112 protein-coding genes and 2 tRNA genes (2 of these 114 running past the window's edge) are annotated in these 111,528 nt (G+C 66.4%); 61 read left to right on the top strand and 53 right to left on the bottom strand.

The window, feature by feature from the left end:
- From LZK98_RS14150 to LZK98_RS14140, 3 genes are all read left to right on the top strand, one after another.
- On the top strand, positions 1-653 hold the 3' portion of the coding sequence (locus LZK98_RS14150; RefSeq protein WP_233783013.1) for a glycoside hydrolase family 130 protein. 466 nt of this gene lie to the left of the window's left edge; only the last 653 of its 1,119 coding nucleotides appear in the window; its start codon lies beyond the left edge, outside the window; its stop codon occupies positions 651-653.
- 12 nt (positions 654-665) lie between these two features.
- Positions 666-1,175, top strand: a complete 510-nt coding sequence (locus LZK98_RS14145) for a 2'-5' RNA ligase family protein (protein WP_233783012.1) — start codon at positions 666-668, stop codon at positions 1,173-1,175.
- Between the two features lie 40 nt (positions 1,176-1,215).
- Positions 1,216-1,292: transfer RNA gene (locus tag LZK98_RS14140), tRNA-Met, on the top strand.
- 383 nt (positions 1,293-1,675) lie between these two features.
- Here the strand turns inward: LZK98_RS14140 and LZK98_RS14135 are convergent.
- Positions 1,676-2,404 (bottom strand): FadR/GntR family transcriptional regulator, encoded by a 729-nt coding sequence (locus LZK98_RS14135; RefSeq protein WP_233783011.1) that lies wholly within the window; start codon positions 2,402-2,404, stop codon positions 1,676-1,678.
- Positions 2,405-2,587: 183 nt separating this feature from the next.
- Here LZK98_RS14135 and LZK98_RS14130 point away from each other — a divergent pair, with 183 nt between their 5' ends.
- The 5 genes from LZK98_RS14130 to LZK98_RS14110 are packed head-to-tail and all read left to right on the top strand — an operon-like array spanning position 2,588 to position 10,349.
- Positions 2,588-5,305 carry a TonB-dependent receptor gene (locus LZK98_RS14130; protein WP_233783010.1) on the top strand — a complete coding sequence of 906 codons (2,718 nt, stop codon included), beginning with the start codon at positions 2,588-2,590 and terminating at the stop codon, positions 5,303-5,305.
- 32 nt (positions 5,306-5,337) lie between these two features.
- Positions 5,338-7,017 (top strand): GH39 family glycosyl hydrolase, encoded by a 1,680-nt coding sequence (locus LZK98_RS14125; protein WP_233783009.1) that lies wholly within the window; start codon positions 5,338-5,340, stop codon positions 7,015-7,017.
- Between the two features lie 16 nt (positions 7,018-7,033).
- Positions 7,034-8,305 carry an MFS transporter gene (locus tag LZK98_RS14120; protein ID WP_233783008.1) on the top strand — a complete coding sequence of 424 codons (1,272 nt, stop codon included), beginning with the start codon at positions 7,034-7,036 and terminating at the stop codon, positions 8,303-8,305.
- Positions 8,302-9,480 carry an L-rhamnonate dehydratase gene (locus tag LZK98_RS14115; protein WP_233783007.1) on the top strand — a complete coding sequence of 393 codons (1,179 nt, stop codon included), beginning with the start codon at positions 8,302-8,304 and terminating at the stop codon, positions 9,478-9,480. The genes LZK98_RS14120 and LZK98_RS14115 overlap by 4 nt, the downstream gene beginning before the upstream one ends.
- Positions 9,477-10,349, top strand: coding sequence for an NAD(P)-dependent oxidoreductase (locus tag LZK98_RS14110; protein WP_233783006.1), 873 nt, complete (start codon positions 9,477-9,479; stop codon positions 10,347-10,349). Before LZK98_RS14115 ends, LZK98_RS14110 begins: the two co-directional genes overlap by 4 nt.
- A gap of 113 nt (positions 10,350-10,462) precedes the next feature.
- Here LZK98_RS14110 and LZK98_RS14105 read toward each other — a convergent pair whose 3' ends face one another.
- From LZK98_RS14105 to LZK98_RS14060, 11 genes are all read right to left on the bottom strand, one after another.
- Positions 10,463-12,151 (bottom strand): alpha-L-fucosidase, encoded by a 1,689-nt coding sequence (locus tag LZK98_RS14105; RefSeq protein WP_233783005.1) that lies wholly within the window; start codon positions 12,149-12,151, stop codon positions 10,463-10,465.
- Between the two features lie 132 nt (positions 12,152-12,283).
- Positions 12,284-14,395 (bottom strand): TonB-dependent receptor, encoded by a 2,112-nt coding sequence (locus LZK98_RS14100; RefSeq protein ID WP_233783004.1) that lies wholly within the window; start codon positions 14,393-14,395, stop codon positions 12,284-12,286.
- 342 nt (positions 14,396-14,737) lie between these two features.
- Positions 14,738-14,995, bottom strand: a complete 258-nt coding sequence (locus tag LZK98_RS14095) for a hypothetical protein (protein WP_233783003.1) — start codon at positions 14,993-14,995, stop codon at positions 14,738-14,740.
- 86 nt (positions 14,996-15,081) lie between these two features.
- Positions 15,082-15,255: a hypothetical protein gene (locus LZK98_RS14090; RefSeq protein ID WP_233783002.1), complete on the bottom strand. Its 174-nt coding sequence runs from the start codon at positions 15,253-15,255 to the stop codon at positions 15,082-15,084.
- 225 nt (positions 15,256-15,480) lie between these two features.
- On the bottom strand, positions 15,481-16,113 hold the full coding sequence (locus LZK98_RS14085) for a hypothetical protein (RefSeq protein WP_233783001.1): 633 nt from the start codon (positions 16,111-16,113) through the stop codon (positions 15,481-15,483).
- A complete protein-coding gene (locus LZK98_RS14080) occupies positions 16,113-16,319 on the bottom strand; it encodes a cold-shock protein (RefSeq protein ID WP_233783000.1) in 207 nt (68 codons plus the stop codon). The genes LZK98_RS14085 and LZK98_RS14080 overlap by 1 nt, the downstream gene beginning before the upstream one ends.
- Before the next feature lie 9 nt (positions 16,320-16,328).
- Complete coding sequence (locus tag LZK98_RS14075) at positions 16,329-17,240, bottom strand: transglutaminase family protein (protein ID WP_233782999.1); 912 nt, start codon at positions 17,238-17,240, stop codon at positions 16,329-16,331.
- 15 nt (positions 17,241-17,255) lie between these two features.
- Entirely contained in the window at positions 17,256-17,543 is a 288-nt protein-coding gene (locus tag LZK98_RS14070) for an antitoxin Xre/MbcA/ParS toxin-binding domain-containing protein (RefSeq protein WP_233782998.1), read from the bottom strand.
- On the bottom strand, positions 17,540-17,800 hold the full coding sequence (gene infA / locus LZK98_RS14065; protein WP_233782997.1) for a translation initiation factor IF-1: 261 nt from the start codon (positions 17,798-17,800) through the stop codon (positions 17,540-17,542). Before infA ends, LZK98_RS14070 begins: the two co-directional genes overlap by 4 nt.
- Before the next feature lies 1 nt (position 17,801).
- Positions 17,802-17,933 carry a hypothetical protein gene (locus tag LZK98_RS20545; RefSeq protein WP_264757852.1) on the bottom strand — a complete coding sequence of 44 codons (132 nt, stop codon included), beginning with the start codon at positions 17,931-17,933 and terminating at the stop codon, positions 17,802-17,804.
- A 304-nt stretch (positions 17,934-18,237) separates the two neighbouring features.
- Entirely contained in the window at positions 18,238-18,996 is a 759-nt protein-coding gene (locus LZK98_RS14060) for a Crp/Fnr family transcriptional regulator (protein WP_233782996.1), read from the bottom strand.
- 8 nt (positions 18,997-19,004) lie between these two features.
- On the opposite strand from LZK98_RS14060, the gene LZK98_RS14055 reads away from it, so the two are divergent.
- The 7 genes from LZK98_RS14055 (at position 19,005) to LZK98_RS14025 (ending at position 27,206) form a co-directional block, all read left to right on the top strand.
- Positions 19,005-19,325, top strand: coding sequence for a hypothetical protein (locus LZK98_RS14055; RefSeq protein ID WP_233782995.1), 321 nt, complete (start codon positions 19,005-19,007; stop codon positions 19,323-19,325).
- Between the two features lie 146 nt (positions 19,326-19,471).
- Complete coding sequence (locus tag LZK98_RS14050; RefSeq protein WP_233782994.1) at positions 19,472-20,977, top strand: ATPase domain-containing protein; 1,506 nt, start codon at positions 19,472-19,474, stop codon at positions 20,975-20,977.
- Positions 20,967-23,576: a GAF domain-containing hybrid sensor histidine kinase/response regulator gene (locus LZK98_RS14045; RefSeq protein ID WP_233782993.1), complete on the top strand. Its 2,610-nt coding sequence runs from the start codon at positions 20,967-20,969 to the stop codon at positions 23,574-23,576. Before LZK98_RS14050 ends, LZK98_RS14045 begins: the two co-directional genes overlap by 11 nt.
- Complete coding sequence (locus LZK98_RS14040) at positions 23,573-23,926, top strand: response regulator (RefSeq protein ID WP_233782992.1); 354 nt, start codon at positions 23,573-23,575, stop codon at positions 23,924-23,926. Before LZK98_RS14045 ends, LZK98_RS14040 begins: the two co-directional genes overlap by 4 nt.
- A 408-nt stretch (positions 23,927-24,334) precedes the next feature.
- Positions 24,335-25,057, top strand: a complete 723-nt coding sequence (locus tag LZK98_RS14035; RefSeq protein WP_233786592.1) for a Crp/Fnr family transcriptional regulator — start codon at positions 24,335-24,337, stop codon at positions 25,055-25,057.
- Between the two features lie 376 nt (positions 25,058-25,433).
- Positions 25,434-26,759 carry a Gfo/Idh/MocA family protein gene (locus LZK98_RS14030; RefSeq protein ID WP_233782991.1) on the top strand — a complete coding sequence of 442 codons (1,326 nt, stop codon included), beginning with the start codon at positions 25,434-25,436 and terminating at the stop codon, positions 26,757-26,759.
- A gap of 201 nt (positions 26,760-26,960) precedes the next feature.
- A complete protein-coding gene (locus tag LZK98_RS14025; protein ID WP_233782990.1) occupies positions 26,961-27,206 on the top strand; it encodes a DUF333 domain-containing protein in 246 nt (81 codons plus the stop codon).
- Between the two features lie 41 nt (positions 27,207-27,247).
- Here the strand turns inward: LZK98_RS14025 and LZK98_RS14020 are convergent, their stop codons facing one another.
- The 4 genes from LZK98_RS14020 to LZK98_RS14005 all read right to left on the bottom strand — a co-directional run bounded on the left by LZK98_RS14020 (position 27,248) and on the right by LZK98_RS14005 (position 30,877).
- Positions 27,248-27,832, bottom strand: coding sequence for a hypothetical protein (locus LZK98_RS14020; protein WP_233782989.1), 585 nt, complete (start codon positions 27,830-27,832; stop codon positions 27,248-27,250).
- Positions 27,833-27,859: 27 nt separating this feature from the next.
- A complete protein-coding gene (locus LZK98_RS14015) occupies positions 27,860-28,942 on the bottom strand; it encodes an MBL fold metallo-hydrolase (RefSeq protein WP_233782988.1) in 1,083 nt (360 codons plus the stop codon).
- 46 nt (positions 28,943-28,988) lie between these two features.
- Positions 28,989-29,972: a L,D-transpeptidase gene (locus LZK98_RS14010; RefSeq protein ID WP_233782987.1), complete on the bottom strand. Its 984-nt coding sequence runs from the start codon at positions 29,970-29,972 to the stop codon at positions 28,989-28,991.
- Positions 29,973-30,049: 77 nt separating this feature from the next.
- Positions 30,050-30,877, bottom strand: a complete 828-nt coding sequence (locus LZK98_RS14005; protein ID WP_233782986.1) for a transporter substrate-binding domain-containing protein — start codon at positions 30,875-30,877, stop codon at positions 30,050-30,052.
- 248 nt (positions 30,878-31,125) lie between these two features.
- Between LZK98_RS14005 and LZK98_RS14000 the strand changes: the two genes are divergently transcribed.
- From LZK98_RS14000 to LZK98_RS13985, 4 genes are read left to right on the top strand one after another with little or no spacing between them, the layout of a single operon-like run.
- Positions 31,126-31,674 (top strand): DUF3011 domain-containing protein, encoded by a 549-nt coding sequence (locus LZK98_RS14000; protein ID WP_233782985.1) that lies wholly within the window; start codon positions 31,126-31,128, stop codon positions 31,672-31,674.
- Positions 31,675-31,696: 22 nt separating this feature from the next.
- Positions 31,697-32,098, top strand: a complete 402-nt coding sequence (locus tag LZK98_RS13995) for a lysozyme inhibitor LprI family protein (protein ID WP_233782984.1) — start codon at positions 31,697-31,699, stop codon at positions 32,096-32,098.
- Positions 32,099-32,147: 49 nt separating this feature from the next.
- Positions 32,148-32,771 carry a trimeric intracellular cation channel family protein gene (locus LZK98_RS13990; RefSeq protein WP_233782983.1) on the top strand — a complete coding sequence of 208 codons (624 nt, stop codon included), beginning with the start codon at positions 32,148-32,150 and terminating at the stop codon, positions 32,769-32,771.
- A gap of 52 nt (positions 32,772-32,823) precedes the next feature.
- Positions 32,824-33,318, top strand: coding sequence for a hypothetical protein (locus tag LZK98_RS13985; RefSeq protein ID WP_233782982.1), 495 nt, complete (start codon positions 32,824-32,826; stop codon positions 33,316-33,318).
- 74 nt (positions 33,319-33,392) lie between these two features.
- Here the strand turns inward: LZK98_RS13985 and LZK98_RS13980 are convergent, their stop codons facing one another.
- The 3 genes from LZK98_RS13980 to LZK98_RS13970 form a co-directional block, all read right to left on the bottom strand.
- Complete coding sequence (locus tag LZK98_RS13980) at positions 33,393-33,668, bottom strand: hypothetical protein (protein ID WP_233782981.1); 276 nt, start codon at positions 33,666-33,668, stop codon at positions 33,393-33,395.
- 63 nt (positions 33,669-33,731) lie between these two features.
- Positions 33,732-34,559 carry an outer membrane beta-barrel protein gene (locus LZK98_RS13975; protein WP_233782980.1) on the bottom strand — a complete coding sequence of 276 codons (828 nt, stop codon included), beginning with the start codon at positions 34,557-34,559 and terminating at the stop codon, positions 33,732-33,734.
- Between the two features lie 202 nt (positions 34,560-34,761).
- On the bottom strand, positions 34,762-35,127 hold the full coding sequence (locus LZK98_RS13970; protein ID WP_233782979.1) for a hypothetical protein: 366 nt from the start codon (positions 35,125-35,127) through the stop codon (positions 34,762-34,764).
- 279 nt (positions 35,128-35,406) lie between these two features.
- Between LZK98_RS13970 and LZK98_RS13965 the strand changes: the two genes are divergently transcribed.
- The 11 genes from LZK98_RS13965 (at position 35,407) to LZK98_RS13915 (ending at position 47,614) form a co-directional block, all read left to right on the top strand.
- On the top strand, positions 35,407-35,610 hold the full coding sequence (locus LZK98_RS13965) for an NAD(P)H-dependent oxidoreductase (RefSeq protein WP_233782978.1): 204 nt from the start codon (positions 35,407-35,409) through the stop codon (positions 35,608-35,610).
- Positions 35,611-35,794: 184 nt separating this feature from the next.
- On the top strand, positions 35,795-36,520 hold the full coding sequence (locus tag LZK98_RS13960; RefSeq protein WP_233786591.1) for a GntR family transcriptional regulator: 726 nt from the start codon (positions 35,795-35,797) through the stop codon (positions 36,518-36,520).
- 187 nt (positions 36,521-36,707) lie between these two features.
- Complete coding sequence (locus tag LZK98_RS13955) at positions 36,708-38,039, top strand: amidohydrolase family protein (protein ID WP_233782977.1); 1,332 nt, start codon at positions 36,708-36,710, stop codon at positions 38,037-38,039.
- Complete coding sequence (locus LZK98_RS13950) at positions 38,036-39,358, top strand: MFS transporter (RefSeq protein ID WP_233782976.1); 1,323 nt, start codon at positions 38,036-38,038, stop codon at positions 39,356-39,358. The genes LZK98_RS13955 and LZK98_RS13950 overlap by 4 nt, the downstream gene beginning before the upstream one ends.
- The gene (locus LZK98_RS13945; protein WP_233782975.1) at positions 39,355-40,098 is read left to right on the top strand and encodes a gluconate 2-dehydrogenase subunit 3 family protein; all 744 of its coding nucleotides are present in this window, start codon (positions 39,355-39,357) and stop codon (positions 40,096-40,098) included. The genes LZK98_RS13950 and LZK98_RS13945 overlap by 4 nt, the downstream gene beginning before the upstream one ends.
- Positions 40,098-41,870 (top strand): GMC family oxidoreductase, encoded by a 1,773-nt coding sequence (locus LZK98_RS13940; RefSeq protein WP_233782974.1) that lies wholly within the window; start codon positions 40,098-40,100, stop codon positions 41,868-41,870. Before LZK98_RS13945 ends, LZK98_RS13940 begins: the two co-directional genes overlap by 1 nt.
- A gap of 39 nt (positions 41,871-41,909) precedes the next feature.
- The gene (locus LZK98_RS13935; RefSeq protein ID WP_233782973.1) at positions 41,910-42,308 is read left to right on the top strand and encodes a c-type cytochrome; all 399 of its coding nucleotides are present in this window, start codon (positions 41,910-41,912) and stop codon (positions 42,306-42,308) included.
- Positions 42,305-43,540: an iron-containing alcohol dehydrogenase gene (locus LZK98_RS13930; RefSeq protein ID WP_233782972.1), complete on the top strand. Its 1,236-nt coding sequence runs from the start codon at positions 42,305-42,307 to the stop codon at positions 43,538-43,540. The genes LZK98_RS13935 and LZK98_RS13930 overlap by 4 nt, the downstream gene beginning before the upstream one ends.
- A 20-nt stretch (positions 43,541-43,560) precedes the next feature.
- Positions 43,561-45,045: an NAD-dependent succinate-semialdehyde dehydrogenase gene (locus LZK98_RS13925; RefSeq protein ID WP_233782971.1), complete on the top strand. Its 1,485-nt coding sequence runs from the start codon at positions 43,561-43,563 to the stop codon at positions 45,043-45,045.
- 56 nt (positions 45,046-45,101) lie between these two features.
- Positions 45,102-47,171, top strand: coding sequence for an outer membrane protein assembly factor BamB family protein (locus LZK98_RS13920; RefSeq protein ID WP_233782970.1), 2,070 nt, complete (start codon positions 45,102-45,104; stop codon positions 47,169-47,171).
- Positions 47,171-47,614, top strand: a complete 444-nt coding sequence (locus tag LZK98_RS13915) for a c-type cytochrome (RefSeq protein ID WP_233782969.1) — start codon at positions 47,171-47,173, stop codon at positions 47,612-47,614. Before LZK98_RS13920 ends, LZK98_RS13915 begins: the two co-directional genes overlap by 1 nt.
- A 150-nt stretch (positions 47,615-47,764) precedes the next feature.
- On the opposite strand, the gene LZK98_RS13910 is transcribed toward LZK98_RS13915, so the two are convergent.
- Entirely contained in the window at positions 47,765-48,547 is a 783-nt protein-coding gene (locus LZK98_RS13910; protein ID WP_233782968.1) for an enoyl-CoA hydratase, read from the bottom strand.
- Complete coding sequence (locus tag LZK98_RS13905) at positions 48,544-49,728, bottom strand: CaiB/BaiF CoA transferase family protein (protein WP_233782967.1); 1,185 nt, start codon at positions 49,726-49,728, stop codon at positions 48,544-48,546. The genes LZK98_RS13910 and LZK98_RS13905 overlap by 4 nt, the downstream gene beginning before the upstream one ends.
- Before the next feature lie 224 nt (positions 49,729-49,952).
- Between LZK98_RS13905 and LZK98_RS13900 the strand changes: the two genes are divergently transcribed.
- A complete protein-coding gene (locus tag LZK98_RS13900) occupies positions 49,953-51,794 on the top strand; it encodes a pyrroloquinoline quinone-dependent dehydrogenase (RefSeq protein ID WP_233782966.1) in 1,842 nt (613 codons plus the stop codon).
- A gap of 9 nt (positions 51,795-51,803) precedes the next feature.
- On the top strand, positions 51,804-52,151 hold the full coding sequence (locus LZK98_RS13895) for a hypothetical protein (protein ID WP_233782965.1): 348 nt from the start codon (positions 51,804-51,806) through the stop codon (positions 52,149-52,151).
- A 36-nt stretch (positions 52,152-52,187) separates the two neighbouring features.
- Here the strand turns inward: LZK98_RS13895 and LZK98_RS13890 are convergent, their stop codons facing one another.
- The 3 genes from LZK98_RS13890 to LZK98_RS13880 form a co-directional block, all read right to left on the bottom strand.
- Positions 52,188-53,204, bottom strand: coding sequence for an SMP-30/gluconolactonase/LRE family protein (locus LZK98_RS13890; protein WP_233782964.1), 1,017 nt, complete (start codon positions 53,202-53,204; stop codon positions 52,188-52,190).
- A gap of 67 nt (positions 53,205-53,271) precedes the next feature.
- On the bottom strand, positions 53,272-53,694 hold the full coding sequence (locus tag LZK98_RS13885; RefSeq protein WP_233782963.1) for a 3'-5' exonuclease family protein: 423 nt from the start codon (positions 53,692-53,694) through the stop codon (positions 53,272-53,274).
- A gap of 62 nt (positions 53,695-53,756) precedes the next feature.
- Positions 53,757-54,671, bottom strand: a complete 915-nt coding sequence (locus LZK98_RS13880; protein ID WP_233782962.1) for a cupin domain-containing protein — start codon at positions 54,669-54,671, stop codon at positions 53,757-53,759.
- Positions 54,672-54,784: 113 nt separating this feature from the next.
- Here LZK98_RS13880 and LZK98_RS13875 point away from each other — a divergent pair, with 113 nt between their 5' ends.
- Positions 54,785-56,107 carry an MFS transporter gene (locus LZK98_RS13875; protein ID WP_233782961.1) on the top strand — a complete coding sequence of 441 codons (1,323 nt, stop codon included), beginning with the start codon at positions 54,785-54,787 and terminating at the stop codon, positions 56,105-56,107.
- On the opposite strand, the gene LZK98_RS13870 is transcribed toward LZK98_RS13875, so the two are convergent.
- Positions 56,085-56,564, bottom strand: coding sequence for a hypothetical protein (locus LZK98_RS13870; RefSeq protein WP_233782960.1), 480 nt, complete (start codon positions 56,562-56,564; stop codon positions 56,085-56,087). The genes LZK98_RS13875 and LZK98_RS13870 overlap by 23 nt on opposite strands.
- A 210-nt stretch (positions 56,565-56,774) precedes the next feature.
- On the opposite strand from LZK98_RS13870, the gene LZK98_RS13865 reads away from it, so the two are divergent.
- Together LZK98_RS13865 and LZK98_RS13860 are read left to right on the top strand one after the other, a co-directional pair.
- The gene (locus tag LZK98_RS13865) at positions 56,775-57,620 is read left to right on the top strand and encodes a cupin domain-containing protein (protein WP_233782959.1); all 846 of its coding nucleotides are present in this window, start codon (positions 56,775-56,777) and stop codon (positions 57,618-57,620) included.
- A 107-nt stretch (positions 57,621-57,727) separates the two neighbouring features.
- Positions 57,728-60,715: a TonB-dependent receptor domain-containing protein gene (locus LZK98_RS13860; RefSeq protein ID WP_233782958.1), complete on the top strand. Its 2,988-nt coding sequence runs from the start codon at positions 57,728-57,730 to the stop codon at positions 60,713-60,715.
- A gap of 133 nt (positions 60,716-60,848) precedes the next feature.
- On the opposite strand, the gene LZK98_RS13855 is transcribed toward LZK98_RS13860, so the two are convergent.
- Positions 60,849-63,542, bottom strand: coding sequence for a glycoside hydrolase family 3 protein (locus LZK98_RS13855; RefSeq protein ID WP_233782957.1), 2,694 nt, complete (start codon positions 63,540-63,542; stop codon positions 60,849-60,851).
- A 150-nt stretch (positions 63,543-63,692) separates the two neighbouring features.
- Positions 63,693-66,656 carry a TonB-dependent receptor gene (locus tag LZK98_RS13850; RefSeq protein ID WP_233782956.1) on the bottom strand — a complete coding sequence of 988 codons (2,964 nt, stop codon included), beginning with the start codon at positions 66,654-66,656 and terminating at the stop codon, positions 63,693-63,695.
- Positions 66,657-66,926: 270 nt separating this feature from the next.
- Here LZK98_RS13850 and LZK98_RS13845 point away from each other — a divergent pair, with 270 nt between their 5' ends.
- Positions 66,927-68,012 (top strand): alpha/beta hydrolase, encoded by a 1,086-nt coding sequence (locus LZK98_RS13845; protein WP_319937497.1) that lies wholly within the window; start codon positions 66,927-66,929, stop codon positions 68,010-68,012.
- A gap of 182 nt (positions 68,013-68,194) precedes the next feature.
- On the opposite strand, the gene LZK98_RS13840 is transcribed toward LZK98_RS13845, so the two are convergent.
- From LZK98_RS13840 to LZK98_RS13815, 6 genes are all read right to left on the bottom strand, one after another.
- Positions 68,195-68,270: transfer RNA gene (locus tag LZK98_RS13840), tRNA-Lys, on the bottom strand.
- Positions 68,271-68,372: 102 nt separating this feature from the next.
- Positions 68,373-69,491 (bottom strand): rod shape-determining protein RodA, encoded by a 1,119-nt coding sequence (rodA, locus tag LZK98_RS13835; RefSeq protein WP_233782955.1) that lies wholly within the window; start codon positions 69,489-69,491, stop codon positions 68,373-68,375.
- Complete coding sequence (mrdA, locus tag LZK98_RS13830; protein ID WP_233782954.1) at positions 69,488-71,539, bottom strand: penicillin-binding protein 2; 2,052 nt, start codon at positions 71,537-71,539, stop codon at positions 69,488-69,490. The genes rodA and mrdA overlap by 4 nt, the downstream gene beginning before the upstream one ends.
- Positions 71,536-72,054 (bottom strand): rod shape-determining protein MreD, encoded by a 519-nt coding sequence (locus LZK98_RS13825; RefSeq protein ID WP_233782953.1) that lies wholly within the window; start codon positions 72,052-72,054, stop codon positions 71,536-71,538. Before LZK98_RS13825 ends, mrdA begins: the two co-directional genes overlap by 4 nt.
- Positions 72,051-72,956 (bottom strand): rod shape-determining protein MreC, encoded by a 906-nt coding sequence (gene mreC / locus LZK98_RS13820; RefSeq protein ID WP_233782952.1) that lies wholly within the window; start codon positions 72,954-72,956, stop codon positions 72,051-72,053. Before mreC ends, LZK98_RS13825 begins: the two co-directional genes overlap by 4 nt.
- Positions 72,957-72,979: 23 nt before the next feature.
- Positions 72,980-74,026 carry a rod shape-determining protein gene (locus LZK98_RS13815; RefSeq protein WP_233782951.1) on the bottom strand — a complete coding sequence of 349 codons (1,047 nt, stop codon included), beginning with the start codon at positions 74,024-74,026 and terminating at the stop codon, positions 72,980-72,982.
- Positions 74,027-74,172: 146 nt separating this feature from the next.
- Between LZK98_RS13815 and mutL the strand changes: the two genes are divergently transcribed.
- From mutL to LZK98_RS13800, 3 genes are read left to right on the top strand one after another with little or no spacing between them, the layout of a single operon-like run.
- Positions 74,173-75,984 (top strand): DNA mismatch repair endonuclease MutL, encoded by a 1,812-nt coding sequence (gene mutL, locus LZK98_RS13810; protein WP_233782950.1) that lies wholly within the window; start codon positions 74,173-74,175, stop codon positions 75,982-75,984.
- Between the two features lie 49 nt (positions 75,985-76,033).
- Positions 76,034-76,570: a J domain-containing protein gene (locus tag LZK98_RS13805; RefSeq protein ID WP_233782949.1), complete on the top strand. Its 537-nt coding sequence runs from the start codon at positions 76,034-76,036 to the stop codon at positions 76,568-76,570.
- Positions 76,555-76,878, top strand: coding sequence for a (2Fe-2S) ferredoxin domain-containing protein (locus tag LZK98_RS13800; RefSeq protein ID WP_233782948.1), 324 nt, complete (start codon positions 76,555-76,557; stop codon positions 76,876-76,878). Before LZK98_RS13805 ends, LZK98_RS13800 begins: the two co-directional genes overlap by 16 nt.
- Here LZK98_RS13800 and LZK98_RS13795 read toward each other — a convergent pair.
- From LZK98_RS13795 to LZK98_RS13755, 9 genes are all read right to left on the bottom strand, one after another.
- Positions 76,866-77,273: a SufE family protein gene (locus LZK98_RS13795; protein WP_233782947.1), complete on the bottom strand. Its 408-nt coding sequence runs from the start codon at positions 77,271-77,273 to the stop codon at positions 76,866-76,868. The two genes, LZK98_RS13800 and LZK98_RS13795, sit on opposite strands and share 13 nt — an antisense overlap.
- Positions 77,274-77,403: 130 nt before the next feature.
- Positions 77,404-77,643 (bottom strand): hypothetical protein, encoded by a 240-nt coding sequence (locus LZK98_RS13790; RefSeq protein WP_233782946.1) that lies wholly within the window; start codon positions 77,641-77,643, stop codon positions 77,404-77,406.
- A 14-nt stretch (positions 77,644-77,657) separates the two neighbouring features.
- Entirely contained in the window at positions 77,658-77,933 is a 276-nt protein-coding gene (locus LZK98_RS13785; protein WP_233782945.1) for a hypothetical protein, read from the bottom strand.
- A gap of 254 nt (positions 77,934-78,187) precedes the next feature.
- Positions 78,188-78,385: a hypothetical protein gene (locus tag LZK98_RS13780; protein ID WP_406694210.1), complete on the bottom strand. Its 198-nt coding sequence runs from the start codon at positions 78,383-78,385 to the stop codon at positions 78,188-78,190.
- Between the two features lie 98 nt (positions 78,386-78,483).
- Entirely contained in the window at positions 78,484-78,774 is a 291-nt protein-coding gene (locus LZK98_RS13775) for a hypothetical protein (protein WP_233782943.1), read from the bottom strand.
- Positions 78,775-78,813: 39 nt separating this feature from the next.
- Positions 78,814-79,194, bottom strand: a complete 381-nt coding sequence (gene pspC / locus LZK98_RS13770; protein ID WP_233782942.1) for an envelope stress response membrane protein PspC — start codon at positions 79,192-79,194, stop codon at positions 78,814-78,816.
- Position 79,195: 1 nt separating this feature from the next.
- The gene (gene pspB, locus LZK98_RS13765; protein WP_233782941.1) at positions 79,196-79,471 is read right to left on the bottom strand and encodes an envelope stress response membrane protein PspB; all 276 of its coding nucleotides are present in this window, start codon (positions 79,469-79,471) and stop codon (positions 79,196-79,198) included.
- A gap of 4 nt (positions 79,472-79,475) precedes the next feature.
- Positions 79,476-80,147 (bottom strand): phage shock protein PspA, encoded by a 672-nt coding sequence (gene pspA, locus LZK98_RS13760; RefSeq protein ID WP_233782940.1) that lies wholly within the window; start codon positions 80,145-80,147, stop codon positions 79,476-79,478.
- A gap of 79 nt (positions 80,148-80,226) precedes the next feature.
- Positions 80,227-80,370, bottom strand: a complete 144-nt coding sequence (locus LZK98_RS13755; RefSeq protein WP_233782939.1) for a hypothetical protein — start codon at positions 80,368-80,370, stop codon at positions 80,227-80,229.
- Between the two features lie 179 nt (positions 80,371-80,549).
- On the opposite strand from LZK98_RS13755, the gene pspF reads away from it, so the two are divergent.
- Positions 80,550-81,578, top strand: coding sequence for a phage shock protein operon transcriptional activator (gene pspF / locus LZK98_RS13750; RefSeq protein WP_233786589.1), 1,029 nt, complete (start codon positions 80,550-80,552; stop codon positions 81,576-81,578).
- Positions 81,579-81,662: 84 nt separating this feature from the next.
- Positions 81,663-82,274, top strand: coding sequence for a superoxide dismutase (locus tag LZK98_RS13745; RefSeq protein WP_233782938.1), 612 nt, complete (start codon positions 81,663-81,665; stop codon positions 82,272-82,274).
- Positions 82,275-82,396: 122 nt separating this feature from the next.
- On the opposite strand, the gene LZK98_RS13740 is transcribed toward LZK98_RS13745, so the two are convergent.
- From LZK98_RS13740 to LZK98_RS13730, 3 genes are read right to left on the bottom strand one after another with little or no spacing between them, the layout of a single operon-like run.
- Entirely contained in the window at positions 82,397-83,014 is a 618-nt protein-coding gene (locus tag LZK98_RS13740; RefSeq protein WP_233782937.1) for a septation protein A, read from the bottom strand.
- A gap of 2 nt (positions 83,015-83,016) precedes the next feature.
- A complete protein-coding gene (ftsY, locus tag LZK98_RS13735) occupies positions 83,017-83,949 on the bottom strand; it encodes a signal recognition particle-docking protein FtsY (RefSeq protein WP_233782936.1) in 933 nt (310 codons plus the stop codon).
- A complete protein-coding gene (locus LZK98_RS13730; RefSeq protein WP_233782935.1) occupies positions 83,946-85,235 on the bottom strand; it encodes a MiaB/RimO family radical SAM methylthiotransferase in 1,290 nt (429 codons plus the stop codon). The genes ftsY and LZK98_RS13730 overlap by 4 nt, the downstream gene beginning before the upstream one ends.
- On the opposite strand from LZK98_RS13730, the gene LZK98_RS13725 reads away from it, so the two are divergent.
- Complete coding sequence (locus LZK98_RS13725; RefSeq protein ID WP_233782934.1) at positions 85,234-85,809, top strand: DUF924 family protein; 576 nt, start codon at positions 85,234-85,236, stop codon at positions 85,807-85,809. The two genes, LZK98_RS13730 and LZK98_RS13725, sit on opposite strands and share 2 nt — an antisense overlap.
- Here LZK98_RS13725 and LZK98_RS13720 read toward each other — a convergent pair.
- The gene (locus tag LZK98_RS13720; protein ID WP_233782933.1) at positions 85,784-87,406 is read right to left on the bottom strand and encodes a putative bifunctional diguanylate cyclase/phosphodiesterase; all 1,623 of its coding nucleotides are present in this window, start codon (positions 87,404-87,406) and stop codon (positions 85,784-85,786) included. The two genes, LZK98_RS13725 and LZK98_RS13720, sit on opposite strands and share 26 nt — an antisense overlap.
- Positions 87,407-88,200: 794 nt before the next feature.
- Between LZK98_RS13720 and ffh the strand changes: the two genes are divergently transcribed.
- The 6 genes from ffh to LZK98_RS13690 are packed head-to-tail and all read left to right on the top strand — an operon-like array spanning position 88,201 to position 92,037.
- Positions 88,201-89,685, top strand: coding sequence for a signal recognition particle protein (gene ffh / locus LZK98_RS13715; protein ID WP_233782932.1), 1,485 nt, complete (start codon positions 88,201-88,203; stop codon positions 89,683-89,685).
- 53 nt (positions 89,686-89,738) lie between these two features.
- Positions 89,739-90,320 (top strand): 30S ribosomal protein S16, encoded by a 582-nt coding sequence (gene rpsP / locus LZK98_RS13710; protein WP_233782931.1) that lies wholly within the window; start codon positions 89,739-89,741, stop codon positions 90,318-90,320.
- Positions 90,321-90,373: 53 nt separating this feature from the next.
- A complete protein-coding gene (locus LZK98_RS13705; protein ID WP_233782930.1) occupies positions 90,374-90,511 on the top strand; it encodes a hypothetical protein in 138 nt (45 codons plus the stop codon).
- Positions 90,512-90,530: 19 nt separating this feature from the next.
- On the top strand, positions 90,531-90,977 hold the full coding sequence (gene rimM, locus LZK98_RS13700) for a ribosome maturation factor RimM (RefSeq protein WP_233782929.1): 447 nt from the start codon (positions 90,531-90,533) through the stop codon (positions 90,975-90,977).
- Positions 90,974-91,705: a metallophosphoesterase family protein gene (locus tag LZK98_RS13695; protein WP_233782928.1), complete on the top strand. Its 732-nt coding sequence runs from the start codon at positions 90,974-90,976 to the stop codon at positions 91,703-91,705. The genes rimM and LZK98_RS13695 overlap by 4 nt, the downstream gene beginning before the upstream one ends.
- A 32-nt stretch (positions 91,706-91,737) precedes the next feature.
- On the top strand, positions 91,738-92,037 hold the full coding sequence (locus tag LZK98_RS13690; protein ID WP_233782927.1) for a hypothetical protein: 300 nt from the start codon (positions 91,738-91,740) through the stop codon (positions 92,035-92,037).
- Here the strand turns inward: LZK98_RS13690 and LZK98_RS13685 are convergent.
- Positions 92,034-92,951 carry an NAD(P)/FAD-dependent oxidoreductase gene (locus LZK98_RS13685; RefSeq protein ID WP_233782926.1) on the bottom strand — a complete coding sequence of 306 codons (918 nt, stop codon included), beginning with the start codon at positions 92,949-92,951 and terminating at the stop codon, positions 92,034-92,036. The genes LZK98_RS13690 and LZK98_RS13685 overlap by 4 nt on opposite strands.
- A gap of 45 nt (positions 92,952-92,996) precedes the next feature.
- Between LZK98_RS13685 and trmD the strand changes: the two genes are divergently transcribed.
- The 12 genes from trmD (at position 92,997) to LZK98_RS13625 (ending at position 105,032) form a co-directional block, all read left to right on the top strand.
- Positions 92,997-93,734 (top strand): tRNA (guanosine(37)-N1)-methyltransferase TrmD, encoded by a 738-nt coding sequence (trmD, locus tag LZK98_RS13680; protein WP_233782925.1) that lies wholly within the window; start codon positions 92,997-92,999, stop codon positions 93,732-93,734.
- Entirely contained in the window at positions 93,731-94,123 is a 393-nt protein-coding gene (gene rplS, locus LZK98_RS13675; RefSeq protein ID WP_233782924.1) for a 50S ribosomal protein L19, read from the top strand. The genes trmD and rplS overlap by 4 nt, the downstream gene beginning before the upstream one ends.
- A 168-nt stretch (positions 94,124-94,291) precedes the next feature.
- Positions 94,292-95,662, top strand: coding sequence for a DUF418 domain-containing protein (locus LZK98_RS13670; protein ID WP_233782923.1), 1,371 nt, complete (start codon positions 94,292-94,294; stop codon positions 95,660-95,662).
- A 42-nt stretch (positions 95,663-95,704) separates the two neighbouring features.
- On the top strand, positions 95,705-97,936 hold the full coding sequence (locus LZK98_RS13665; RefSeq protein ID WP_406693348.1) for a S9 family peptidase: 2,232 nt from the start codon (positions 95,705-95,707) through the stop codon (positions 97,934-97,936).
- A 154-nt stretch (positions 97,937-98,090) separates the two neighbouring features.
- On the top strand, positions 98,091-99,119 hold the full coding sequence (locus LZK98_RS13660) for an aspartate-semialdehyde dehydrogenase (RefSeq protein WP_233782922.1): 1,029 nt from the start codon (positions 98,091-98,093) through the stop codon (positions 99,117-99,119).
- Positions 99,116-99,553, top strand: a complete 438-nt coding sequence (locus tag LZK98_RS13655; RefSeq protein WP_233782921.1) for a GFA family protein — start codon at positions 99,116-99,118, stop codon at positions 99,551-99,553. Before LZK98_RS13660 ends, LZK98_RS13655 begins: the two co-directional genes overlap by 4 nt.
- A 4-nt stretch (positions 99,554-99,557) precedes the next feature.
- Entirely contained in the window at positions 99,558-100,319 is a 762-nt protein-coding gene (locus LZK98_RS13650; RefSeq protein WP_233782920.1) for a prepilin peptidase, read from the top strand.
- A gap of 19 nt (positions 100,320-100,338) precedes the next feature.
- The gene (locus LZK98_RS13645) at positions 100,339-101,757 is read left to right on the top strand and encodes a coniferyl aldehyde dehydrogenase (RefSeq protein ID WP_233782919.1); all 1,419 of its coding nucleotides are present in this window, start codon (positions 100,339-100,341) and stop codon (positions 101,755-101,757) included.
- Positions 101,758-101,802: 45 nt separating this feature from the next.
- Positions 101,803-102,252, top strand: a complete 450-nt coding sequence (locus LZK98_RS13640; RefSeq protein WP_233782918.1) for a MarR family winged helix-turn-helix transcriptional regulator — start codon at positions 101,803-101,805, stop codon at positions 102,250-102,252.
- A 61-nt stretch (positions 102,253-102,313) separates the two neighbouring features.
- A complete protein-coding gene (locus LZK98_RS13635) occupies positions 102,314-103,789 on the top strand; it encodes a flavin-containing monooxygenase (RefSeq protein ID WP_233782917.1) in 1,476 nt (491 codons plus the stop codon).
- Positions 103,790-103,941: 152 nt separating this feature from the next.
- A complete protein-coding gene (locus tag LZK98_RS13630) occupies positions 103,942-104,244 on the top strand; it encodes a hypothetical protein (protein ID WP_233782916.1) in 303 nt (100 codons plus the stop codon).
- Positions 104,245-104,336: 92 nt separating this feature from the next.
- Positions 104,337-105,032 (top strand): hypothetical protein, encoded by a 696-nt coding sequence (locus tag LZK98_RS13625; protein ID WP_233782915.1) that lies wholly within the window; start codon positions 104,337-104,339, stop codon positions 105,030-105,032.
- 6 nt (positions 105,033-105,038) lie between these two features.
- On the opposite strand, the gene LZK98_RS13620 is transcribed toward LZK98_RS13625, so the two are convergent.
- From LZK98_RS13620 to LZK98_RS13600, 5 genes are all read right to left on the bottom strand, one after another.
- Positions 105,039-106,265, bottom strand: a complete 1,227-nt coding sequence (locus LZK98_RS13620; protein ID WP_233782914.1) for a flavin monoamine oxidase family protein — start codon at positions 106,263-106,265, stop codon at positions 105,039-105,041.
- A complete protein-coding gene (locus LZK98_RS13615; protein WP_233782913.1) occupies positions 106,262-106,720 on the bottom strand; it encodes a MaoC family dehydratase in 459 nt (152 codons plus the stop codon). Before LZK98_RS13615 ends, LZK98_RS13620 begins: the two co-directional genes overlap by 4 nt.
- A complete protein-coding gene (locus LZK98_RS13610) occupies positions 106,720-107,187 on the bottom strand; it encodes a GNAT family N-acetyltransferase (protein ID WP_233782912.1) in 468 nt (155 codons plus the stop codon). The genes LZK98_RS13615 and LZK98_RS13610 overlap by 1 nt, the downstream gene beginning before the upstream one ends.
- Positions 107,188-107,308: 121 nt before the next feature.
- Positions 107,309-109,210, bottom strand: coding sequence for an acetyl/propionyl/methylcrotonyl-CoA carboxylase subunit alpha (locus LZK98_RS13605; protein WP_233782911.1), 1,902 nt, complete (start codon positions 109,208-109,210; stop codon positions 107,309-107,311).
- 138 nt (positions 109,211-109,348) lie between these two features.
- Positions 109,349-109,822: a nuclear transport factor 2 family protein gene (locus tag LZK98_RS13600; protein ID WP_233782910.1), complete on the bottom strand. Its 474-nt coding sequence runs from the start codon at positions 109,820-109,822 to the stop codon at positions 109,349-109,351.
- Positions 109,823-109,899: 77 nt separating this feature from the next.
- Here LZK98_RS13600 and LZK98_RS13595 point away from each other — a divergent pair, with 77 nt between their 5' ends.
- On the top strand, positions 109,900-110,331 hold the full coding sequence (locus LZK98_RS13595; RefSeq protein WP_233782909.1) for an endonuclease domain-containing protein: 432 nt from the start codon (positions 109,900-109,902) through the stop codon (positions 110,329-110,331).
- 20 nt (positions 110,332-110,351) lie between these two features.
- Here LZK98_RS13595 and LZK98_RS13590 read toward each other — a convergent pair whose 3' ends face one another.
- Positions 110,352-111,528, bottom strand: partial view of a carboxyl transferase domain-containing protein gene (locus tag LZK98_RS13590; protein ID WP_233782908.1) — the 3' portion only. 425 nt of this gene lie beyond the right edge of the window; only the last 1,177 of its 1,602 coding nucleotides appear in the window; the start codon falls outside the window, past its right edge; its stop codon occupies positions 110,352-110,354.

Genomic DNA, 111,528 nt, shown 5'->3' with positions numbered 1-111,528 from the left:
GCTATCTGATGACCACCTGCTCGGTGAGTCCCGAGCGGCACTCGACCACCCTCTACACCTCCGACGACGCGCTCGACTGGACGCTGGAGGGCATCGTCCTCGATCATCAGAACAAGGACATGCTGATCTTCGAAGGGTTGGTCGACGGCAGGTACTGGGCGCAGACGCGGCCGCTCGGCGATCTCTATTTCGCCTATCCGCCGGGCAGCGAGTGGCGGGCGGGGCCGTCGATCAATCTCGCGACCTCGCCCGATGCATTGCACTGGAAGCCCCACGACCGGCCCGGCATCCGCCCGCACTCCGGCACCGTCGCCACCGCCAGGATCGGCGGAGGCACGCCGCCCATCCTCACCGACCGCGGCTGGCTGAGCCTGTGGCACGGCGTCGAGCCGCTCGGCGTGGTCGGCATCTACCGCACCTATTGGTCGCTGATGGACAGGGACGATCCCGCCCGGCTGGTCGCGACCGAGCATGCGCCGCTGCTCGAAGCCTCGCCGGCGCTCACGGAGCCGCTCAAGGCGCTGATGTATATCGACAATGTCGTGTTCACGACGGGGATCGCCGATGCGGGCGATCATTATGTCGTCGCCAGCGGGGAGGCGGACCTCGCTTGCCGGATCACGCACATCCCGAAGCAGGCGTTTGGCCTTTAGCGCGGGAGGGACGTGACGGCGCCGGCTCCGATCATCGTCACCGCTCTCTTCGGTGCGCAGGATTTCGCCTGGCTGGATGGCTTCCGCCGCCGTCACTATCCGGCGGAGCGTAACCGCGTGCCGGCGCATCTCACGCTCTTCCATCACCTCGCGCCCGACCTGGCGCCGGAACTCAGGCGGCGCCTCGCCGCCGCCACCCGCGGCCAGCCGGCGCCGCGCGCCTGGATCGCGGGCGTGCTCGACATGGATGGCTGTGTGGGTCTCCGTGTCGAATCGCCCGAGCTCGAGGCGATCCGGGCCGATCTCGCGGAGGCGTTCGGCGCGATGCTGATGCCCCAGGACCGCGCCGGCTGGCGCCCGCACGTCACCGTTCAGAACAAGGTCGCGCCTGCCGAGGCACGGACGCTGCGTGCCCGGCTCGCCGCCGACATCGCCCGCAGGCCGCTCGCGATCGCCGGCCTGGCGGCTTGGCATTATCGTGGCGGCCCGTGGGAGCCGCTGTCGCGTCACATGTTCGCTTGACCGACGCCATACCCCCGCCTATGTGCCCCGGCCTGCCTGGGGCGGAGTAGCTCAGCTGGTTAGAGCAGCGGAATCATAATCCGCGTGTCGGGGGTTCAAGTCCCTCCTCCGCTACCAGGGCCGGATTTTCCCGATTTGTTTACTTTGGCGCCATGGACCAGGCGAAGCTTTGCCTGGAGCATGCCGGGACCCTCGTCCGCCAGAATCTCGGTCGCCGCCGCGACCGCGAGGCAACCGACGAACGCGCTAGACGCGCCGCTTGCCTCTCCGACGTCGCGGCGCTGGCCCGGCCATGGATGAGCCGGGTCTGATCCTCGACATCGAGATTGAACCGGATTTGCCCGACGCATGATGTAACTCCCTCGGATTGCGGAGGGCGCGGCTTCAATGCGGGCAATGCGACGGGCGGTAATACGGCCATAGCTCGTACCGGACCGACCTCGCTTCAGGCAGGTGCCAATCTAGTATGAGAAACAGATCGGCACGAGTTTGTCGGGGCGTCACAACATGCCGGCGTCGCGAGAGGCATTGTGAATGAGCGCCAGCATCTTCAGCCGTGCTTCCTCCGCGTCTCCACGGACGATCGCCTCGAACACGGCGTCATGGTCCGGCATGGGATCGCGGGATTCCTGCCGCTCGTCGCGTGCGAAACGCGTCGTCCATGCCACCACCGCCGTTACGGATGTCGCCAGGGTGATGAGCGATTCGTTCCGCGCGGCGAACAGGACGAGCCGGTGGAAACTTTGATCTGCGGCTCTTCCCTCAGCAGTTTTCAGGCCGAACCGGCGCATCTCCTCCAGCGCGTGACCCATTTTCGAGATGTCCTGCACATCACGGCGAAGCGCGGCAAATTGCGCCGCCGCAGGCTCCACCACCATGCGTAGGTCGAATATGTCGCGGAGGAATTCGGGCGTCGGGCCGGCTTCGAACATCCAGGCCAGCACGTCCAGGTCCAGCATGTTCCAGCGCGACCGCTCGTTGATGCGGGTGCCGCTCTTGGTGCGACTATAGACCAGCCCCTTGGCCGACAGGACCCGTACCGCTTCCCGATAGGCCGTGCGCGACACGCCTTGCTCGGCGCTGTAGCGTTCCTCGCCCGGCAGCATTTCCCCGGGCTGATATCGGCCACTGACGATAGCGACGCCCAGATCATGCGCGATCCGGTCATGGATTGCCCGCGGGGCGCGCGCCGCGGCGCGCGACAAGGGGTGGTCGTCCATAACGTTCATCGCCCTTCCGTCTGCTGTCTCCATCGGCCCGTCAAGCCCATCCTTTGCGCAGGAGTTGATCTAGTATGAGAAAAAATACCCATTTCCGCGCGGTATGGACCAAAATGAAGGATTCTGGCTTGAACTGCACTGAGAATCGGCTCATCTAGTATGAGAAATAGAAAAACTTGAGGGGAGGGAGACATGAAATCCGGGTTCAAGCCGCATCATATATCGGCCGTCGCGCTTCTGTTCGCACAGGCCGCCATCGCGCAGGCGCAGGATGTCCAGCCTCAGGCTACGACGGACAAGGAGGCGCAGGAGCCTGCCGCCGTGAGCGCCGACGACATCGTCGTCACCGGCATGCGCGCCAGCCTGTCCTCTGCCCAGAACATCAAACGCAATGCCCGGCAGCTGGTGGATTCCGTCGTGGCGGAGGATATCGGCAAGCTGCCGGACAATAATGTGGTCGAAGCGCTGCAGCGCGTGCCGGGCATCCAGGTGTCGCCGCGCGCCCGTGGCGAGTCCGCCACGGTGCTGATCCGCGGCCTGCCGGACGTGGTGACCCTGATCAACGGCCGCAACATCTTCAGCACGACCGGCCGCTCTCTCTCGCTCGCGGATGTGCCGGCGGATCTGGTGTCGGGCGTGGATGTCTACAAATCGCGCTCGGCCGACCAATTGGAAGGCGGCATTGCCGGCCTCATCAACGTCCGCACCCGGCGTCCTTTCGATTTCAAGGGGTTTGAAGTCGCGCTGGCGGGCCGCCAAGTCTACAGCGAGCAGCCCGACAAGATCGATCCCTATGTCAGCGCGCTCGTCAGCAACCGCTGGTCGACCGGCATCGGCGAGATCGGCGCGCTGGTGAGCGTATCCTATCACAAGACCCGATATCGGGACGAGACCATCTTTAGCGGCGGCTATTTCGGCTATAATCCGGACAATAGCCGCGCGCCTTATACGCCCGGCGTGCCGCTCGACCCGCGGGGTAGCAGTCCAATCGATCCCCGGGTGTTCCGTACGGATGTGATCGGCGCCTTCGACCGAATCGGTACGCGCACGCGTCCGGCGGTCAACGCCACGCTGCAATGGGCGCCCGACGACCGGCTGACGATCCATGCCGACGGCCTGTTCTACGGCTATCGCGAGCGCGGCAACGGCAACCAGAATTTCACGTCGATGAACGGCACGCTACTGTCGCCGCTGCAATTCGTGGGCGACACCAAGCTGGTCGAATCGCTCAGCATCGCCAACGGCCGCGTCGCCAATTTCGGTAACGCCTACAAGAACAAGGCTGACCGCTGGCAGGGCGCGCTGGGCGCCGACTGGGAGGCCGGCGACTGGAAGGCTGCGACCGAGTTTTCCTACACACGATCGAAGGCGACCGACATCGGCAATAATCTGGATGTGGACTTCATCGCGTCCCGTACCGATGCCGTGTTCAACGACGGATCGGGGACGCCCCACTTCACCTTGCCCAACGACGATCCCGCCGATCCGTCGCGCTATTATCTCTCGCGCCTGTCGACCACACGGACGATCGGCGACGGCACGGAGCTGGCCTGGCGCGGCGACCTGTCCTACCGCTCGCCTTTCCTGATCTTCTCCGGCCTGGATGCCGGAGTCCGCCTCAGCAAGCGCGACGCGAAGTCGGACAGCTTCACGCAAACCGTGAACTGTTCCCCGACCGGCGCGGTCAAATGCTATGATATCAAGGCGACCAGCCTACCGGGGCTGATGACGGTGACGCCGGGTGATTTCTACGCGGGCACGCGGCCATACATGCGCCGATGGGCGACGCCTGCCACCGATTATCTGCTGAATGACATCGGTACGCTGCGCCAGCTGTTCGGCCTGGCGCCGGACGATCCCGCTTTCCAGGATACCCAGCATTTCGACATCACCGAGAAGAATTACGCCGGCTATGGGCAGGCCAATATCGAGGCCGGCCGGTTGGACGGACAGATCGGCGTGCGCGTCATCCGCACCGACATCACCTCCAGCGCCTTCCTGGTGCTGCGCGGCGCGACCTCGCCGGTCACCATCCGCAACAAGAGCACCGACGTGCTGCCCAGCCTGGCGCTGCGCTACAAGCTGAAGGACAATCTGTTCCTGCGCCTTGCCGCCAGCAAGACGATCACCCGCCCGAGCTTCGCCCAGCTCAATCCGGCGCTCACCCTGACCCCGCCGATACCGGGGCAGCAGCCGTTCGGCCGGGGCACCAGCGGGAATGCCGATCTGAAGCCGATTCGGTCGGACAATTACGACCTGTCGCTCGAATGGTATATCGACCGCTCCAGCTCGATCACGGCGACGATCTTCCGCCGCGACGTCACCGGCTTCATCCAGTCGGTCACCAGCAATTTCGACATCGATTATCTGGGCGCCGACAATGGCGTCTATCAGATCACCCGTCCGGAAAACTCCGGCTCGGGCCGGCTGCAGGGCATAGAGGGCGGCTTCACTTTCTTTCCCAAGGGGCTGCCGACCTGGCTGGACGGCGTGGGCGTCAGTGCGAACGGCACCTATATCGACGGCAAGAACACCGCCTTGTCGCCGCTGCCGGGCGTCACCGGTTACATGGACATACCGTTCCAGAATGTCTCAAAATATTCCGCCACGGGCACGCTGATCTACGAAAAGGGCGGCTTTTCCGGCCGCGCCTCCTACGTCTGGCGCGACAAGTATAATGGCGGCCTGCATTTCACCGGCGTCAATCCCAATTTCATTACCAACGGGCAGATCAGCAACCTTGACCTGTCCTTCTCCTATGAGATCAATCCCAAGTTCACGGTCGTGTTCGATGCGACCAACGTGCTGAAGAATCTCTACCAGACTTCGTTCAACGATCCCCGTCTCTTCCCGCGCGATACGGTTCTCTACACGCGCACCTTTGCCTTCGGGTTCCGGGCGAAGCTCTAAGGACCGCCATGCCAGTTTCGAGAGGATATGCCATGATGATTTCGCGGGTGATCGCCTCCTTGTCGGCGCTGATGGCGCTGCCGCAGATGGCGCAGGCGCAAGAGGAACGACAGGTCGCGATCAGCGTGGACGCGAGCAAGCCGGCAGGCGAGCTGCCGCCCGTCTGGCGCTTCTTCGGCGCGGACGAGCCGAACTATGCGACGATGAAGGACGGCCGCAAATTGCTGGTCGAACTGGGGGAGTTGAAGAAGGGCGAGGTCTTCTTTCGTGCTCATAATCTGTTGAGCAGCGGCGACGGCACCCCCGCGTTCAAATGGGGCAGCAGCAACGCCTATACGGAAACGAAGGACGGCAAGCCGGTCTACGACTGGAGGGTGCTGGACGGCATCATCGACACCTACCTTGCGCGCGGAGTGCGGCCCTATCTGCAGATCGGCTTCATGCCGGAGGCCATGTCGAGCGCGCCGGCCGGGACGCCCTATCAGCATAGCTGGCGACCGGGCTTTTCCTATAATCTGATCGAGGGCGGCTGGAACTATCCGCCGAAGGATTACGCCAAGTGGGGCGAGCTCGTCTATCAATGGACGCTCCACAATATCGAGCGCTATGGCCGGGCCGAGGTCGAACGGTGGTATTTCGAGGTCTGGAACGAACCTAACGGATCGTCCTACTGGAAGGGGACGCCGGAGGAATTCTACAAGATGCATGACTATGCGGTCGATGCGGTGCGTCGTGCGCTGCCGACCGCACGGGTCGGAGGACCGGACGTCGCCGGGGCGGGCGGCGCCTTCATGGACGGCTTCCTGAAACATGTGTCGTCTGGGAAAAACTATGCGACGGGCCGGACCGGCACGCCCACGGACTTCCTGTCTTTCCACGCCAAGGGCAGGCCTGTCTTCGTCGACGGCCATGTTCGCATGGGGATCGCCACCCATTTGCAGGAGGCGGATCGCGGCTTCACCAAGGTGCTGTCGATCCCGTCGCTGGCGACCAAGCCGGTAGTCATCGGCGAAAGCGACCCGGAGGGCTGCGCCGCCTGTCCGGGACCGCAGAACGCCTATCGCAACGGCACCATGTATTCGAGCTACACCGCGGCCAGCTTCGCGCGCATCTGGGAACTGGCGGAGCGGCGGAAGGTCAATCTGGAAGGTGTCCTATCCTGGTCCTTCGAGTTCGAGGATCAGCCATGGTTCGCGGGCTATCGCCAACTGTCCACCAACGGTGTGGACTTGCCGGTGCTCAATGTCTTCCGCATGTTCGCCCGGCTGGGCGAAACGAAGCTCGCGACCACCAATGACGCCCAGATTCCGCTCGATCAGGCGATGGCGAACGGCATTCAGGGCGAGGCGGACATTGGGTCGATCGCCACGCGCACGGCGGACGGCAAGGTCGCGCTGCTGCTCTGGCACTATCATGACGACGATGTCGCGGGGCCGGACGCACGCGTGAGGATCAACCTGAAGGGCCTCAAGGCCGTACCCGCCGCCGCGACGCTGTGGCGTGTCGACGGCGACCATGCCAACGCCTTCACCGCCTGGAAGAAGATGGGGTCGCCCCAATCGCCCAACCAGGATCAATATGCGCAGCTCGAAGCCGCGTCGCGCATGCAGGCGGAGGATGTCGCCGTGACCGGCGGCGCGCGGGGGGCAGCGACGGTAGATCTGCGCCTGCCGCGTCAGGGCGTCGCCCTGCTGATGCTCGACGCGAAGTAAGCGGATACGCGGCGCGATGACGCGGAACGAGGCAGGAGAGCGGCTGCACGCGGGGCGCTGGGCGATCGCGGCGATGATCACCGTCGCCATCGCCATCAGCTACCTCGACCGCCAGACCCTGCCCTGGGCGATCAAGCATATCGAGGCCGACATCCCGATCGGCAACCAGACGAAAGCGCTCCTCGATTCCGCGTTCCTCGCGACCTATGGCCTCATGTACCTGGGGGGCGGCTGGCTGCTGGACCGGGTGGGGACGCGGGCCGGTTTCCTGGCGATCATGATCTTCTGGTCGCTCGCCTGCGCCAGCCACGGCCTGGCGGGCGGTATCGCGGCGCTGGTCGTCAGCCGTCTGGCGCTGGGCGTGGGGGAGGGCGGGGGCTTCCCGGCCGCGACCCGCGCCATCGCCGAATGGTTCGCGCCGCGGCATCGGTCGGCCGCGATGGGGCTGGTTAATGCCGGGACGGCGCTGGGTGCCGTGGCCGCGCCGCCGCTGATCGCCGGCATCCTGGCCTATGGCCATTGGTTCGACCTGGCGAGCTGGCGGTGGGTCTTCTTCATCACCGGGGGCCTTGGCCTCGCCTGGGCGCTCTGGTGGTTCCTGACCTATCGCACGCCGCCGGGAGAGGACGCGGGTGACGGCCCGACCGACGGGCCGGGGCCGACGGTCGCTTCGCTTCTATCGCGCCGCGAGGTGCGAGGCATCGTCGGCGCCAAGTTCCTGAGCGACGGCGCTTGGTATTTCTATCTCTTCTGGCTGCCCAAATATCTGTTCGAGGCCCATGGCTTCGACCTGAAGCAGGCGGCGACGATCGGCTGGATACCCTATGCGGCCTCGGGCGTGGGCAGCCTGTGCGGCGGCTGGCTGTCCAGCCGTCTGCTCTCCTCCGGCTGGTCGGTCGACGCCGCGCGCAAGATCGCGCTGGGGCTCAGCGCCGCCTGCATGCCCTGGGTGATGCTGGCGCCCGCCACCGCTTCCGTCGCGGCAGTGATCGCCATCTTCAGCCTCGCCTTCTTCGGCCAGCAGAGCTGGTCCACCCTCGTCATGACGCTGCCGACCGATCTCGTGCCGCGCAGTGCCTTGGGCCGCCTGGCCGGGCTGGTCGGCCTGGGCGGCGCGTTCGGCGGCATCGTCATGGGGCAGGCGGCGGGATGGGCGCTCGACATCGGGCTTGGCTATGCGCCGGTGCTGGTCGTCGCCGCCAGCCTGCACGTCGCCGCCTTCGCGCTCATCTGCCTTGCCATTCCTCGCATTTCGCAACTCGATTTCACCGGAAAGGTCCTGCCTTGAAGATCACCGAGATCCGTACGCGCGTCGTCCAGTGGGAAGGCGATACCGTGCCGTTGCCGCCGCATTTCTGCACCAATCCGATGGATCTCGTCTCGCCGCTGCTGACGCGCGAGACGATGGGGACCTTCACCTTCCATGGCTGGCTGATCGTGGAGATCTTCACCGACCAGGGCCTTGTCGGCATCGGCAACGCGGCGCTCGCCCCGCTGGTGACGAAGCAGCTGATCGACCTTCACCTCGCTCCGCTGCTGATCGGGCAGAACCCGTGGGACAGCGAGTTCCTGTGGCAGCACATGTACCGCAAGACGATGGCCTTCGGGCGCAAGGGCGTGGCGATGGTCGCCATCTCCGCGCTCGACATCGCCATCTGGGACCTGATGGGCAAGGCGGCGAAACAGCCCTGCTATCGCCTGCTGGGCGGCCGGACCAAGGCGAAGATCCCCGTCTACGCCAGCCGCCTCTATTCGATCCCGCTCGATGCGCTGGCCGAGGAGGCCGTCCGCTACAAGACCCAGGGCTACAAGGCGATGAAGCTGCGTTTCGGCTGGGGGCCGGTCGACGGCGCGGAGGGCATGGCCCGCAACGTCGAGCTGATCCGCACCGTGCGGGACGCCGTGGGCGACGAGATCGACGTCATGGCCGATGCCTATATGGGCTGGAGCCTCGACTATGCGAAGCGGATGATGCGCCTCATCGAGCCGTATAATCTCCGCTGGCTCGAAGAGGCGATCATCCCCGACGACATCAACGGCTATCATGAGCTGCGCCGCTTCGGCACCACGCCGATCGCGGCGGGCGAGCACGAGTTCACCAGCTACGGCTTCCGCCAGATGATCGAGGCGAAGGCGCTCGACTATTTCCAGTTCGACACCAACCGGGTGGGCGGCATCACCGCCGCACGCAAGATCCAGGCGCTGGCCGAGGCCTATTCCATCCCCGTTGTCCCTCACGCCGGGCAGATGCACAATTACCACGTCGTGATGGCCAGCCTGAATTCGCCGATCGCGGAATATTTCCCGATGGTCGACGTGGAGGTCGGCAACGAGCTGTTCTGGTATATCTTCAAGGGCGAGCCGCAGGCGGTGGACGGCCACATCGATCTGGACGATGATCTGCCGGGCCTGGGCCTCGAGATCGACGAAGCCGCCCTCTCGCGTTTCAAGGTGATCGGATGACCAAGGAAAAAATAGCGGTCCTGGGCCTGGGCATCATGGGCTCGGGTATGGCGCGGCAGCTGCTGGCGGCCGGCTTCGACGTTACGGTGTGGAACCGCAGTCCAGGAAAGGCGGCACCCTTGACGCAGGCCGGCGCACGCGCCGCCGCCACGCCGGCCGAGGCGGTGGCGGATGCCGCAATCGTCGTCGCCATGCTTGCCGACGACAGCGTCTCGCGCGCGGTCTGGATGGGCGAGGGTGGGGCACTGGCGGCGATGGCACCGGGTGCGATCGCGATCGAATCCAGCACCCTGACCGGCGCCTGGATCGCGGACCTCGCGCAGGCGGCATCCGCGCGCGGCGTCCGCTTTCTCGAGGCGCCGGTGACCGGCAGCCGCGACCAGGCAGCGCAGGGCGCGCTCCGGTTCCTCGTCGGTGGGGAGGCCGATGTCGTCGCCGCGGCGCGCGGCGTCTTCGACGCGATGGGCAGCGCGCTCGTCCATCTGGGACCGGTCGGCAGCGCGGCGACCGTCAAGTTGGCGAACAATTATCTCTGCGGAGTCCAGGCGGCCTCCTTGGCCGAGGCGGTTGCCTTGTTCGAGAAGCGAGGGCTGGATGTCGAACAGGCCATGTCCATTCTGACCGACGGCGCGCCGGCCAGTCCGATGGTGAAGGCGGTTGGCCGCCGGATGCTCGACCGCGACTATGCCCCTCATTTCCTTGTGCCGTTGATGGCCAAGGACTTGGGCTATGCCGCGCAGACCATGGCCTCTGCCGGCATCCGGTCCTCCATCGCGGAGGCCGCACGGCAGCGGTTCCTGGAGGCGGATGCCGCAGGGGAAGGGCATCGAGATATCGCCGCGATCGTGGAGCCGCTCCGGAGGACGTGAATGAGGCCCTGGCGTTGATGCGCTCGGCGGCTCACCGCAATCGATAAGGGCGGACCGGCTGTTCCGTCGGGGGAGATGACTGTCGCCGGGTCGACAGCGGCCCGTCGGGTTTCTCAGGCCGCGAGGCCGGGGCCACTGATCACCAGCGCGATGCCGATCTCGTTACGGCGCGCATCCGGCAGGCGCACCTCGAGCGCGCCTTGCTTGCGCGTGAAGGGCAGGGGACTGGCATCGCCCGGCAGCGTCACGCGGGCGACTTCGCCCCGACCGACGGGATTACCGGCGCCGAGCAGCTCCATCCGTGCGATCCCGTCCTCGGGCCAGCCGAGCACCAGTGCGTGGAGATTGCCGTCCTTGACGACATAGCGCACGTCCCTGGCGCCGAAGCGCGACTTCGGGCCGCCTTCGGAGAAATTGCCGCCGCCGCCGCCCGCCGGCCCTTCGCCGTGGAGGCGCCAGGGACGGCTGCCGTAGATCGCATCGCCATAGGGCTGCATCCAGGCGGCAAGCCCTTCGAGGATCCGCTCCTCCTTGTCGTCGATGGTGCCGTCGCCACGTATGGGGATGCTGAGCATCAGATTGCCGTTCTTCGACACGACGTCGCAAAGGGTGTGGATCACGGTCTGCGCCGACTTGTAGCCGTCCTCTTCATAGACCTTGCGGCTGTAATGCCAGTCGCCGATGCAGGTGTCGGTCTGCCAGGGATAGGTCTCGATATAGGTCTTGCCGCCGCGCTCGACGTCGTCGACGATGCCCATCCGCCGCTGCGGCGGGGTGCCTTTGGCGGTCACCACCGCTTCGAGCCGGCCGCCATTCCAGCGCATGCTCTGGTTGTAGAAATGGGCGGTGACGTCGAGCCCCGCCTGTTCGAGCGGCAGGTCGAAATTGTCGAAATAGACGAGGTCGGGCCGGTACCGGTCGATCAGCTCGCGGCAGCGCAGGAACCAGCTGCGCACGAACTCGGGCCGATCCGGTACGCCTTCGCTCCACAGCCCGTCGTTGGCCTCGTGCCAAGCCTTCGCCTCGGCGATGGTGGTGACGCCGTCGGGCATGTACGCGCCGCGCCCGGTGTAGAGTTGCTGCGGGTCGAGCCCGTCCCACCATTTGCCGCGGCCGTCCGCCTTGGTCAGGCGGAACGCGTCGTAGCGCTGCCCGCGCCGGGGCCCCTCGGGATCATAGCCATAGGCCGCCTGGTTCCAGTGCCAGGCATGAGCGGAATGGTTGGAGACGCCGAAGCGCAGCCCGCGCTCGCGCGCCAGCTTCTCCCAGGTGCCGACGATGTCCTTCTTCGGCCCCACGCGGGTCGAATTCCAGGGATGATAGGTCGACGCATAGCAGTCGAAATTGTCGTGGTGGTTGGCGAGCGCCATGAAATATTTCGCGCCGGCGCGCTGGTAGAGATCGAGCAGCCGCGCCGGGTCCCAGCGTTCGGCCTTCCACTGGTTCTGGATCTCCATGAAGCCGACGTCGGCCGGATGGCCATAGTGCCGGAGGTGATGTTCGTAGGCGGGATGCCCCTGGACATACATGTTGCGCGCATACCAGTCGCCCGCGGCCGGCACGCATTGCGCGTCCCAATGCGCCCAGATGCCGAACTTGGCATCGCGGAACCAGTCGGGGACGGTGTAGCCGGCCGTCAACGATGCCCAATCGGGCGTGAAGGCGCGGGGCAGGGCGACCCGGGCGGCACGTCCTGCCGGCGCGGTGGCGACACCGCAGGCGGCCGACGCCGTCTTCGACACACCCGCCATAGCCCCCGCGGCGAGCACGCCGCCAACTGCTTGCCTGCGCGTGATGCCCATGCCCCTCCTCCTGTCTAGCTGGCCAAGCATAGTCGAGACCTACCGTATATGAAATATGCTTTCATATACGGTAGGTCTCATTTCCAAGCCGGGCTGCTGTCGAGCTATGGCAATGGGGGCTCGTCCTTTGTCCTACATGGCAAAACGCACCGTCCCGAGGATCGTCCGAGGTGCGCCTGGCAGGTTGAGCAGCGCGGACGTGCCATGACCCGACACGATGTAGTGCTTGTCGAATAGGTTATAGGCGTTGATCTGGAACCGCGCCGGGCCAAGATTGGCCCAGGCCATCGCGTCGGCGGTGAAATAATGCGGCAGCACCGTCGTGTTCTGGGGATCGGCCCAGCGGTCGCCGACGTAGTTCGCACCCGCGCCGACACCGTAATCCTTGAGGATGGTCTTGGTGACGAAGAGATTGGCCTGGTTCCTTGGGGTGATCGTCGCGCGCTTGCCGATGAAGGTTGGTGTGGCTGACGCCGTCACACGCGTGTCGAGGTAGGAATAGCCGGCGATCACGCGCAGCCCTGACGGCAGGTCGAGCGCCGCCGACAGCTCCACCCCGCGTGTGCGCTGCGTGCCGATCGGAACGATGGTGTTGGTGGCCGGATCGGTGCCCTTGATGCCGGTGCGCCGCAGGACGAAGCCGGCAACCTGGATCGAGAGATGCTGGTCCAGCAGCGAGTATTTCGCGCCGACTTCCTTGTTGGTCGTCTGCTCGGGCGCGATATCGGCGTTGTTGGCGGCGAGCGCGAACGTCTCGGCGGATGGCTGAAAGCTGCGGCTCCACGACGCATAATAGGACTGGTTGTCGTCCGGCTGGAAGATCAGGCCGGCGCGAGGCGAGAACTTGCGGTCGGTGCGCTCGAGGTCCGGCTGGCCGGGCAGGCGCTGATCCGTCTTCTGGATGAACCAGTCGTGGCGCAGGCCCAACATTGCCTTGATGCCATGGCCGAAGTCGATCAGGTCCTGGACGTAGAGGCCGCGCGTGTCGAAGGTCGACAGCGTGCTGGCGCTGAGCTGCGTGAAAGCGGCGTTGTTGACGGTCGGCAGGACCGGATCGAGGATGTCGGTGACCGCGACGACGCGCGATTGCAACGTCTTCGCATCCTTGACCTGCCGGGCGATCTCGAAGCCGTAGAGCAACGTGTGGTGCGTTCCGGCGAGGTCCAGCTTCTGCGTGAGTTCGGACTGGTTCGACCAGCCGTCCTCGTCGCGTGCGATGCCGCCGTGGCTGAGCGTCACGGTGCCGGCCGCGGCGTTCACCCCGGTCGCGTTGGTGTTGTGGCGGTCGAGCGTGAAGCGATAATGGCGGAAGCCGTTGCGGAAGCTCAGGCTGTCGGAAAAGCGATGCACCAGCGTGATCGACTGCGACAGCACCTCCGACCGGCTGACGTCGGCGTCGCGCGCATTGGCCGCGCCGTAATAGGTCGACCGCGGGACATCGACCGGACGCCCGTTGATTGCGGGAATACCGAAGTCGGTGAGCCGCCGGTCCAGCAGATAGTCTGCCTGGACCAACAGGGTCGTGTCCTTGCCCTGGCCGAGCACGAGCGACGGCGCCAGCGCGACCCGTTTGAGGAACTGCTGGCTGCGGAAGCTGTCGTCATCCTCATAGGCGCCGGTCAGGCGGAAGCCCACGCCCGAGCGTTCATCGAACTGGCCGATGTCTAGTTCGCCGCGATATGTGTCGAACGACCCGGCCGAAACGGCGGCGGAGGCGATGTCCACGTCGGGCTTCTTGGTGACGCGGTTGATGAGGCCGCCCGACGAGCCACGGCCATAGAGGACCGCCGCCGGCCCCTTGACGACCTCGATCCGCTCCACGTTGGAGAGGTCGCGGAAATAGAGGCCGTCGTCGCGGAAGCCGTCGACGAACTGGTCGGCGATGGCGGTGAAGCCGCGGATCGTCACCTGATCGCGCTGGCCGTCGCCGTGGGAGAAGCCGACGCCGGGCACGTTCTTGAGCGCGTCCTGGAGCGAGAGCGCGCGCTGATCCTGGAGCACCGCGGCCGGCACGACCGACACCGACTGCGGCAGATCCTTCAACGCGATCGGGACCTTTGCCGCACCGGTGCTGGTCGGAACATAGCCCTGCTTGTCCAGCGTCCCGGTGACGACGATGTCCTGCTGCTGGGGCGTGTCGGCACCTTCCGACGAGGCATCCGCGGCATAGGCCGGAACGCTTGCGAGAACGAGAGCGCAGGAAAACGCCCGACCCGCGGTTCGGCCGGTGCGGTGCTTTGCCATGGAATAGAGTCCCCTTCGTGCGAATGACGCGGGGCCTTAGCTGCAAGTAAGAGTCGTTTGCAATATACCGGCGGCCGTTTGGGCATGCAGGATGGTCGAATGACGATCGGCCGCCCGCTCAGACGTTCGTCATGGTCGGTCCTCGAAACCCTTGACCATCCGCGCGCGGGTCGGAAAGGAAACCGGCAGCGGTGTCTGCGATATACAGGCGCGCGGCTTCAGCGGTCACCGTTCCCAATAGGTCGGCCTTGCCGGTCCAAAGGATTTTCCCGGGAACGAACTCGATAAGATCGTGCGGATCAGGGCAGCGCGAGATCGCGGCTGGCCGATCCGTCGACGCCGTCAGCGATCGGCAAATCCCAGGTCGGGATTCTCGCTGAGGAGGCGGTCGTCCATCGAAGCATGCACGATAGTTGCGGATTTGCGGAGCAGTCGTGCTTCGGCAGCCCTCGCCTCGCGCTTTTCGGCGAGCAGCGCTTCCTTGCCCCAGGCGGCGGCGGCAAGCGTCGCGACCCTGCGCGCATTCGGCAGAGCGGCAGTTGCAGCAAGGGCGCGATGGTGCGCCTCGCGGGCGCGGCAGACGGCGGACGTTGGCTGCATCGGGTGATTCCTTCCAGAGACGGTAGAACAGGTCGTTCGATGCCCTAGGCAATCATCGCCGCTTCCAGCTTCGAGCGGTTGGAAGTTCAGCTCCCGGGGCGAGGCCAGAACGGCGTGCGGGTCACCGAGCCGGCGAGCAGGCGTGCGGCATAGATGCGCTCGATCGCCCTTGCGTCCTCGGCACGGACGAAGACCACGCGGGTTCCCTTTGGAACGAGCGCCTCGATCGCGCTGATCGTAGCCCCATGCTTGGCCGACATCGCAACGACTTGATCAACGGTAGCGTCGATGTTCACGGCTCGCGACATCTCAGGCAGCCTGCAGAGACGCGTTCGTGGCGGCGCGTCGTGTATCGAAAGGGGCGGGGTTCGAGTACCGAAACGGCTGTCGACCGCCTCGTGGCGAGCCCGGCGCGCAGCCGACGACACGGGCGAGGCGCCTCTTGACGGAATCGAATGCTGGGGAAGGCATGATGCGGCTCCACGTCAGAGCGGGAGCACGAAACATCTCTCAGTCGCGTCCTTGCTCATGAGCGAAGCGGAGCGATGAGGTGGATATGGGGCACGAGAGCCTCCGTTACCAGTGCCGCGCCCGATATCGCAGGTCGCGGCGAGAATGAGGTCGTCCGCCAGCCGGGCATAGAACAGTCCGATGTTTTCGAGATCGGCTCTCTCGACGACGATCGCGTTGCCCAGGAGCACGCGCCGAAGCCGGCCTCGCTCACCAGGCCAGCCCAAGGTCATCGTTCCGGCTTCGCCGGCGTCCGCTCGTCTGGCGATGCCGTCGCAGTGAAACAGGCACTCCCGGGACCCGCCGAGCGCGAGAAGTCGTTCGTGGTCGTCGTTCGGCAGCGTCATTGTCCTGCGGAACTCCCGGAGCTTGTTTGCGGTATTGCGCTGGCGCGGCGCGGTCGGGAGGCGCTGCCGCCGGGCAGCTTCGTCGATCAGGATGTTCAGGAACCTGTCGAGCTCACGCAGCCCGTTGCCGATCACCTTGGACCGGAGCCGATGCGTGACGGATCGTATCGGGCGGACCGATGGGTTCCACGGTCGTAGCGAAGCGGCGAAGAAATCCGCGCCGCGGCGCAGCGTCGCGTGCGCCCGCGCAAGCTCGTCCATCACTCCGGCCGCAGATCGTGCGCGCAGGTCTGTCCCCGTAGATCGGTCTGCAGGACGTAGCGTACCCGCTGGTTGCATTCGAGCGAGCCGAGCTGCGAGGCTTCGACGGCGCTGACATGGACGAACGCATCGCGCCCGCCGCCGTCCGGCTGAATGATGCCGAATCCCCCTCGCACGTTGTAGAAGCACACTGTTCCGATCGGCATGGGTCCCCCTCAGCTTGGTGCCGGTTGCGGTTGATCGAAGGCGCTCGCCAGCACGGTGCCGGCGGTGATGTTCACGTCGACCAGCATCTCGACGAGATCGTCGGGTGCGCCGGTATGGCCACCTTGCACGGGGCGGATCTGATCGACGGTCCTGGCGACCGCGACGGGGATCAGGCCGGCCCCTCCCATCCGGGCGTGGGTCGGATCGAACGCGCTCCAGCCGGCGCAGGGGAGATAGACCTCCGCCCAGGCGTGAGCCGCGCCATATTGCTTGCCGGCACCGTGTTCGTCCGCCTCGAGGGCCTGCATATACCCCGAGACGGCGCGTGCTCCGAAGCCGAGCTGACGAACCGCCTCGATGAACAGCGTCGCGAAGTCGCGGCAGGAGCCGTGCCCCGAATGGATCGTCTCGTCGGGAGACTGGGCGCGCTCCGCAGCGCTTGCGCGATAGGCGAATTCCGCCAGGATTCCGGTGTTGATTTCCTTCAGCAGCGTCAGGGTGTCGGTCGGCTCGGATCCGCGGAACGTGTCGATCCAATCGCGGATGCTGTCGGCAGCCTGGGGATATTGAGGATCCCGCATCGACCCAAGGTCGGCCACCTCGTCGGCCGAATAGGTGAACGGGAACTCCTGAGCCGACGGCGCGATGCTGAAGACCGGCCAGGCCGTGGCCGATTGATCGACCACCATGCGGCTGTCGATGGTCAGCGTCTCCACCTCGTCCCAGAAGGTGGCGGTGGCGATGAGATTGCCGAACACGTCCTGCGTCCATTCGATATGCGCCGGCGGCGTGCAGCTCAGCAGCGTGGTGAGCAGGCGCAGGTCATGCTGACCGCGCGGGCACAGCATCATCCTGTGCGGCAGCAAGGTCACCGGCCTTGCATAGCGGTAAACGGTCCGGTGGCAGATCGTCAGCAGCATGATGAGGAGGCGATCCTAATCGGCTCCGGCGCGCGCGGAGATGGCGCGCTCGACCGCCTCGCAACCGGCCGCACTGGCTATCGCGAGATCGAGCGGGCGACCGCCGAGCGCCTCGTCGTGCGTGTTGAGAAAGGCGATCGCGGCATCGCCACCGAGAAGATTCCAGGCAAGCAGCGTGATCCGGCCCTGCCGCTCCACGCTCTCGGGCGAAAGACGCGCTCTTGTGGCCTTGTTGTGAAACGGGTTTCGCTTCGGCGCCGGAGAGGCGACGGTCGGCGGCTCGACTGGTTGTTCACCCTTCATCGCCGCTGTCCTCTCCTGGGGATGTGGCCGGAGCTTGCCACGCGCTCGCGGTAGACGAGCCGGCCCTTGTCCATGTCGTACGGCGACATCTCGACCTGAACGCGGTCTCCGACGAGGGTACGGATGCGGTATTTGCGCATCTTGCCTGCCGTGTAGACGATGACGCGATGGCCGTTCTCGAGGAACACGCGGAAACGACCATCGGGGAGGATCTCCTCGATCAGCCCGTCGAGGGTGAGGAGGTCCTCCTTGGTCAAGTCAGGCCTGCCCCGGCGGTGCCGGGGTCGCGCCCAGCGTGTCCTGGAGCTCGCGGACGCGCTCCGCATAGCATCTGGCACGGCTGCGATGGGCGATGCGCGCCTCGCGGGAACCGGCAGCATCGGCCTGCATCAGCGAAATCTGATGACGAGAGAGAAGGTAATTGAGATCCACGGGACGCCTCCGGCTTGATGTAAGCGGGAGCGCGATGGTCTCTCAGCCGCTGGCGCCTACGTGTCGGTCCTGCCAGCGATAATCATGATATAGGGATGAAGCCGCCCCGACGAAACCCCGCGCCGAAGAATGTTGGCGAATGCCCCCCGAGTAAGAGCGGCTCTCCATATTCGGCGGTGCTCTGTGCTGCGGGCACACGCTGATGCTGAACAGCCTGACCTTCACCGGCACGCGGACAACCACGCTGGAAGGGGCCGCGTTCTTATCCTTCACAGACGTCGTCGGCGGCGCGATCGATCTCCCGTTGCGCATAGGCAATCGTCCGGCGGCACGAGCAGGCGGCGGCTTCGAGGCGGTCGAAATCGACAATGTCGATGCTGCCGCGACGGCTGCGGATCAGGCCGGCGCGCTGAAGCGCGGAGGAGGTCACGGCGATCGTCGAGCGCTGGACGCCGAGGATGTTGGCAAGCTCCTCCTGGGTGAGGGTCAGGTGGCTGCCACGATGGCTGCGCGCCGAGGCGTCGAGCAGAACGCGGCACATTCGGCTTTCGACGCGGTGGATCGCAGTGCAGGCGACGAGTTGCCGCGCCTCGACCAGCAATGCCTCGACATGCTTGTGGATCGCCACCCGCAAGTTCGCGGATTGCTCGAACATCTCACGATAGTGCGAGTCGCGGATACGCCAGCCGGTGCCGCCGATCTGCACCAGCGCCCGCGAGTAGCTGAGCCGGCTGCCGCACGCTTCGAATGCGCCGAATGCGCCGTTGCGGCCGATCATTCCGCCGCTGATGCTTTCGCCTTCGACGCTTTCCGATGCGATGCAGATCAGCGCATCGTCGGGGAACCAGACCCAGTGCACCTCCGCGCCGGTCTCCTGGAGCACATCGCCGCGGCCGAGCTCGACCCGCTCGATATGAGCCGCGAACCGCAAGGCGATGGCGGGTTCGATCTCGGCAAGAATCTCGTTTTTGGGATTGAAGGTCATCGCGTCCCCGCTCGCGTCGGGAACGGTCCGGCGCATTGTTGAAGATGGATCAGATCCGGCATCACCGCCGGTGCAAGTTTCACGATAGCGGAACTGTCGGTCAGCGTATGCTTTTATGTGGGGGAGACCGGCCAGCAGCGGACACGATACGCATGACATTGAATGCGGAGGAGCAGCCGCTCAAGGTGGATGTGCTGAATGGCGAGGTCGTCATGACCGGTCCGCGGGTAGCGATCGCCTTGCATCCGACGGCGGCGACCGAAACGGCGCAGCGACTGCTCGCCGCCGCGAACCTGGCGATCGAGCAGGCGCGCGCGGCAGCGGTCCAACGGATGGATGGTGCGGCGTCCAACGATGTTTTCTGATCGCGTAGCGGGCCGGACGGCGCGGGAATGCTGCTGCATCGGCGCAGCGTAATCAATTCAATCGCCTTCTTCTGTTGGGTATCGAACACAGTTCCCGAAGATAGCTGATTATAGCGCGTCCCTGGCGAAGGAAGGGATGCGTCCGAATGGAACTGGAGTACCGCCCAACTACCCTGATTCCGACGGGCGTGCCGGGCCTCGATCCGATTCTGGCGGGTGGATATGCCGAGAATCGCGTTCATCTGATCGAGGGGCAGCCCGGGTCGGGCAAGACCAGCATGGCGCTGCAGTTCCTGATGGATGGCGCGAAACGGGGAGAGCTCGGCCTCTACGTCACCTTGTCGGAGACGACGGCCGAGCTCTGCGCGGTCGCGGCCAGCCATGGCTGGACGTTCGACGGCATCGAAATCTTCGAGATGATTCCTCCCGAGCTGTCGCTTGATCCCAATGCGCAGCAGACGGTGCTCTACTCGTCCGAGCTCGAGCTTGGCGAAACCGTCCGGATGGTCATGGCCGAGGTCGAGCGGGTCAAGCCCAAGCGGCTGGTGTTCGACAGCCTGTCGGAGATCCGTCTGCTCTCGCAGGGGTCGCTGCGCTATCGGCGGCAGGTGCTGGCGCTCAAGCACTTCTTCCTGAAGCTGGGCTGCACGGTGCTGATGCTCGACGACCTGACCTCCGAGCAGGACGATCTCAACCTACACAGCATCAGCCATGGCGTGCTGCGCCTCGAGCAGGTCGCGGCGCTGTACGGGGCCGAACGCCGGCGCCTGCGCTGCATCAAGATGCGCGCGGTCAAGTTCCGCGGCGGCTATCATGATTTCACGATCGAGCGCGGCGGTTTGCGCGTCTATCCACGTCTGGTCGCGGCCGATCATCATGTCGATTTCGCGGCGGACATCGTCAGCAGCGGGGTTCCGGCGCTCGATGCGCTGGTCGGCGGCGGTCTCGATCGTGGCACCAGTACGTTGGTCATCGGCCCATCCGGCTCGGGCAAGTCATCGCTCGCGATGCAGTTCGTCTATGCCGCGCTCAAGCGGGGCGAACCCGCGCTGACCCTGGTGTTCGACGAGGTGCGCAGCGTGTTCCTGCGCCGCGCGCAGGGCATGGGCTTCGACCTCATGCCGTTCCTCGATCAGGGGCTGCTCAGGCTGCGCCAGATCGATCCAGCGGAATTGACGCCGGGCGAGCTCACCGCCACGGTCCGCGACGCCGTCGAGGGGCACGGCGCCCGCATCGTGGTCCTCGACAGCCTCAGCGGCTATCTGAACGCCATGCCCGAGGAGCATTTCATGATGCTCCAGATGCATGAGATGCTGTCCTATCTGAACCAGCAGGGCATCGTGACGATCCTGGTGCTCGCCCAGCACGGTATGGTCGGGCACATGGCGAGCCCGGTCGACCTCACCTATCTCAGCGACGCCGTCATCATGCTGCGATTCTTCGAAGCCGGCGGCAAGCTGCGACGGGCGCTGTCGGTGCTCAAGAAGCGCACCGGCCATCATGAGGAGACGATCCGCGAATATCGGATCAGCTCGCGCGGCGTTGCGGTCGGCGAGGCGCTGACCGAGTTTCAGGGCGTGCTGACCGGCGTGCCGACCTATATAGGTGCGGACTCGAACCTCCTCGGCGAGACCGTCGGGCATGGGGAATGATCCAACGGTTCTGATCTGGACGCCGATCGGGCGGGACGGCCCCGTCATCCAGCGGCTGCTTGGTGGCGTCGGGATTCCCAGCCGGCCCTGTAGCGGGTTCGACGACCTGCTCCATGGTCTGGACGGTGCGGCCGGTGCGGTCATTGCCCAGGAAGGGCTGCTTGGTGCCGATCTCGCCGCGATCGAGCAATGGGTGAAGGCGCAGCCGAGCTGGTCGGATTTTCCGTTCGTGCTGCTGTCGCATCGCGGCAGCATGGTCGACCGGCGGCTGATCGCGCTGCTCGGCAACGTGACCGTGATCGAACGCCCGGTCGACCAGACCACGCTGGTGTCGGCGGTGAGCTCGGCGCGCCGGGCGCGGCTGCGGCAGTTCGAGGCCGGCAAGCAGCTCGCCGAGCAGCAACGCATGCGCCGCGCGCTTGCCGAGGAAACCCGGACGCTCGGCATCCTCAACGAGCTGGGGGCGACGCTCAGCGCCGAGCTCGACCTCGAGCGGGTGGTGCAGGCGGTGACCGATGCCGGGGTCGCACTGACCGGAGCCGAGTTTGGCGCGTTCTTCTACAACGTCATCGACGAGAAGGGCGAATCCTACACGCTCTACACGCTGTCGGGTGCCCCGCGGAGCAAGTTCGAGACCTTCCCGATGCCGCGCAACACGGCGGTGTTCGCCCCGACCTTTTCCGGCGAGGGGGTGGTGCGCTCGGGCGACATCACCCGCGATCCGCGTTACGGCCGGAACGCGCCGTATGCCGGCATGCCCGAAGGCCATCTGCCGGTGCGCAGCTATCTTGCGGTGCCGGTGACCTCGCGCAGCGGCGAGGTGCTTGGGGGGCTGTTCTTCGGCCACTCGACGCCCGACATGTTCGGCGAGGCGGCCGAGCGGATCATGGTCGGTGTTTCCGGCCAGGCCGCGACGGCGATCGACAATGTCCGCCTGTTCCTCGCCGAGCAGCGCGAGCTTGAGGAGCGCCGCCGCGCCGAAGCCGAGCTCAAGCGCCAGCGTGACGAATTTCTCACGCTGGCCGACAACATCTCCTCGCTCTGCTGGCTCGCTTACGGCGACGGCACGATCTTCTGGTACAACAAGCGGTGGTACGAATTTGCCGGCGGCAGCCCGGAGGACGGCGTCGCGTGGGAGTCCGCCCATGATCCGCAAGCTGCTCCGGAAATCCGCGAGCGCTGGCAGCACGCGCTGCGCACGGGCGAGCGGTTCGAGATGATCTTCCCGATGCGGCGGCACGACGGCGCGGTCCGCGAGTTCCTCTGCCGTATCACGCCGATCCGGGACGAGACCGGGTCCATTTTCCGCTGGTGCGGGACGCATGCCGACATCACCGAGCAGCGGGAGGTCGAGGCTGCCCTCGAAGCGCGGGTGGCCGAGCGCACCAGCGATCTGCAGCGTGCGCTCACCCGGCTCGAAGAAGAGGCGGCCGAGCGCGAAAAGGTCGAGGAGGCGCTGCGGCAGTCGCAGAAGATGGAGGCGATCGGGCAGCTCACCGGCGGTGTCGCGCACGACTTCAACAACCTGCTGACCGTGATCATGTCCGGCGTCGATGCGCTGCGCCGCCCCGGGCTGAGCGAAGAGCGCCGGTCTCGCTACGTCAATGCGATCGCCGAGACGGCGGAGCGCGCGGCGAAGCTGACGGCGCAGCTGCTTGCCTTCGCGCGGCGCCAGCCGCTGCGCGAGATCGTGTTCGACGCAGCCGACAATGTCGGCCGCATCGTCGAGATGCTGGCGACGGTGGTCGGCTCACGGATCACGCTCGACACCGACTTCAGGCTTTCTCCGGCGCCCGTGAAGGCCGACCTCATCCAGTTCGAGACGGCGCTGGTCAACATGGCGGTGAATGCCCGCGACGCGATGGACGGTGAGGGTTCGATCCTGCTGCGGGTCGATGCCAGCGACGAGATTCCCCCGATCCCCGGGCATCCGGCGGTGGCGGGCGCATTCATCGCGGTCAGCATCACCGACAGCGGCGTCGGCCTGGCCGCAGACCAGATCGCGCGCATCTTCGAGCCCTTCTACACGACCAAGGCGGTCGGCAAGGGCACCGGGCTCGGCCTGAGCCAGGTCTATGGCTTCGCCAAACAGTCGGGCGGCGATGTCCGCGTCGACAGCGCGCCCGGTGAAGGCGCGACCTTCACCCTCTACCTGCCGAGGGCCGCCGAGGCCGAGCTCATGCCCGAAGCCGAGCCTCAAGCTGAAACGATCGATGGCGACGGCAGCGGCCGCATCCTTGTCGTCGAGGACAATGAGAATGTCGGCGAACATGCTTCGCAGCTCCTATGCGACCTGGGCTATGAGACGGTCCGCGTCCAGGATGCCCGCAGTGCGCTGCAGGCTTTGCAGGAAGCGAGTGAGCCGTTCGACCTGGTCCTGAGCGATATCGTCATGCCCGGCGGGATGAGCGGGCTCGAACTGGCGCGAACGCTGGCACGGATGCATCCCGAGCTGCCGGTGGTGCTGACCACCGGCTATAGCGACGTTCTGATCGAGGAAGGCTCGGACGATGTGGAGGTGCTGCGCAAGCCCTATTCGATGGATGCGCTCGGCGCGCTGATGCGCCGCCTCATCAACAAGGTCGAGCGAGGCCGATGAGCGGTTTTGCAGGCAAGCGAATCCTGGTCGTCGACGACGAGCCGTTCATCGCGATGATGCTCGAAGACATACTCGGCGATCTTGGCTGCGCGGTGATCGGTCCCGCGCTCGACCTCGGCGAAGCCGAAGCACTCGCGCGTGGGGCGGCGATCGATGCCGCCATCCTCGATGTCAATCTCGGCAATCGAACGAGCCACTCGATCGCCGATCTCCTGCGCGAACGGCAAATTCCGTTCGTGGTCGCGAGCGGAAGCGCGGAGGCCGCTACGGTGCCCGGCGCGAGCGGTACGTTGAACAAGCCCTTCTGGCCGGCGGCGGTGGAGGCGGCGCTGTCGGAATTGATCGCCTGATTCCAGCGCGTCGCGGAAATGCGCGCAGCTGCGAGGCGGGCGCAATGGCATCCACTGGGCCCGATAATCGTGCGAGACGAAGAGCGACGCGAAGATACTGATGTCGCGTATCCAGCGGCCAATAAATTTCGATGAGATTAGATAAGTATGAATTTATCCTAGTTAAAGTATGTCATCTGTTATCTGTAAAATAATTTCAAACATTGCCGCATGATGAACAATATCATCTGCGGACCGCTAGCTATTTGCCTGCAGGGAACCGCGTTCGTTCCGTCGGAGTTATGATAGCAGACACTTGGGTAACTTGTAAGTCGGTTGCGATGACTGGTTGCGGATCTTTGGCGCCCGAAGGAGCGCTTGCCTCGTTCGCTGCGACCCGTCGCAGCCAGGAGGCATTGTGTGGAGACGATGATTGGATCGAACGCGCTGCTGGCGGCCCTGGAATCGGCTGCGCGTGCGCGTTTTCTTCCCCATTTCCAGCGAGTGGAGCTGCGCCGAGGCGACGTGCTGCACAGCGACGGACAGCTCATCGATTGGGTCTATTTCCCCCTGGCGGGGCTGGTGGCGATCGTGACCCAGACCATCGCCGGCGAAAGCGTCCAGACCGGCATGGTCGGGTGCAATGGCGGCGTGGGTATTTTGGAGGCCTTTGGCAGCGGACGCCACCGCTCCCGCGGCGAGGTCCAGATCCCAGGTGCCGCAGTGCGTCTCGGCGTCGCGCGCTATCGCGAGATGCTGCGGGCATCGCCGGGGCTCCAGCGCGCGGTCGAGCAACATCTTGAGATGCTCGTGACCGAAGCCCGGCAACTGATGGCCTGCAACGCGCTGCATTCGATCGAGGGGCGGCTGAGCCGCTCGATTCTCGATGCGCTGGAGCGCAGCTGCCTGGAGCGGATGCTGCCGATCACTCAGGAGGCGCTTGCCCAGATGCTTGGTGCGCAACGCACCTCGGTCTCCGGTTGCATCGCCAAGCTGCAGCGCGAGGGACTGATCCGCAGCAGCCGAGGCGCGATCGAAGTGCTCGACGTCGCTCGCCTGGAGCGGGTCGCGTGCGACTGCCGCGAGAGCCTGGCGATGGCCAAGGAGGAAATCTGGCCGGTTTCGGTCGAGCAGCAATTCTCCTCGGGCTGATTAGGATGCGGGCATAGGCAAAGAGATCCGAAACACCTCGTCCTGCTGGATCACTCGATAGGAAGTTTACCCTTGATCAAAGGCTGGCGTCACTCATTGGGCAGAACGAGGGCCAACATCCTTCGGATGTCCCGATCGGCGATGTCCGCTTTTCTAAGTTGGTCCAATCGCTGACTATCAGCTACCCTCCACGAGCAGTTAGACCGTTTTCGACGTAAGCTGCCGGTCGGGAATGCGCTCCGTTCCAGCCGGCAACCTGTACGATCGGTGGACTGGAAAGCGGTTGTTCAATCTGTCCGATGACACGCACTTTGCGCCTTGCGAAGAGGTGTGTTCGCGCTACCAACGTCGAACGATAAATCAGGGGGAGGCCAATATGACCTCAGGTTTCGATCGCCGTACTCTGCTCGTCGGCGGCCTCGCTGCCTCGGCTACCCTGACTCCTCTCAGCGAGGCCTTCGCCCAGCGCCGCCGTCGCGTGTCCGCCAACGACAAGGTCCAGGTGGGCCTGATCGGCTGCAAGGGCATGGGCTGGGGGAACCTCATGGCGATGATGAAGGGGGCCGACGTCACCCCTGTCGCCCTCTGTGACGTGGACGCCACGGTCCTCACCGGTCGCGGTTCCGAGCTGCAGAAGGCCTCCGGCCGCACGCCGCGGCTTTACGACGACTATCGCCGCATGTTGGACGACAGGTCGGTGGATGCGGTGATCATCGCGACGCCGGACCACTGGCATGCGCTCCAGCTCATCGATGCCATGTCGGCGGGCAAGGACGCCTATTGCGAAAAGCCGCTCGGCAACTCGATCGCCGAATGCCGCGCCATGGTCGCCGCCAAGGCGCGCCACAACCGCGTCGTCCAGGTCGGCCAGTGGCAGCGCAGCAACCAGCATTGGGCCGACGCCATCGCCCATGTCCATTCCGGCGGGATCGGCCGGGTGCGCAAGGTCAAGGCCTGGGCCTATCAGGGCTGGATGAAGAACGTCGCTCCGCAGCCCGACCAGGCGCCGCCTCCAGGCGTCGACTATGACCGCTGGCTCGGCCCTGCGCGCCTGCGCCCCTTCAACCCCAATCGCTTCCATTTCAGCTGGCGCTGGTATTGGGATTATGCCGGCGGCCTGATGACCGACTGGGGCGTCCATCTGATGGACATCGCCCTGTTGGGCATGAAGGCCCAGGCGCCGAACTCCGTCAGCTCGCTGGGCGGCGCCTATGGCTATCCGGACTCGGCCATGGAGACACCGGACACCCAGACCGCCATCTTCGACTTCGGCAATTATTCGGTGGAATGGGAGCATGCGGTCGGCATCAGCCACGGCCCCTTCGGCGGCGGCGACCATGGCGTTGCCTTCGTGGGCGAGACCGGCACGCTGGTGGTGGACCGCGGCAAATGGTGGGTCTCGCCGGAGATGAGCGACGGCAAGCCGCTGACCCCCGAAATTCCTGTCACCAAGGCCTCGGACAACGGGCTCGACCGGCACACGGCGGACTTCATCGCCTGTGTGAAGGACCGCGCACGCACGCCTGCATGCCCCATCGAATCGGCGGCCAACACGGCCATCGTCTGTCAAATGGGCAACGTCGCCTGGCGCACCGGCCGCAAGGTCCATTGGGATGCCGCCGCGGGCCAGTTCAAGAACGACGCCGAAGCCAACGCCCTGATCACACCTAGCTATCGCGCACCTTACCGCCTGCCGGCGTAAGCGGTGTCCAGGTTGGGCGCGGACATGACCTCCAGGCTATGTGTCCGCCTTGATTGACCACGATGCCGAGAGCGGCCAGTCCGCTGACAAGGGCAATAACGCCCATTTCTGAATTGCGGGAGTTAAAGCGCTCGCTCAAAAGCCGACATTCGGTAATTCGGGCATGGAATGTAAGTTCGTCACGAGGACAAGGATGTCGCGATGAAAAAGACGCTTGCTAATGTCGCTCTCGCACTCGCGATTATTCCATCTGCCGCGATAGCGATCCCTAATCCCGCGTCCGTCTTCTGCGGCAAGATGGGCGGCAGGACGGTCATCGCCAAGCTGCCGTCGGGTGACGAGATAGGGCTATGCTATCTCCCCAAGGATAAGATCGTCGAGGAGTGGACGCTGTTCCGCATGCTCAAGGGCAAGAAGCCGCCCAACCACGCGAACCCGTTTCGCTGATCCCGCTCAGATTGCATTGGCCGTCGTCGACTTGGAGTACGTCAAGTCGCGAGAACGGTGAAATATTCGAAGATGAAATAGGCGATCTGATAAGCCAATGCCGCGGCCGCCAGGGCGATCTGGGTCTGCCGACTCTCGGACGATATGCCGATGGCCGCGATCCCCAGCATCAACACCGCGTGAATGGGATATGCCGCTCCCAGCGCATGCCAGCGGCTGACGCCTTTGAGCACGGTGTCGACGAGGTCCATGACGGTGATCATCGCGATCAGCCCGAAGAACCAGGGGCGCCGGTGAAGCAGATAGCCTTCGTAACTGCGATATTCGTCGACATCGGACGGAAAGAGCAAGGCGGTCAGGACGAAATACAGCGACCCATAGACAATGATGAACAGATAGGATTCGAACGTCCAGCTCTTGACCTCGACCAACCGGAATTCCCACCACCAGAAGGTGACGATGGACAGCAGCGCCCACGTCACCCAGCCCATATGGATCCACGACCATTTGTAGCGGCGGGGATGCTCGACGATCGACGTGATGCCGGTCAGCAGCTTGGTGATCGCCAGCCCCAGCAGGATGCCGAGCACCACGCGGATGTGCATGTAGAGCTGGTCGATATCCATTGATGATCGCCTCGCTGCTATCGGCTGCTATGACGGAGCCAGGCGGGGAACGTCCCAGCTTTGTCCCGCTTCCAGCGTACGGAAGCGGCCGGGATCGAGCCTTTGCTTCATGAGCGTCTCGCGCAGCCGCGCCGGGGGGCCATCGATCGGCTCTTCGCCCAGCTCGAAAGTTCCCCAGTGGACCCCCAGCGCATAGGGCGCCCCGGTCTGCCGGAATGCGGTGACGGCGTGCTCCGGATCGATGTGATTGCCGGTCGGCGGCGAGGTCACATGGTAGGGGCCGATCGGTAGAATGGCCAAGCGGACGGGGCCGTAGCGGCGCGCCTCCGCCGCCCAGCGCATATCGCCTGCGCCCGTGTCGCCGGCATAATAGAGGTTGCCGCCGGGAAGAGTCACCGTGAACCCTGCCCAGAGCGCTCGATCGTGATCGTCGGTCCAATGCGCGCTCCAGTGATGCGCCCGGTTGAGGACGACGTCGATGCCGGGGCGCACCTCCACCCGCTCGCCCCAGTCGCGCGCGGTCGCCTCGATGCGGTGCTCGCGCAGCAGCGTGTCGTTGCCGAGGCCGGCCACGATCCGCGGATGGTCGCGGGCGACGATCGCCTTGAGCGCGCCGATGTCGAGATGGTCGTAATGATTGTGGCTGATCAGGATCAGGTCGATCCTGGGCAGGTCCTCCAGCCGGACTCCGGGGGCACGGACGCGCTTCGGACCGACGATCTGGACGGGCGAGTCGCGATGCGCCCAGACCGGATCGAGCAGGATGTTGAGCCCCTGCGTCTGGACCAGCGTGGTCGCATGACCGATCCAGGTGACCCGGAGAGCCTCGCCTTCGACGCGGGGTACCGGAACCGACGGGGTGACGGGAACGGATTTCGGCCAACCCTTATGGCCGCCGCCGAGGCCGATCGCCAGGAAGCGTTTGGCGCCATCGCGCTGCGCGCCGCCCGAGCCTTGCTCACCGTCGGGATTGAAGAATTTCTGGCCGTCGAAATGGTCGCTCGCAGGCCCGCTGTAGTAGATGCGCGACGCCGGCGTCTTCCCGCCATGGGAGCAGCTCGCGACGACAAGGGGCAGAAGGGCGAGCAACAACTGTCGAGAAGGCATCATGTTCGAACCTCCCTGCAACGGCGCGACATGGGGCGCGAACCTCCGGTCATTTGCTGGCGATCACTGTCATGGGGCCCGCGCGGCCCGTCGCCGAGAGCGAGAGGTCGGTGATGACGATGGTGGTTCCGGCCTCGATCGCCGGCAGCAGTTGCGCGAGAAATCCGTTCGGAACCGAAACCCGTCCGAGCGCGGCCGTGCCATCCGCGTCATCGGGTGCGGCGGACGGCAAGGTGACCTGGTGCCAGCGATAGCCGGCCTTGGCGAACTCATCCGGATCGGCCTTCTCGCCATTTCCCGCGACCAGCGTCAGCGCATGCGTGCCGAGGGGATCGGCACCGCTGAGCTCGACCCGCGCCCAGCCGATCTCGACGCCGTTGCGCATGACGACCAGGTGCCGATCCGCGCCGCTGATGATGATGCTGAGCGGGCCGGCGGGGGCTCGCTCGGGCGTCCACCCGGAGGTGGCGCCTTCCGCCGCGATCGCGCCGCTTCGTCCCCTGGGGTCGTAGGTGGCGAGCAGCGCGGATGCCGTCGGCGTGGCCGGCCGGACGGGCGTGTCGGTGATCACGACCGTCATGCCGGTGGTCGTGACGCCGAACAACTCCTTCGCGAAGGCGAGAGGGAGGTGGATGCAGCCGTGGGACGAGGGGTAGCCGGGCAGTCCGCCGGCATGCAGCGCCACGCCCGACCAGGTCAGGCGCTCGGTATAGGGCATGAGCGCCTTGTTGTAGATCGAGGAATGGTGGTTGGCGTCTTTCTGGAGGATCGTGAAGACGCCTGTCGGGGTCGTGAACCCGGGCCTTCCCGTCGAGACGTTCGTCGCGCCGATGCGAATGCCGTTGCGGTAGACCACCGCGAACTGCTCGGCGAGGTTGACCAGGATCACGACCGGCCCCTGCGGCGCCGCGTCGGGCTCCCAGACGAATTGGCCGGGCTTCAGGTCGAAGACGCGCACGCTCGCGGGCTCGGACGTCTTCGCTCCCTGCGCCCATGCCCCGACCGGCAACCAGAACGACAGCAGCAACAGCAACGCCGGTACGAACGGGTGCATCCACTATATTCCCGGAAAGAGAGCCTGAGCCTCGTACGCGGTCCGCGGGGCGCTACCTATCTGGCGGCCCGTTGCGGCTTCAAATCGCCCTCGGCGGTCCTCAGCCACTTGTGCCCGTCGAACCAATGGGTGCCCACATTGCCGATGAAGCCGTCGATCTGGCGCGCGGCGATCCAGTTGTTGGCGTAGGTGAGAAGGCGCATGTCGTCCGGGCGGAAAGCGAAGGCTTCGCCGGTCCGTTCGAGCGGACCGCCGATCAGGCGCAGCTTCGCATCGTAGAGCGATGCCGCCATGCGCGGGACCGGCGAGGTGGCGACCATCGCCTGCGCCTCGCCGTCGACCAGCGCCGCGAGCGCCGCGGCCGCCGTCGGGTAGGAAACGACGCTCGCCTTGGGATAGGCGTTCCGCGCCGCCGCCTCGTCGGTGGATTTCGCCAGGACGGCGATCCTGAACGACGGTTTCTCCAGCGCGGCGGCGGGATCGGTGCCGAGTGCCTTGCGATCGGCGACGGTTGCGATCTCCTGCATGCCCGTCGGCGTCGAGAAGGCGACGCTGCGCGCGCGTTCGGGCGTGATCGCGATCCCAGCCGCGATCATGTCGACCTCACCCCTGGCGAGGCGCGGGACGAGATCGGCGAACGGCATCTCCACGAACTGCGCCTTGACGCCGAGATCCTCGGCAAAGGCCTCCACCAGATCGATGTCGTGGCCGGCGAAGCCGCCATCCGGCTTCTTGATGACCCAGGGAGCGTTGGGTGCGACGCCGACCTTCAGGACTTTGGCCGCGATCACACGCTGGAGACTGTCGTCGGCAGCAGCGGCCGGAGACATCGGAGTTATCAGCGCGATCAGCAGCGCGAGCAACCAATGCGAATACGCACGCATAGTCCATCCCCCTGTTAGTCGAACTGTAACATTAGAAATGGGCTGTTGTCACAACATGCGCATAGTGCCACAGTTTCGCCGCAAGTCGAATCATTTCCAACGGCTTAGTTGGGAGAATTGCGATGAAGCCAACGAACAGGGGTATCGGTCTTGGCGTTCTCGGCCTGGTTCTGGCGAGCGGAAGTCCGGAACGTCTCTCAATCGCGCCGACGCCGGCAACGGCCGCGACGAAGCTGGTATGTTCCAGCGTGAACTATGACTATTCCTATTGCCCCGTCGACACGCGCAACGGCGTGAGGCTGCTCCAGACGCTATCGCGGTCGCCCTGCATCAGAGGGCAGACCTGGGGCACCGATCCTCGCGGAATCTGGGTCGATCGTGGCTGTTCGGCGCAATTCTCGGTCAGTTCGGGCGGCGGCGACGCCGGCTCCGTCGTCGGCGCGGCGATCATCGGCGGCATCGTCGGCGCGCTGCTCGGCGGCAGCTCGCACGGGAGCAGCGATTCCGATTATCACCACCACCATCATCATTATGATGATCCGTCCCCTCCGCCTTATGACCGCTACGGCAACGCCAATTACGACAGGAAGGGGCGCTACGTCGGTTGCCACGGCCTCGGCTGCATGGTCGACAATCCCGACGACCATTCGCAGGACATCGATCCCACGCCGCAGTTCGACAAGGACGGCAATCCCAATTTCGACACGCACGGGAATTATATCGGCGCCCATGGCTTGGGATCGTTGGTCGATAATCCCGATGCCCCCTCGTCCGACGGCAGCAACCCGAATCAATGACGCGCGGCAGGAGGGATGGCGTATGAAGATTTTCGTGACGGCAGCCGCGCTTGCGACCTGCGCCCTGCTTCTTCCCATGAACTCCGCGCGAGCGGATGATCTCTACGACAAATGCGTCAATGCGGCGAGCGACAACGCGTCCTGGAGCCAGTGCGGAAGTGACTATGTCAAGCGCGAGGACGCCAAGCTCAATGCGGCCTGGAAGCAGGTGTATGGCCGGACCAACGGACAGACCAAGACGGATCTGCTTGCCGAGCAACGTGCCTGGATCGCGTTCAGGGAAGCGGCGTGCAAATTCTATGCGAACGGCGATTTCGGGCGTGAGGGCCAGGTTCTGAGCTATCCCGCCTGTGTCGCGAGGGTGATCTCCGACCGCACCAATGCGCTGGTCGAGTTGGGGAAGGAATTCAGCCAGGGGCGGTAACCGGCCGCTCGACTATCTTCGCTTCAATCGGAACCCGGCATAGGCACCTATGACCAGCATATCCGGTACCGCGGCGATCGTCTGCGTTGCCGATCTCGCAGGAACCTTCGTCTTCGCGGTCGAGGGCGCGCTGATCGCGATCGGTGCGGGCTTCGATCCGGTGGGGATCGTCACGCTCGCCTTTGCGACCGCACTCGGCGGCGGCGTCATCCGCGATCTCCTGATCGGCATCCGCCCCGCCGCCGTCGCCGACTGGCGATACGGGATGATCGTGCTGGGTGCGGCGATCGCCACGATCGTCCTTCATCCGCTCGCCGGGACGCTGCCGACGTGGATCATGATCGTGCTCGATGCCGCGGGGCTGGGATTGTTCGCGGTTGCCGGCACAGAGAAGGCGCTCGACCACGGCGTGCACCCGCTGCCGGCGGCTTTCCTCGGCACCGTCGGCGGCGTGGGCGGCGGCGCGATACGGGATATTCTGCTCAACGCCGTGCCCCGGATCCTGCATGTGGACATCTATGCCAGCGCGGCGTTCCTCGCGGCCGTGATCGTCGTGCTGGGCAGGTCGGCCGGGGCGAATGCCCGCATCGTCGCGCTACTTGCGGGATCGGCCTGCTTCCTGCTCCGGGTCGTGGCCGTCGCGCTGGCGTGGCAACTGCCTCGTTTCACTTGACGGCAGGAAAGGAGCGGAGGTTGCTATGGCAACAGCGAAGGGAGCGTCGAAAATGCGGGCAACCGGGCCGATCGTCCTGCTCGCCGCGCTGCTGCTGGCCGGATTCAGCCAGAGTCCATCCATGTCCGCGGCCAGCGCGGCCGATCTCAAGGTCCGCGTGACGGTGTCGCGCGCGGCGCAGGCGAAGCTGAGCGCCGGTAGGGAACTGATCCTGGTGGACGCCTCCTTCTACGGGGATCCGGCGCCGGCGGCACGGCGGCATGCCGACGAGAGCGGTCGCGTGCCGTTGCTCAACCGGATCAGGACATTGCCGGCCACAGGCGGCATCGCCACGTTCCCGCTCGGCGAGATTCCTCGTGCAAGGAGGCGGTGGATAAGGGGACCGATCAAGGTCAACGTGAACGTCTATTCGGCGCGCAGGAGCAGTCCGGACAATATCCTGGCATGCGACTTCATGGACGGCCCGCTGCCCGCGCCTTCGCGCATGCCGGTTGAGCTGCGCTGCTCATTGATTGCCGAAGGGACGAAGACGCGCTTCGTCTCCTGACGAGGCAAGCCCGTTCCCCGGGCTTGCCTCGTCTGTCCGGATGACGGGCATGGCTAGCGCCTTGCCCGTGCGCATCATTTCGCCTTGCGATAGCCTTTGGCCTTCATGCATTTCTTGATGAGGCTGGCCTGCTCCATTCCGGCCACGACACCCGAGCTCACGCCACTGCTGACGGCCTCGGATGTGCTCTTCGGTCGATCGTTCGTTCCAATCGTGGCGGTGGCGGCCGCTGCCTCATATTTGCATTGGGCGAGGTCCTTCTCCATGTCGTTAAGGTCGTCACCGTCCTGGACCCATTTCGGCCGCTCCTGCGCCGGCAGGGCCGCGGCCCCGGCGATGATACCGAGCAAGCAGGCTGCCTTGAATGATTTAAGCAACATAGGTCATCTCCTCGCTGTTAAATCGCTTTCACTTCAGAAGCCTAGCTCCACGAACACGGCAGGACCGTGGAAGCGGTAGTTCACCTTGCCATCCCAGTCGTCCGCCTGCGCGCGCAACCCGTAATCGACATAGCGATAGCGCGCGCCGATACCCAGGTTGCGAACGACGCGCGCGGATATGCCGGCGGAAACGTCGAAGATATTGCCCTTATAGTCTCCTACTTTGATCTTGAACCAATTGGCGCCGGCGTTCAGCGAAAAGGTCCTGGAAAGATCGACATTGGCATAGAGCCCGAGATTGGGCATCGGCACGGTCTTGTCCTTCTGCTCGCGCTTGACCGCCACAAGCAGGCTATCGACGATCGCATCCCCTTCAATGAACATCTTGAATTTCGTTATGTGGGCGCCAATTCGCGCACCAAGCTCGAAATCTTTCGATTTTACAAAGGAGTATCCCAGCGCGGCGCGATAGATGTCGCTTCGGAAGGCGCTATCGACGACTCCGGTCGCTGGATAGGTGGTTTCCTCCCAACGAATATCCTGTTCGAGCGTCACTTCTGCAGCCCGCTTGAGAGAGAAATACCCTCCCTCGAGCCGAAGATGATTGGTGATCCGAACGCCGCCTTCCACGTTGACGACAGTCTTATGTTCCGGAAGATCGAGATCGGTTTCAAAGTCGAAATCAGTACCGTCGATCGGCGAACCGGGAATATCGGCGCGCGCATCGGAGTCGAAGGATGGACGAAAGGCACCAGCCTGAAGCCAGATCTTGTCATCTACACGTTGAGCGTGTGCAGCTGTGCCGGATGCGATATAGGCAACGGCCGAAAGGATGATGGAGTACAATCGGCGAAGACGCATGATCGATCCCCCTTTTTGCTATCCTTCAAATAACGAATGCTGTATTATTCCAGCTTTGTAGCAATGGTGAGCGATAGTTCCGCCGAATAGAACAAGTTATAATCTAATAATATAGACTAACGCCAACATTCAGTTTGCGGTCTTTGGTGATGGTCTGTCGATCTCTATAGTTATCGTTAGGATTGGAGGCTGGTGCCTAGCCTTAATCAGGCGCCATTTGGCAATTGGGGCCAACCCATTTTCCCGTCGATATGTCGAGCTCATTCTCCATCATACCGGCAGTGCATACCGGGTAACGATCATCGCCACGCCGAGCCATGCTGCGATCCCGATATCGACGGACAAGTGTCTCGTGATCGGGCGGCTGGCGCCGCTCCTGACTGAGCGAAAACTGCATCACGCAATTTGCAAAGGCATCGGTGCCTTCTCTAAAGCCGAAGTTTGCACACCGCTCCTTGTTTTTCGCGTCCATTTTCTCCGTATTGTCTTGAGCGGCACGCGCCTCGCTCGGTATCCACCCGAATGATCCAACGATTATAAAGGCCGATATAAAGGACACAGCACGCATCGGTGTTTCCTTTATCGAAGAGGATCTTGCCACCGTTACATGCCATGAAGGACTTCTTTTTGCAAGAAGATGTGTAGTTCGTACTCGTGCTTCAGGGACTTCAACGCGATTCGGTGCGTGCCCATTCAGGTCGACCTTCAACGACTTCGGTCGGAATTCGTCAGAACTGCTTTTCACCGATGCCGGCCGCTTGTTTATCCGACACGCTTCTTCGACGAGTTGGCATCGACCGCCTAGGTGCTCTCGCAAGCTGAGGCGGCCCAGCGACGGCAGCGCAAGGTGGCGGAATTCGACGGCTACATCTTGGTCACGGCCGAATACAACCGCGGCGTGCTGGCGGTGCTCAGGAATGCGCTCGACTATGCCTATCCCGGGCGGGATTATCTTGTAGATGCCGCCCTGGATCGACCGAAGCGCGGCAATAGGCGGCGGCGACCGGGGAGGGCGATAGCGGCGGTTCCGTTTGTTATCGCGACAGCGTGATCGGCGGCTTCCTGACATCTCGACGTAACCCGACTGCTCGGGTGCCGGTGATGTTCACCTTTCGCCGACGATTTGAGCGCTGGACAAGACATCTCCTCCCCTCATCGCCCAGGGTGCAATGCGTCATCGCCAACTAGGCGATAATATCCTATATTACTCGCATCCGAGCATATAAGTCGTGGCTATGTCCGATCTGCAGAACACGTCTCAAGTTTCCAATGCCATCGCTCCCACGGCGCGCGCCGCTTCTGCGCCGACGCTGGTGGAGCACGCCTATCAGCATCTTCTCTCGATGCTGATGTCGGTGAAGATCGCGCCGGGGGAGCGCATTCCGATCGACACGGTCGCGCGACAGCTGGGCATGTCGCAGACACCGATTCGCGAGGCGCTGAGTCAGCTGGAGGCGGAGAAGCTCGTCTACAAGACCACCAATGTCGGCTACCGCGCCAGTCCGCAGATGACGCCGGAGGAGGTGCACGACCTCTATACGCTTCGATTGCTGATCGAGCCCTATGCCGCCGCGCGCGCGGCCGAGCGCATGGACGATGAGGCGCTGTCGATCCTCCAGTCGATCCAGGCCGAGATGGACGCGGTGGTCGAGCGCGACGAGCAGGCCTATGCCCGGTTCGCCGAGGCGGATGCGCAACTCCATCGGCTGATCGCGAAGGGCAGCGGAAACCGGCTGATCGAGGAAACGATCGAGCGGCTGCACGCGCATCTCCAGATATTTCGATCGCTCTACCAGAACAGCGCGCAGCCCAACGCGCCCGACGTGGCGGCGCGGGAGCATCAGCGCATCATCGCCGCCCTGCTGGCGCATGATCCTGCCGCGGCCGAACAGTCGGTGCGCGACCATCTGACCTGTTCGCAGCAGCGGATGGACAGGGCGAACGGCACCTCCCGCGGCTGAGCGCACGGCCGGGCGAAGGCGGCGCAACAGGATCGACGGAGTTTCCGGAAAGCGGCTTGACGCGCCAACCGCAACCACCTACCACAACCGAAAACCAGATCATATAGGATATGAAATCGGTCTGGAGAGGATGGCTATGTGGTCTGCTAAGAAAGCCGGACTTTCGGTTCTCAGCCTGGCAGCGGCAATGTTCGCCGGACTTCCGGGGACGGCGGCCGCGCAAACGACGGTGCTGCGCGATTTCACGCTGATCGACGGGACCGGAAGTGCGCCGGCGGCGAACCAGGCAATCATTGTCACCGATGGCCGGATCACCTGGGTCGGGCCTTCCGCGAAGGTGAAGGTGCCTGCCGGGGCGGAGGTCGAAACGCTGAAGGGCAAGTATTTGATGCCCGGCCTGATCGACAGCCATGTTCATCTGGGGCTGGTCGACGGTATCACCCAGAACCTCAAGTACCAGACACCCGAGAATATCGAGAAGCAGCTCAGGACATACGCCGCCTACGGCGTCACCACCGTCCAGACACTCGGCACCGAGCAGGACCTGATCTTCCCGATCCAGCAGCTGCGCAAGAGGCGCACGACGATGGCGCGGGTCTATACCGTCGGGCAGGGCGTGGTCTTCAAGGGCAGCTATGGCGGGGTTCCCGGCCTCGAACAGTCGGTCGCCACGCCGGAAGAGGCGCGGGCGATGGTGGACGCGCAGGCGTCCAAGGGCGCCGACCTCATCAAGCTTTGGGTCGACGACGAGTTCGGCATGCTGGATGAGCGGATGCCGCCGCGGATCAGCAGCGCGGTGATCGACGAAGCGCACAAGGACGGAAAGAAGGCCGTCGCCCACATCTTCTATTATGACAATGCCGCCGAACTGACGCGTGAGGGCGTGGATGCCTTCGCCCATTCCGTGCGGGACCGCGCTGTCGACGATGCCCTGCTCGGTCAGATGAAGGCGAAGGGCGTCTGGCAGATGGCCGCGACGCTCAGCCGCGAGGCGTCTTTCACCTATAAGACGCTGCCTTTCCTCGACGACCCCTTCTTCACGCGCGGGGTGACGCCAGAGGTGCAGAAGGAGCTCGCAAGCCCGGAGCGGGCGGCAAAGCTGGGCGCGGCGCCGAACTTCCCCAAATATGCGCCGGCCCTCAAGACCGCGATGGAGAATTTCGGACGCGAGGTGAAGGCCGGCATCCGCTACGGCATGGGCACCGATAGCGGACCCACGGCGCGCTTCCCCGGCTATTTCGCGCATTGGGAGCTCGAGCTGATGGTCAAGGCGGGGGTGACGCCGCTGCAGGCGCTCACCGCGGCCACCGGCGCCAATGCGGAATTCATGGGCGCCAGCGACATCGGCTCGATCGCGCCGGGCAAATGGGCCGACCTGCTGGTGCTGGATCGTGATCCAACCGCGGACATCCGCAACACGCGCGCCATCGATGCCGTCTACATCGCCGGGACCAAGGTGCCGACGATCTGGCAGACCTGCACCGGCCGCGCCGCCGGTGCTTGCGGAGGGCGTCCGTGACGAGCGAGGCAGCGGTCGCGGAGCAGCGTGACACCGCGGCCGCCGCCGGTGCGGCGCGTCCCACGCGCGCGCGCCACGTCGTGCTCTGGCTGACGGTGCTGGCTTATCTCATCACCTATATGGACCGCGTCGTGATCGCGACGGCCGCGCCGGTGATCGAGCGCGAGTATGGCTTCTCGCCGGTGACGATGGGCTGGATCTTCGCGTCCTTCTCCATCGCCTATGCGCTGTTCCAGATTCCCGGCGGCTGGCTGGGCGACAGGTTCGGGCCGCGCCGTGCGCTGACCGGCGTGGTGCTCTGGTGGTCCACCTTCACCGCCGCCACGGCGCTGACCTGGTCGGCGGGATCGATGATGGTGTGCCGCTTCCTGTTCGGCATGGGCGAGGCGGGCGCGTTCCCGATCGCCACCAGGTCGCTGTCGCGCTGGATGCTGCCGTCGGAACGCGGCTGGGCGCAGGGGGTGACCCATGCCGGCGCGCGGCTGGGCGGGGCGGTGACACCGGTGTTCGTCGCGCTCCTCATCGTACAGTTCGGCTGGCGGATGCCGTTCCTGGTCTTTGCCCTCGTCGGCATTGCCTGGGCGCTCTTGTGGTTCTTCTACTATCGCGACACGCCGCGCGAGCATCCTTCCGTCAACGCCGCCGAGCTGGAGATGATCGAGGGCGCACTGGGGGCCGGCCGTGCTCGGGTCAGCGTGCCGTGGCGCCACCTGCTCGCCAATCCGCAGCTCTGGGTGCTGTCGGCGATGTACTTCTGCTACGCCTATTGCATCAACATCTTCCTGACCTGGTTTCCCAAGTACCTGCACGACGCGCGCGGGTTCGACATCGCGCTGATGGGGCTGTTCGCCAGCCTGCCGCTCATGGCCGGTGTGATCGGCGACCTCACGGGCGGCTGGGCATCCGACCTGCTGGTCAAGCGCGGCGCCGGACTGAAGATGGCCCGCCGGGCCGTGGCGATCGTCGGCTTCCTGACGGCGGCGGCGATGATCCCGCTGGCCGCGGCGATCGCCGATCCGGTGCCGAGCATCCTGTGCTTCTGCGTCGCGCTGTTCGGGTTGGAGCTGACCGTCGGCGTGTCCTGGGCGGTGACGCTCGACATCGGCGGCGAATATGCGGGCTCGGTGTCAGCGGTCATGAACACGCTCGGCAATACGGGCGCGGCGGTCGCCGCCGCGGTGACGGGCTATATTGTCAGCATGAGCGGCTGGTTCGCCGCCTTCGCAGTGCTGTCGATATTGTGCCTGATCGCGGCGCTGCTGTTCCTGCGCATCGACGCCTCGCGCAAGCTCCGCGATGGGCAGGAGGCGCTGGCATGAGCGGGAAGCCGACCGCGGACCGCCGCACGCTGCTGAAGCTGGCCGGCTTCGGCGTGGGCATGGCAGCGGCGCCCTTTGCCGAGGCGCAGGAGACGCACGCCGGGCATGACATGCCGGCGCAGGGCACCAGCGGAGCGCCGCCTGCAGGCGCGGCGCCGTCCCCGGGTTACATCTTCCTCAATCCCGATGAGGCCGCCTTCGTCGAAGCCTTCGTCGACACGCTGATCCCGCAGGACGAGTTCACTGCCAGGGGCACGGAGCTGGGCGTCGCGCTGTTCGTCGACCGGCAGCTCTACAGCGCCTGGGGCAATGGCGAGCGCATGTACCTGCAGGGGCCGTTCCGCGAGGGAACACCCGAGCAGGGATATCAGCTGCGCCTGACGCCCAACCAGCTCGTCCGCGCAGGCATCGCCGACGTGAACGACCATGTCCGCGCGACCCATGGCGGCAGCACTTTCGACATGCTGGAGGAGGCGGACCGGATCAAGCTGGTGTCGGCGCTCGAGCAGGCGGCGATCGACCTGCCAACCGTGCCGACGCGCAACTTCTTCAACACGCTGTTCCAGCTGGTGATGGACGGCTTCTTCGCCGACCCGATCTACGGCGGCAACCGGGGCAAGGCATCCTGGAAGCTGCTCGGCTACCCGGGCGTGGGCGAGATGTATGCCGACAAGATCGCCGAATGGCGTAATCGCCCCTACCGGGTCGCCGAGCCCCAATCGATCCAGGACCTGACGTGATGGCGACGAAGCTTCCGCCGGTGGACGTCGTGATCGTCGGTTCGGGCTGGACCGGTGGCATCGTCGCCAAGGAACTGGCGCCGACCGGCCTCAAGGTCGTGATGTTCGAGCGCGGCCGGCCGCAGGACACCTATCCGGATTTCGCGGGTCCCCAGGCGCACGACGCCCTCAAGTACACGCGCCGCCTGCACATGGTGCAGGACCTTTCGCAGGAGACCATCACCTTCCGCAACAGCATGGACCAGGTCGCGCTGCCGATCCGCGAGCACGGCTTCTACTGGCCCGGCACCAATGTCGGCGGCTCGGGCGCGCACTGGTCGGGGCTGACCTGGCGCTGGCTGGAGTGGGAGCACAAGATGCGCTCCGGCACCATCGCCAAATATGGGAAGGGCATCGTTCCGGAGGACATGAACCTCCAGGACTGGCCGGTCTCCTATGACGAGCTGGAGCCCTATTACGACAAGTTCGAGAAGGTGTGCGGCATCTCCGGCAAGGCCGGGAACATCAAGGGGCGGAAGGTGCCGGGCGGCAATCCGTTCGAGGCGCCGCGCCAGAACGAATATCCTACGCCGCCGATGACCGCGTCGCACATGATGACGCTGTTCGACAAGGCGACGAGCAACCTTGGCTATCATCCATTCCCGATCCCGACGGCGAACTGCTCGCAGGATTATGTGAACCCGGACGGCATCCCGCTCGGCCAATGCCATTATTGCGGACACTGCACCGCCTATGGTTGCGAGGCGAATGCGAAGGCGAGCCCGCATTTCCTGATGTTGCCGCTGGCGCGCAAGAACACGAATTTCGAGCTGCGCGCCAATGCGACGGTGGTGAAGGTCAACCTTGCCGCGGACGGCAAGCGGGCGACCGGTGTCACCTATGTCGATGCGCGCGGGCGCGAGCTGGAGCAGCCCGCCGACCTCGTGATCCTGGGCGCCTTCGTCACCGGCAACGTCCACCTCATGCTGCATTCCGGCATCGGCAGGCCCTATGATCCCAAGACGAATACCGGCGTCGTCGGCCGCAACTACGCGTTCCAGGGCGGGGGCGGAGCGTTCATCCTGCTGGACAAGGACGTGTTCACCAACCCCTTCATGGGATCGGGGGCGCTCGGCAGCTGGATCGACGATTTCAACGGCGACAATTACGACTTCGCCAAGGCAGGCTATATCGGCGGCGGCGGCATCAGCCTCGGCAACAACAGCGGCGATCCGCTGACCTACCATCCGACCATGCCTGGCCAGCCGCGCTGGGGCAGGGGATGGAAGAAGGCGATGGTCGACGCCTATCAGCACGTCTCGGCGATCGGCCACCAGGGTGCGGTGATGAGCTATCGCCAGAATTACTTCGATCTCGATCCGACCTATCGCGACGCCTTCGGCCGGCCGCTGCTGCGCCTGACCTTCGACTGGCAGGAGAACGAGCGCAAGCTGATGGCCGCGCACACCGCGGTCTGCGAACGGATCGCGGCGGAGATCACCGGGCGGAAGCAAGAGAGCGCCGGTACGCCGCGCAGCTTCGGCCGTTTCAACAGCGCCCGCTACCAGACCACCCACAATACGGGCGGCGTGGTGTTCGGCGACGATCCGAACACGAGCGCGCTCAACAAATATTGCCAGTCGTGGGACGTGCCGAACGTCTTCGTGCTCGGCGCCTGCGTGTTCCCGCAGAATGCCGGGCGCAATCCGACCGGGCCGGTCGGCGCGCTCGCCTTCTGGGCGGCCGATGCCATCACGAAGAAATATCTGAAGCGCCCAGGCGCCTTGGTGTGAACTGGGCGCGCGAGACGCGCTCGATAGGAGGTTGTGTACGTGAAGACCTGGATATTGGCTGTCGGCATGGGGGCCGTGATGGCCGGGGCGGCGATCGCGGCGCCGGCCCCGAAGGGGGATCCCGCTCGCGGGCAGCAGCTTTTCACGCGCTGCGCGGCTTGTCACAAGGTCGGCCCGAACCCGGCCCGGTCGATCGGTCCGGCACTGAACGGCGTGGTCGGGCGCGCGGCGGGCGGCGAGCCGGGCTACCGCTATTCGCCGGCGATGAAGGCATCCGGCATCAAGTGGGACGAAGCCAGCATCGACAGGCTGCTCCAGGGGCCGTCCAAGCTGGTGCCCGGCACGAAGATGATCTTCCCCGGCATGGCCGCGCCGCAGGATCGCGCGGACGTGATCGCCTATCTGAAACAATATGGCGCGGACGGTAGCAGGAAGTGAGCGAGCTCCCTCCCATCTTCGGCGCCCTTCGCCTGCCGCGCTCGATCCTGTTCGGGCGCGGGCAGCGCCATGCGCTCGGCTCCGCCGCCGGCAAGTGCGGTAGGCGTGCCCTGGTCTGTACCGATGCGCGGCAAGGTGCCCAGCCCGAATTCCACGCGATGGTCGCCGATCTGCGCGCCCATGGCCTGGAGGTCCATGTCTTCGACCGGACGATCCCGGATCTGCCGATCGCGTCGATCACGGCCTGCGTCGAGGAAGTGCGCCGCTTCGCGCCCGATCTGGTGATCGGCATCGGCGGCGGCAGTTCCATGGACATGGCCAAGGCGGTCGCCGTCCTGCTCACCCATGGGGGCGACATCCGCTCCTATTATGGCGAGTTCGCGGTGCCGGGCTCGGTCATGCCCCTGATCGCGATGCCGACGACGGCCGGTACCGGATCGGAGGTGACGCCGGTTGCGGTGGTATCCGACGAAGAGCGCGGCGCGAAGGTCGGCATCGCCAGCCCCTATCTCATCCCTCTGATCGCGATCTGCGACCCGGAGCTGACCGTCAGCTGCCCGCCGGCCCTGACCGCCTGTTCGGGGGCCGACGCGCTGACCCATGCAGTGGAGGCTTATACGACGCTGGCACGCCCCGCCGATCCCATGCTGACGGAGCAGCATGTGTTCGTCGGCAAGAACGTGCTCTCCGACCATTTCGCGCGGCTTGCCGTCGCCAAGATCTTCCTGTTCCTCGAACGGGCCTATCGCGACGGCAACGACATCGAGGCGCGGGAAGGGCTGATGCTGGCCGCGCTGGCGGCGGGCTGCGCCTTTGGCACGGCGGGTACGGCGGCGGCGCATGCGCTGCAATATCCGGTCGGCAACCTCACGCATACTGCGCACGGGGACGGGGTGGCGACGCTGCTGCCGTTCGTCATGCAGTTCAACCAGCCCTATTGCATCCGTAGCTTCGCCGAGCTGGCGCGGACGGCCGATCTGCCCGACGCGCCGGAGGAAGAGATGTCGCAGGCCTTCATCGACGCGGTCGCAGACCTGCTCGGCCGCGTCGGCATTCCCCGCTCGCTCGCCGCGCTGGGCCTGAAGGCCGATCAGCAAGAGTTCGTCGCGGAAAACGCGTTGAACGCGGCCCGGCTGGTCAAGAACAATCCCCGTCCCCTCGATCTCTCGGCGATGCAGAGCATCACCCGCGCGGCCTTCTCGGGCGAGCGGGCGGCGCTGAAATCCGCCTGATCCCCGGAACAAGAGCTCTCATGACGACCAACAGCTTCACCTGCACGACGACTGACGGTCATGCCGGCCCGTTCGCCGTCCCCACCGACCTGCTGATCGGCGATGCATGGATCCCTGCCGCCAGTGCGCGACGCATCGACATCCTCGATCCGGCGACCGAGACGGTGCTGACCTCGGTTGCGGATGCAAGCCCTGCGGAAGGTATCGCCGCGGTGGATGCCGCCGCTGCCGCCGCGCCGCAATGGGCGGCGACCGCGCCGCGCAAGCGCGCCGAGATCCTGCTCGCCTGCTTCCATGCGATGATGGCCGAGCAGGAATGGCTGGCGCAGCTGATCACGCTCGAGAACGGCAAGGCGCTGTCCGATGCGCGCGGCGAGGTGGCCTATGCCGCCGAATTCTTCCGCTGGTATGCGGAGGAGGCGGTGCGCATCAACGGCGAGCTGGCCGTGTCGCCGTCCGGCGCCAACCGCATCATGGTGCAGTATCAGCCGATCGGCATCGCGCTGCTCGTCACGCCATGGAACTTCCCCGCCGCGATGGCGACGCGCAAGATCGCTCCGGCGCTGGCTGCAGGATGCACCTGCATCCTCAAGCCGGCCGAGGAAACGCCGCTGACGGCGCTCGCCGTCGCGGAGATCATGCGCCGGGCGGGCGTGCCGGCCGGGGTCGTCAACGTCGTCAACACCAGTGATCCGGGGCCGCTCTGCAGCGGCATCCTGCACGATCCGCGCGTGCGCAAGCTGTCCTTCACCGGCTCCACCGAGGTCGGGCGCATCCTGCTGCACGAGGCGGCGGATCAGGTCATCAGCTCGTCGATGGAGCTGGGCGGCAACGCGCCTTTCCTGGTCCTCGACGACGCGGACCTCGATGAGGCGATCGAGGGCGCGATGGTTGCCAAGATGCGCAACGCCGGCGAGGCGTGCACGGCCGCCAACCGCTTCTACGTCCAGCGCGGCATTCATGACGCCTTCGTCGCGAAGCTGGTCGAGCGCATGGGCGCGATGACGATGGGCCCCGGCATCGAGGCCGCGACGCAGTGCGGGGCGATGATCAACCGGCAGGCGATCGAGAAGATCGAGCATCTGGTGGCGGACGCCGTCGGCCGCGGAGCCGAGGTGAAACTGGGCGGCAAGGCGCCGGCGGGCACGGGTTTCTTCTATCCGCCGTCCGTGATCGCGAATGTCCGGCCAGGTTCGGAAATCCTGACGACGGAGGTATTCGGCCCGGTGGCGGCGGTGATCCCGTTCGACGACCCGGAGGAGGCCGTGGCGCTCGCCAATGCCACCGAATATGGCCTCGCCGCCTATGTCTACACCGATGATCTGAAGCGCGGCCTGCAGATCGCCGAGCGCATCGAGGCCGGCATGGTGGCGATCAATCGCGGCCTCGTGTCCGATGCGGCCGCACCCTTCGGCGGCGTCAAGCAGAGCGGGCTCGGACGGGAGGGCGCGCATCACGGCCTGCTCGAATTTTGCGAGGCGAAATATATCGCGGTGAGCTGGTGACCCGCGAAGGTCCGTAGCGCCGCAGAGCGTGAGGTGAGGGAGGGGCCGGAAGCGCGATGTTCAGGATAACCCGACGCAACCTGCTGGGCGGAACGGCCGCCGTCGTCGCGACCATGGGGATCGGCCCGGTGCGGCGCGCGGCGGCGGAGGAGCCGTCCGGAGCGCCGGACACGGAATGGCGCCACTATGCGGCCGATCAGGCCAACACGCGTTATTCGCCGCTCGACCAGATCGATGCCGAGAACTTCGCCGATTTGCAGGTCGCGTGGAGCTTCAAGACCGACATTTTGGGCGCGCGCAAGGAGTATCAGTTCGAGCCGACGCCGTTGCTGATCAAGGGCCGCTTGTTCCTGACGGCGGGCTCGCGCCGCGATTGCGTCGCGATCGACGCGGCGACCGGCGAGCTGCTGTGGATGTACCGCAAGGACGAGGGCCAGCGCGCGCTCAACTCGCCGCGCCAGCTTTCGGGCCATGGCTGCTCCTATTGGACCGACGGCACGCAGGAACGCATCCTGTTCGTGACGATCGGCTACCAGCTCGTTTCGCTCGACGCCGCGACCGGCCTTCCCGATCCCGCCTTCGGCGTCGGCGGCGTGGTCGATCTCAAGAAGGATTTCGATCAGGAGATCGATCCGGAGACGGCCGATGTCGGCCTGCATGCGACGCCGCTGATCGCGCGCGACGTGGTCGTCGTCGGTGCGGCCCATGCGGCGGGCGACGTGCCGGCGGTCCGCAGGAACGTGAAGGGCTATGTGCGTGGGTTCGACGTGCGCACCGGCAAGCGCAAATGGATATTCCATACCATCCCGAAAAAGGGCGAGTACGGCTACGACAGCTGGCTGAACGGCGACGCCGACGAGGCCGGCAATGCCGGCGTATGGGCGGAGATGTCCGCCGACGAGGAGCTTGGCCTGGTCTATGTGCCGGTCGAGCTGCCCACCGGGGACGAGATGGGGCTGTTCCGCCGCGGCAACGCGCTGTTCGGGGAATCGCTCGTCGCGCTGGACCTGGAGACCGGCGAGCGACGCTGGCACTATCAGCTGGTCCACCACGGATTGTGGGACCGCGATATCCCGTGCGCGCCGATCCTGTGCGACATCCCCGTGAACGGCAGGACGGTGAAGGCGCTCGCCCAGCCCACCAAGCAATGTTTCCTCTATGTCCTCGACCGTACCAGCGGCAAGCCGATCTGGCCGATCGTCGAGCGGCCGGTCGAGGCGGGCGACGTGCCGGGCGAATGGTATGCCAGGACCCAGCCCTTCCCGACCAAGCCGCCCGCCTATGACGTGCAGGGGGTTACCGTCGACGACCTGATCGACTTCACCCCGGAGCTGCGCGCCCAGGCGGTCGAGCTGGTGAAGCAGTACAAGATCGGACCGCTCTACACGCCGCCGGTGGTGAGCAAGCCCGGCCGCTGGGGCACTATCTCCGTTCCGGGCATCCAGGGTGGGACCAACTGGCCGGGCGGCAGCTACGATCCGGAGAGCCACACCGTCTTCGTCTATTCCAAGACCCAGCCGTCGGTGATCGGGATCATCCCGAACGACGATCCGAGCGTCTCCGAATTTCCGCAGGTGCACGGCATTGCCGGCAGGGAGGTGCGGCCGCAGGTGGCGATGGGTGCGGAAGGAGCCACCCAGTTCCGGCGCCCGCCCGCGGCGAAGCCCGGCTCGGGTCCGCCGCCGGGCTTCCTGACCGTGCAGGGCCTGCCGCTGCTCAAGCCGCCCTACGGCCGCATCACCGCGATCGACCTCACCAAAGGCGACATCAAGTGGCAGATCGCGCATGGCGAGACGCCGGACAATGTCCGCGATCACCCTGCGCTCAAGGGGTTGAAGATCCCGCGCACCGGCCGCGCCGGCAACCTCGGGCCGCTGTGCACCAAGACGCTCGTGATCTGCGGCGAGGCGGGCTTCTACACCAACGAATATGGCATCAGGGGCGCGATGCTGCGGGCCTACGACAAGGCGACCGGCGAGGAGAAGGGCGCGGTCTACATGCCCGCGCCGCAGAGCGGCTCGCCGATGACTTATATGGTGAACGGACGCCAGTACATCGTCGTCGCCATCGGCGGCGGCAACTACAGCGCCGAGCTGGTGGCGTTCCGGCTTCCGGGAGTGGCGTGATGGACAGGCGGACGCAGGGATATTGGCTGGCAGGCGCCGCGCTGCTTCTCGGCGGCGCCATGGTGTCGCGTGCGCAGGCGCCCGAGCGCAACGTGTGGAGCGGCGTCTACACCGCCGAGCAGGCCGCGCGCGGCAAGGTCGCCTATGCGGAGAACTGCGCCGCCTGCCACGGCGACACGCTGGCCGGAATCGACGTGGCGCCGGCACTCGTCGGCCCGGGCTTCCTCAACAACTGGAACAACACCTCGGCCGGAGACCTGTTCGGCCGCATCCAGTCGACCATGCCGCTGAACGCGCCGGGCAGCCTTGGCGGCCGCAAGGTGGCGGATATCGAGGCATATATGTTCGAGGCGAACGGCTTTCCGCCGGGCACACTGCCGCTGCCGCCCAACGCGGCGCTGATGCCCAATGTCAGGATCACCGCGCAGAAGCCGGCGGAGTAGGATTCCCTAAAGCAAGATGAATTCAAGCGGAACCGTTGTCACCCTCACCCTTCCGCGGCTTCGCCGCTCCCTCCCTCTCCCGATGGGAGAGGGAAGGGGCCCGGCGCCGTAGGCGGTGGGAAGGGTGAGGGTGAGTGGGTCAACCCTGCTCTAACTCCCAGTCCAGTCCGGCACCTTCTTCGTGCGCGCCAGGAAATCCGCGACGCCCCGCCGGAAATCGGCGCTGCCATAGACCTCAGCGATCAGGTCCTCGACGTCGGGCAGGTTGCCGAAGGTGATGCGCCGGATCATCTCCTTGGTCGCGCGGGTGGTGAGCGGCGCATTCTCGGCCGCGCGCTCCGCCAGCGCCTCTGCTTCCGCATCCAGCATTTCGCGCTCGACGACCTTCAGCAGGAAACCACAGCCGAGCAGTTCCTCTGCAGTCAGCATCTCGCCCAGCAGCACCATGCGCTTGGCGCGCTGCACGCCGACGGCGCCGCCGATCCGTGCCACGCTGGCGGCGGACAGGCAATTGCCGATCGTGCGCCCGATCGGCGATCCGAAGTGCGCGTCCGGCGTGGCGACGCGGAAATCGCAGGCCGAGGAGATATTGAGGCCGCCGCCCACCGCCCATCCCTCCACGACGGCGATGGTCGTGCAGGGGATCGCGTCGACCGCACCCATGCAGTCGTCGATGTCGCGCTCATAGTCGACGCCCTGCTGGCCGGTCGCATAATCCGCGAACTTGGAGATGTCGGTGCCGGATATGAACGCCTTGCCGCCGACGCCGCGGAACACCGCGACCCGGATGCCGGGATCGGCCGCGATGTCACGCGCGGCATCGCGCAGGTCGTGCCACATCGCGCTCGTCAGCGCGTTGTGGGCGGCGGGATTGTCGAAGCGGATATGGGCCTGGTTGCCCCGCTTCTCGTAGATCAGGCGCGCGTCACTCATTTGGCACTTTCCCGCTGCGGCGTGAGCAGGCCCTTTTCCGCCAGTTCCTCGCGGATCGCCTCGCCATGCTCGTCGAGTAGCGGGGGAGGGAGGCGGACCTGTTGCGGCGTGCCGCGCATCTTCACAGGGAAGCCCAGGGCCTTGAAGTCGCCCTCCACCGGATGCGGCACCTGCATCACCATCTCGCGCGCGACCGCCTGCTCGCTCGTCACCGCCTCGCCATAGTCGAGGATCGGGGCAGCGGGAACGCCGGCCGCGAGCAATGCGTCGATCCATTCCTGCCGGGTACGGGTGAGGAAGGTCGGCGTCAGATCCTCGATCAGCGCGACGCGGTTGACGACGCGCGCGGCATTGCTCGAATAGCGCGGGTCGTCCTGGAGCTCGGGGCGGCCGAGCACCTGCAGGAAGGTGAGCCACAGCCCCTGGTTGGCCGCGCCGATGACGAACCAGCCGTCCGACGCCTGCACCGCCTGATAGGGGGCCGACATGCGGTTGGCGGAGCCGATGGGCGCGGGGGGCTTGCCGGTTCCCCACAGCTCGGTGGTCTCCCAGATCGACAGGCCGAGCGCGGCTTCCAGCAGGGAGGCATCGATATACTGGCCCTGTCCGCTTTTCTCCCGTCCGATGATGGCCGAAAGGATCGCATAGGCGGAGAACAGGCCGGCGCCCAGATCGGCGACGGCGATGCTGTTCTTCGCAGGCTCCATGCCGGGGAAGCCGTTGGAGCTGAGGATGCCTGACATCGCCTGCGCGATCAGGTCGAAGCCGGGGCGCTGCGCCCAGGGGCCCGTCTGGCCGAAGCCGGAGATGCTGGCGTAGACGAGGCGCGGATTGATCTTCGCCAGCGTGTCATAGTCGATGCCCAGTCGTGCCGCCACGCCGGGGCGCGCATTCTCGACCAGCACGTCGGCGCTCTTCACCAGCGCGTAGAATACCGCACGGTCGTCATCGTCCTTGAGATTGAGCGCGATGCTCCGCTTGTTGCGGTTGAGCGCGAGGAAGCCGGGACTGTCCTCCCCCTTCAGGCGGAAGCCCATCGAATGGCGGGTCGAATCCCCGGTTTGCGGCGGTTCGACCTTAATGACGTCGGCGCCCATGTCGCCCAGCAGCATGCAGCAGAACGGGCCGGCCATGACCTGCGAAACGTCGAGCACCCGAATGCCGGCGAGCGGCAGCGCCATATCCTTCTCCCTCACACGCCGCCAGACGGCGCCAATTTCCAGCCACGGATCATATTGTATATGATTTGAGGCTCTGCTAGCATCTCCATCGGAAAAGGACAACCGGGCTCGATGAAAGACCGGATCCTGCCTTCAGGAGAGGCATGTCGTTGAAAGCTCCATCCTCGTTCCGCCGGTCCCTTGCACTGGCGTCATTGATATCTCTCGCAACGGCCCTCGGGAGCGTGGCCATCGCGGCTCCGCCCAAGGACGGGGACTGGGCCAGCTATGGCCGCGATCCAGGCGGGGCACGCCACTCGCCGCTCAAGCAGATCACCACCGCGAACGTCGATAAGCTGCGTCAGGCGTGGGTGTATCACATGCGCCCGCCCGGCGTGACCGCCGACGTGGGACCGATGCCCGACGGTATGCGAGCCCGTTTCGCCACGGGGTTCTCCGCGTCCGAGGCGACGCCGTTGGTCGTCGACGGGGTCATGTATCTCTCCACACCCTATAATCGTGTCGTCGCGGTCGATGCCGCGACGGGGCGGGAGCGCTGGGCCTATACCCTCGCGAACAAGGATCAGCCCTCGACGCGCGGCGTCGCCTATTGGCCCGGAGCCAAGGGGAAGGGCGCCCGCATCTTCTTCGGCACGCGCTCCGGCAAGCTGATCGCGCTCGATGCGGCGACGGGGCATCCCGCCGCCGAGTTCGGCGAGGCCGGGATCGTCAACCTGAAGACGCCCGAGGTGATGAACGGCCTCAAGGTCGCGCCGCTCGGCATGAGCAGTCCGCCCGCGATCTACAAGGATCTGGTCATCACCGGCTCCCGCGTTCAGGAGATGCCGATCAAGGGCGCCGCCGGCGACGTGCGGGCGTGGGACGCGCGGACCGGCAGGCTGGTCTGGACCTTCCACACCATCCCGCGCGACGACGAGCCGGGTGCCGACACCTGGGAACCCGGCAGCACCAAGGGACGATCGGGCACCAATGTCTGGACGTTCGTCCAGGTCGACGAGAAGCGGGGCATCGCCTACCTGCCGATCGGTACGCCGACCTTCGACCGCTGGGGCGGCGATCGCAAGGGTGCCAATCTCTATTCCAACTCGGTGGTCGCAGTGGATGCCGCGACCGGCCGGTATCTCTGGCATTTCCAGACGGTCCACCACGATATCTGGGACTTCGACCTGCCGACGCTGACTCTCATCGACGTGCGGCGCGGCGGGCGGGTGATTCCGGCGCTGGTGGCGATGAACAAGACGGCGATCATGTTCGTCCTCGACCGCGTGACGGGCAAGCCGCTGTTCGACGTGCGCGAAATGCCCGTGCCGACGGAGACGGATGTCCCCGGCGAGCAGCCCTGGCCGACCCAGCCGATGCCGGTGGCGCCGCCGCCGCTGACGCGCCTGTCCTATGGTCCGGACGACATCCTCGACGTCACCCCGGAACTCAAGGCGAGGTGCGAGCAGGTCGCGAAGAATCTGAACATCGCGCCGAGCAAGCCCTTCCAGCCGCTGCGCGCGGACAGTGCGGTCAACACCTTCCCCGGCAGCCTGGGCGGCGTCGACTGGGGCGGCGGAGCGTTCGATCCGAAGCTCGGCCTCTACGTCATCAACCTCAACGAGCTCGGCAGCCCGCAGCAGCTGGAACGGCAGCCGGACGGAAGCTGGGGGATGAAGGGCGGCTACGCCTATTTCGCGGACATGGAAACCGGCTTCCCCTGCAGCAAGCCGCCGTGGGGAGAGCTGGTGGCGGTCGATGTCGCGAAAGGCACCGTCGCGTGGCGCCGGCCGTTGGGCGACACCGGTCATCCGGCGCTCAAGGACGCCGGGATCACCAGCGCCGGCGGCCCTTTCACGACGTCGGGCGGCCTCACCTTCATCGGTGCCACCAAGGACAAGCGCCTGCGCGCCTTCGAGACGAAGACGGGCAAGCTGCTGTGGACGGCCGAGCTGCCGGACTCGAATTACGGAACGCCGATGACCTACGCGGTCGGGAAACGGCAGATGGTCGCCGTCGTCGCGACCGGGGGTTTCGCCTTTTCACCGGCCACCAGCGACGCGGTGATCGCCTACGCCCTGCCTTGAGGACATGACATGCGCACAGTCGGATTGATCGTCATGGCGCTCACCCTGCCGGTGATCGGCGCGCGCGCCCTGTCCCAGCAAGCGCCGGCACCGGCCGCCGCGGCCGCGGCGACACCGCCGCCCGGCCCGGGCCTCGACCTCATCAACGAGCGCTGCGGCTTCTGCCATTCGACCGCGCAGGTCTTCCAGAAGCGGCGGACCGAGGCGGAATGGGCGGCAACCGTCCAGGGCATGGCCGACCGCGGCGCCGAGGTGTCGCCCGAGGAGATCAAGGTGATCACCACCTATCTGGCGAAGAACTATGCGGCGGCGCCCGCCACGCCTTCAACAGGCGCGGCCAGCGAGGGCCGCCATTAGGAATGGGGCGGGCGGCCGGTTGCCGCCCGCCGCCCGTCATTTCGCGTCAGCATAAAGCGGCAGCATGCCTTTCACCTTGCTGCGCAGGCGATAGATGCTGGTGCTGGCGGTAATGTAGACGATATGGCCGTCGCCGGCGAAGGCGAGGTTGGCGGCGGTTTCCGGCAACTTGATCTGCCCCAGAACCTTGCCCGCAGGAGTGACGATGCGGATGCCGCCCGGGCCGGTCATCCAGATGTTGCCGGCCGTGTCGACCTTCAGCCCGTCCGGCCCGCCGCGGCCAGCCGGCAGGCGGATCAGCTCGCGCGGCGCGGACAATGTGCCGCCTGGGCCCACCTCATAGGCGCGGACATACATGTCCGGCCCGTAATTGCCGACGTACAGGGTCTTGAAATCGGGCGAGAAGCCGATGCCGTTGGGCAGGGTCATATCGGTGATGACCGCGGTCAGCTTGCCGCCGGCATAGCGGAACACGCCATTGAACGGTAGCTCCTTGGCCGGGTCCTTGTCCATGCCGTTGAACAGGCCGAACGGCGGATCGGTGAACCACAGCGCCCCCGCCCGGTCGTAGACGAGATCGTTGGGACTGTTCAGCCGCTTACCCTGATAGTCCGACAGGAACGGTTGCAGCCTCCCGTCCTTCCCGACCTTCACGATGCGGCGCGCACCCATCTGCGTCATCAGCACCGTGCCGTCCGGGGCGGGGACCATGCCGTTCGAGCCGATACTGGCGCCGGCGGGCGGATTGGGAAGCCCGCCCGCATTGGCGATCAGTTCCTGCACCTTTCCGTCCGGGGTCACCGCGCGCATCTTGTCCCCGGTCACGTCGGAGAACCAGAGCCGCCCGTCATGCCACATCGGCCCCTCGGTAAAACCGAAGCCGGTGGCCACGCGCTCGATCGGTGTGCCCGGCGCGATAACTGCGTCGAGCGCGGGGTCGAGCCGCTCGATCGAAGGCACGGAGGGCGCGGATGCAGGCCCCTGCGCTGCCAGCGGGATGCTCAGATGACAGAGCGCCGCTGCAAGCAGGGCGGCGCGTAGACGGGAGGACATGGCGCTATTCCCTCAAATGGATCGGGCGGGAAGAAGAGAGAGACAAGGGCATCGGGCCCGCTTCCGCTCAGACGCTGTCGGTCAGCAGGACCAGATAATCCTTGTTGAGCACGGTGTTCTCGATCAGCGGCCAGTTCTTCTGGTGCACGTCCGACTTGATCCAGACCTGCCGTTGCTCCTCGCTCTCATAGGTGAGCTGGAAGCGGTAGTTGATGCCGGGGGCCGGCGCGGGACCGCCCTGGATCACGCTGCGCAGCTTCAGCATCTTGACGTCGATATAGCCGCGACCGCGGAAGGTTTCGGCAACGGGCTTGAAGTGATTGTGGAACGCGTTGAGCATCTCCTGCTCACGCGCCGGATCGATGGCGAGATCGCAATAGAGGACGATGGGCTTGCGCGGGGAAGGGCGGGGCCGGGCGCCGGCAGCGGCCCCCGTTGTCGCGCCGATGCCCAGCGCGGCCAGTCCCTGCAGCATATGACGCCTGTTCATGGCTTCTCTCCTTGTTGTGATGGCTCCTCGTCGGGGGAAGGAATGGCTGTTATCCCCAGCAGCTATCTGCGCGGCCGCATCCGTGCCTCGGCCTCCGCACGATAACGGGCTTTTGCCGCCAGATCGCGCGCGACGCCGATGACCATCAATTCCAATGGTTCGCCGCCGGTCTGACGGATCGCCCGCGCTTCGCCGAGGTCGACGGGCACGGCATCACCGGCCTTGATCGGCGCGGCCTCATCGCCCAGCGTGACCTCGCCGGTGCCGGACATCACGTAATAGACCTCGCTCATGTCCGGCTGGATACGGCGGCCCAGCGCCGAGCCCGCGGGCAGCAGGATATGATCGACATAGGACCAGGCCGTCGAGAAGATCGTCGGCCCCAGGGCGCGGCGGTAGAGCACGGCGCCGGTCGCCTCAGGCAGGTTCGCCGCCGCCGGCTTCAGCAGGCTGCGATCCAGCCGCATGGTGATGAACTGCGGCACGGGATCGAGCGGGGCGTTGGTGCGCGGGTCGCCCAGGTCGAAATTATCGTAGCTCTTCGTCATGCCGACGTTGATGTTCAGCCACTGAACGGGCTTGTCGGTGGGATTGTAGATGCCGTGGGCATGGCCCTTGCGATCGGGCGCCCCCGCTGGCCCGGTCAGGCGCGAGGTCCGTCCATCGATCGTGAATTCCGCCTCGCCGTCGAGGATGACGAACATCTCCTCGCAGTCGTTGTGGAAATGCTGGCCGATCCCGCTCTTCGGCGCGATCGTGCCACGGTGGAGGAAGATGAAGTTGGTGCTGAGCGCGTTCGCCCCGAGCAGCGCGCCGAACCTCATCGAGCCCGCGCCGCCATGGACGCCGGTCGCAAGTTGCATCTTGCCGGGATCGCTGCGGCCGATGCGCTGCGCCAGCGGCATCGCGGTCTGCGCCACCGCGACCGCGGAGAAGGCCACCAATGCTGCGACCACCCCGATGCGCGGCATCGCCATGCCCATGTCGTTCCCCTCCCGATGCTCTTGTCTGTTTACGCGGACGTGTATCCGTCCTATCACGGATCATATACTATATTGTCCGGCATACAAGCCGGACGGGAGGGATGGTCATGAGCGGCGCCGCGCGGTCCAGGGTCAGGCTGGGCCTCATCTTCCTGTTGTTCATCATCAGCGCGATCGCCTTTCTCGATCGCACGAACATCTCGGTCGCCGGGGTGGAGATGCGGAAGGAATATGGCATCGACCAGGTCGAGCTGGGCTGGGTCTTCAGCGCCTTCCTGATCGGATATGCCTTGTTCCAGGTTCCGGCCGGCTGGCTCGCGGCCCGCTACGGCCCCCGCATCGTGCTGACCGGCGCGCTGCTCTGGTGGGGCGTGTTCACCGCGGCGACGGCGATCATCCATCCGCAGGGCAGCGGCGCGCTGCTGCTGCTGGCGCTGACCCGGTTTGCGCTCGGTATCGGCGAATCGGTCGTCTATCCGTGCGGCAACCAGTTCCTGTCGCGCTGGATCCCCGCGCAGGAGCGGGGGAAGGCGAACGGATGGATCTTCGCCGGCGTGGGCGCGGGGTCCGGCATCACGCCGCCGCTCATCACCGCGATCATCCTGTGGGGCGGCTGGCGGGCGTCCTTCTATGTCTGCGCCGCCCTGGGGCTTGTCGCCGCCGCCGTCTGGTTCCTGCTGGCGCGCGACCGGCCGCAGGAGCATCCGTCGGTCAACGCGGCCGAGCTGGCGCATATCGAGGCTGGCCTGCCGCCGGCCAAGGCGGCCTCGCGCGCCCCTATCCCCTGGGGGACGATCCTCGCCAGCCGCAACGTCTGGGGCCTGTTCATCAGCTATTTCGCGTTTGGTTATGTGATCTGGATCTTCTTCAGCTGGTTCTTCATCTACCTGGCGGAAGCGCGGCATCTGGATGTCAAGTCGAGCGCCGTCTTCTCCATGCTGCCCTTCCTGTGCATGACGTTCGGCTGCCTGCTCGGCGGCGTGATCAACGACCGGGTCTCGGCGCGCCACGGCCTCTACTGGGGGCGCTCGGGCCTCGGCATCATATCGTTCATCCTGACGGGCCTGTTCCTGGCCTGCGGATCGATGGTGGACAATGCGCCGCTCGCGGTGCTGATCCTGGCCGGCGGCGCAGGCGCGATCTATCTCTCGCAGAGCTCCTTCTGGTCGGTGACGGCGGACATTGCCGGTCAGCACAGCGGCGTGGTGTCCGGCTTCATGAACATGGGATGCCAGATCGGCGGTGCATTGACCGCCACGCTGACGCCGATGATTGCCGCGCAGTTCGGCTGGATCGCCGCCTTCTACGCGGGCGCCGCCGTGGTTCTGGCGGGCGTGCTCGCCTGGGCGATGGTCGATCCGAACCGCCTGCTCGAGCAGCCGGATCGTGAGACCGGCGAGGCGAGACCTATTGGCGGCGCGACAGCCTGACGGTGAAGGGCTTTCGCCCGTCGATGTCGAAAAAGGTCGTGCCGAATGCGGACCGGCGGACGCGGATCGTCTCGCCGACGGGCGGCGGCGGTGCGACGGTCGTGGTGTCGTACGCCGTGCCGTCCTCCAGCTCCAGCCGGTAATAGCCGTGGCGCAGGGGCTTCACCGCCTTCAGCCGGCTGGTGAAATCCGTCCGACTCTTCAGCGCATCGCGGCGATCTTCGTAGCTGTCGGCGGTGGCTCGGCTCGACGGTTGCGACGATGGGGCAGGAGCGGGCGGGGCAGGGATGGAAACCGGCGGGCTTCCTCGTTCTGTCCGGCCCGACCGTTGATCATAGCAGGCAAGGCGCGCCGACGGATCATCTATGCGCGCGCAGCCATCCTCCTGGGCGTGGGCGACCCATGGCGGAAACAACGCAATCCCGCCGATAACGGCCAGTCGCCGGATGCCTTTCACGCCCTTCTCCTCTTCCCATGTGACATTTTTGTTTGACTAATGGCTCAGCATCATATCCTATATGATAAAACGCAAGACGCAAAAGTCTGCTGAAGGGGAGGATCGATGGCATTCGCCAAGACCGCTTTCTGTCTATGTTCGCCTGCCTTGTTCATAGCGGGCGCCGCCGCGCAGACGTCAGCGCCGCCCGGCGCTCCGAGCCGTCCGCCGATGGAAAGTGCCTGGTCGCCCAAGCGAACGCCGCCGCGCGCCTATGACGCGCCGAATCGCCCCTGGTGGAAACTTTCCGACATTCTCGCGGCGCATAAGGGCGAGAAAAGCTGGACCCATGCGATCGTCCGCAACCGCGACCTGGAGGCGGACTGGCACCAAATGGCGGCCGGGCAGCGGACCGAGCCGTTGATGTACGCCGACAATGCGACGGCCCTCATCGTCTGGGGCGGGCAGTTGCGGGTCAGCATCAAGGGGCAGGAGCCGTTCGTCGCGGTCAAGGGAGGAGAGGTCAACATTCCCTTCCGCCTGCCGTTCACGCTGGAAAGCGTGGGCGACGTGCCGGCGCTGTGGCTCGAGGTGCATGGCGCGGGCGACGTGCCGCTCTATCGAACCGCGACGAGGCCGGAGAAGCCCGGGGACGTGCCGGGCTTCACCTATGTGAAGGCTGCCTTGATGGGCGGCGACGGCCGCTATGGCACGGCGGACCGACCCTATCTCGACTATTACAAGGACGTGGTGAACGGCGGGCAGCGGGCTGGCGCGTTCATCGCCGGCGATCATCTGTTCGTGAACAACATCCGCGGGCCGGGCGTGAAGACGCCGCCTCCAACGGATCTTGGCCACTTTCATTTCGGCTATGACGAATTCTGGTTCATCATGGAAGGCAACGTCGACTACCAGATCGAGGGCGTGCCGTTCTTCACCGCATCGCCCGGCGACGTCGTGACCGCCGCACAGGGCCGATGGCACCGTGCCAGCTTCGGCGGACAGCCGGGCCAGATGGCCACGCGCGTCGCGATCAACCCTTATCCGCGCGGCCTGCACAGCTTCCAGCCACACTGAGCGCGCTCAAGCGAGCGCAACCGCCAACTCCGGACCGAGAGAAAGCTCGCGGGAAAGTCATGAAATCAATGTAAAATCCTATAGTATATGAAAAGAGGGAGAGGAAAATGTTGGGAGATATTCTGCCCGGACGATTGAGCAGTTCGCTTATCGCGATCGCGGCGGTGATGGTGGCCAGCCAGCCTGCGTTCGCTCAGGACAACGCTGCCGCTGCGCCGCCGCCTCAAGACACGCCGCCCGCTTTGGAAAGCCCACCATCCACTACGGACCCGGACATCATCGTCACCGGTTCGGCCATTCGCGGCGTGGCGCCGGTCGGTTCCAACCTGATCTCCGTCGGCCAGGACACGATCGAGAAGACCGCGCCCGTCAACGCGTCGCAGCTCGTGAACACGGTGCCGTCGATTTCCACCGCCGGTTCGGTGGCACAGGGCGAGAACGCCTATTCCTATTACTCGCCGCAGATCCACAGCCTCGCGGGATCGTCGTCCAACACCACGCTGGTGATCCTCGACGGCCTGCGGCTGCCTGGCGGTGGCACGCAGTTCGCCCAGACCGACCCCAACATCATTCCGGTGAGCGCGATCCAGCGGGTGGAGGTTCTCGCCGACGGTGCTTCGTCCGTCTACGGCTCGGACGCGGTCGCGGGCGTGGTCAACTTCATCACCCGCCGCACCTTCGACGGCTTCGAGGCGAACGCCCAGGCGGGCTTCGCCGACGATTACCACAATACCAACGTCAATTTCATCTGGGGCAAGAAATGGGAGACGGGCGGCGTCTATGTCGCCGGTTCCTATTCCAACCAGTCGGAATTGAAGAACAAGGATCGCCGCTTCTCGAGCCTCGGCGATTATCGTTCGATCGGCGGGACCAACACCAACAGCTATCAGTGCAGCCCCGCGACCATCGTGGTGCCGGGCGTCAGCGGCGTGTTCCTGTCGCCGGATGCGGCCTCGACCGTGGCCAACACGCAAGACAACGCGCCGTGCAACAACTCGATCTACGCCAACCTGCTGCCGTCGCAGTTCCGTGCGAACGCGATGATCAAGGTGACGAATGATTTCTCGGACAAATTCACCGTCACCGCCATGCTGAACTACAATCGCCAGGAAACGCATAACGCCAACGGGCCGGGCGGTATCACTAATGCGACCGCGTTCGGCCCGGGGTCGGGCAAGGGCGGCCAGATCAACCCGTTCTACCAGGCGCCCGCCGGCGCGCCCGGTGCGACGCAGCAGACGGTCAGCTGGCTCGCCCTGCTGCCCGACGCCGACTATGGCGAAGCGGAATCGCAGTCGGACTCGATCTATTCGACGGCCGTCGCCGAATATCGGGTCAACGACGACTGGACCGTCACCCTCAGCGACGCCTTCGGCTGGAATCGTTCGGCGCTGAACACCGTCAACGGCTTCTGCTCGGCCTGTGCGCTGCTGGCGCTGAACGGCACGGCGCAGCTCAGCGGCAGCACCACGGCGACCGACATTCCGGGACAGAATGTCATCGCCCTCAACCTGCCGCTGACCACCGCGAACGCCCTCGACGTATGGCGGCCGTTCGACGGCACCAACCGGACACCCGAGTCCGTCATCCGCTCGCTCTACCGGAACAACAGCGAGAACACGAACTACAACACGTTCAACCAGATCAAGCTCGACCTGAACGGGTCGCTGTTCAGCCTGCCCGCGGGCAAGCTCAAGATCGCGGTGGGCGGCGAATATCTCTGGTACGAACAGACCCAGAAGATCAGCGGCTCCAACAATACCGGGCCGACGACGACGGGGTCCAATTTCCGCGTCTACAACTACAAGCGCGACGTGAAGTCGCTCTATGCCGAGCTCTACGTCCCGGTCGTCTCACCGGAGATGGGGGTGCCGCTCGTGCACAGCCTCGATCTCAGCATCTCCGGCCGGTACGACAGCTACAGCGACGTGGGCTCGACCACCAATCCCAAGTTCGCGGCGAACTGGGAGCCGGTGGAGGGCGTCAAGCTGCGCGGCAATTATTCCCGCGCATTCGTGGCGCCGCCGACGGCGGTCATCGGCGATCCGACGCAGGGTTATCTCTACGCATCGGGCAGCGTCGGCGTGAACGGCACGCAGATTGCCGTGCCGATCGCCAATTATCCCGACGTGGTGAACATCCCCGGCGTCCAGTGCAACGCCACCACCTGCACGATCGGCACGCCGGCGATTCAGGGCATGCGGCGACAGCTCGGCGGCGGCTTCTCCAACATGACGCCGCAAAAGGGCCGGAGCTGGTCCGCAGGCATCGACCTCGCGCCGCGCTTCCTGCGTGGTTTCACCGCCGCTTTCACCTATTTCCACAACAAGTTCATCGGCGGCGTCTCCTCACCGAGCCCGAGCGCGATCGTGAACTCGGCTGGCCTGCGTAATCTGCTGACCATCTGTCCGCAGACCTGCTCGCAGGCGCAGATCGACGAATTCGCCAACATCGCCAACGGCGCGACGGTATCCGGCGCGATCCCGCCGCAGGTCTACTTCCTGATCGACCAGAGCAGCCGCAACGCGCTCAACCTGACCGTCGAAGGCATCGACGGCCAGTTCAATTACAACTCGGAGATCGGAGACCTCGGCACCTTCGTCATCGGCACCGGCTTCACCTATTTCACCAAGTTCCGGCAGAATTTCGGGGGCGGTACGGACTTCAGCATCCTTAACACCTCCGGCTACAACACCACGTTCCCGTCGGTCCGGTTCAAGAACCGCGCCCAGTTCGGCTGGGCGAAGGACGGGATGTCGATCGACCTGTTCTGGAACCATACCGGTTCCTATCGCAACTGGATCAGTACCACGGTGAATCCGATCATCGTCAATTCGGCCGGCAACCCGGTCGGCGGCGGCGACAAGGTGAAGGCCAACAATACGTTCGACCTGCACGTTCAGTATGAGTTCCAAGGCGACAACTTCGCCCGGGGCTGGCAGGTCTATGTCGACGCCCAGAACATCTTCGACAAGGACCCGCCGTTCTACAACGGCAATACGGCGGGCATCCTGGGCGGCGCATGGGGCTATAACGGCTTCGTGTCGAACCCGATCGGCCGGCTTGTTTCCGTAGGCCTGCGCATCCGGATGTAATCCCCTCCCCGGAAGCGGCGCACGGAAAGGGGCTCCGGAGCATGGCTCCTCCGGAGCCCCACCTTTTGTGCGGATCGGTCTGCCCAAAGGCTCGGCTAGGCGATCGCAGGGGCTCCCGCGCCCGCCGAAGCGTTTACTTGGGAAGCGTGACGGCTGACGCGACGGAGAATCCGGCCGTCTGTCCCGCCACGCCGGTGTCCGGCTGGCCCGAGCCGACACTGACGCGGTAGTCGCCGGCCAGCACCTTGCGCACGCCGTCGACCGTGACCGCGCTCAGGTCGCGCGGCGTGAGGTCGAAGCGTATCGTCCGCGCTTCGCCCGGCTTCAGCGTCACGCGCTGGAACCCGCGAAGCGCGATGCGCGGCGCGCCCGGCTCGTCGGGAAAGTCGAGATAGAGCTGCGCCACCTCGTCGCCCGCGCGGTCGCCGGTGTTGCGCACTTCGGTCGTAACGCGGATTCCATTTGCGGCACCGCCGCTCGCCGGCCGCACGTCGAGCGGGGCATAGGCGAAGCGCGTGTAGCTGAGCCCGTAACCAAATGGATAGACCGGCTTCCCGGTGAAGTAGCGATAGGTGCGCCCGGCCATGCCATAATCGCCGAACGGCGGCAGCTCGTCCACGCTGCGGTAGAAGGTTAGGGGCAGCCGGCCGGAGGGATTGACCTTGCCGGACAACAGGTTGCCGACGGCGAGCCCGCCCGCCTGGCCGGGATACCAGGCCTCGAGAATGGCCGCGGCATTCTCCTTGGCCCATGCGAGGTTGATCGGGCTGCCGTTCATCGCAACGACGACCAGCGGCTTCCCGGTCGCCCGGGCCTGTTCGAGCAGCGCCTGCTGGTCCGGAGGCAAGTCGAGGCTGGTCTTGTCGCCTCCCTTGAAGCCGGGGATCTGGGCGGGAGATTCCTCTGCCTCGAGGTCGGAGGTGAGGCCGACCACGGCGACGAGCACGTCGGCCTGCGCTGCCGCGGCCTTCAGGTCGCGTTCGGGCGCAGCGGATACGCGCTTCCACACCAATCCGATGCCGGCGCTGCCCGTATGGGCGTCGCCCGTCACTTCGATCGGATAGCGGCGGCCCTTTTCGAGCGTCACCGTCTTCATCGTCGGCAGGCTGCCCCAGGGCGCGTCCTTGAGATCGACGAACGGTTGCCCGTCGAACTTGAGCGTCCCGCTCTGGAATCCGGCCAGGCCCAGCCGGTAGTGGCCCGTCTCCGGCGGCACCAGAAAGCCGGTCCAGACCACGCGATGATGGTCCGACACCTGCGCCAGGTCCAGGCTGCGGCCGGCCACCCCCGCTTCGACGCGGCTCGCGACCGGCGTCTCCGCGAAGCGGGCGGTTTTCACATAATCCTGCAGCGTGCCGGGCGCGAAGCGGGCCGGCGGCTGGCCCAGCACGTTATAATAGCGCGCGAGCAGCCCCGCCTGTCCATCCGGCGTGCGCAGGGCCGTCTCCGGGATCGGATCGCCGTCGGTATAGGTCTCGCCGAAAGGCACATAGGAAATCTGCGCGCTGGGCAGCGCCTGGCGCAGCCCGTCCACGACCGAGATGGGCGGTGCGGAGAGCGACGACGAATAATTGCCGCGCAGGACGCGCGTCGCGTCGCCGAGCGGCCCGATCACCGCGATGCGAAGGCCGGGGCGCAGCGGCAGGATGCCGTCGTTCTTGAGCAGAACGAGGCTCTTCTCGGCGGCGGCGAGGGAGAGGGTGCCGTGCTCAGGCTTCCCGATCGACGCGACGTCGCCGTCGGGTCGGCGCAGGCCGGACAGATCGCCGTTGCGGTATCGCGCCGAAAACAGGCGGACGAGGGTGCGGTCGATGTCCGCCTCGGTGATGAGTCCCCGCGTGAGCGCCTCGCGGTAGCGGTCGCCGAGCCCGCCGGTGTCGGAGAGCGTTGCCGTGTGGCACTCGTTGTCGACGCCCGCCCGCATCGCTGCCGCCACCGCTGCGGCGCCGTCGGGCGCATAATGGTGGTTGTCGCTGATGTCCTTCACCGCGTCGCAGTCCGAGACGACATAGCCGGTGAACCCCCAGGCGCCGCGCAGATGCTCCTTGAGCAGTTCGTCGCTCGCGCAGGCCGGCTGGCCATCGACGCGGTTGTAGGCGCACATCACCGATCCCGCCTTGCCCTCGACGATCGCGGCGCGGAAGGCGGGCAGGTAGGTGTCCTCCAGATCGTGGCGCGAGACGAAGACATTGGCGCTGTGCCGGGTCGATTCCGGGCCGCTGTGGACGGCGAAATGCTTGGGCGTGGCGATCACGTTCGGCAGATCGGGATCGGGCCCCTGCATTCCGGTGACGAAGGCAACCCCCATGCGCGCGGTGAGGAATGGGTCCTCGCCGTAGGTTTCCTGCCCGCGACCCCAGCGCGGATCGCGGAAGATGTTGATATTGGGCGACCAGGTGTCGAGCCCGGTGCCGATCCGCCCCATCCGTCCGGTCCGGCGCGCCAGCGCGTGGAGACCGCGGACCTCCGCGCTGATCGCGCCCGCGACCTCCTTGACGAGCGGCGCATCGAAGGTCGCGGCGAGGCCGATCGGCTCGGGGAAATTGGTCGTCGGCAAGGTGCCGATCGCGCCGTGAAGCGATTCCGTCCACCAATTGTATGCGGGCACCCCAAGGCGCGGAATCGCGGGCGCGACGTTGAGCAGCTGGTCGATCTTCTCGTCGAGCGTCATCTTGGCGACGAGATCGTCCGCCAACCGTTCCGCTCGCGCCTGAACGGGCTTGGGGGAGGGCGATCCGGACTGCGCCTGCGCCGCCGGGGGAACGAGGGCGGTCCCCGCGAAAAGAAGCGCGAAGAGACCGGTGCCGCGCCTGGTCGCAAAGATCATGTCCGTTCTCTCCCTTATCGCCACCATCGTCGGAGCCTCCGCTGAGCCCACGCGTCGCCGCCGATGCTCACGATGTTCCGACCGGCGCATCGTGGAAAATTCAAAAAAGGCCCGGGAACGTCGGAGGACATTCCCGGACCAGAGGAGAGTTCAGAAGCGGACGCGGACACCCGCCGTGAACCGGCGCCCATATCCGTAGACGTCGAGCAGCTGGTTCTTGAAACGGCCGTGGGTGCTCATCGTCTCGTTGGTGATGTTCAGCGCTTCACCGAAGATGTTGATGTGATCGGTGATCTGATAGCTGGCGCTGAGGTCGACCTGGGTGCTGGCGTTGACGAAGGTCGGCTCCGATCCGAACGCGCCGGTGTTCTGCGCCTGGCCGAACTGCAGCAGATACTCGTCGCGCCAGTTGAGCGCGGCGCGGAACTCGACCCCGTATTTGTCGAAAAAGCCGACGAAATTGGCCGAGTTGGCAAGGCCGGTGACCGCGAAGCCGCTCTGCGAGATATCCTCCGGGTCATAGGGCTTGTTGGTGTCGACGAACGTCGCGTTGGCGATGAAGCCGAAGCCGCTGTTGCCGAACGTGTGCTGCAGCGCCAGCTCGACCCCGCGCACCGTCGCGTCCGGCCCGTTCACGCGCTGAGATACGGCGAACTGGGCAGGCTGCCCCGTCGACGGATCGATCACGTCGTTGATGGTCTGGCGCTGCGTGCCCTGGACGATGAAGTTCGAGACGTTCTTCAGGAAGAAGTTCACCGCCAGATAGGAGTTGCGCTGATAGTACCATTCGGCCGCGACGTCGAAATTGTCGGAGAGGTACGGCTTCAGGTCGGGGTTGCCGCCGTCGGCGGTCAAGGCATTGACTCGCTGGCCGCTGCCGACGTTGAGGACCGGCGTCAGCAGGTTGAGCGTCGGCCGCGTCAGCGTGCGCGACGCATCGAAGCGCAGGATGAGGTTGCGCGTCAACTCGAGCTTCAGGTCGACCGCCGGCAGGAAATAGCTGTAGTTGCTCTTGTTCGTCACCAGCTGCGACGGACCGAAGTTCACCGTCAGCAGTGTCGGATCGGTGGTGCTGGGCGTGATCGACGTCGGCAGCCGGCCGATGCCGGACGAGGTGAGATGGGTCGTTTCCTGGCGCACGCCCGCGTTGAAGAAGAACGGCATCCCGGCGATCTCGGTCTTGAAGTTCGCCGCCAGGAAGAGCGACCAGGTCTTTTCGTTGATGTTGCGATAGCTGCCTACGTCGTTGGCGACGTCGAACATGCCGCGGAAACCCCACAACCCGTTGTTGGGATCGTTGACCGGGTCTGGATAGTTGAAGCCGGGGATCGGCGTCGCATAAGGATTGCCGAGACCCGAGAGAAAGGCCTGATAGTCCGCCGCCTTGAAGTTGATCAGCGCCGGCGGCAGCGCGCCGCTGAAGCCCGGAATGAAGTTGCTGGTGCCGACCGTGCCGCGATAGAGGCTCGTCGGAATGGGCACGCCGCCCGTCGTTCCCGACGCCGGGCCGTATCCCGAATAGGCCTGCCAGAAATTGTTGGCGAAGGTGTTCGCACTGCGGAATTTGAAGGTGTCGTCGAGATAGGACCCACCGACGGTCAGGGTCAGGTCGTCCTGCGTCCATTTGGCGCGCAGCCGGCCTTGCTTGATCGTGTCGGTGTTCTTGTTGGCGATGTTGACGGTCACGTGCGAGCCGATCACCGAGGTGTCGGCCCAGCGGCTGGGGTCGCCGTTGACGCCGTAATCGTGCAGCGTCGGAATGACCTTGCCGCTGTTGCCGCCGATCGCGACGCCGAGCGAGGGGCCGATCGCGAACCCGTAGCCGATGTCGGCGCCGATCGAGTTCACGCGATCGTCGGGATTGAGCCAACTGCGCGAGAAGCTCCCGTCCGCCTCGATCTCGAGATGCTCGGTGGCATTCCATTTGACGTTGAGACCGGTCTGGTTGGTACGGCGCAGGTTGCTGTCGGTGCCGGCGGTGAAATCGGTCTGCGATCCCGACTGGGTGAAGTCGAGCGGCACGCCATTCTCATCGAGCTTCACGTTGCGCAGCGAGCCCTGGTTGAACCAGATGCCGAAGCCGAACGTATCGGTGTTGACTCGCTGGTCCGCGTAATTGTTGTCGAGCGTCAGCAGCAGGTCGTCGGTCGGCTTCCACTGGAGCGCGATGCGCCCGTCGATGCGCTCGTCCCGGGTATAGGATTGCTGGGCGCCATATTGCTGCGGGAACCAGCCGACCACGGTCTGCCGGTTGTTGGGATCGGCATAGGCGGCCGAGGTGGCGTCGCTCGTCGGGCTGCAGCTCGTCGCCGCGGTTCCCGCCAGCTGGCAGGGCGCATAGCGGCCGCCTGGGAAGCCATGGATGAAGACATTGTTCGTCCGCGTGTCGTGCCGCGTGTAGATGATGCTGGCCAGCACGCCGAACGTATCATCCGCGAAGGTATCGCTGATCAGCAGGCCGCCGGTCGGCACCACGCGCTTGGCATAGTTCTGGATCGAACCCGAGGCCGACGCGGCAAGGCGGAAGCCCGGCTTGTCGAGCGGCTTGGGATAGGCGATGTTGATCGTCGCGCCGATCGAGTTCGACGACAGCGCGACGTCGGGCGTCTTGAGCACTGTCAGCGCACCGATGAAGTCGGAGCCGACCGTGCTGAAATCGATCGAGCGGCCGCCGGTCGCCGTCGACAGGCGGCGGCCGTCGACCAGCGTCTCGTTGAAGTCGCCGCCGAAGCCGCGGATGGTGACGCCGTTCGCCTCTCCGCGCACGCCGTCGCGCTGGATCGACACGCCCGGCAGGCGCTGCAGCGATGCCGCGACGTTGGAATCGGGGAATTTGCCGATATCCTCGGACGAGATGACGTCGACGACGCCCGATGCCTCGCGCTTGGCATCGAGGTTGCGCTGGAGCGATCCGCGGATGCCGGTGACGACGATGTCGTCGGCCTGGGCTTCGCTGATCTGCGCCGGCGCCGTGCCGCCGTCCTGCGCCGCTGCAGGAGCTGCCATCGCCGAAGGCGCCAATGTGAGCGCTATAATGCTTGAGCTGCCGAGCGCGATCCGCGCTGCGATGATATGGCGCCGATGACGGTTCTGCTGCCGGTCGGTCTTGTTCATTTCGTTACCCCCTCCTCGGATTTGAGCCGGTTGTTTTCTGGCTCGACGACGGTTCACGTCACGCGGGCACTCCAGGTGCTGCAGTTTTTCCGGGAAGGGCTTTGGCCTTCACACTCGCGCATGGGCGCATGACAATCCTCCCCGATTCATCTTCAGCGAATCTGAAAGAGGGTTTTACTGTGGAAAGGTAGCGCTATCAATATTTATTTGTCGGTGTATATTCCGCGTGGATCGCGGCGACTGAGATCCCGCGCGCAAGGGAGGAGATGCATGACCATGGCGACCAGGTCTGCCCATGTGCTGGGCGTGGCGATGGCAATTGCCGTCCTCGGAATGACGGTTCCGGCGGCGGCGCAAGTCGCGACCAACGTCCCGGCTCCCGTACCCGGTGCCGCTCCGACAACGATCGAGCGGATCAAGGTGCATTCGCCCGCGATCGAAGGGAATCTCGAGGGTGAATCTGCCGACCGCGATGTGCTGGTGGTCCTTCCCCCGAGCTATGCGAAGGACGCGCACAGGCGCTATCCGGTGCTCTACGCGCTGCATGGCTATTCGATCGGCGCCGAGCAGTGGGTCAAGGAGATCCATGTTCCGCAAACGATCGAGGGCGGCTTCGCCAAGAGGGCGAAGGAGATGATCGTAGTGCTGCCGGACAGCAAGACCGTCCACAACGGCTCGATGTACTCGAGCTCGGTCACCACCGGCGATTTCGAGACCTTCGTGGCGCGCGACCTCGTCGGGTATATCGATCGGCATTACCGAACGATCGCATCGCGGGAGAGCCGCGGGCTCGCTGGCCATTCGATGGGCGGCTACGGCACGGCGCGCATCGGCATGAAGCATCCCGAGGTGTTCGGGGCGATCTACATGATGAGCCCCTGCTGCCTGTCGCCGCGCGATCCCAAGCAGTTCGATCCGGCCGCAAGCGCGGCGCTGGCCAACGTCAAGTCGTTCGAGGAGGCGGCGAAGCTCGAATGGGGCGAGCGCGCGCAGCTTGCGACCGCGGCCGCCTGGTCACCCAATCCGCGCAATCCGCCACTGTTTCTCGACCTGCCGGTCCAAAATGGCGCGGTGCAGCCGGACGTGCTCGCCAAATGGGCCGCGAACGCGCCGCTCGCCTTCCTCGATCAATATGTCGGAAATCTCCGGCGATATCGCGCGATCGCGATCGACGTGGGCGACCGCGACGGACTCAAGGCTGACGCGCAGAAGCTGCACGAAGCGCTCGACCGCTACGGCATCGCCAACAGCTTCGAAATCTATCCGGGCGATCATACGAGCGACGTCGCCGCACGCTTCCAGGACCATGTGATCCCGTTCTTCAGCAGGAACCTGGCCCCCGAGGCGCGTCGCTAGTCGCTGGGGCAAGACTGCGCCTCAAAGCGTTGCATATGTAGCTGCCGCGATAATATCGCGCCGCGCGCCTGCGCATTGAATGGCGGAAATCGGCCGGAAGACACGGCACAAAACCACCTCTAGGGGGCCTCGGCAGAGGATCCATTTGGTAGTAAGTATCTGAGTAAATCATTTAGAGAAAATGGTGGACGCACTAGGGCTCGAACCTAGGACCCGCTGATTAAGAGTCAGCTGCTCTACCAACTGAGCTATGCGTCCATTGATCGGCGGAAAGCCGCGAGCGGCTGCGATCGGAGGGGGCGATTTAGCGTGGCCTCGGGGGATTGCAAGAGGTTTTCTGGCGGCCCCCGCACAAAGGGCTCACCAGCGCTGGATGCGGCGGTTTTCGCGGTCGACCGACATCAGGATGCCGAGGCAGATCAGGATCGTCATCTGCGCCGACCCGCCGAAGCTGACCAGCGGCAGGGGAATGCCGACGACCGGCGCCATGCCCATCACCATCGCCATGTTGATCGCGACGTAGAAGAAGATCGTCGTCGCCAGCCCCGCCGCCGTCAGCCGCGAGAAACGGTCGCCGGCGCGTAGGCCCACGTTGATGCCCCAGCGGATCAGTACCATGAAGGCGACGATCAGGAAGAAGCCCCCCAGCAACCCCCATTCCTCGGCCATGGTCGCGAAGGCGAAGTCGGTGTGGCCCTCGGGCAGATAGTCGAGATGGCTCTGGGTGCCGTTGAGGAAACCCTTGCCGGTGATCCCGCCCGATCCGATCGCGATCTTGGACTGGCTGATGTGATAACCGGTGCCGAGCGGGTCGCTCTCCGGATCGAGCATCACCAGGATGCGGTTGCGCTGATAATCGTGGAGGCCGTAGTTGATCGCCAGCGGCGCGGCCACCGCAACCAGCAGCGCGCCGCCGATGAACAGGCGCAGCCGCACGCCGGCGAGGAACATCACCGTCACGCCGCTGAACGCGATCATCAGGCCGGTGCCGAGATCCGGCTGCACCAGCACCAGCAGGAACGGTACGCCGATCAGGATGCCCGCCGGGATCAGCGAGAACAGCTTGCGCGTCTCCGACGGCGGCAGCATCGCGTAGAAGCGCGCCATCGTCAGCACGATCGCCGGCTTCATCAGCTCGGACGGCTGCAGGCGGATGATGCCGAGATCGAGCCAGCGCTGGCTGCCGCCGCGCACCGCGCCGAGCAGCTCGACGAGGACGAGCAGCACCACCAGCACGCCGTAGGTGGGAAAGGCGGCCGCCGCATAGGTCGACGGCCGCACCCGCGACATCGCCACCGCCAGGCACAGGAAGGCGCCGAACCGCACCGCCTGGGGGAAGGCCCAGGGATAGATGCTGCCGCCCGCCGCCGAGAACAGCACGACCAGCCCGAAGCCGCCGATCGCCATCACCAGCAGCAATATGCCCCAGCGAAGCTGCGCGAGCGGCGCGGGGACGAAGCCGGAGACGGGCGCCCTCATTCCGGGTCTCCGCCGCCGCGCGTCTCGGCAACGCCTGTGGTCGGCGCAGCGGCCGCGGCGGCGTTGGCGGCGGCATCGGCGACGTTGCTGGCGGCCGCGGCGGCATCCTCGGGCGGGAGCGCGGTCGGCGGGGCGTTCTGCGCCGCCTCGAACGCGCGCGCCTGCGCCTCCATGCGCGTCTTGATGTCGCCGCCCCAGGTCGGCTCGATCTCGGCGAGGGTCTTCAGCGCGCGGTCGCGATCGAACAGATAGGTCAGGATGTCGCGCCCGGTCATCGGCGTGTCGAGGTTGCGGATGAGGTGGGCGTTGTGCTCGAGCACGATCGCCGCAGCATAGCGGGGATTGTCGACCGGCGCGAAGCAGACGAGCAGCGCATGGTCGCGCAGCTTGAAGGGCAGGGCGGCATTGTTGAGCACGCCCGAACGCCGCTCCGCCATGGTGATGCGGCGCACCTGCGCGGTGCCGGTCTTGCCGCCCATCAGGATGCCGGGAATCTGCATCCGCGCCGCGCCGCCGGTGCCGCCGCCGTTGATCACGCCCGACATGGCGTCGCGGACGATCGCGAGATGCTCGGGCGAGACGCCGAGGGCAGGGGCGTCGCGGCTGTCCTTGCCCGCCAGCAGATGCGGATGGAGATGCTTGCCGGAGGCGATCCGGGCGGACATCACCGCGAGCTGAAGCGGATTGGCGAGCACATAGCCCTGGCCGATCGAGGCGTTGAGCGAATCCGAGACCGCCCAGGGCTGCTTGTATTTCTTGAGCTTCCACGCGCTGTCGGGGACGGTGCCGTAGCGCTGGCTGGCGAAGGGCAGGTCGAACTTCTCGCCCAGCCCGACCATTCGCGCGACCGGAGCGACGCGGTCGTAGCCCAGCCGCCGCACCATCTCGTAGAAATAGATGTCGCAGCTCTGCATGATCGCATGTTTGAGGTCGAGCGGACCGTGGCCGCGGCGCTTGTGGCAATGGAACACGCCGGTGCCGACCCTGAGCGCGCCCGAGCAAAATACCCGCTCGTTGGGATCGACGCCGGCGGCGAGCAGCGCGAGGCCGTTCATCGGCTTGACGGTCGACCCCGGCGGATAGAGCCCCTGCGTGACCTTGTTCATCAGGGGGATATGGTCGTCCTCCGACAGCATCTTCCACTCGCTGTGGCTGATCCCGTCGGAGAAGCTGTTGGGGTCGTAGGCCGGCATCGACACCATCGCCAGGATCTCGCCGGTCTGGCAGTCGAACACCACCGCCGAGCCCGAATTGGTGCCGAGGCGCCGCGCGGCATATTCCTGCAGGCCGGCGTCGATGGTGAGGCGGATGGTCTGGCCGGGCGTGTCGCCGCGGGTCGCGAGTTCGCGGACCAGCTTGCCGCGCGCGGTGACCTCGACGCGCTTGGCGCCGGGCTTGCCGCGCAGTTGGGCGTCCAGCGTCTTTTCGAGCCCGTCCTTGCCGACCTTGAAGCCGGGCGTCATCAGCAGCGGGTCCTTGGTCGCCTTGTACTGCTCGGCGGTCGCCGCGCCGACATAGCCGACGAGATGGCCGACCGCCGCGCCCAGCGGATAGCTGCGCGAGAAGCCGCGCGTCGGCGCTACGCCCGGCAGCTCGGGAATGCGCACGCTGACCGCCGCGAAGCGCTCCCAGTCGAGGTTCTCGGCGACCTGCACGGGCTGGAAGCCGGCGGCGCGCTTGAGCTCGGCCTGGATGCGGGCGACGTCCTCGGGCTTGAGACCGAGCAGCGTGGTCAGCTCGCCGATCACCCGGTCCTTGTCCTGAAGCCGGTCGGGAATGATGTCGACGCGGAAATCGGTGCGATTGTTGGCGATCGCCACGCCCCTGCGGTCGACGATCCAGCCGCGGCGCGGGGGGATCGGCGTCAGGTTGACGCGGTTGCTCTCCGACAGCAGCGAGTAATGTTCGTTCTCGGCGACGGCGAGCCAGGTCATGCGCCCGGCCAGCAGCACGCCCATGCCGATCTGCAGACCCGAGATCACCATCGCCCGGCGCGAGAAGGTGAAGGCCTGGCTGGCTTCGGTGACGATGCGTGTCGGGCCGCTCATTGGAACTGCCGGCGCCTACGCTGCTCGATCCGCGCGCAGAGGAAGGCGGCGAGGGGATAGAGCGCGCACGACATCGCGATCTGGAGCAGCAGCACCGTATCGACCTGCGCCGCGATCGGCGAGGCGACCAGCCGCGAGGCGATCAAACAGAAGCCAATCGCGCCGCTGGCGATCAGCCAATCCTGCCAGAAGTCGCGCCATACCAGCCGCGTATCTAGCACGTCGATGGCGAGGACGCACAGCGTCCAGAACGCCATGGCGGCACCGACCGGCTGACCGCTGACGAGATCGTCGAACAGGCCGAGCGGCGCGGCGCCCCAGCTCGCAAACAGCTCGGGACGCCTCAGCCGCCAGGCGAGCAGCATCAGCAGGCCGCATGGCGGCAGGAACGGCACCGTCGTGACGACCGGGATCAGAGTGACGAGCGAGCCGAGGATCACCGTCATCGCGGCGATCGCGACGTCCCAGCGCGATGCGGGCTCCGGCCTCAGCGGCGGGGCGCTCGTCAGCTTCATTGGCCGGTTCCGCTCGGCCGCGGGGTCGGCGTCGGAGTCGGGGTGGGCGCAGGGGCAGGCGGTTCGGGCAGGAACACCTGCTGCACCAGCGCGAAATCGAGCGAATCCGGATTGGCGAAGGCGCGCGCGTCGGCGGCGTCGCGCGCGTCCCGGACCACGCGCGCCACCGGGATATTGGGCGGATAGAGCCCGCCGGAGCCGGAGGTCATGAAGATGTCGCCCGCCCGAAACGGCGCGTCGACCGAGGCGGCCGAGCGCACTTCGAGCAGCCCGTCGCCACGCCCCGCGACGATCGCGGGCAGCCCGTCGCGCGCGCGGCGGACGGGGACGATGCTCTCGGCATCGACGATGAGCAGCACGCGGGAGCTGTTCGGCCCGGCCTCCAGGACGCGCCCGATCAGCCCCTCGGGGCCGCGCACCGACTGGCCCGGCTTGACGCCCTGGCGCCACCCGGCATTGAGGATCGCGTAGCGGCGCGTGCTCGATGCGGTCGAGGCGACCAGCCGCGCCGCCACCACCGGCATCGGCTCGGCATCGCGAACCTTGAGCAGCGCGCGCAGCCGCCGGTTCTCGGCATTGAGCGTGCGGGCGCGCATGATGATCGCGCGCTCCTCCTCGATCTGCTTGCGGAGCTCGCGAATCTTGCCCGCGCCGCCGAAATAGTCGGTGACGCCCGACGGTACCGTTGCCGCCCTGCGCAAACCGTTGAGACCCGACGAGATCGGGGTAGTCAGCTCGGCGACGCCCATCCTGAGCGCGGTGAACGCCGGCGGATCGAAGCGCGCGAGCAGCAGCAGGACGAGGCCGACGACCACCAGGGCGCCGGCCACGACATAGCTCAGGAACAAGCCGTACTGGGCGCGCCGCGAAAAGCCGGTGCGCCGGTTGAGCGGCGGCGCCATGGTCCCCGCGCCCCCTTCGGAACTTAAACCGCGAGCAGCACGCCGCGGAACACCGGATCCTCGAGCGCGCGGCCGGTGCCGAGCGCGACGCAGGTCAGCGGGTCCTCGGCGACCGTCACCGGCAGGCCGGTCTCGTCGCGCAGCACGTCGTCGATGCCCTGCAGCAGCGCGCCGCCGCCGGTCAGCACGATGCCCTGGTCGACGATGTCGGCGGCGAGCTCCGGCGCGGTGTTCTCCAGCGCGATGCGCACGCCCTCGACGATCGTGCCGACCGGTTCGCTGAGCGCCTCGGCGATCTGGCCCTGGTTGATCTGGATCTCCTTGGGCACGCCGTTGACGAGGTCGCGGCCCTTGATGTGGAGCGTCATGCCGATGCCGTCGGGCGGCGCCTTGGCGATGCCGACGTCCTGCTTGATGCGCTCGGCGGTGGCCTCGCCGATCAGCAGATTGTGGTTGCGGCGGACGTAGCTGACGATCGCCTCGTCCATCTTGTCGCCGCCGACGCGGACCGAGGTCGAGTAGGCGAGGCCGCGCAGCGAGAGGACGGCGACCTCGGTGGTGCCGCCGCCGATGTCGACCACCATCGATCCGATCGGCTCGGTCACCGGCATGTCGGCGCCGATCGCGGCGGCCATCGGCTCCTCGATCAGCCACACCTGGCTGGCGCCGGCGTTGGAGGCGGCGTCGCGGATCGCGCGGCGCTCGACGCTGGTGGAGCCCGACGGCACGCAGATCACGATCTGCGGCCAGCGCATCATCGACTTGCGGCCGCCATGGACCTTGCGGATGAAGTGCTTGATCATCTCCTCCGCCACGTCGATGTCGGCGATGACGCCGTCGCGCAACGGCCGGATCGCCTCGATCGTGCCGGGGGTCTTGCCCATCATCAGCTTGGCGTCGTCGCCGACGGCGCGGACCTTCTTGACGCCGTTGATGGTCTCGATCGCGACCACCGAGGGCTCGTTGAGCACGACGCCGCGACCCCGAACATAGACCACCGTATTGGCGGTGCCGAGGTCGATCGCCATGTCATGGGACATGAATCTGAAAAGGCGGGAAAAGGCGGCCATCGAAGCATCCGTGTCAGGCCGCGCAGGCCGAGCCCAGGCGGCGGTTCGCACTACCGATACCCTTATCCGGCGGAGCCAGGAAATCCGGCTCCGATTCTGGCGGATACGGGTCGCGGGATGGCGCCGCTTGGGCTAGAGCGCACCCCATGTCAATACGCCGTCTGCCAGAGCATCTCGTCAACCGAATCGCGGCCGGTGAAGTGGTGGAGCGACCCTCCAGCGCGTTGAAGGAGCTGGTCGAGAACGCGATCGACGCCGGCGCGACCCGGATCGCGGTGAAGTTGGCGGCGGGCGGAGTCGATCTGATCGAGGTGATCGACGACGGCTGCGGCATGAGCCCGGCCGAGATGGCGCTGGCGCTGGAGCGGCATGCGACGTCGAAGCTGCCGGATGACGCGATCGAGGCGGTGACCACGCTCGGCTTCCGTGGCGAGGCGCTGCCCTCGATCGCGAGCGTCGCGCGGCTGACGCTGGAGAGCCGGGTGCGGGGGCAGGAGGGCTGGGCGCGGCAGGTCGACAACGGCGTGCTGGTCCAAGAGGGGCCTGCTGCATTGCCGCCCGGCACGCGGGTGCGGGTGGAGGGCCTGTTCGAGAAGGTGCCGGCGCGGCGCAAGTTCCTGCGATCGGCCAAGGCGGAATATGCCGCCTGCCTCGATGCGGTGCGGCGGCTGGCGATGGCGCGTCCGGACATCGCCTTCAGCCTGGAGCATGACGGGCGGCGGAGCCTGGGCGTGCAGGGCGGCGAGACGCGGCCGGAGCGGGTGGCGGCACTCACCGACCGCGATCTCGGGCCGAACAGCGTCGCGATCGACCTGGAGCGGGAAGGGCTGGTGCTGGGCGGCGTGGCGGGGTTGCCGACCTTCAATCGTGGCGTGGCCGATCATCAGTATCTATTCGTCAATGGGAGGCCGGTGAAGGATCGCCTGCTCGCCGGGGCGGTGCGCGGCGCCTATGCCGAGATGCTCGCGCGCGACCGGCATCCGGTGGTGGCGCTGTTCCTGGAGGTTCCGACCGACGCGGTCGACGTCAACGTCCATCCGGCGAAGACGGAGGTCCGCTTCCGCGATCCGGCGCTGGTGCGGGGGCTGATCGTCAGCGGCTTGCGGCGGGCGCTGGACGAGGCGGGGTTCCGGTCGGTTCAACGGCCGAATGAGGCGGCGCTGGGAGCGTGGCAGCCGGGTTTAAGCCCCTCCCCTTCAGGGGAGGGGGTGCGGGTGGGGGATGTCTCACCGAGCCTATGGCATGTGGCACAGCCCCACCCCAACCCCTCCCCTGAAGGGGAGGGGCTGAGATACGTCCACGACCGTCGCCCCACTTTCATCGCACCGCCCCAGGCCAGGGCCGAACCGGCGTACAATCCGCCCCCCGAAACCGCCAGCTTCCCCCTCGGCGTCGCCCGCGGGCAGGTCGCCAAGACCTATATCGTCGCCGAGGCGGAGGACGGCCTGGTCATCGTCGACCAGCACGCCGCGCACGAGCGGCTGGTGCTGGAGCGGATGCGCCGCGCGCTCGGCGACGGCGGCATCGCCAGCCAGGCGCTGCTGCTCCCCGAGGTGGTCGAGCTCGACGAGCCCGGCTGCGACCGGCTGGAGGCACGCGCGGCCGAGCTCGCCGAATTCGGATTGGAGCTCGAACGCTTCGGCCCGCGCGCGATGCTGGTGCGGGCGACCCCGGCGCTGCTGGGGCAGGGCGACGTCCACGGTCTCGTCACCGACCTCGCCGACGAGCTCGCCGCCTATGACGAGGCGCTGAGTCTCAAGGAGCGGCTCGACCATGTCGCCGCGACCATGGCCTGCCACGGCTCGGTCCGCGCCGGCCGCATCCTCTCGGTCGCCGAGATGAACGCGCTGCTCCGCGAGATGGAGGTCACGCCCCATTCCGGCCAGTGCAACCATGGCCGCCCGACGTGGGTGAAACTCGCCCATGCCGACATCGAGAAGCTGTTCGGGCGAAGATAGTCGCGCGCGCCCGCTTGCCTGAACGGCGCTTCGGCCTATTTCGGGCGCGATGGCGCGAACTTCACGATCCAACGACTGGGGCTTTCCCCGCTGGCGCAGCTATGGTGCGGCGCGCGAGGCGACGCGCGTGCGGCTGTGCGACCGCGAAGGCTGCGAGGAGCCGGGCGATTGCCCCGCGCCCAAGGCCCCCAACAGCCCGGAGCGCTGGTGGTTCTGCCAGGAGCACGCCGCCGAATACAATCGCGGCTGGAACTATTTCGCCGGCCTCAGCGAGGAGGAGGCGGCGCAGCGCGAGGCCAACGAGCGGCGCGACGCTTCGGGCTTCACCAGCGCGCGGCATAATGCCTGGGCCGGCCCCGGCGACGGCACCCGCTCGCGCGACGAGATGCGCGCGCTCGACGTGCTCGAGCTGGAGGCGGATGCCGATTTCGAGGCGGTGCGCGCCGCCTGGCGCCGGCTCGCCAAGGAGAGCCACCCCGACGTCCGTCCCGGCGATGCCGAAGCGGCGAAGCGCTTCCAGGCGGTGCAGGCCGCCTACGACGTGCTGCGCGTCGCCGAGGAGCGGCGGCAATGGCGGCCGGAGTGAAGCAGCGCGTCCGCTCGAACTGGGGGCGGGCGGTGCTAGTCTGCTCGAAATGCTCGAAGCGGATCGACGGCGGCTTCGGCCGCAAGGGACGCACGCCGCTCGCGAAGGCGCTGCGGCGGCACCTGAAGCTCAGGAAGGGCCGCAAGGCTGCCGCCGGGATCGTCGAGGTGAAGTGCCTCGGCGTCTGTCCGACCAATGCGGTGACGGTGGTCGACGGCGCCGCGGCCGGCGAATGGCTGCTGGTGCGGCCGGGGGCCGATCTCGACCAGCTCGCGGGTGAGCTCGGCCTCCCCGATCAGGCGGCGTAGCGCGATGCGGTCGCGCGGATCAGGGCGATCATGTTGGGAATGCCCTGGGTGCGGTTGGAGCTGAGCTGGTTCCTGAGGTCGAACGGCGCCAGCTCGCCCTCGATGTCGGTCGCCAGGATCTCGGCGGGGGAGCGGTCCTGCACCGCGGTCAGCACCAGCGCGATGATGCCCTTGGTGATCGCCGCGTTCGAATCGGCGAGGAAGTGCAGCCGCCCGTCCTCCAGCCGCGTCGGATAGACCCATACCGCCGCCGAGCATCCGCGCACCAGCGTCGCGTCGGTCTTGAGCGCGTCGGGCATCGGCTCGAGCGCGCGGCCGAGATCGATCAGCATCCGGTAACGGTCGTCGGCGTCGAGGAACTCATATTCCTCGTGAAGGTCGGCAAGCGTGGACATGCCAGGCCATATAACGAGCCCCTCCCCTTCAGGGGAGGGGTTGGGGTGGGGCTTATCCGCAGGCCATTTCGCTTGCCTCACTGCCCCACCCCCAACCCCCCCCCTGAAGGGGAGGGGCTTCCGCTCTTCCTTACAACTCCACTCCCGAGGCGATCGCCTCCAGCTTGCGGATGCGCTCCCTGAGGTCGGCGATCTCGATGCGCGCGCTGGCGCTCGGGGCGGCCGGCTGGCCCACCTCGCGGGCGAAGCTCAGCTCCTGCGCCTTGAGCGCCAGCCAACCGCGCCAGCCCGAGAGGCCGGCCATCGTCACCATGGCGAGCCCGGCGAGGCCCGCGACGGCGGCGGTGATGTAGAAATTGGGATCGGTCATGACCGTATCTCCCGTCATTTGCTCTTGAGGCCGTCGCGGAGCTTCTCGATCTCGCGATCGAGCCGCAGGCTGCCTTCGTTGTCGGTGACCACGCGCTCCAGCACCTGGACGCGCTCCTTGAGGTCGGCGATCTCGCTCTTGAGACGGTGGTTCTCGGCGGCGAGGGCGCCGTCCTCGCGCACGCCGTATTCACGGCCGTGGCGGTCGCGGCGGATGCCCAGTTTCGCTCGAACAACGCTGCCGATCGTCACGATGATCACGATCGCCACTACCATTTCGAACGGGTTCATCGGTGCTCGCTCCTAGAATTTCGTGGACGTGACTTACTCGGCCGGCGTCTCGGCCGCCAGTTGCATTGCGCGGCGGCGGGGACGATCGACGCGCTCGGTCAGGAAGACGCCGATCCCCGTCACTACGGCCATCACGGCAAACAGGATCAACATGGCACTACTCCTCCATTCGGTGCCGATCGGGCCGGCATCCGGGGTTCTTGCTTGGCCGCTCGGGAGCGGCCGGACTTAGGTGGACCTTGGAGCGGTCCCGCTCAGTTCAGCGGCTCGTCCCTCAGCGCCTCGATCTCCTCGGCGACGGCGATGCCGCGGTCGGTGATGATCCGCTCCAGCACCCGCACCCTGGCTTCGAGCCGCTCGGTATGGGCCGCATATTGCGCCGCCTTCTCCGCGGTCTGGGCGGTCAGCACGTCGGCCATCTTCTCCTTGTGCCGGACCCAGGTCTTCAGCATCTCGCTGGAGACCCCCAGGATCACCGGCAGGCCGACCACGACCAGCGCCAGCATGAAGACGGTAAAGCCGTTGAAGCCGTTCATCGTCCTATCCTCCTTCAGCGCAGGCCGTCGATCTCGCGGGCGGTGCGCTCGGCGGGATCGGTGGCGATCCGCTCCAGCACCGCGATCCGCTCCTCCAGCCGGCCGATCTGGCCCACCAGCCGCTCGTTCTCGCTGGCGAGCAGCTCGATCCGACGCTCGGCGGCGGGATCGCCCTTGTGGCTCACGCCCTTCCACTCATTTTCCACCGGATAGCCGTGCCGGGCACGGATCCAGTTGTTGATCACCCAGCCGGCGGTGCTGATCGCGATGATCGCGATGACAAAGCCGGGACCACCCCAATGCATCTCGTTTCTCCCTGTTGACGGAGCGCTCGGGCCGGAGCCTCAGCGCAGCGCGTCGATCTCGTCGGCCAGGCGCGTGTTGCGGCTGGTGTAGTACATCTCGATGTCGGCGAGCCGGCGGTCGATGTCGCGGAACTTGGAGCGGACCTCATGCGCCGAGCGCTTGGGGTTCGACCGCACGCCCTGCCAGAACTTGGCGTCCTCCGGCCCCTCGTAGAGGCCGAGCGGCTTGGGCTCCGCCATCCACGCGACTAGCCAGTAAGCGATCAGCGTCCAGGGAAAGCCTCCGGCCAGCGTCAGGACCACGGCGCCGACCCGGACCCAGGTCACGTCGACCCCGGTGTAGTCCGCGATCCCCGAGCAGACGCCCAGCCATTTGGCGTTCTGCTTGTCGAGATAGAATTTGGTGCGGCTGGCGGACATCTCAGTTCCTCCGGATATAGTCGTAGTCGGTATCCGCGGCCGAGCTGACGCCCGTGCCGGGACGGAAATCGGGATTGTCGGCGGCGAGGATGCGCTCGACGGTCTGCAGCCGCTCCTCGAGCCGGCGCGCCGTCAGGAACATCTCGTCGAGCAGCTTCTCGTCCTCCTCGGTGATCCGCGGGGCCTGCTTCCACTTGGTGATGTAGTGGAAGATCAGCCACGGGAGCCCGATGAAGAGCATCCCGACGATGAAGACGGGCAGCAGGAAATCTTCCATCGGATCAGCCCTCCTTGTTGCCGCTCAGGCGCTTCTTGAGCGCCTCGAGCTCCGCATCGACCTTCTCGTTGGCCTTGAGCTCCTCGATCTCCTCGTCGAGCGTCTTGACCGCCATCAGCCCCGCCGCCTCGGCGCGACCCTCGGCGAGGTCGACCCGGCGCTCGAGCACGTCGAAGCGTGAGAAGGCCTCGGCCGTCTTGCTGCCGCCGTACATCTCGCGCAGGCGGAAGCGGTTGTTCGCCGTCTCCAGCCGCGTCTCGATCGAGCTCTGGCGGCTCCGCGCCTCGCGCAGCTTGGTCTGCAGCTTGGCGATGTCGGCCTCGGAGGCCTTCAGCGACTCGTCCAGCACGCCGATCTCGCTCTTGAGCTGCTCGCACATATCGGCGGCCTTCTGGCGCTCGACCAGCGCGGCCTTGGCCAGGTCCTCGCGATCCTTGGACAGCGCCAGCTCGGCCTTCTCGGTCCAGCTCGCCTGGAGCCCTTCGAGCTTGGCGATGTGGCGGCGCATCTCCTTCTGGTCGGCGATGGTGCGGGCGGCGCTCGCGCGCACCTCGACCAGCGTCTCCTCCATCTCGAGAATGATCATCCGGACCATCTTCGCCGGATCCTCCGCCCGATCGAGCAGATCGGTGACGTTGGCGGCGATGATATCCCGGGTTCGCGAGAAGATACCCATGTGTTCGAACTCCTTCGTGCGTACGCAATACTAATGGGAAGGCCGGGGCGGGGCGAGGGATCCCGCCCCGGCCTGGCCGTCACGCCTGATGGGTGACGGCGAAGCTGTGAGCCGGGAAGCTCTGGGCCGGGGCGACCGCGCCGCCCACGCATACGGCGCTCAGCATCAGGGCCGCGACCACGGTCGAGACGACCCGGGCGAAGTTGGCGGAAACGGTCTGCATCGGAAAACTCCTTGAACCTTCATTCCAGTCCGCCGCGATTGGCGGGATGCCAACTGCATTGCAGGGGGCGTGCCAATTTCGAAAATGACGGGAATCCGGGCATTTCGCTGCACCGGGCGGGCAGGTGGGCGGGTTTCTCTTGCCAAATGTTGGGAATTTACGCCAATGGTTCGGCGATGGTGGAGCGGACGACACAGGTCATCGGGCAATCGGGCGCGTTCCTCGATGCCCTGGAGCGCGCCAGCCGCGCGGCGGCGCTCGACCGGCCGGTGCTCGTGATCGGCGAGCGCGGCACCGGCAAGGAGCTGGTCGCCGAGCGTCTCCATCGCCTCTCCCCGCGCTGGGACCAGCCGCTGGTGGTGATGAACTGCGCCGCGCTGCCCGAGACGCTGATCGAGGCGGAGCTGTTCGGGCATGAGGCGGGGGCGTTCACCGGCGCCACCCGCGCCCGTGCCGGCCGGTTCGAGGAAGCGGATCGCGGCACGCTGTTCCTCGACGAGCTCGGCACGCTGTCGATGGCGGCGCAGGAGCGTCTGCTGCGCGCGGTCGAATATGGGGAGGTGACGCGGATCGGCGCCTCGCGCCCGATCGAGGTCGACGTGCGCATCGTCGCCGCGACCAACGAGCATCTCCCCGACCGCGTCGCCGCCGGCACCTTCCGCGCCGACCTGCTCGACCGGTTGAGCTTCGAGGTGGTGACGCTGCCGCCGCTCCGGGCGCGGCCGGGCGACATCATGGTGCTCGCCGATTTCTTCGGCCGGCGCATGGCATCGGAGATCGGGTGGAGCGAATGGCCCGGCTTCGGGCCCAATGCGGTCGATGCGCTCACCGATTACAATTGGCCCGGCAACGTCCGCGAGCTGCGCAACGTCGTCGAGCGTGCGGTCTATCGCTGGGAGCGGGAAGGGCCGGTCGACGCGATCGAGATCGACCCCTTCGCCTCGCCGCACCGCCCGCGCGGCATCGCGGCCATGTCCCCGTCCGCGCCGGCGCCGATCGTGCAGGCCGAACCTGCCCTGACGATCGTGCGCGAGGAGGGTGGTTCCACCAGCTTCAAGGACCGCGTCGCCCGTTTCGAGCGCGAGCTGCTGAACCGCGCGCTTGCCGAGAACCGCTTCAACCAACGTACCACGGCGGAGACGCTCGGTCTCACCTACGACCAGCTTCGTCACGCATTGCGCCGACACGGCTTGCTCAACGCGGGGTGAATCCCATATCGGCCGCGCAACGAGGGCGGAGCCATCCGGCGCCGTCCGCGTTCGTCGCACGAGCCCGAACAAGGAGGAAATCCCATGGCTTTCGAACTGCCGCCGCTGCCCTACGCCTATGATGCGCTCGAGCCGACGATCGACAAGGAGACGATGACGCTCCACCACGACAAGCACCACAAGGCCTATACCGACAATTTCAACAAGGCGATCGACGCGGATCCCGGCCTGGCCGGCAAGACGATCGAGGAAATCTTCGCCCATATCGAAGGCAAGCCGCCGCTGCTGCGCAACAACGCGGGCGGCTATTGGAACCACGACTTCTTCTGGAAGACGATGGCTCCGAACGCGGGCGGCGCGCCGACCGGCGAACTCGCTGCGGCGATCGACGAGACCTTCGGCTCGTTCGACGAATTCAAGGAGAAGTTCAACGCGGCCGGCGCCGGCCAGTTCGGCTCGGGCTGGGCGTGGCTCATCGTCGGCGCGGACGGCAAGCTCGCCATCACTTCGACGCCGAACCAGGACAATCCGCTGATGGATGTCGCGGCCGTCAAGGGCACGCCGATCCTGGGCAACGACGTGTGGGAGCACGCCTATTACATCACCTACCGCAACGACCGTGCCGCTTATCTCAAGGCGTGGTGGAACGTGGTGAACTGGGACGTCGTCGCCGAGCGCTACGCAGCGGCGAAGTAACGATTCTCCCTCTCCCCATCGGGGAGAGGGCTGGGGAGAGGGGGCGGGGTCTCACCGAGACCGCGGCCTGCCGCACTGCCCCTCTCCCCAACCCTCTCCCCGATGGGGAGAGGGCTTTATCCTTAGCCCTCCGGCGGCACCGGCACGTCCTTCGTCTCGCCTGTGCTGAGGCCATTGCGCAGCAGCATCGGGATGTTCGCCATCGCGAACAGGAAGGTGAGGGGGATCGCCCCCCACACCTTGAAGCTCACCCAGAAATCGGTGCTGGTCGAGCGCCACACGGCTTCGTTCAGCACCGCCATGCCGATGAAGAACAGCGTCCAGTTGATCGTCAGCTTGCGCCACCCGCGCTCGGTGAGGCCCGGGTAGGCGCTGCCGAGCAGCCCCTGCAGCAGCGGCCGGCCGGTCGCGAGGCCGAAGCCCAGCACCGCCGCGAAGGTGGCATAGACGAAGGTCGGCTTCATCTTGATGAAGCGCTCGTCGTGGAAATAGAGGGTGAGCCCGCCGAACACGAGCACCAGCACCGCCGACACCCACAGCATCGGCGAGACGTGGCGGGTCTTGATCCACGACAGGCTCACCGCGATCACCATCGCGATCATGAAGGCGATCGTCGCCGCCATGATCCGCGCCAGCGCCGGCCCCGGCGCCAGGAAGTTGACCGCGAAGAAGGCGACCAGCGGCCCATAGTCGAGCGCGAGGCGAAAGCCGGGAGAGGCGGCGGGGCGGGGGTCGGTCATGGTCACAGCAACTCCTCGACGCCGGCGATGATCCGCGCGACCTCGTTCGCGTCGAAGGGCCTCAGATCGTCGACCTTCTCGCCGACCCCGATCGCATGGATCGGCAGGCCGTATCGCTCCGCCGCCGCCACCAGCACGCCGCCGCGCGCGGTGCCGTCGAGCTTGGTCATGACCAGGCCGGTGACGCCGGCGACCTCCTTGAACACCTCGATCTGGCTCAGCGCGTTCTGACCGGTGGTGGCGTCGAGCACCAGCACCACGTCGTGCGGCGCCTCGGGGTTGAGGCGGCCGAGCACGCGGCGGATCTTGGCGAGCTCGTCCATCAGCTCGCGCTTGTTCTGGAGGCGGCCGGCGGTGTCGACGATCAGCACGTCGGTGCCGTTGGCGGTGGCCTGCTTGACGGCTTCGTAGACGATCCCCGCCGCGTCGCCGCCCTCGTTGCCGGAGACGATCGGCACCCCGATCCGCTCGGCCCAGGTGCGCAGCTGCCCGATCGCGGCGGCGCGGAAGGTGTCGCCGGCCGCCAGCATCACCGAATAGTCCTGCTCCAGGAACAGGTTGGCGAGCTTGGCGATGGTGGTGGTCTTGCCCGATCCGTTGACGCCGATGACGAGGATCACCTGCGGGCGAGGGAAGGCGTCGACGTCGAGCGGCTGCGCGACGGGCGCGAGCGCCTTCGCCACCTCCTCGGCGACGACCAGGCGGATGCCGAGCTCCTCCATGTTGCGCTCATACTGCCCCTCGGCCAGCCGCGAGCGGACGCGCGCGGCGGTCTCGGGTCCGAGGTCGGAGGAGATCAGCGCCTCCTCGATCTCGTCGAGCACCGCATCGTCGAGCCGCGCGGTGCCGAGGCCGGCGAGATTGCCGACCAGCCGGTCGGAGGTCCGCTTGAATCCGCCGAGCAAGCGTTGGTGCCAGGAAAGATTGGTGCTCATGCCGTTGCCAAAACCATGTCGTCACCCCGGCGAAGGCCGGGGTCCACCGCGCCCGCAGCACTGGTGGATGAGTGGATCCCGGCCTGCGCCGGGATGACGGAGGAGAGGAGGCTGGTGTCGTCCGATCCATGAATCGCAGCACGCGCCATCGTCCCAGGCTCGCATCGCCGATCCAGCCTCACCTCCGCGAAATTCTCAGCATGGCCGCGATCGCCCGGCCGCTCGACCAGCACGCGCTGCTCGGTTCCGACCAGCGCCGCCAGCCACTGCCGTCGCCGTGCTTCCCCTGCCTCGCGCAGCCGGCCTGCGCGCGCCTTCACCACCTCGCGCGCCACCTGCGGCATCCGTGCCGCGGGCGTGCCCTCGCGCGAGGAGAAGGGGAAAATGTGCGGATGCACCACATCGCAATCGTCGAGGATCGCCAGCGTGTTGGCGAACATCGCTTCGTCCTCCGTCGGGAAGCCGGCGATCAGGTCGGCGCCGATCGCGATCTCCGGCCGCCTGGCCTTCAGCCGCTCGACGATCGCGACCGCCTTGGCCCGCGAATGCCGCCGCTTCATCCGCTTGAGGATCATGTCGTCGCCCGCCTGGAGCGAAAGGTGGACATGTGGCATCACCCGCGCCTCGCCGGTCAGCAGCTCGAACAATCGCTCGTCGATCTCGATCGAATCGAGCGACGACAGCCGCAGCCGCTCGACCGCAGTATGACGCAGGATACGCTCGACCAGCGACCCGAACGAGGGCGCCCCCGGCAGGTCGGCGCCGTAGCTGGTGACGTCGACCCCGGTCAGCACCACCTCGCGATGTCCAGCCGCGACCAGCGCGGCGATCCGCTCCACGACCGCGCCCGCCGGTACCGACCGGCTCGGTCCCCGGCCATAGGGGATCGCGCAGAAGGTACAGCGATGGTCGCACCCGTTCTGCACCTCGACGAACGCGCGGGCGTGGCCGGTGAAGCGGGCCGGCGCCATCTCCAGCCCGCCCCATGCCGCCGCATCGAGCTTGGCCATGTTGCCGACCACCCGGTCGACCTCCGCCATCGCCGCGAAGCCGTCGGGGTCGATCGTCGCCGCGCAGCCGGTCACCACCAGCTCGGCATGCGGCCGCGCCCGCCGTGCGCGCCGGATCGCCGCTCGCGTCGCCTTGATCGCTTCATTGGTCACCGCGCAGCTGTTCACCACGACGACGTCGCGGGAACCGAGCATGGCGCGTATGCTTTCGCTTTCGGCGATGTTGAGACGGCAGCCGAGGGTGATCACCTCGGGGCCGGCGGAGGGAGCGAGCATGGAAGCGCATCTAGGCCCCGGATCGGGCGAAGTCCACGACGCGGCAAAGCAGGTCCTCGACTTCTGGTTCGGCGAGCTCGGCCCCGAGCAATGGTTCGCCAAGGATGCGGCGGTCGATCACGCCTGCGCGCGGTTCGGCCCCATGCGCGACGCGGTGCTCGCCAGCGGCGCCGAGGGCTGGCGGGACGAGCCCGAGACGCTGCTCGCCGCGGTCATCCTGCTCGACCAGATCAGCCGCAACATCCATCGCGGCTCCCCACGCGCCTATGAGGCCGACCCGCTCGCCGAGAGCCTCACCCGCGAGGCGATCGCGCGCGACTGGGTCCGCCTCTTCCCCAAGGAACGCGCGCAATTCCTGTTGCTGCCGCTCGAGCACGCCGAGAATGCCGACACGCAGCGGCTCAGCCTCGCCCAGTTCGAGGCGCTGGGGGAGGAAGAGGCGCTCGCCTATGCTCGCGACCATGCCGCGGTGATCGAACGCTTCGGCCGCTTTCCTTCGCGCAACGCCGCGCTCGGCCGCGAGTCCACGCCCGAGGAGCTCGAATACCTCAGCCAGCCCGGCGCCGGCTGGTAGCCTTGCGAAACGGCTCCGCCTGCGCGACGTGCAGCATCCGCCGCTCGGCGAGCATCCGCCGCGCGCCCGCCGTCGACAGCGGCTTGCCGTAATGCCACCCCTGTCCCCGCGACACGCCGGCCGCGATCAGCCGCCGCTCGATCTCGCCGTCCTCGATCCCCTCGGCGGTGACCGGCAGGTTGAGGCTCTCGCCGAGCCGGGCGATCGCATGGACGATCGCGGCGGAATCCGGACTCTCGGTCATCGAGATCACGAAGCTCTTGTCGATCTTGATCCGGTCGAACGGCAGCATCCGCAAATGCGCAAGCGACGAATAGCCGGTGCCGAAATCGTCGAGCGCCAGCCGCATGCCCTGGTTCTTGAGGGAGCCGACGATCGACTGGGCGAGCGACAGATTGTCGAACAGCGCGCTCTCGGTGATCTCGATCTCGCAGCGGCTGGCGGGGAAGCCGGTCTCGGTCAGCACCTTGATGATCTTCTGCGCGAGCCACGGATCGCGCAGCTGCCAGGGCGAGATGTTGATCGCGACCGTCAGCGACGGATCCCAGTCGCGCGCCGCGGTGAACGCCTGGCGCATGATCGACAGCGACAGCTCGGCGATCATGCCGGTTTCCTCGGCGATCGGGATGAACTGGTCGGGGCTGATCAGCCCGCGGCTCGGATGTTCCCAGCGCGCCAGCACCTCGAAGCCGCTGAGCTCGCCGGTGGCGATGTCGATCTGCTGCTCGAAATAGGGGACGATCTCCTGCCGCGGGATGGCGAGGCGGAGGCCGCTCTCGAGTTCATTGCGTGTCTGAAGTTCGCGTTCCATCGACATGTCGAACCAGCCGAAGCGATTGCGGCCGGATTTCTTGGCGGCGTACATGGCGATGTCGGCTGCACGCATCAGCGCATCGATGCTTCGGCAGTCGAAGTCGGAGCGGGCAAGCCCGATCGAAGCCGAGATGTGGCAACGCAGACCCTCCGCGTCGAACGGCTGCGCCATCCGGCTCACCAGCCGCTCGGCGATGCGCTCGACCACGTCGGGATTGGCTGCATCGAACAGAAAGGCGCAGGCGAACTCGTCGCCGCCCAGCCGCGCCATCAGCGCGCTCGCCGGCAGCACGCGCTCGATTTCGACCGCCACCGCGCGCAGCAGCGAATCGCCGACGGCGTGGCCGTGCATGTCGTTGACCGTCTTGAAATGGTCGAGGTCGAGGATCAGCAGCGCCATCGCCTTGCGGCGCTTCTCGGCGCGGGCGAACAGCGCCGCGCCGTCCTCGGCCAGGCTGCGGCGGTTGAGGAAGCCGGTCAGCGGGTCGCGCGCGGCGAGCATCTGCGCACGCTCCTCGGCGGCGGCACGCTCGGCAACCTCGCGGGCGAGCGCCTGGTTGCGGCGCCAGCCGAGCAGGATCAGCGCGATGTTGAGCAGCAGCGCCACCACCAGCGGCTGGTCGACCGGTGCGCCGCCCATGAAATAGTGGCGGACCGTGGCGGCGAGCACCTGGCTGCCGATGCCGACGAACATCAGGATCGAAGCGACGGTGATCGCCCCGGTGACCAGGTCGCGCGGCGCGCCGCGAGGTGCGCGACGGTCCTCGTCGAAATCCAGTGCCATGCCCCTAATTGCCCCCGAGCCGACCAACGGCCGGGCTTGGCACGTCGAAGGTGTAGATCGGGTTAAGGGGCGTAGGGCGGCCTCTTTCCAATCCTCCCCCGCCAGGGGGAGGTGGCACGCGAAGCGTGACGGAGGGGGCGGAAGCACACCGATAATGAGTTGCCGTCCTCCCCCTCCGTCAGCCTGCGGCTGACACCTCCCCCTGGCGGGGGAGGATTTCTAATCGCACTCCTCTCCTTTGGTTTGGCTGCGGCTTGCAATGTAGGATTTCGCCTGCTTGGCTCGCCCCGGCCAGCGCTACTGCGAGGCCGAACCGCTCTTTGAAACCGTTCATCTAACCCATGTCGCCCCGGTGTCGCCCCGGTGTCGCCCCGGTGTCGCCCCGGTGTCGCCCCGGTGTCGCCCCGGTGTCGCTCCGGTGTCGCGTTGGTGTTGCGTCAGCGTTGCGTTGGTGCCGCGCCTGTGTAGCTTCGGTGTCGCGCTCGCGTTGCTTCGGTGTCGCGTCCACGCCGCGTCGACGTCGCGCTCATGCTCGTGCGCTCTCGTGTGAGACCTGTCTCGCTCGTCTCGCATGTGAGATGCGTCAATTTGGTCAACTTTCCGAGAGCCTCTCCCGCCCGGATGGAAGCAACACAGGGCCCGGACTTGCGATTTCCGCAACTCTGGCCTAAGTGCCCGCCCGATCGTTCCTTCGGGCACGTGACGCATTCGCCGCCTACGGGCGACGCCGGCCGACGAGGTTTCGTCCGCCGGCGTTTTTCGCGTTACGTGGCTGGAGGTATTTGGAGACGCAGATGTTCGAGAGCTTGAGCGACCGGCTGGGAGGGGTGTTCGACCGCCTGCGCGGCCGCGGCGCGCTGACCGAGGCCGACGTCCGCGCCGCGATGCGCGAGGTGCGCGTCGCGCTGCTCGAGGCGGACGTCGCGCTTCCGGTCGCACGCGAGTTCGTCGACAAGGTCACCGAGCAGGCGGTCGGCCAGCAGGTGCTGCGCTCGGTCACGCCGGGCCAGCAGGTCGTCAAGATCGTCAACGACGCGCTGGTCGAGATGCTGGGCTCGGAGAACACCGGGCTCGACATCGACGTGACGCCGCCCGCGGTGGTGATGCTGGTCGGCCTCCAGGGCTCGGGCAAGACCACCACCACCGCCAAGCTCGCCCGCTTGCTCAAGTCGCAGGGTAAGAAGCTCATCATGGCGTCGCTCGACGTCAACCGCCCGGCCGCGCAGGAGCAGCTGGCGGTGCTCGGCACCCAGGCCGAGGTTGCGACCCTGCCGATCGTCGCCGGCCAGCAGCCGGTCGACATCGCCCGCCGCGCGCTGCAGGCGGCCAAGCTCCAGGGCTATGACGTCCTGATGCTCGACACCGCCGGGCGGCTCCACGTCGACCAGGCGCTGATGGACGAGATGAAGGCGGTCGCCGACATCGCGACCCCCAACGAGATCCTGCTCGTCGTCGACAGCCTGACCGGCCAGGACGCGGTCAACGTCGCCAAGGCCTTCTCCGAACAGGTGCCGCTCACCGGCGTGATCCTGACCCGCATGGACGGCGACGCCCGCGGCGGCGCGGCGCTGTCGATGCGCGCGGTCACCGGCAAGCCGATCAAGTTCGCCGGCATGGGCGAGAAGCTCGACGCGCTCGAGCCCTTCCACCCGAACCGCGTCGCCGGCCGCATCCTCGGCATGGGCGACGTGGTGTCGCTGGTCGAGAAGGCCGCGGCGACGATCGAGCAGGAAGACGCCGAGCGCATGGCGGCCAAGCTCGCCAAGGGCCAGTTCGACCTCAACGACCTGCGCGCCCAGCTCTCGCAGATGCGCCGGATGGGTGGCATCGGCGCGCTCGCCGGCATGATGCCGGGGATGAAGAAGGCGCAGGCCGCGGTCGACCAGGCCGGCGGCGACAAGGTGCTGCTGCGCATGGACGCGATCATCACCTCGATGACGCCCAGGGAGCGCGCCAAGCCCGAGCTGATCAACGCCAAGCGCAAGATCCGCGTCGCCAAGGGCTCCGGCACCACCGTGCAGGACGTCAACAAGCTCCTGAAGATGCATCAGGAAATGTCGACCGCGATGAAGAAGATCCGCAAGATGGGCGGGATCAAGGGCATGGCGGCGCTGCTCGGGCGCGGCGGCATGGGCGGCGTCGGCAAGGCGCTCGGCGGCCAGCCGCTCGGCGACATGATGGGGAAGATGGACGGTCCGGCCGGCGGTCTTCCCGGCCTGGGTGGAGCGGGGATGCCCAACCTGCCGCCGGGCTTCGAGAATTTTTTGAAGAAGAAGTGAGATCGGCCGGAAGATTCCGGCATCAACCTACGAGAAAGAAAGAAGGAACTTAAATGGCACTCAGCATTCGCCTGTCGCGTGGCGGCTCGAAGAAGCGGCCCTATTACCGCATCGTAGTTGCCGACGCGCGTTCGCCCCGCGACGGCCGCTTCATCGAGAAGATCGGCAACTACAACCCGCTGCTCGCCAAGGATGATGCCGGCCGCGTCCAGCTCGACGCCGACCGCGCCAAGCACTGGCTCGGCGTGGGCGCGCAGCCGACCGACCGCGTCGCCCGCTTCCTCGATGCCGCCGGCGTCCGCGAGCGCGCCGCGCGCAACAACCCCAAGAAGGCCGAGCCGGGCGAGAAGGCCAAGGAGCGCGCCGAGGAGCGCGCCGCCAAGGCAGCCGAAGCCGCTGAGGCCGCTGCCGCCGCGTCCGCGGCCCCGGCTCCGGCCGAGGGCTCGAACGAGGAAGCCGAGGCGGTGATCGCCGCCGAGGTCGAGGCCGCGACCGAGGAGCCGACGCCGGAGGCCGAGGCCGTCGCCGAGGCGGTGGCCGAGGAGACCCCGCCGGCCGAGGCCGCTGCCGAGGAAACTCCGCCGGCCGAGGCGGAGGCTGCTCCGGCTGCCGACGAGGAAGCCAAGGCCGAGTAAGGCATCGGATGCTGGCCTGATGCGTTTCCCTTCCGACCCGAGAGGAGCGCATCATGGCCAGCAAGCCGCCACCCGAACAGCCGCCCGCCGATGACCAGGACGACGCGACCAACCAGGGCGTCTCCACCGAAGAGCCCGCCGAAGGCGCCGACGACGCCCCCGGCGGCGACGGCGGCTCGCCGCGACGCTGACCGTCCGGTCACGCTCGCGGTGGTCGTCGGCGCGCACGGCATCGCCGGCGAGGTTCGCCTCAAGGTCTTCGCCGACGATCTCGCGACCTATCGCAGCTTCAACGGCGGCGCCCTGTCGCTGAAGGCGCTCCGCGACGGCCCCAACGGCGCGATAGCCCGCTTCGCCGAAGTCGCCGATCGGTCCGCGGCGGAAGCGTTGCGCGGCACAGAACTCACCGTCCCCCGCTCCGCGCTGCCGCCGCTGGGGGAGGGGGAATATTACCACTTCGACCTGATCGGCCTTCCCGCCGTCTCGACCGCCGGCGAGACGCTCGGCGCCGTCGTCGCGGTCGACAATTACGGCGCCGGCGACGTGCTCGAAATCGAGCGGCCAGACGGCAAGCGCTTCATGGTCCCGATGACCCCCGTTGCGGTGCCCGAATGGAATGACGATCGCCTGGTGGTGACCGCCGCCTTCGCCGAATGACTCGGACGGCAATCCTTTCCGACGTCCACGGCAACCTGCCGGCGCTGGAGGCGGTGATCGCCGATGCCGAGGCTCAGGGCTGCACACGCTGGCTCAACCTCGGCGACCTGCTGTCGGGTCCGCTTTGGCCGGCCGAGACCGCCGACCTGCTGATGTCGCTCGACTGGCCGACGATCGCCGGCAACCACGAACGCCAGCTGCTGACGGTGCCGCCCGACCGGATGAACGCGAGCGACCGCCACGCCCGTGCGACGCTGACAGACGCGCACCTCGCCTGGCTGGCGAGTCTGCCACCGACGCTGACGGCCGACGGCATCCTTCTCTGCCACGGCACCCCGTCGAGCGACGTCCGGCCCCTGATCGAGACGATCGAGCTCACGGGCATCCGTCGCGCGACGATCGAGGAAATCACCGCCCGCCTCGAATGCGTATCGGAGCGGCTGATCCTGTGTGGCCACACCCATCTGCCGGCGACCGTCACGCTGCCCGACGGGCGCAGGGCCGCCAATCCGGGCAGCGTCGGCCTGCAGGCATTCGTCGACGATCACCCCTATCCCTACCGCGTCGAGAACGGCGACCCGTCGGCACGCTACGCGATCCTCGGTTCCGACGGCGATCTTGACCTACGCGCCGTCCCCTACGACCACGCCGCCGCTGCGGCGAAAGCCGAGCGGGAAGGGCACACCGACTGGGCGATGGCGCTGCAGACCGGTAAGGTGGAGGCATAGTCGGCGACGTCGGCTTCTGGTAAGCTCGCGCCATGACATTGGTGGCGTGGCTGCTGGCGCTTACCGGACTCGCCTTCGCGCTGTGGTTGACGGCGGCGTTCCTGTTACGACTCCGGCATCTTGGGCGCTTGGTCCTGACGATCGCTGTTCCGGCGCTTTTTGCCGGGGGGTGGGTGTGGCTCAGCTATCTGGAGAAGCGTACGCCCGGGAGCGAGCCCGGTTGGGATGCCGTCTTCCTTCTCGTCAGCTTCTTCGTCGGCGCCTTTGCCGCGCTGGCGGTGCTGCCCGTCTGGTTCGTCGCCGAGGAGAAACTCGGCTGGCGGGCGCGCTAGCGCCAAATCGGCCGCATCTCGTTCAGCGCGTTGCGGATCGTCGTCGCGGCGACGCCGGCTTCGCCCATCGCGTGGCTGATCTGGTCGAGCCCCTTCACCACGTCGCCCGCAGCGAACAGCCCCGGCACGGAGGTGCGCTGGTGCTCGTCGACCTCCAGGCAGCCGTCGGCGCTCGCCCGCGCGCCCGCACGGATCGCCAGCTCTGAGCGGATCACCGATCCCAGCGCCGGATAGAGGCTGTCGAACCGCCGCTCACCCTCCGCGGTACCGACCGCGATCCGGTCGCCGTCGATCCGGATCGGCGTGCAAGGCCCGTCGATCCGCTCCACGCCCGCCTCGTCGAGCGCGCGCCGGCATGTCTCGTCGAGCTCGTGCGGCCCCTGGTGCGCGATCAGCGTCACCTCCCGGGTATAGCCGCGCAGGAACAGCGCCTCGCGCATGCCATGCTCGCCGGTGCCGATCACGCCGACCGCCTTGTCGGTCACCTCATAGCCGTCGCAGATCGGGCAGTAGCGGATGAGGCCGCGCGCCAGCGCCCGGTCATGCTCCTCGGCATCCATCTCGGGCCGGTTGTTGACCACGCCGGTCGCCAGCAGCACCGTCCGGGCGCGATAGTCGCGGCTGCCCGCTTCGACGCGGAAGCCGCGATCCTCCGGCACCACTGCGGTTACCTCGACCGTCTCGCGTACCGCTCCGAAGTTCTCCGCCTGGCGCAGCATCAGCGTCAGCAGGTCGGCGCCGGCGATCCCGTCCGGAAAGCCGGCGTGGTTCATCGTCCGCGGGATCAGCGCCGCGCGGCTCGATCCATTGTCGAACAGCCGAATCGAGAGATGGAAGCGGGCGAGGTAGATTGCCGTGGTCAGTCCGGCTGGCCCGGCGCCGATGATGATGCAGTCGTCGGATTCCTGGTTCACCGGTCATCCCTTGCCAAGCGCGGCCCTTCGGGCGACAGCCGCACGATGCCGTTCGCCGCCACCGTCTTAACGCTCTACCCGGAAATGTTTCCCGGTCCGCTCGGTACGTCGCTTGCCGGCCGGGCGCTGCGCGAGGGGCGCTGGAACCTCGACACCGTCCAGATCCGCGATTTCGCCACGGACAAACATCGTTCGGTCGACGACACGCCCGCCGGCGGCGGCGCCGGCATGGTGATGCGCGCCGATGTGCTAGCGGCGGCGGTCGATAGCGTGGGGGAGGGGCGCCCGATCCTCGCCATGACTCCGCGCGGCCGCCCGCTGACCCAGGCCCGCGTGCGCGAGCTCGCCGCCGGCCCCGGCGTCGTCCTTCTCTGCGGCCGCTTCGAGGGGATCGACGAACGTCTGTTCGAGGCGCGCCCCATCGAACCGGTCTCGATCGGCGACTATGTCCTCTCCGGCGGCGAGATGGCGGCGCTGGTGGTGCTCGACGCTTGCATTCGGCTCATTCCCGGCGTAATGGGCGCGCCTTCCAGCGGGGACGAGGAAAGCTTCGAAAGCGGCCTCCTCGAATATCCGCATTATACCCGACCTGTCGAATGGGAAGGGCGCACGATCCCCGAAGTGCTGCGATCGGGGGATCATGCGAGGATCGCGGCCTGGCGCAAGTCGATGGCCGAGACCGATACACGGCTAAGGAGGCCGGACCTTTGGGAGCGCCACGAGGGCGCTCGGGTCGGTTCTCCCTCTGGCGCGCGGCAGAGAACCAGGACGGACAAGTCATGAACCTGATCCAGACGCTCGAAGCCGAGCAGATCGCCAAGTTCAACGAGGCGAAGAAGATTCCGGAATTCCGCCCGGGCGACACGCTCAAGGTCGGCGTGAAGGTGGTCGAGGGTGAGCGCACCCGCGTCCAGAACTTCGAGGGCGTGTGCATCGCCCGCGCCAACAAGGGCATGGGCAGCTCGTTCACCGTGCGCAAGATCAGCTTCGGCGAGGGTGTCGAACGCGTCTTCCCGCTCTATTCGCCCAACGTTGATTCGATCGAGGTGGTGCGCAAGGGCGCCGTCCGCCGCGCCAAGCTTTATTACCTGCGCGGCCGCACCGGCAAGTCGGCCCGCATCGCCGAGCGCCGCGACAACCGCCAGGCCGAGGAGGCCGTGGCGGCCGAATAAGCGGCCTCCATCGCGAGAGCCTTTTGCGGGGCGTCGGAGCAATAGGCTCCGTCGCCCCGTTCGATTCCGGCGCCGGCCAGTTACTCCACAATACTTCCTCGTCCCCGATTTGGCGTTGCACCCTTGTCCGGGTGTGTTACTCTGATCCTACACCAAAGGGGGAAGCGCGTGACCGATACCACCGCCCAGCCGTTGGCGATGACCACCGCCGCCGAGCCCGATGGCGCACCGCGCCTCGCCAGTCTCGACATCCTGCGCGGCGTGGCGATTCTCGGCATCCTGTTCATGAACATCAACGACATGGGCGGCGCGCTGTTCATGGGGTGGGTGGACATCGGCCGCTACGGCATGAGCGGCGCCGACCGGATCGCCTTCTTCCTGCGCAATACCCTTGCCGACGGCACCGCGCGCTGCCTGCTCGAGATGCTGTTCGGCGTCGGCATGGTGATCCTGACCGAACGGGCGGAGAGGGCGGCGGAGAGCCGGTGGGCGGTGCTGCGCGGCTATTATTGGCGCAACGTCGTGCTGTTCCTGTTCGGCCTGGTCCATGTCTTCATCCTGCTGTGGCCGGGCGACATCCTCCACACCTACGGCCTCGCCGCGCTGATCGCCTTCCTGTTCCGCCGGCTCAGCGCCAGATGGCTGCTCGGCGTCGGCCTGGTCTTCGCGCTGCTGCAGCTCGGCGGCGGCGGTACCGGCTATATGATGACGCGCCTGCAGGATCAGCGCGCGGCGGCGATCGAAGTCAGGCAAAAGGCGGGCGAACCGATCAGCAAGGAGGATGCGAAGACCCTTGCCGATGTGGACAAGCGCAAGGCCGAGCGCGCCAAGCAGCACCGGGAGATGGAGGCCCGCATGGCCGCCGAGGACAAGGGGCGCTCCGCCGCGACGGGCAGCTTCATGAGCTGGGCGCAAGCGCAATGGAGTATCTTCCTCTATCTCGAGGGCATGTTCCTCGAACCGATATGGATCTGGGAGGCGGCGGCGACGATGCTGATTGGCGCGGCGCTGTTCAAATGGGGTGTGATCCAGGGTAACCGTTCGACGCGCTTCTACCTGCTCCTGACGTTTGCCTGCTACGCCTTTGGCCTGGCCATCCGCGCGATCGGCGCGTTCAACGATCTCGCCGATTACGAGGGCCCTTCGATCACCTGGGCGACGCAGGAGCTGGCGCGGCTCGCCACCACGCTCGGCCATATCGGCCTCATCCACTTGCTGCTGCGGACAGCGGCTGGCGCCGGCTTGCTGAAGCCGTTCGAGGCCGCCGGCCGAACCGCGCTCACCCTCTACATCGCCCAGACGATCATCTGCCTGTGGATCCTCTATCCGCCCTTCGCGCTCGGCCTTTATGGTAAGCACAGCTGGGCGGTCTGGATGCTGACCGCCGTCGCGGTGAACGCGCTGCTGCTATGGGCGGCGAATGTCTATCTGCGCTACTACAGGATCGCCCCGGTCGAATGGGCGTGGCGCTCGATTCTGGCCGGACGATCTCTGCCCATCCGCAGAAGTCCGCGGACGGCGGCCGCGCAACCGGCCTGAGCCGGGTTGGCGAGGAGCGGGCGGGTCGTTACACACCCGCCCATGCATCGCCTCCTCGCCGCGGCCGCTGCCGCCACCGTCGCCGCCATGACCCTTCCTGCTGACGCCCAGGATCTCACTCTCCAGCGCGTCTTCGCCAGCCCCGACCTTTCCGGCGAGAAGCCGCGCGCGCTCGCCATGTCGCCCGACGGCAAGCTGGTGACCTCGCTGCGCCCGCGCGCCGACGAGAAGGACCGCTACGACCTGTGGGCGATGGACACCGCCACCGGCGAATGGCGCATGCTGGTCGACAGCAAGAAGGTCGGCACCGGCGCCGAACTGAGCGAGGCCGAGAAGATGCAGCGCGAGCGCGCTCGCATCGGCAACCAGCGCGGCATCGTCGACTATCAATGGTCGACCGACGGCCATTCGATCCTGGTCCCGCTCGACGGCGATCTCTACCTCGCCACCCTCGACGGCAACGTCCACCGCCTGACCAACACGCCCGACGGCGAGCTCAACCCGGCGGTCAGCCCGGGCGGCAAGTTCGTGAGCTTCGTGCGCGACCAGAATCTCCACATTCTCGATTTCGCCACCGGCAAGGACAAGAAGATCACCCCGGACGGGGCCGGCACCGTCCACTGGGGCGAGGCCGAGTTCGTCGCGCAGGAGGAGATGGACCGCTCGACCGGCTATTGGTGGTCGCCCGACGAGCAACATATCGCCGTCGAGCGCTTCGACGAGGCGCCGGTCGGCATCGTCACCCGCACCGCGATCGGCGCGGACGGCGCCAAGGTGTTCGACCAGCGCTATCCCGCCGCCGGCACCCCCAACGTGCTGGTCGAGCTCTACGTCATGCGCCCGGACGGCTCGGGCAAGGTCCGCGTCGACCTCGGCAAGGACAAGGACATCTATCTCACCCGCGTGAAGTGGATGCCCGACGGCTCCGCGCTGCTCGTCCAGCGCATGAACCGCACCCAGACCCAGCTCGACGTGCTCAAGGTCGATCCCGCCACCGGCGCCTCGACGCTGCTGTTCAGCGAGAAGGCTGAGCCCAAGAGCTGGATCAATCTCGCCACCTCGCCCGAGAAGGAGGGCGACTTCGGGCTCGAGCCGATGAAGGACGGCAGCTTCATCTGGTGGTCGGAGCGTGACGGTCACGGCCATCTCTATCGCCTCGACGTCAAGGGGCGCTGGAAGCAACTGACCAAAGGCGACTGGGAGGTCGCGAGCGTCGTCGCGGTCGATGAAGCCAACGAGAAGCTCTACTTCCTCGGCAACAAGGACGACGTGCTGGAGCGCCACCTCTACAGCCTCGACCTCGGCAAGACGGGCGCGATCACGCGGCTGACCGGCGTCGGCTGGTGGAACAGCGCGGTCGCGGACAAGAGCGCGACGCATTTCATCGTCACGCGCTCCAATCCGGAGCAGCCGACCGAAGTTTATCTCGCCGATACGACCGGCCAGCGCACCGCCTGGATCAGCGAGAACGCGCTGGCTGCGGGGCATCCCTATTACCCCTATCTCGCCAGCCATCAGCAGACCCGTTTCGGCGACCTCAAGACTGCCGACGGTGCGACGCTGCACTGGCAGATGATCACGCCGCCGCTCGAGCCCGGCAAGAAATACCCCGTATTCTTCGAACATTATGGCGGTCCGCACAGCCAGACCGTCAGCCGCAGCTGGGGCGGGCCGCTCCACCAGCTGCTCGTGGACAAGGGTTATATCGTCTTCCAGATCGACAATCGCGGCTCGGCCAATCGTGGCAAGGCGTTCGAGGACGCGATCTGGCACGCGATGGGATCAGTTGAGGTCCAGGATCAGCTTGCGGGTGCGAACTATCTGAAGACGCTGGATTTCGTCGATCCGAAGCGGATCGCGATCTACGGCTGGTCCTATGGCGGCTACATGACGCTCAAGATGCTGGAGGCGAATCCCGGCGTCTATGCGGCCGGCATCGCCGGCGCGCCGGTGACCAAGTGGGAACTCTACGACACCCATTATACCGAGCGCTACATGGGCAATCCGCGGACGGACCCGAAGGCTTATGCCGCGTCCAACGCGATCGACAACGCGCCGAAGATCACCGATCCGCTGATGCTGATCCACGGCATGTCCGACGACAATGTCGTGCTGGATCACACGACGGCCTTCGCCGCGAAGATGCAGGCGACCAACACGCCGTTCGAGATGATGCTCTATCCGGGCAAGACCCACTCGGCGGTGAAGGATATCCATGTCTGGACGACCATCCTCAACTTCCTCGATAGGACGGTGGGGGCCGGGCCCAAGTAGAGCTTGGGTTGCCGAGAGCGCGCGGGAAGCGTAACCGCGCGGCGACACTAAACCGTCATCCCGGCGAAAGCCGGGATCTCATGCGGCAGCGAACGGCCTGAGGCACGAGATCCCGGCTTCCGCCGGGATGACGATTACGGATGGAACGACGGATATGGGTTACCGTGTGGTTGTCGCCGGCGCGACCGGCAATGTCGGGCGTGAGGTGCTCGCGATCCTCGCCGAGCGCGAGTTCCCGATCGACGACATCGCGGTGCTCGCCTCGTCGCGCAGCCAGGGCGACGAGATCGACTTTGGCGAGACCGGGCGCAAGCTGCGCGTCCAGAACATCGAGTCCTTCGATCCCAAGGGCTGGGACATGGCGATCTTCGCGATCGGCTCCGACGGCTCGAAGGCGCACGCGCCGCGCTTCGCCGCCGCCGGCTGCACGGTGATCGACAATGCCTCGCTCTACCGCATGGACCCCGACGTGCCGCTGATCGTGCCTGAGGTGAACCCGGAGGCGATCGACGGCTATGTGAAGCGCAACATCATCGCCAACCCGAACTGCTCGACCGCGCAGATGGTGGTGGCGCTGAAGCCGCTCCACGACGCCGCGAAGATCAAGCGCGTGGTGGTCGCGACCTATCAGTCGGTCTCGGGCGCCGGCAAGGCGGGCATGGACGAGCTGTTCGAGCAGAGCCGCAACATCTTCGTCGGCGACAGCGCCGAGCCCAAGAAGTTCACCAAGCAGATCGCGTTCAACGTGATCCCGCACATCGACAGCTTCCTCGACGACGGCTCGACCAAGGAAGAGTGGAAGATGGTGGTCGAGACCAAGAAGATCCTCGATCCCAAGATCAAGGTCACCGCTACCTGCGTCCGCGTGCCGGTGTTCGTCGGCCATTCGGAGGCGATCAACATCGAGTTCGAGGACGAGATCTCCGCCGCCGAGGCCCAGGCGATCCTGCGCGAGGCGCCGGGCATCATGCTCGTCGACAAGCGCGAGGACGGCGGATACGTGACTCCGGTCGAGTGCGTCGGCGAATATGCGACCTACGTCAGCCGCGTCCGCGAGGACCCGACGGTCGAGAACGGCCTCGCGCTGTGGTGCGTCTCCGACAATCTCCGCAAGGGCGCCGCGCTCAACGCCGTTCAGATCGCCGAGCTGCTCGGGCGCCGGCACCTCAAGAAGGCGGCGTGACCGTCACCGGCGGCTGCCGCTGCGGGGCGAGCCGCTACACGCTCGCGCTCGAAATGCTGCCGCCGGTCTATTGCTGCCATTGCCGCGACTGCCAGACCTGGTCGGGCAGCGCCTTCACCATGCAGGGTGTGGTGGGCGAGGACGAGGTGGCAGGCGAAGGGCCCATCGTCACCTACGCCTTCACCAACCCGAGCGGATCGATCTCCACTCAATATATCTGCGGCACGTGCCATACGCGGCTGTGGAACGTGAACAGCGCCCGGCCGCAGCTCCGGATCATCCGCGCCGGCACGCTCGACGACAGCGATCGGCTGGAGCCGCGCGCGCATATCTGGGTGAAGCGCAAGCAGCCGTGGGTTGCACTTCCCGACGGGGTTCCCGCCTTTGCGGAGGCTCCGCCGCCGGCCGAGTTCTTCGCCTTGCTGACCCGCTGAGCCGATGCCGGTCGAGCCGCTCTGGCCGCTGCTGCTCGGTCTCCTCGGTTCGGTGTTCGGCAGCTTCATCGCCACCGTCGCGATCCGCTGGCCCGAAGGGCGGTCGGCGCTCCGCGGCCGCTCGCAATGCGACGGCTGCGGACGGACGCTCAATGGCTTCGAGCTGGTGCCGCTGGTTGGGTATCTCGCGCTTCGTGGCCGGTGCCGGACGTGCGGCGCTGCGATCGCGCCGAGCCATCCCGTTACCGAGGCGGTCGGGGCGCTGATCGGCCTTGCTGCCGGCTTCGCCGTGCCGGGCTGGGAAGGGGCGGCGGGGGCACTGTTCGGTTGGCTGCTGCTCGCGTTGGCTGCGATCGATTTGCGAGCTTTCTGGTTGCCGAACGAGCTGACGGGTGCGCTGGCGCTGTCGGGCACGATCCTCGGTCTGCCGCCGCTCGCCGACCGGCTGATCAGTGGCGTCGCCGGTTTCGCGGTGTTGTGGCTGGTCGCGGCCGGCTATCGGCGGCTGCGGGGTCGGGAAGGTCTCGGCGGCGGCGACACCAAGCTGTTCGGGGCGATCGGCCTGTGGCTCGGCTGGCGTGCGTTGCCGGCGGTGCTGCTCATCGCCTGTCTGCTCGGGCTCGGCGTGGCGCTGGTGCGTCGGATGCGTGCGACCGACCGCCTCCCGCTGGGGACATTACTTGCAGCTGGCGCCTTCGTCGTGTGGCTGTGGCTCGCGAGCAGCCTTGCCCAAAGGCCCGAAGCCTATTTACACTGGGGTCAGTAAATATCCGGGAAGAGGGCCGATGACCGATCTTACGGCAATTCTCGCGGCCCAGCGCGCCGCCTTCACCGCCGAACTGCCGGTCGCCATCGCCACTCGCAAGGACCGCCTCAAGCGCGCGATCGCGATGGTTGCGGACAATGCCGACGCCTTCTGCGACGCCCTCAGCGAGGATTTCGGCCATCGCAGCCGCGAACAGTCGATGATCACCGACATCGCCGCCTCGGTCGCCCCGCTCCGCCATGCCCTGAAGCACCTCGAGCGATGGTCGCGGCCGGAGCGACGGCCGGTGCTGTTTCCGCTCGGCCTGCTCGGCGCCCGCGCCCGCGTCGAGTTCCAGCCCAAGGGCGTGGTCGGCGTGATCAGCCCGTGGAACTTCCCGGTCAATCTGGTAATGGCGCCGCTCGCCGGCATCCTCGCCGCCGGTAACCGGGCAATGGTCAAGACCAGCGAATATACCCCCCGCGTCGCCGCGCTGTTCGAGGAACTGACGCCGCGCTATTTTGCGCCCGAGGAGCTGGCATTCGTCTCCGGCGGCCCCGATGTCGGCAAGGCGTTCGCCGAGCTGCCGTTCGACCATCTCATCTTCACCGGCGCTACCGGCATCGGTCGTCATATTCTCCACGCCGCCGCCGACAATCTGACCCCGGTGACGCTCGAGCTCGGCGGCAAGTCCCCGGTGATCCTCGGCCGCTCCGCCGACGTTCGCAAGACCGCGGAGCGGGTGGCGATGGGCAAGATGCTCAACGCGGGACAAATCTGCCTCGCCCCCGATTATATGCTGGTGCCGAATGAAAAGGAGGGGGAAGTGGTCGACGCGCTCGTGGCCTCCGCCTCGGCGATGTACCCGACGCTGCTCGCCAATCCCGACTACACCTCGGTCATCAACGATCGTCATCACCAGCGCCTCCACGACTGGCTGGAGGATGCCCGCGCCAAGGGCGCCGAGCTGGTCACGGTCAATCCGGCGAATGAGGACTTCGCCGCCAGTAACAGCCGCAAGATGCCGCTGACCATCGTCCGCAATGCGACCGACGACATGACGGTGATGCAGGAGGAGATCTTCGGCCCGATCCTTCCCGTCCGCCGCTATGAGACGATCGACGATGCCATCGCCGAGGTGAACCGCCGCGACCGACCGCTCGGCCTCTACTATTTCGGCTCCGACGCCGCCGAACGCCGTCGCGTGCTCGACCGCACCATCTCGGGTGGGGTGACGATCGACGACGTAATCTTCCACGTCTCGATGGAGGAGCTTCCCTTCGGCGGCATTGGTCCATCCGGTATGGGGGCCTATCACGGTCGCGACGGCTTCAGGACCTTCAGCCACGCCCGTGCGGTGTTCCAGCAGTCGAGACTCGACGTCGCCAGGCTTGCCGGCCTCAAGCCGCCGTATGGAGCGGCCACCCGCAAGGCGATCGCCCGCCAGATGAAAGGCTAAGGCGTACTTGCCCATAGCCGCCCGCTCCCGCACAGTCGGGCGGATATGACACGAAAGCTCCGCCTCCACTCGTTCCTCCCTTACCGGCTGTCGATCGCATCGAACCGCGTGTCGGATGCGATCGCGGAGACGTATCGCTCGCTGTTCGGCCTGCGCATCCCCGAATGGCGGCTGGTGGCGGTGATCGCAGAGAGCGAAGGGCTCACCCAGCAGGCGCTCGGGCGGGCGACGCGGATGGACAAGGTGACGGTAAGCCGCGCTGCCGCTGCGCTCGCCGAGCGCGGCCTTGTCGCGCGCACGCCCAATCCGGACGATCAACGGTCCCATCTGCTCGCACTCACCGCCGCCGGGCGCGAGCTTTACGCCGAAGTCGCTCCGAAAGCGTTGGAGATGGAGGCGCGGATCTTCGGTACCTTTTCGGTCGAGGAGATCGCGGCCCTGAACGCGATGCTCGACCGGCTCGAAAGCGCGGTCGACGAACTCGAAGGCGGATGAAGATGATCCGTCTTTCCTTGCAACCGATTTTGGAATAATCGGTACGCAGGAGAGAGACAGAATGGCCGAACATTTCGACGTGGTCGTCGTCGGCGCGGGAATCTCCGGCATCGGTGCCGGCTATTTCCTGCAGTCGCGCTGCCCGGACCGCAGCTATGTGATCCTCGAAGGGCGCGAACGGCTGGGCGGCACCTGGGACCTGTTCCGCTATCCGGGCATCCGCTCGGACTCGGACATGTTCACGCTCGGTTATTCCTTCCGACCCTGGACCGAGTCCAAGGCGATCGCCGACGGGCCGTCGATTCTCAGGTATTTGACCGAGGCGGCGCGCGACTACGGTGTCGACAAGCACATCCGCTACCAGCACCGCGTGCTCAGCGCCGCCTGGTCGACGCCCGACGCCGCCTGGACGGTGACGATCGAACGCGGGCCGGAGAAGGAGCGGGTGGAGATCACCTGCAACTTCCTCTTCATGTGCTCGGGCTATTATAACTACCAGTGCGGCCATGCGCCCGAGTTCGCGGGATCAGTGGACTTCAAGGGACGGATCGTCCACCCGCAGTTCTGGCCCGAGGACCTCGACTATGCCGGCAAGCGCGTGGTCGTGATCGGCAGCGGCGCGACCGCGGTGACATTGGTGCCGGAGATGGCCAAGACCGCTGGCCACGTCACCATGCTGCAACGTTCGCCGACCTATGTCGTGTCGCGGCCGAGCGAGGACGGTATCGCCAACTGGCTACGCAAGCGGTTGCCCGCGAAGATTGCCTATGGGCTCACGCGGTGGAAGAATGTGCTGCTCGGCCAGTTCTTCTACACGCGGGCGCGCAAGTATCCGGAGAAGGCGAAGGAACGCATCCTCGGCTGGGCGCGCGAGCACCTGGGGGAGGAGATCGTCGCGAAACATTTCACGCCGCGCTACAATCCCTGGGATCAGCGGCTGTGCCTGGTGCCCGACGCCGACCTGTTCGATTCGATCAAGGCCGGCACCTCCTCGGTAGTGACGGCGGAAATCGAGCGCTTCACAGCGGGCGGCATCCGGCTCAAATCCGGGGAGGAACTGCCTGCGGACATCATCATCACCGCGACCGGGCTCGAGCTCCAGCTGATGAGCGGGCTCCAGTTCAGCGTCGACGGGGTCGCGGTCGATCCGGCCAAGTCGTTCCAGTACAAGGGGATGATGTTCTCCGACATCCCGAATCTGGCGTCGTCGTTCGGCTATACCAATGCGTCGTGGACGCTAAAGGCGGACCTGACCTGCGCCTATGTCTGCCGCCTGCTCAACACGATGCGGGCGCGAGGGCTGAGGCAGGCGACGCCGCGCGTGCGCGATCCGGAAGTGGCGGCGCTGCCGTTTCTCGACTTTACGTCCGGCTATGTGCAGCGGGCGCTCGATCGTTTTCCGAAGCAGGGCACCAAGGCGCCGTGGCGGCTCAAGCAGAGCTATGTGCATGACCTGATGATGTTGCGGTTCGGGTCGGTCGACGATCAGATGGAGTTCTCTAATCCCGTGCCGAAGGGCGAGCGCAAGGCGGCGTAAGGCGATCGGCATGAGGAAACCGGGCCCGCAGGATGAGAACGCCGGCCTTATCCACTCGCCTGAGCAGATGCACAGCCGGACAGAATCGGATTGTTGGAACCAGGGCACTCGGCTTGGGGTTGTGACAGTTCGTTAACCATTGGAAAAATGTGATGTCGGCGTACGTGACAAAACTTGCCCCTGCGGCTGTGATCCTGATTGGTGCGCTGGGCCTTGGCGGTTGTGCCACCAAGGGCTTCGTGAGGGAGCAGATCGCCACCGTGAGCCAACGCGTCGATGCGCTCGAGGCAAAAGTGCAGGAGACCGACGGCACGGCGAAGTCGGCGCTGTCAGAGGCGCAGGCGGCATCCGGGCAGGCACAGAACAATGGCCAGCGCCTGGATCAGCTCAATGCCCGGGTGGACGGCATCGAGCAGCGGATGCAGGAGAATCAGCGTAAGCGACCCCGCAATTGATGCTGCAAGCGAGCAAATGCTGACCAGATTGTGATCCCCCGCCTCGGCTTCCTCTCGGGGCGACGATCGTTTGATTGCGAGCGCCTCGAGCGATGATCCATGTCCTTGCGGCGCTTGCCGGACTGGCGCTGACCATTCCCGTGCCCGCACGGGCCGAAAGCGCTCGGCCGCTTGAGTCGGTATCGTCGCAGCCGGAGAGTGCGGAAGCCGAGGACGGGATGATCCGATCGGCGGCGGCGATGCGCGTCGCCGATTGGATCGCTGCGTCGGGGGATAATGGTTCCCTGCCGTACATCATCATCGACAAGAAGGCCGCTTCTCTCTTCCTCTTCAATGCAAAGGGGAAACCGCTCGGCAAGGCTCCGGTGTTGATCGGCGTGGCCGTCGGGGATGACGCAACCCCCGGAGTCGGTAGTAAAAATCTTGCCGAAATCGGTCCTGCGGAGAAGACGACGCCTGCGGGGCGCTTCCTTGCGAAATATGGATTGGCCGCCGGAAAGCAGAGAGTGCTCTGGGTCGATTATGCCACGTCGGTGGCGCTCCACCCGATCCCGAAGGGCGCCAGCAGGAAGGAACGGCGTCGCCAGCGGATGCTGTCGCCGACCCCGGACGACAACCGTATAACGTTCGGGTGTATCAACGTGCCCATGGCGCTATATAACAAGGGCGTACGTCCACTTTTTCAGAAGAAGGGCGGATATGTCTATGTGTTGCCCGATACCAAGCCGCTTGAAGACGTCTTTCCGCGCTTGAGGGTTCAAGCATTCACGAACGGCGGAGCGCACTAAGACGGACTAGTCAAGCACTGCCAGCGCCGCCTCCGCCGCGGCGATGCCGGTCGCGAGCGCGCCATGGGCGGTGGAGAAGTCGGTGGGGGAGCAGGCCTCGCCGGCGAAGAAGAGGCGGTTGTCGACCGGGCGGGCGAGCACCGCGCGGGCACCGGCATGGCCGGGGCAGGCGTGGCTGTAGGAGCCGCCGAACCCGTCCGCCTGGCCCCAGGCCGAGCCGGCGACGAGGCGGAGGCGCCTGGCGAAACCGCTGCCGAACAGCGTGGACAACTCGGCCGCGGCGAAGGACGCGGCGCCGTCGAGGCCGGTCGCCTCGATCTCCTTCGCTCCCTCGCCGCCGAAGAAGCATTCGATCACCGGGCGGCCGAAGGGACGGAGATAATAGCTGCCCGTTGCCGGATCGCGGGGATTGCCGAGCAGGTGGCTGTCCGGGTCGATCTCCTCGGCGCCGTCGAGGTGGAGGAAGATCTTGTTGGCGAGCCCGAGCGGGAGCCTGGCGGCCGCCTCGACATGGTCGCCTAGCGCGGGCGAGAAGGAGAGGGCGCCGTTGGCGATCACATTGGTGGGGACCGTGACGATTGCGGTCCGCGCCTCGATGGCGCCGCGCGATGTCTCGAGGCGGAGGAGCCTGCCCGCATGGTCGATGTGGGTGACCGGCGTCGCCATCGCGACAGGCAGGCGCGGCAGGCTGGCTGCGACCAACGTGCCGTAGCCGGCGGGAAGGCGCCAGTTCTGGTCGCTCGCCGCGCCGTCATAGGCGAGGTAATCCGCGATCGAGAGCGTGCGGAGCCCGGCGCCGTTGATGTAGCCCGACAGCGATTCGATGAAGTCGTTCCACTCGCCGCCCGGCGGCAGTGCGTCGAAGGCGCGGTCGCTGGCCGGCGGATCGTCGCGCAGGCGCTGCTCGAACGCCGCATAGGCCGCGCCGGCGGCGTCGCGCTCGGCCTGGGTGAAGCCGAGGTCGCGATACTGCTTGCCCCAGGCGGTCGGGCCGCGGGTGACGGCGAAGCCCGCTTCCTCGGCGATCCGCACCCAGGGATTGCGCTCGGCCGAATGGAGCCAGCCGCAGCCGAGATCGAGCGGCATCCCCTCCACCGGTAAGGTCCAGGCACGGCCGCCGATGCGGCTGCCGGCTTCGACCAGCAGCGCCGAACGGCCGCTTGCCGCAACGCGCCGGGCCGCGCCGATCCCGGCCGCGCCGGCGCCGACGATGGCGACGTCGACCGCGCTCACACGATCTGGACGCGCGATTTGAGCAGCGCGCTGCGCAGGCATTCGCACACAATCTCGTCGCGCTGGTTGAACATGCGGTGTTTCCAGGTGACGATGCCGTGGCCGGGACGCGACTTCGACGGGCGGGTCTCGACCACCTCGCTCTCCGCGCGGAGGGTGTCGCCGATGAACACCGGCTTGGGCATCACCAGCTTGTCGTAGCCGAGATTGGCGACGAGCGTGCCGGCGGTGGTGTCGCCGACGGTGATGCCGACCATCAGCGCGAAGGTGAAGGTGCCGTTGACGAGGATCTGCCCGAACTCGCTCGCCCGCGCCGCCTCGGCGTCGAGGTGGAGCGGCTGGGTGTTGTGAGTCATCGTCGAGAACAGCAGGTTGTCGGTCTCGGTGACGGTGCGGCGGAGCTCGTGCTCGATCCGATCACCGACGCGCCATTCGTCGAAGTAGCGGCCGGCCATCAGCGGTCCTCCGTCAGTTGGAGCTTGAAGCCGGCGTGGGTCTTCTTCCAGCCGAGCTTCTCATAGAAGCGGTGCGCATCGGCGCGGTTGGTCTTGGAGGTGAGCTGGACCATGCGGCAGCCGCGCTGGCGGCAGCGCTCGACCGCCCAGCGGATCATCTCGCCCCCGAGCCCCTGGCCGCGCAGGTCGCCGGCGATGCGGACCGCCTCGATCTGGCCGCGCCAAGCGCCCTTGAAGGAGAGGCCGGGGAGGAAGCTCAGCTGCAGCGTGCCGACGATGCGGCCGTCCTGCTCGGCGGCAATGAGCTCCTGGTCGGGATCGGCCGCGATCGCGGCGAAGGCGGCGGTGTAGCCCGGGTCGAGCGGAAGCGAGGCGTCCTCGCGCTGCGTGCCGTTCACGTCGTCGGCGAGGAGCGCGACGATGGCCGGGAGGTCGGTGATGGTGGCCTGGCGGAGGTGGAGGGTCATCGCGTTCCCCCCAAATCCGTTCGGCCTGAACTTGTCGAAGGGCCGTCCTTCTTCAACCCGCAAGAGAGAAGAAAAGAGCGGTGCTTCGACAAGCTCAGCACGAGCGGGAGAGGAAGGTAGCTCACTCCGCTTTCTCCACCCGGACCAGCATCCGGCCCTCGCTCACCTGTGCGCCGGGTTCGACGTCGAGCTCCGCGACGATGCCGTCGAACGGGGCGGTGAGGCCGTGCTCCATCTTCATCGCTTCGAGGGTGACGAGCTTCTGGCCTGTGGCGACGCGCTCGCCAGCCGCGACCTCGACGGCTGTGATGCGGCCAGGCATCGGCGCGAGGATAGCGCCATCGCCGATTGCACCCGCTGCTCCGCCCGTCGTTGGACGCTGATCGAAGGTGTAGGTCACACCGCGATCGGTAACGAGGATTTCGCCCTCCGACGTCATTGTCGAAGCTATCCCGAACGGCTTGTCGAAGCCCATTGTCGAGCCGACTCCCTTGCCGCCCCGTCCATGGAGGTCGATCGTATCCTTGGCAGCGGCGTTCAGCCGAAAGCCGAACAGCCCTGCCCGCCGATGTTGCTCGTTCAGGTCGAGACCCGCCCAATCGAGCCAGTCGCGGCGGTAGCGTCGCGCAGCGGCATCGAGCACGGCCTGGGACAGCTCCGCCGCCGGCAACAACGCTTCACCGGCCCGCTCGATCAAACCGGTATCGACTTGGCCCAGTGCGAATTCCGAGCAGTCGAGGCACTCGAAAAGGAAGCCGGCGTTGGTGCGGAGCGGTGCGACATAGCTCTGATCCAGTGCGTGCATCAGCTTGGTACGCGCAACGTCGCGAGTGTCGGCGTGGGCGACTAGCTTGGCGATCATTGGATCATAGAAGGGGCTGACGGCGTCAGCCTCCTCAACTCCGGTTTCAACGCGAATGCGATGATCCAATGCGAGATGGTCGATGCGACCAGGGCTCGGCAGGAACCCCTTCGCCGGATCCTCCGCATAGAGCCGCGCCTCGATCGCCCAGCCGTTGATCGCCAGCTCGTCCTGCGCCTTCGGCAGCGGCTCGCCTGATGCTACCCGCAGTTGCCACTCGACCAGGTCGACGCCGGTGATCTCCTCGGTCACCGGGTGCTCGACCTGGAGCCGCGTGTTCATCTCCATGAACCAGATGCGGTCGGCGCGCAGGCCGTCGCTGGCGTCGGCGATGAACTCGATGGTGCCGGCGCCGACATAGTCGACCGCCTTTGCCGCGCGCACCGCCGCCGCGCAGATCGCTTCGCGCGTCGCCTCGTCCATGCCGGGGGCGGGGGCCTCCTCGATCACCTTCTGGTGGCGGCGCTGGAGCGAGCAGTCGCGCTCGAACAGGTGGACGACGTTGCCGTGGGCGTCACCGAACACCTGCACCTCGATATGACGGGGCGAGAGGATGTATTTCTCGATCAGCACGCGATCGTCGCCGAACGAGGATGCGGCCTCGCGCTGGCAGGAGGCGAGGGCGTCGGCGAAATCCTCCGCGCGGTCGACGCGGCGCATTCCCTTGCCGCCGCCGCCGGCGACGGCCTTGATCAGCACCGGATAGCCGGTCGCCTCGGCTTCGCGGGAGAGGCGCTCGGGCGACTGGTCCTCGCCGAGATAGCCGGGCGTCACCGGCACGCCGGCGGCGATCATGCGCTGCTTGGCGGCGTCCTTGAGGCCCATCGCGCGGATGCTGTCGGGCCTGGGGCCGACCCAGATCAGGCCGGCGTCGATCACCGCCTGGGCGAAATCGGCGTTCTCGCTGAGGAAACCGTAGCCGGGGTGGATCGCCTCGGCGCCCGTCTCCTTCGCCGCCGCGATGATGCGGTCGCCGACGAGATAGCTCTCGCGCGCTGGCGATGGGCCGATGTGCACCGCCTCGTCGGCCTGGCGGACGTGGAGTGCGTTCGAGTCGGCGTCCGAATAGACCGCGACCGTGCGGATTTTCATCGCCCGCGCGGTGCGAATGATGCGGCAGGCGATTTCCCCGCGGTTGGCAATCAGTAGCGATTTCAACATCTTGCCTGTTCCGTATCTTCGCAAATTTCTCTAACTTCGTGCGCAGGGGCTATGAAAATAAAGGCTTCCAATATTCCTCCTGCCGGCAAGCCTAGGCATATTCGGGGGATGTAGGACAGAGGGCATCGCGCGCGGCGATCACGGCGCCTCACAGCCGGTGGTGCGCTGCGACCAGGTGACGTTCAGCACCTTCCACTGGCCGCTCTCGCGGACGAGGTCGAAGTGGTTGACGCCGCAGTGGTGGACCTTGCCGTCGACGAGGAACTGGTACGGCGCCCACACCATCGCGATGTCGCCGTCGATGTCGATCGCGGGGGTGCCGCTGCGCTCTTCGTAGCGTTCCGGGCCTGGTTTGATGCCACCGGTGAATTCGGCCCAGCTCAAGTGCTTGAGGCTGCGCGTGCCGTCCGGCTTCTCGATCGCGACGGTGGCGCTGCCCTCCGGCCGGGTCTGGGCGAGGACCTTCGCGCCGTCGCGCGCGGCGAGGCCGGCGAACATCGCCTCGATCGGGGCGAGCACCGCCGACTCCTCCGCGCCGGGCGGGGGGAGGGGGTTGGCCGGCGGGAGCTTGGTCGGCGTGGTCTGGGCGAGGAGGAGGGCGGCGAGGATCATGGGGATACCTTTCAAATCCTCCCCGAGCTTGTCTCGGGGAGGGGGACCATGCGAAGCATGGTGGAGGGGCCTGGGCGATGCTCAAAGATGTTGCGCCGAAAGCGAAGCGAGGCGGGGTGAAACGCGCCCGCGCCTTGCGGCGGAAGATGTCGTTGCCGGAAGTGTTGCTTTGGACCGCGCTGCGTTCGCGACCGTGCGGGCTCAAGTTCCGCAAGCAGCATCCGAGCGGACCCTATACTCTCGACTTCTATTGCAGCGACGCCCGGCTGGTGATCGAGGTCGACGGGGAAGCCCATTCGCGCGGCGATCAGCCGGTTCTGGATGCGCACCGTGACGCATGGTTGGCGGGGCACGGTATCATGACGTTGCGGATTCCGGCCGGCGATATCCTCAATGATATGGATGCAGCCTTGCGCGGCGTCATTGCCACAGCGCGATCGCGCCTGCCCCTCCACCATCCGGCTGCGCCGGATGGTCCCCCTCCCCGAGACGAGCTCGGGGAGGATTGAATAGGCGCCGTCTTCCCCCATCACATCCGGAACACGCCGAACCTCGGCGTCTCGGGGATGGGTGCGTTGAGCGTCGCGGCGAACGCCAGGCCCAGGACGTCGCGGGTCTGGGCGGGGTCGATGATGCCGTCGTCCCATAGGCGCGCGGTCGCGTGCCAGGGGTTGCCTTCGTCCTCGTAGCGCTGGCGTATGGGCGCCTTGAAGGCTTCGGCCTGCTCCTCCGTCCATGTCTCGGCGTCGCGGTGGACGGTGGCGAGGACCGAGGCAGCCTGTTCGCCGCCCATCACGCTGATGCGGCTGTTGGGCCAGGTGAACAGGAAGCGTGGGCTATAGGCGCGGCCGCACATGCCGTAGTTGCCGGCGCCGAAGCTGCCGCCGATCAGGACGGTGATCTTCGGCACGCTCGCGGTGGCGACGGCGGTCACCAGCTTCGCGCCATGTTTGGCAATACCTTCCGCCTCGTACTTCCCACCGACCATGAAACCCGAGATGTTCTGGAGGAACAGCAGCGGCACGCGGCGCTGACAGGCGAGCTCGATGAAGTGCGCGCCCTTGACCGCGCTTTCGCTGAACAGGACGCCGTTGTTGGCGAGGATCGCGACGGGGATGCCCCAGATGTGCGCGAAGCCGCAGACCAGCGAGCTGCCATAGAGCGGCTTGAACTCGTGGAACTCGGATCCGTCGACCAGGCGGGCGATCACCTCGTGGACATCATAGGGCGCGCGCACGTCGGTGGGGATGATACCGTAGAGATCCTCGGCCGCGAACTTCGGCGGGCGGGGCTCGCGCAGGTTGATGCCCGGCTGATGCTGCGGCTGCAGCGTCGAGACGATGTCGCGGACGATCGTCAGCGCATGCTCGTCGTTCTCGGCGACATGGTCGACCACGCCGGACTTGCGGCCGTGGGTGTCGGCGCCGCCCAGTTCCTCCGCGGAGATCACCTCGCCGGTGGCGGCCTTCACCAGCGGCGGGCCGGCGAGGAAGATCGTGCCCTGGCCGCGCACGATCACCGTCTCGTCGCTCATGGCGGGGACATAGGCGCCGCCGGCGGTGCAGCTGCCCATCACGCAGGCGATCTGGGGGATACCCTTCGCGCTCATGTTGGCCTGGTTGAAGAAGATGCGGCCGAAATGCTCGCGGTCGGGGAACACCTCGGCCTGGTGGGGCAGGTTGGCGCCGCCCGAATCGACCAGATAG

Origin of the sequence: Sphingomonas cannabina (assembly GCF_021391395.1) — a bacterium.
Taxonomy (GTDB): domain Bacteria; phylum Pseudomonadota; class Alphaproteobacteria; order Sphingomonadales; family Sphingomonadaceae; genus Sphingomonas; species Sphingomonas cannabina.
The sequence above is the reverse complement of the archived record's forward strand: the minus strand, read 5'-3'. Positions and strand labels throughout refer to the sequence as shown.

Coding starts and splice junctions, on each gene's coding strand:
- LZK98_RS14135 (WP_233783011.1), bottom strand. CDS start 2,404: ATGAACGTTATGGACGACCACCCCTTGTCGCGCGCCGCGGCGCGCGCC.
- LZK98_RS14130 (WP_233783010.1), top strand. CDS start 2,588: ATGAAATCCGGGTTCAAGCCGCATCATATATCGGCCGTCGCGCTTCTG.
- LZK98_RS14125 (WP_233783009.1), top strand. CDS start 5,338: ATGATGATTTCGCGGGTGATCGCCTCCTTGTCGGCGCTGATGGCGCTG.
- LZK98_RS14120 (WP_233783008.1), top strand. CDS start 7,034: ATGACGCGGAACGAGGCAGGAGAGCGGCTGCACGCGGGGCGCTGGGCG.
- LZK98_RS14110 (WP_233783006.1), top strand. CDS start 9,477: ATGACCAAGGAAAAAATAGCGGTCCTGGGCCTGGGCATCATGGGCTCG.
- LZK98_RS14105 (WP_233783005.1), bottom strand. CDS start 12,151: ATGGGCATCACGCGCAGGCAAGCAGTTGGCGGCGTGCTCGCCGCGGGG.
- LZK98_RS14100 (WP_233783004.1), bottom strand. CDS start 14,395: ATGGCAAAGCACCGCACCGGCCGAACCGCGGGTCGGGCGTTTTCCTGC.
- LZK98_RS14095 (WP_233783003.1), bottom strand. CDS start 14,995: ATGCAGCCAACGTCCGCCGTCTGCCGCGCCCGCGAGGCGCACCATCGC.
- LZK98_RS14090 (WP_233783002.1), bottom strand. CDS start 15,255: ATGTCGGCCAAGCATGGGGCTACGATCAGCGCGATCGAGGCGCTCGTT.
- LZK98_RS14085 (WP_233783001.1), bottom strand. CDS start 16,113: ATGGACGAGCTTGCGCGGGCGCACGCGACGCTGCGCCGCGGCGCGGAT.
- LZK98_RS14080 (WP_233783000.1), bottom strand. CDS start 16,319: ATGCCGATCGGAACAGTGTGCTTCTACAACGTGCGAGGGGGATTCGGC.
- LZK98_RS14075 (WP_233782999.1), bottom strand. CDS start 17,240: ATGCTGCTGACGATCTGCCACCGGACCGTTTACCGCTATGCAAGGCCG.
- LZK98_RS14070 (WP_233782998.1), bottom strand. CDS start 17,543: ATGAAGGGTGAACAACCAGTCGAGCCGCCGACCGTCGCCTCTCCGGCG.
- LZK98_RS20545 (WP_264757852.1), bottom strand. CDS start 17,933: ATGCAGGCCGATGCTGCCGGTTCCCGCGAGGCGCGCATCGCCCATCGC.
- LZK98_RS14060 (WP_233782996.1), bottom strand. CDS start 18,996: ATGCGCCGGACCGTTCCCGACGCGAGCGGGGACGCGATGACCTTCAAT.
- LZK98_RS14055 (WP_233782995.1), top strand. CDS start 19,005: ATGGATCAGATCCGGCATCACCGCCGGTGCAAGTTTCACGATAGCGGA.
- LZK98_RS14050 (WP_233782994.1), top strand. CDS start 19,472: ATGGAACTGGAGTACCGCCCAACTACCCTGATTCCGACGGGCGTGCCG.
- LZK98_RS14045 (WP_233782993.1), top strand. CDS start 20,967: ATGGGGAATGATCCAACGGTTCTGATCTGGACGCCGATCGGGCGGGAC.
- LZK98_RS14040 (WP_233782992.1), top strand. CDS start 23,573: ATGAGCGGTTTTGCAGGCAAGCGAATCCTGGTCGTCGACGACGAGCCG.
- LZK98_RS14035 (WP_233786592.1), top strand. CDS start 24,335: ATGATTGGATCGAACGCGCTGCTGGCGGCCCTGGAATCGGCTGCGCGT.
- LZK98_RS14030 (WP_233782991.1), top strand. CDS start 25,434: ATGACCTCAGGTTTCGATCGCCGTACTCTGCTCGTCGGCGGCCTCGCT.
- LZK98_RS14025 (WP_233782990.1), top strand. CDS start 26,961: ATGAAAAAGACGCTTGCTAATGTCGCTCTCGCACTCGCGATTATTCCA.
- LZK98_RS14020 (WP_233782989.1), bottom strand. CDS start 27,832: ATGGATATCGACCAGCTCTACATGCACATCCGCGTGGTGCTCGGCATC.
- LZK98_RS14015 (WP_233782988.1), bottom strand. CDS start 28,942: ATGATGCCTTCTCGACAGTTGTTGCTCGCCCTTCTGCCCCTTGTCGTC.
- LZK98_RS14005 (WP_233782986.1), bottom strand. CDS start 30,877: ATGCGTGCGTATTCGCATTGGTTGCTCGCGCTGCTGATCGCGCTGATA.
- LZK98_RS13995 (WP_233782984.1), top strand. CDS start 31,697: ATGAAGATTTTCGTGACGGCAGCCGCGCTTGCGACCTGCGCCCTGCTT.
- LZK98_RS13990 (WP_233782983.1), top strand. CDS start 32,148: ATGACCAGCATATCCGGTACCGCGGCGATCGTCTGCGTTGCCGATCTC.
- LZK98_RS13985 (WP_233782982.1), top strand. CDS start 32,824: ATGCGGGCAACCGGGCCGATCGTCCTGCTCGCCGCGCTGCTGCTGGCC.
- LZK98_RS13975 (WP_233782980.1), bottom strand. CDS start 34,559: ATGCGTCTTCGCCGATTGTACTCCATCATCCTTTCGGCCGTTGCCTAT.
- LZK98_RS13970 (WP_233782979.1), bottom strand. CDS start 35,127: ATGCGTGCTGTGTCCTTTATATCGGCCTTTATAATCGTTGGATCATTC.
- LZK98_RS13960 (WP_233786591.1), top strand. CDS start 35,795: ATGTCCGATCTGCAGAACACGTCTCAAGTTTCCAATGCCATCGCTCCC.
- LZK98_RS13955 (WP_233782977.1), top strand. CDS start 36,708: ATGTTCGCCGGACTTCCGGGGACGGCGGCCGCGCAAACGACGGTGCTG.
- LZK98_RS13945 (WP_233782975.1), top strand. CDS start 39,355: ATGAGCGGGAAGCCGACCGCGGACCGCCGCACGCTGCTGAAGCTGGCC.
- LZK98_RS13940 (WP_233782974.1), top strand. CDS start 40,098: ATGGCGACGAAGCTTCCGCCGGTGGACGTCGTGATCGTCGGTTCGGGC.
- LZK98_RS13925 (WP_233782971.1), top strand. CDS start 43,561: ATGACGACCAACAGCTTCACCTGCACGACGACTGACGGTCATGCCGGC.
- LZK98_RS13920 (WP_233782970.1), top strand. CDS start 45,102: ATGTTCAGGATAACCCGACGCAACCTGCTGGGCGGAACGGCCGCCGTC.
- LZK98_RS13915 (WP_233782969.1), top strand. CDS start 47,171: ATGGACAGGCGGACGCAGGGATATTGGCTGGCAGGCGCCGCGCTGCTT.
- LZK98_RS13910 (WP_233782968.1), bottom strand. CDS start 48,547: ATGAGTGACGCGCGCCTGATCTACGAGAAGCGGGGCAACCAGGCCCAT.
- LZK98_RS13905 (WP_233782967.1), bottom strand. CDS start 49,728: ATGGCGCTGCCGCTCGCCGGCATTCGGGTGCTCGACGTTTCGCAGGTC.
- LZK98_RS13895 (WP_233782965.1), top strand. CDS start 51,804: ATGCGCACAGTCGGATTGATCGTCATGGCGCTCACCCTGCCGGTGATC.
- LZK98_RS13890 (WP_233782964.1), bottom strand. CDS start 53,204: ATGTCCTCCCGTCTACGCGCCGCCCTGCTTGCAGCGGCGCTCTGTCAT.
- LZK98_RS13885 (WP_233782963.1), bottom strand. CDS start 53,694: ATGAACAGGCGTCATATGCTGCAGGGACTGGCCGCGCTGGGCATCGGC.
- LZK98_RS13880 (WP_233782962.1), bottom strand. CDS start 54,671: ATGGCGATGCCGCGCATCGGGGTGGTCGCAGCATTGGTGGCCTTCTCC.
- LZK98_RS13875 (WP_233782961.1), top strand. CDS start 54,785: ATGAGCGGCGCCGCGCGGTCCAGGGTCAGGCTGGGCCTCATCTTCCTG.
- LZK98_RS13865 (WP_233782959.1), top strand. CDS start 56,775: ATGGAAAGTGCCTGGTCGCCCAAGCGAACGCCGCCGCGCGCCTATGAC.
- LZK98_RS13860 (WP_233782958.1), top strand. CDS start 57,728: ATGTTGGGAGATATTCTGCCCGGACGATTGAGCAGTTCGCTTATCGCG.
- LZK98_RS13855 (WP_233782957.1), bottom strand. CDS start 63,542: ATGATCTTTGCGACCAGGCGCGGCACCGGTCTCTTCGCGCTTCTTTTC.
- LZK98_RS13850 (WP_233782956.1), bottom strand. CDS start 66,656: ATGAACAAGACCGACCGGCAGCAGAACCGTCATCGGCGCCATATCATC.
- LZK98_RS13845 (WP_319937497.1), top strand. CDS start 66,927: ATGACCATGGCGACCAGGTCTGCCCATGTGCTGGGCGTGGCGATGGCA.
- rodA (WP_233782955.1), bottom strand. CDS start 69,491: ATGAGGGCGCCCGTCTCCGGCTTCGTCCCCGCGCCGCTCGCGCAGCTT.
- mrdA (WP_233782954.1), bottom strand. CDS start 71,539: ATGAGCGGCCCGACACGCATCGTCACCGAAGCCAGCCAGGCCTTCACC.
- LZK98_RS13825 (WP_233782953.1), bottom strand. CDS start 72,054: ATGAAGCTGACGAGCGCCCCGCCGCTGAGGCCGGAGCCCGCATCGCGC.
- mreC (WP_233782952.1), bottom strand. CDS start 72,956: ATGGCGCCGCCGCTCAACCGGCGCACCGGCTTTTCGCGGCGCGCCCAG.
- LZK98_RS13815 (WP_233782951.1), bottom strand. CDS start 74,026: ATGGCCGCCTTTTCCCGCCTTTTCAGATTCATGTCCCATGACATGGCG.
- mutL (WP_233782950.1), top strand. CDS start 74,173: ATGTCAATACGCCGTCTGCCAGAGCATCTCGTCAACCGAATCGCGGCC.
- LZK98_RS13805 (WP_233782949.1), top strand. CDS start 76,034: ATGGCGCGAACTTCACGATCCAACGACTGGGGCTTTCCCCGCTGGCGC.
- LZK98_RS13800 (WP_233782948.1), top strand. CDS start 76,555: ATGGCGGCCGGAGTGAAGCAGCGCGTCCGCTCGAACTGGGGGCGGGCG.
- LZK98_RS13795 (WP_233782947.1), bottom strand. CDS start 77,273: ATGTCCACGCTTGCCGACCTTCACGAGGAATATGAGTTCCTCGACGCC.
- LZK98_RS13790 (WP_233782946.1), bottom strand. CDS start 77,643: ATGACCGATCCCAATTTCTACATCACCGCCGCCGTCGCGGGCCTCGCC.
- LZK98_RS13785 (WP_233782945.1), bottom strand. CDS start 77,933: ATGAACCCGTTCGAAATGGTAGTGGCGATCGTGATCATCGTGACGATC.
- LZK98_RS13780 (WP_406694210.1), bottom strand. CDS start 78,385: ATGCTGAAGACCTGGGTCCGGCACAAGGAGAAGATGGCCGACGTGCTG.
- LZK98_RS13775 (WP_233782943.1), bottom strand. CDS start 78,774: ATGCATTGGGGTGGTCCCGGCTTTGTCATCGCGATCATCGCGATCAGC.
- pspC (WP_233782942.1), bottom strand. CDS start 79,194: ATGTCCGCCAGCCGCACCAAATTCTATCTCGACAAGCAGAACGCCAAA.
- pspB (WP_233782941.1), bottom strand. CDS start 79,471: ATGGAAGATTTCCTGCTGCCCGTCTTCATCGTCGGGATGCTCTTCATC.
- pspA (WP_233782940.1), bottom strand. CDS start 80,147: ATGGGTATCTTCTCGCGAACCCGGGATATCATCGCCGCCAACGTCACC.
- LZK98_RS13755 (WP_233782939.1), bottom strand. CDS start 80,370: ATGCAGACCGTTTCCGCCAACTTCGCCCGGGTCGTCTCGACCGTGGTC.
- LZK98_RS13745 (WP_233782938.1), top strand. CDS start 81,663: ATGGCTTTCGAACTGCCGCCGCTGCCCTACGCCTATGATGCGCTCGAG.
- LZK98_RS13740 (WP_233782937.1), bottom strand. CDS start 83,014: ATGACCGACCCCCGCCCCGCCGCCTCTCCCGGCTTTCGCCTCGCGCTC.
- ftsY (WP_233782936.1), bottom strand. CDS start 83,949: ATGAGCACCAATCTTTCCTGGCACCAACGCTTGCTCGGCGGATTCAAG.
- LZK98_RS13725 (WP_233782934.1), top strand. CDS start 85,234: ATGGAAGCGCATCTAGGCCCCGGATCGGGCGAAGTCCACGACGCGGCA.
- LZK98_RS13730 (WP_233782935.1), bottom strand. CDS start 85,235: ATGCTCGCTCCCTCCGCCGGCCCCGAGGTGATCACCCTCGGCTGCCGT.
- LZK98_RS13720 (WP_233782933.1), bottom strand. CDS start 87,406: ATGGCACTGGATTTCGACGAGGACCGTCGCGCACCTCGCGGCGCGCCG.
- ffh (WP_233782932.1), top strand. CDS start 88,201: ATGTTCGAGAGCTTGAGCGACCGGCTGGGAGGGGTGTTCGACCGCCTG.
- rpsP (WP_233782931.1), top strand. CDS start 89,739: ATGGCACTCAGCATTCGCCTGTCGCGTGGCGGCTCGAAGAAGCGGCCC.
- LZK98_RS13705 (WP_233782930.1), top strand. CDS start 90,374: ATGGCCAGCAAGCCGCCACCCGAACAGCCGCCCGCCGATGACCAGGAC.
- LZK98_RS13695 (WP_233782928.1), top strand. CDS start 90,974: ATGACTCGGACGGCAATCCTTTCCGACGTCCACGGCAACCTGCCGGCG.
- LZK98_RS13690 (WP_233782927.1), top strand. CDS start 91,738: ATGACATTGGTGGCGTGGCTGCTGGCGCTTACCGGACTCGCCTTCGCG.
- trmD (WP_233782925.1), top strand. CDS start 92,997: ATGCCGTTCGCCGCCACCGTCTTAACGCTCTACCCGGAAATGTTTCCC.
- rplS (WP_233782924.1), top strand. CDS start 93,731: ATGAACCTGATCCAGACGCTCGAAGCCGAGCAGATCGCCAAGTTCAAC.
- LZK98_RS13665 (WP_406693348.1), top strand. CDS start 95,705: ATGCATCGCCTCCTCGCCGCGGCCGCTGCCGCCACCGTCGCCGCCATG.
- LZK98_RS13660 (WP_233782922.1), top strand. CDS start 98,091: ATGGGTTACCGTGTGGTTGTCGCCGGCGCGACCGGCAATGTCGGGCGT.
- LZK98_RS13650 (WP_233782920.1), top strand. CDS start 99,558: ATGCCGGTCGAGCCGCTCTGGCCGCTGCTGCTCGGTCTCCTCGGTTCG.
- LZK98_RS13645 (WP_233782919.1), top strand. CDS start 100,339: ATGACCGATCTTACGGCAATTCTCGCGGCCCAGCGCGCCGCCTTCACC.
- LZK98_RS13640 (WP_233782918.1), top strand. CDS start 101,803: ATGACACGAAAGCTCCGCCTCCACTCGTTCCTCCCTTACCGGCTGTCG.
- LZK98_RS13635 (WP_233782917.1), top strand. CDS start 102,314: ATGGCCGAACATTTCGACGTGGTCGTCGTCGGCGCGGGAATCTCCGGC.
- LZK98_RS13630 (WP_233782916.1), top strand. CDS start 103,942: ATGTCGGCGTACGTGACAAAACTTGCCCCTGCGGCTGTGATCCTGATT.
- LZK98_RS13625 (WP_233782915.1), top strand. CDS start 104,337: ATGATCCATGTCCTTGCGGCGCTTGCCGGACTGGCGCTGACCATTCCC.
- LZK98_RS13615 (WP_233782913.1), bottom strand. CDS start 106,720: ATGGCCGGCCGCTACTTCGACGAATGGCGCGTCGGTGATCGGATCGAG.
- LZK98_RS13610 (WP_233782912.1), bottom strand. CDS start 107,187: ATGACCCTCCACCTCCGCCAGGCCACCATCACCGACCTCCCGGCCATC.
- LZK98_RS13605 (WP_233782911.1), bottom strand. CDS start 109,210: ATGTTGAAATCGCTACTGATTGCCAACCGCGGGGAAATCGCCTGCCGC.
- LZK98_RS13600 (WP_233782910.1), bottom strand. CDS start 109,822: ATGATCCTCGCCGCCCTCCTCCTCGCCCAGACCACGCCGACCAAGCTC.
- LZK98_RS13595 (WP_233782909.1), top strand. CDS start 109,900: ATGCTCAAAGATGTTGCGCCGAAAGCGAAGCGAGGCGGGGTGAAACGC.